This window comes from Pedobacter hiemivivus (assembly GCF_004331685.1).
Lineage (GTDB): Bacteria > Bacteroidota > Bacteroidia > Sphingobacteriales > Sphingobacteriaceae > Pedobacter > Pedobacter hiemivivus.
Genome location: NZ_SJSM01000010.1, coordinates 57,672 through 173,014, shown reverse-complemented (window position 1 = coordinate 173,014; position 115,343 = coordinate 57,672). Strand labels below are relative to the sequence as shown.

General features: G+C 38.6%; 115 protein-coding genes and 1 pseudogene (2 of these 116 cut by a window edge). 66 read left to right on the top strand and 50 right to left on the bottom strand.

What is annotated here, in order from left to right; translation table 11 throughout:
* The 4 genes from porX to EZ444_RS16510 form a co-directional block, all read left to right on the top strand.
* Positions 1–804 carry the 3' portion of a T9SS response regulator signal transducer PorX gene (gene porX, locus EZ444_RS16525; protein ID WP_131610274.1) on the top strand. The gene continues 750 nt to the left of window position 1, outside the view, so 804 of the gene's 1,554 nt are visible here — the last part of the coding sequence; the start codon falls outside the window, past its left edge; its stop codon occupies positions 802–804.
* A 421-nt stretch (positions 805–1,225) separates the two neighbouring features.
* The gene (gene tsaE / locus EZ444_RS16520; protein ID WP_131610251.1) at positions 1,226–1,651 is read left to right on the top strand and encodes a tRNA (adenosine(37)-N6)-threonylcarbamoyltransferase complex ATPase subunit type 1 TsaE; all 426 of its coding nucleotides are present in this window, start codon (positions 1,226–1,228) and stop codon (positions 1,649–1,651) included.
* 61 nt (positions 1,652–1,712) lie between these two features.
* Positions 1,713–2,939, top strand: a complete 1,227-nt coding sequence (locus EZ444_RS16515) for an alanine dehydrogenase (protein ID WP_131610250.1) — start codon at positions 1,713–1,715, stop codon at positions 2,937–2,939.
* Between the two features lie 11 nt (positions 2,940–2,950).
* A complete protein-coding gene (locus tag EZ444_RS16510; RefSeq protein ID WP_131610249.1) occupies positions 2,951–3,631 on the top strand; it encodes a M15 family metallopeptidase in 681 nt (226 codons plus the stop codon).
* Between the two features lie 10 nt (positions 3,632–3,641).
* Here the strand turns inward: EZ444_RS16510 and EZ444_RS16505 are convergent, their stop codons facing one another.
* Positions 3,642–4,994, bottom strand: coding sequence for a D-alanyl-D-alanine carboxypeptidase/D-alanyl-D-alanine-endopeptidase (locus EZ444_RS16505; RefSeq protein ID WP_131610248.1), 1,353 nt, complete (start codon positions 4,992–4,994; stop codon positions 3,642–3,644).
* A gap of 40 nt (positions 4,995–5,034) precedes the next feature.
* On the opposite strand from EZ444_RS16505, the gene EZ444_RS16500 reads away from it, so the two are divergent.
* The 3 genes from EZ444_RS16500 (at position 5,035) to EZ444_RS16490 (ending at position 7,553) form a co-directional block, all read left to right on the top strand.
* A complete protein-coding gene (locus EZ444_RS16500; protein ID WP_225874750.1) occupies positions 5,035–6,276 on the top strand; it encodes an aspartyl protease family protein in 1,242 nt (413 codons plus the stop codon).
* A 48-nt stretch (positions 6,277–6,324) separates the two neighbouring features.
* Positions 6,325–7,263, top strand: a complete 939-nt coding sequence (locus EZ444_RS16495) for a hypothetical protein (RefSeq protein ID WP_131610246.1) — start codon at positions 6,325–6,327, stop codon at positions 7,261–7,263.
* A 98-nt stretch (positions 7,264–7,361) separates the two neighbouring features.
* Complete coding sequence (locus EZ444_RS16490) at positions 7,362–7,553, top strand: cold-shock protein (RefSeq protein WP_008241764.1); 192 nt, start codon at positions 7,362–7,364, stop codon at positions 7,551–7,553.
* 88 nt (positions 7,554–7,641) lie between these two features.
* On the opposite strand, the gene EZ444_RS16485 is transcribed toward EZ444_RS16490, so the two are convergent.
* Positions 7,642–8,439: a glycerophosphodiester phosphodiesterase gene (locus tag EZ444_RS16485; protein ID WP_131610245.1), complete on the bottom strand. Its 798-nt coding sequence runs from the start codon at positions 8,437–8,439 to the stop codon at positions 7,642–7,644.
* A gap of 157 nt (positions 8,440–8,596) precedes the next feature.
* Here EZ444_RS16485 and EZ444_RS16480 point away from each other — a divergent pair, with 157 nt between their 5' ends.
* The 5 genes from EZ444_RS16480 to EZ444_RS16460 all read left to right on the top strand — a co-directional run bounded on the left by EZ444_RS16480 (position 8,597) and on the right by EZ444_RS16460 (position 18,675).
* Positions 8,597–11,911 (top strand): DUF4175 family protein, encoded by a 3,315-nt coding sequence (locus tag EZ444_RS16480; protein ID WP_131610244.1) that lies wholly within the window; start codon positions 8,597–8,599, stop codon positions 11,909–11,911.
* An 11-nt stretch (positions 11,912–11,922) separates the two neighbouring features.
* Positions 11,923–12,357, top strand: coding sequence for an rRNA maturation RNase YbeY (ybeY, locus tag EZ444_RS16475; RefSeq protein WP_131610243.1), 435 nt, complete (start codon positions 11,923–11,925; stop codon positions 12,355–12,357).
* Between the two features lie 557 nt (positions 12,358–12,914).
* A complete protein-coding gene (locus tag EZ444_RS16470; protein ID WP_131610242.1) occupies positions 12,915–14,777 on the top strand; it encodes an ABC-F family ATP-binding cassette domain-containing protein in 1,863 nt (620 codons plus the stop codon).
* Between the two features lie 263 nt (positions 14,778–15,040).
* Positions 15,041–16,903, top strand: coding sequence for a tRNA uridine-5-carboxymethylaminomethyl(34) synthesis enzyme MnmG (gene mnmG, locus EZ444_RS16465; protein ID WP_131610241.1), 1,863 nt, complete (start codon positions 15,041–15,043; stop codon positions 16,901–16,903).
* A 143-nt stretch (positions 16,904–17,046) separates the two neighbouring features.
* A complete protein-coding gene (locus EZ444_RS16460) occupies positions 17,047–18,675 on the top strand; it encodes an Ig-like domain-containing protein (protein ID WP_131610240.1) in 1,629 nt (542 codons plus the stop codon).
* Here the strand turns inward: EZ444_RS16460 and EZ444_RS16455 are convergent, their stop codons facing one another.
* Positions 18,676–19,185: a gamma carbonic anhydrase family protein gene (locus EZ444_RS16455; protein ID WP_131610239.1), complete on the bottom strand. Its 510-nt coding sequence runs from the start codon at positions 19,183–19,185 to the stop codon at positions 18,676–18,678.
* A gap of 3 nt (positions 19,186–19,188) precedes the next feature.
* The gene (nadB, locus tag EZ444_RS16450) at positions 19,189–20,775 is read right to left on the bottom strand and encodes an L-aspartate oxidase (protein ID WP_131610238.1); all 1,587 of its coding nucleotides are present in this window, start codon (positions 20,773–20,775) and stop codon (positions 19,189–19,191) included.
* Between the two features lie 602 nt (positions 20,776–21,377).
* Between nadB and nadA the strand changes: the two genes are divergently transcribed.
* On the top strand, positions 21,378–22,370 hold the full coding sequence (gene nadA, locus EZ444_RS16445) for a quinolinate synthase NadA (protein WP_131610237.1): 993 nt from the start codon (positions 21,378–21,380) through the stop codon (positions 22,368–22,370).
* A 127-nt stretch (positions 22,371–22,497) separates the two neighbouring features.
* Positions 22,498–23,538 (top strand): thiamine-phosphate kinase, encoded by a 1,041-nt coding sequence (gene thiL / locus EZ444_RS16440; protein ID WP_131610236.1) that lies wholly within the window; start codon positions 22,498–22,500, stop codon positions 23,536–23,538.
* Here thiL and EZ444_RS16435 read toward each other — a convergent pair.
* Positions 23,533–24,855: a DNA recombination protein RmuC gene (locus EZ444_RS16435; RefSeq protein WP_131610235.1), complete on the bottom strand. Its 1,323-nt coding sequence runs from the start codon at positions 24,853–24,855 to the stop codon at positions 23,533–23,535. The genes thiL and EZ444_RS16435 overlap by 6 nt on opposite strands.
* Positions 24,856–25,094: 239 nt before the next feature.
* Between EZ444_RS16435 and EZ444_RS16430 the strand changes: the two genes are divergently transcribed.
* The gene (locus EZ444_RS16430; RefSeq protein WP_131610234.1) at positions 25,095–25,787 is read left to right on the top strand and encodes a zinc metallopeptidase; all 693 of its coding nucleotides are present in this window, start codon (positions 25,095–25,097) and stop codon (positions 25,785–25,787) included.
* 1 nt (position 25,788) lies between these two features.
* Here the strand turns inward: EZ444_RS16430 and apaG are convergent, their stop codons facing one another.
* Both apaG and dusB read right to left on the bottom strand, forming a co-directional pair.
* Entirely contained in the window at positions 25,789–26,175 is a 387-nt protein-coding gene (apaG, locus tag EZ444_RS16425; RefSeq protein ID WP_131610233.1) for a Co2+/Mg2+ efflux protein ApaG, read from the bottom strand.
* A 34-nt stretch (positions 26,176–26,209) separates the two neighbouring features.
* Positions 26,210–27,217, bottom strand: coding sequence for a tRNA dihydrouridine synthase DusB (gene dusB, locus EZ444_RS16420; protein ID WP_131610232.1), 1,008 nt, complete (start codon positions 27,215–27,217; stop codon positions 26,210–26,212).
* Between the two features lie 53 nt (positions 27,218–27,270).
* On the opposite strand from dusB, the gene EZ444_RS16415 reads away from it, so the two are divergent.
* Positions 27,271–28,179 (top strand): CPBP family intramembrane glutamic endopeptidase, encoded by a 909-nt coding sequence (locus EZ444_RS16415; RefSeq protein ID WP_131610231.1) that lies wholly within the window; start codon positions 27,271–27,273, stop codon positions 28,177–28,179.
* Positions 28,176–28,985 carry a phosphatidate cytidylyltransferase gene (locus tag EZ444_RS16410; RefSeq protein WP_131610230.1) on the top strand — a complete coding sequence of 270 codons (810 nt, stop codon included), beginning with the start codon at positions 28,176–28,178 and terminating at the stop codon, positions 28,983–28,985. The genes EZ444_RS16415 and EZ444_RS16410 overlap by 4 nt, the downstream gene beginning before the upstream one ends.
* On the opposite strand, the gene EZ444_RS16405 is transcribed toward EZ444_RS16410, so the two are convergent.
* A complete protein-coding gene (locus tag EZ444_RS16405; RefSeq protein ID WP_131610229.1) occupies positions 28,982–29,200 on the bottom strand; it encodes a DUF3820 family protein in 219 nt (72 codons plus the stop codon). The two genes, EZ444_RS16410 and EZ444_RS16405, sit on opposite strands and share 4 nt — an antisense overlap.
* A gap of 10 nt (positions 29,201–29,210) precedes the next feature.
* Entirely contained in the window at positions 29,211–32,552 is a 3,342-nt protein-coding gene (gene mfd / locus EZ444_RS16400; RefSeq protein WP_131610228.1) for a transcription-repair coupling factor, read from the bottom strand.
* Positions 32,553–32,752: 200 nt separating this feature from the next.
* On the opposite strand from mfd, the gene EZ444_RS16395 reads away from it, so the two are divergent.
* Genes EZ444_RS16395 through EZ444_RS16380 form a run of 4 tightly spaced genes read left to right on the top strand, consistent with a single transcriptional unit; the run spans position 32,753 to position 35,306 of the window.
* The gene (locus EZ444_RS16395) at positions 32,753–33,085 is read left to right on the top strand and encodes a DUF2752 domain-containing protein (protein WP_131610227.1); all 333 of its coding nucleotides are present in this window, start codon (positions 32,753–32,755) and stop codon (positions 33,083–33,085) included.
* Positions 33,078–33,437 (top strand): TM2 domain-containing protein, encoded by a 360-nt coding sequence (locus EZ444_RS16390; RefSeq protein ID WP_131610226.1) that lies wholly within the window; start codon positions 33,078–33,080, stop codon positions 33,435–33,437. The genes EZ444_RS16395 and EZ444_RS16390 overlap by 8 nt, the downstream gene beginning before the upstream one ends.
* A gap of 28 nt (positions 33,438–33,465) precedes the next feature.
* A complete protein-coding gene (locus EZ444_RS16385; RefSeq protein ID WP_131610273.1) occupies positions 33,466–34,563 on the top strand; it encodes a Nif3-like dinuclear metal center hexameric protein in 1,098 nt (365 codons plus the stop codon).
* A complete protein-coding gene (locus EZ444_RS16380) occupies positions 34,563–35,306 on the top strand; it encodes a zinc ribbon domain-containing protein (RefSeq protein ID WP_131610225.1) in 744 nt (247 codons plus the stop codon). Before EZ444_RS16385 ends, EZ444_RS16380 begins: the two co-directional genes overlap by 1 nt.
* 164 nt (positions 35,307–35,470) lie before the next feature.
* Here the strand turns inward: EZ444_RS16380 and EZ444_RS16375 are convergent, their stop codons facing one another.
* Genes EZ444_RS16375 through rsfS form a run of 4 tightly spaced genes read right to left on the bottom strand, consistent with a single transcriptional unit; the run spans position 35,471 to position 39,802 of the window.
* Entirely contained in the window at positions 35,471–36,553 is a 1,083-nt protein-coding gene (locus tag EZ444_RS16375; RefSeq protein ID WP_131610224.1) for a 3-oxoacyl-ACP synthase III family protein, read from the bottom strand.
* 55 nt (positions 36,554–36,608) lie between these two features.
* Positions 36,609–37,262 carry a LutC/YkgG family protein gene (locus EZ444_RS16370; protein WP_131610223.1) on the bottom strand — a complete coding sequence of 218 codons (654 nt, stop codon included), beginning with the start codon at positions 37,260–37,262 and terminating at the stop codon, positions 36,609–36,611.
* Positions 37,263–37,319: 57 nt separating this feature from the next.
* Positions 37,320–39,401, bottom strand: coding sequence for an ATP-dependent zinc metalloprotease FtsH (gene ftsH / locus EZ444_RS16365; protein WP_131610222.1), 2,082 nt, complete (start codon positions 39,399–39,401; stop codon positions 37,320–37,322).
* A gap of 26 nt (positions 39,402–39,427) precedes the next feature.
* Complete coding sequence (gene rsfS, locus EZ444_RS16360; protein ID WP_131610221.1) at positions 39,428–39,802, bottom strand: ribosome silencing factor; 375 nt, start codon at positions 39,800–39,802, stop codon at positions 39,428–39,430.
* A 42-nt stretch (positions 39,803–39,844) separates the two neighbouring features.
* Between rsfS and EZ444_RS16355 the strand changes: the two genes are divergently transcribed.
* A complete protein-coding gene (locus EZ444_RS16355; protein WP_131610220.1) occupies positions 39,845–40,621 on the top strand; it encodes a biotin--[acetyl-CoA-carboxylase] ligase in 777 nt (258 codons plus the stop codon).
* 58 nt (positions 40,622–40,679) lie between these two features.
* Positions 40,680–41,663, top strand: a complete 984-nt coding sequence (pfkA, locus tag EZ444_RS16350) for a 6-phosphofructokinase (protein ID WP_131610219.1) — start codon at positions 40,680–40,682, stop codon at positions 41,661–41,663.
* 33 nt (positions 41,664–41,696) lie between these two features.
* Here the strand turns inward: pfkA and EZ444_RS16345 are convergent, their stop codons facing one another.
* On the bottom strand, positions 41,697–42,215 hold the full coding sequence (locus EZ444_RS16345; RefSeq protein WP_225874749.1) for a 5' nucleotidase, NT5C type: 519 nt from the start codon (positions 42,213–42,215) through the stop codon (positions 41,697–41,699).
* A 161-nt stretch (positions 42,216–42,376) separates the two neighbouring features.
* Here EZ444_RS16345 and EZ444_RS16340 point away from each other — a divergent pair, with 161 nt between their 5' ends.
* The 8 genes from EZ444_RS16340 (at position 42,377) to EZ444_RS16305 (ending at position 48,148) form a co-directional block, all read left to right on the top strand.
* Entirely contained in the window at positions 42,377–42,979 is a 603-nt protein-coding gene (locus EZ444_RS16340) for a 30S ribosomal protein S16 (protein ID WP_131610218.1), read from the top strand.
* 75 nt (positions 42,980–43,054) lie between these two features.
* The gene (gene rimM / locus EZ444_RS16335) at positions 43,055–43,582 is read left to right on the top strand and encodes a ribosome maturation factor RimM (RefSeq protein WP_131610217.1); all 528 of its coding nucleotides are present in this window, start codon (positions 43,055–43,057) and stop codon (positions 43,580–43,582) included.
* A 14-nt stretch (positions 43,583–43,596) separates the two neighbouring features.
* Entirely contained in the window at positions 43,597–44,274 is a 678-nt protein-coding gene (gene trmD, locus EZ444_RS16330) for a tRNA (guanosine(37)-N1)-methyltransferase TrmD (RefSeq protein WP_131610216.1), read from the top strand.
* Between the two features lie 225 nt (positions 44,275–44,499).
* Positions 44,500–44,781: a hypothetical protein gene (locus EZ444_RS16325; protein ID WP_131610215.1), complete on the top strand. Its 282-nt coding sequence runs from the start codon at positions 44,500–44,502 to the stop codon at positions 44,779–44,781.
* Positions 44,782–44,815: 34 nt separating this feature from the next.
* Positions 44,816–45,085, top strand: a complete 270-nt coding sequence (locus EZ444_RS16320) for a hypothetical protein (protein WP_131610214.1) — start codon at positions 44,816–44,818, stop codon at positions 45,083–45,085.
* A 282-nt stretch (positions 45,086–45,367) separates the two neighbouring features.
* A complete protein-coding gene (gene rplS / locus EZ444_RS16315; RefSeq protein WP_008241658.1) occupies positions 45,368–45,715 on the top strand; it encodes a 50S ribosomal protein L19 in 348 nt (115 codons plus the stop codon).
* Positions 45,716–45,806: 91 nt separating this feature from the next.
* Entirely contained in the window at positions 45,807–47,033 is a 1,227-nt protein-coding gene (locus EZ444_RS16310) for a Glu/Leu/Phe/Val dehydrogenase dimerization domain-containing protein (protein ID WP_131610213.1), read from the top strand.
* 2 nt (positions 47,034–47,035) lie between these two features.
* Entirely contained in the window at positions 47,036–48,148 is a 1,113-nt protein-coding gene (locus EZ444_RS16305; protein WP_225874748.1) for a mechanosensitive ion channel family protein, read from the top strand.
* Between the two features lie 75 nt (positions 48,149–48,223).
* On the opposite strand, the gene EZ444_RS16300 is transcribed toward EZ444_RS16305, so the two are convergent.
* The 3 genes from EZ444_RS16300 to EZ444_RS16290 are packed head-to-tail and all read right to left on the bottom strand — an operon-like array spanning position 48,224 to position 51,652.
* Positions 48,224–48,883, bottom strand: a complete 660-nt coding sequence (locus tag EZ444_RS16300) for a phosphatidylserine decarboxylase family protein (protein ID WP_131610211.1) — start codon at positions 48,881–48,883, stop codon at positions 48,224–48,226.
* A 58-nt stretch (positions 48,884–48,941) separates the two neighbouring features.
* Positions 48,942–49,499, bottom strand: coding sequence for a hypoxanthine phosphoribosyltransferase (gene hpt / locus EZ444_RS16295; protein WP_131610210.1), 558 nt, complete (start codon positions 49,497–49,499; stop codon positions 48,942–48,944).
* A gap of 5 nt (positions 49,500–49,504) precedes the next feature.
* Complete coding sequence (locus EZ444_RS16290) at positions 49,505–51,652, bottom strand: transglycosylase domain-containing protein (protein WP_131610209.1); 2,148 nt, start codon at positions 51,650–51,652, stop codon at positions 49,505–49,507.
* A gap of 119 nt (positions 51,653–51,771) precedes the next feature.
* Here EZ444_RS16290 and EZ444_RS16285 point away from each other — a divergent pair, with 119 nt between their 5' ends.
* The 3 genes from EZ444_RS16285 to EZ444_RS16275 are packed head-to-tail and all read left to right on the top strand — an operon-like array spanning position 51,772 to position 53,856.
* Positions 51,772–52,863 carry an Mrp/NBP35 family ATP-binding protein gene (locus EZ444_RS16285; protein ID WP_131610271.1) on the top strand — a complete coding sequence of 364 codons (1,092 nt, stop codon included), beginning with the start codon at positions 51,772–51,774 and terminating at the stop codon, positions 52,861–52,863.
* Positions 52,864–52,914: 51 nt separating this feature from the next.
* On the top strand, positions 52,915–53,160 hold the full coding sequence (locus EZ444_RS16280; protein ID WP_131610208.1) for a NifU family protein: 246 nt from the start codon (positions 52,915–52,917) through the stop codon (positions 53,158–53,160).
* A 54-nt stretch (positions 53,161–53,214) separates the two neighbouring features.
* Positions 53,215–53,856, top strand: coding sequence for a peptidase associated/transthyretin-like domain-containing protein (locus EZ444_RS16275; RefSeq protein ID WP_131610207.1), 642 nt, complete (start codon positions 53,215–53,217; stop codon positions 53,854–53,856).
* Here EZ444_RS16275 and def read toward each other — a convergent pair.
* The 5 genes from def to EZ444_RS16250 are packed head-to-tail and all read right to left on the bottom strand — an operon-like array spanning position 53,853 to position 58,334.
* Positions 53,853–54,413, bottom strand: a complete 561-nt coding sequence (gene def / locus EZ444_RS16270) for a peptide deformylase (RefSeq protein ID WP_131610206.1) — start codon at positions 54,411–54,413, stop codon at positions 53,853–53,855. The genes EZ444_RS16275 and def overlap by 4 nt on opposite strands.
* An 18-nt stretch (positions 54,414–54,431) precedes the next feature.
* Positions 54,432–55,661: a M16 family metallopeptidase gene (locus tag EZ444_RS16265; protein ID WP_131610205.1), complete on the bottom strand. Its 1,230-nt coding sequence runs from the start codon at positions 55,659–55,661 to the stop codon at positions 54,432–54,434.
* Between the two features lie 42 nt (positions 55,662–55,703).
* Positions 55,704–56,891, bottom strand: coding sequence for a hypothetical protein (locus EZ444_RS16260; RefSeq protein WP_131610204.1), 1,188 nt, complete (start codon positions 56,889–56,891; stop codon positions 55,704–55,706).
* Entirely contained in the window at positions 56,888–57,871 is a 984-nt protein-coding gene (locus tag EZ444_RS16255) for a DUF2157 domain-containing protein (protein WP_131610203.1), read from the bottom strand. The genes EZ444_RS16260 and EZ444_RS16255 overlap by 4 nt, the downstream gene beginning before the upstream one ends.
* A gap of 4 nt (positions 57,872–57,875) precedes the next feature.
* A complete protein-coding gene (locus EZ444_RS16250; RefSeq protein ID WP_131610202.1) occupies positions 57,876–58,334 on the bottom strand; it encodes a hypothetical protein in 459 nt (152 codons plus the stop codon).
* Between the two features lie 157 nt (positions 58,335–58,491).
* On the opposite strand from EZ444_RS16250, the gene htpG reads away from it, so the two are divergent.
* A complete protein-coding gene (gene htpG, locus EZ444_RS16245; protein ID WP_205945286.1) occupies positions 58,492–60,381 on the top strand; it encodes a molecular chaperone HtpG in 1,890 nt (629 codons plus the stop codon).
* 147 nt (positions 60,382–60,528) lie between these two features.
* Here htpG and EZ444_RS16240 read toward each other — a convergent pair whose 3' ends face one another.
* Both EZ444_RS16240 and EZ444_RS16235 read right to left on the bottom strand, forming a co-directional pair.
* Positions 60,529–61,128, bottom strand: coding sequence for a helix-turn-helix domain-containing protein (locus EZ444_RS16240; RefSeq protein ID WP_131610201.1), 600 nt, complete (start codon positions 61,126–61,128; stop codon positions 60,529–60,531).
* A gap of 216 nt (positions 61,129–61,344) precedes the next feature.
* Complete coding sequence (locus EZ444_RS16235) at positions 61,345–61,809, bottom strand: pyrophosphohydrolase domain-containing protein (RefSeq protein ID WP_131610200.1); 465 nt, start codon at positions 61,807–61,809, stop codon at positions 61,345–61,347.
* 282 nt (positions 61,810–62,091) lie between these two features.
* Here EZ444_RS16235 and EZ444_RS16230 point away from each other — a divergent pair, with 282 nt between their 5' ends.
* The 3 genes from EZ444_RS16230 to EZ444_RS16220 all read left to right on the top strand — a co-directional run bounded on the left by EZ444_RS16230 (position 62,092) and on the right by EZ444_RS16220 (position 64,841).
* Positions 62,092–62,793: a DUF4397 domain-containing protein gene (locus EZ444_RS16230; RefSeq protein WP_131610199.1), complete on the top strand. Its 702-nt coding sequence runs from the start codon at positions 62,092–62,094 to the stop codon at positions 62,791–62,793.
* Between the two features lie 147 nt (positions 62,794–62,940).
* A complete protein-coding gene (locus EZ444_RS16225; RefSeq protein WP_131610198.1) occupies positions 62,941–63,531 on the top strand; it encodes an RNA polymerase sigma factor in 591 nt (196 codons plus the stop codon).
* Positions 63,528–64,841, top strand: a complete 1,314-nt coding sequence (locus EZ444_RS16220; protein ID WP_131610197.1) for a hypothetical protein — start codon at positions 63,528–63,530, stop codon at positions 64,839–64,841. Before EZ444_RS16225 ends, EZ444_RS16220 begins: the two co-directional genes overlap by 4 nt.
* A 2-nt stretch (positions 64,842–64,843) precedes the next feature.
* Here EZ444_RS16220 and EZ444_RS16215 read toward each other — a convergent pair whose 3' ends face one another.
* Genes EZ444_RS16215 through EZ444_RS16205 form a run of 3 tightly spaced genes read right to left on the bottom strand, consistent with a single transcriptional unit; the run spans position 64,844 to position 66,827 of the window.
* A complete protein-coding gene (locus tag EZ444_RS16215) occupies positions 64,844–65,464 on the bottom strand; it encodes a hypothetical protein (protein WP_131610196.1) in 621 nt (206 codons plus the stop codon).
* Positions 65,454–65,957: an RNA polymerase sigma factor gene (locus EZ444_RS16210; RefSeq protein ID WP_131610195.1), complete on the bottom strand. Its 504-nt coding sequence runs from the start codon at positions 65,955–65,957 to the stop codon at positions 65,454–65,456. The genes EZ444_RS16215 and EZ444_RS16210 overlap by 11 nt, the downstream gene beginning before the upstream one ends.
* A 3-nt stretch (positions 65,958–65,960) precedes the next feature.
* On the bottom strand, positions 65,961–66,827 hold the full coding sequence (locus EZ444_RS16205) for a TraB/GumN family protein (RefSeq protein ID WP_131610194.1): 867 nt from the start codon (positions 66,825–66,827) through the stop codon (positions 65,961–65,963).
* Between the two features lie 169 nt (positions 66,828–66,996).
* On the opposite strand from EZ444_RS16205, the gene EZ444_RS16200 reads away from it, so the two are divergent.
* The 5 genes from EZ444_RS16200 to EZ444_RS16180 all read left to right on the top strand — a co-directional run bounded on the left by EZ444_RS16200 (position 66,997) and on the right by EZ444_RS16180 (position 70,513).
* Positions 66,997–67,596 carry a TlpA family protein disulfide reductase gene (locus tag EZ444_RS16200; RefSeq protein ID WP_225874747.1) on the top strand — a complete coding sequence of 200 codons (600 nt, stop codon included), beginning with the start codon at positions 66,997–66,999 and terminating at the stop codon, positions 67,594–67,596.
* Between the two features lie 137 nt (positions 67,597–67,733).
* On the top strand, positions 67,734–68,132 hold the full coding sequence (locus tag EZ444_RS16195; protein WP_131610193.1) for a hypothetical protein: 399 nt from the start codon (positions 67,734–67,736) through the stop codon (positions 68,130–68,132).
* Between the two features lie 32 nt (positions 68,133–68,164).
* Positions 68,165–68,758: a penicillin-binding protein activator LpoB gene (locus EZ444_RS16190; protein WP_131610192.1), complete on the top strand. Its 594-nt coding sequence runs from the start codon at positions 68,165–68,167 to the stop codon at positions 68,756–68,758.
* A 26-nt stretch (positions 68,759–68,784) separates the two neighbouring features.
* Positions 68,785–70,218: a COG3014 family protein gene (locus EZ444_RS16185; protein WP_131610191.1), complete on the top strand. Its 1,434-nt coding sequence runs from the start codon at positions 68,785–68,787 to the stop codon at positions 70,216–70,218.
* 31 nt (positions 70,219–70,249) lie between these two features.
* On the top strand, positions 70,250–70,513 hold the full coding sequence (locus EZ444_RS16180; RefSeq protein WP_131610190.1) for a hypothetical protein: 264 nt from the start codon (positions 70,250–70,252) through the stop codon (positions 70,511–70,513).
* Here the strand turns inward: EZ444_RS16180 and EZ444_RS16175 are convergent.
* Positions 70,510–71,007, bottom strand: a pseudogene (locus tag EZ444_RS16175) (magnesium chelatase subunit ChlI family protein); the annotation flags it as partial. The gene EZ444_RS16180 and the pseudogene EZ444_RS16175 overlap by 4 nt on opposite strands.
* 95 nt (positions 71,008–71,102) lie before the next feature.
* On the opposite strand from EZ444_RS16175, the gene EZ444_RS16170 reads away from it, so the two are divergent.
* Positions 71,103–71,471, top strand: a complete 369-nt coding sequence (locus EZ444_RS16170) for a helix-turn-helix domain-containing protein (protein ID WP_131610189.1) — start codon at positions 71,103–71,105, stop codon at positions 71,469–71,471.
* A gap of 17 nt (positions 71,472–71,488) precedes the next feature.
* The gene (locus EZ444_RS16165) at positions 71,489–73,240 is read left to right on the top strand and encodes a DNA integrity scanning protein DisA nucleotide-binding domain protein (RefSeq protein WP_205945285.1); all 1,752 of its coding nucleotides are present in this window, start codon (positions 71,489–71,491) and stop codon (positions 73,238–73,240) included.
* Positions 73,241–73,396: 156 nt separating this feature from the next.
* On the opposite strand, the gene EZ444_RS16160 is transcribed toward EZ444_RS16165, so the two are convergent.
* From EZ444_RS16160 to EZ444_RS16150, 3 genes are read right to left on the bottom strand one after another with little or no spacing between them, the layout of a single operon-like run.
* The gene (locus EZ444_RS16160; RefSeq protein WP_131610188.1) at positions 73,397–74,185 is read right to left on the bottom strand and encodes a hypothetical protein; all 789 of its coding nucleotides are present in this window, start codon (positions 74,183–74,185) and stop codon (positions 73,397–73,399) included.
* Between the two features lie 38 nt (positions 74,186–74,223).
* Positions 74,224–75,021 carry a hypothetical protein gene (locus EZ444_RS16155; RefSeq protein WP_131610187.1) on the bottom strand — a complete coding sequence of 266 codons (798 nt, stop codon included), beginning with the start codon at positions 75,019–75,021 and terminating at the stop codon, positions 74,224–74,226.
* Positions 75,018–75,683: a hypothetical protein gene (locus tag EZ444_RS16150; RefSeq protein ID WP_131610186.1), complete on the bottom strand. Its 666-nt coding sequence runs from the start codon at positions 75,681–75,683 to the stop codon at positions 75,018–75,020. Before EZ444_RS16150 ends, EZ444_RS16155 begins: the two co-directional genes overlap by 4 nt.
* Before the next feature lie 216 nt (positions 75,684–75,899).
* On the opposite strand from EZ444_RS16150, the gene EZ444_RS16145 reads away from it, so the two are divergent.
* From EZ444_RS16145 to EZ444_RS16135, 3 genes are read left to right on the top strand one after another with little or no spacing between them, the layout of a single operon-like run.
* Positions 75,900–76,574: a vWA domain-containing protein gene (locus EZ444_RS16145; protein WP_131610185.1), complete on the top strand. Its 675-nt coding sequence runs from the start codon at positions 75,900–75,902 to the stop codon at positions 76,572–76,574.
* Complete coding sequence (locus EZ444_RS16140) at positions 76,571–77,335, top strand: PP2C family serine/threonine-protein phosphatase (protein WP_131610184.1); 765 nt, start codon at positions 76,571–76,573, stop codon at positions 77,333–77,335. Before EZ444_RS16145 ends, EZ444_RS16140 begins: the two co-directional genes overlap by 4 nt.
* Complete coding sequence (locus EZ444_RS16135; RefSeq protein WP_131610183.1) at positions 77,332–79,284, top strand: protein kinase domain-containing protein; 1,953 nt, start codon at positions 77,332–77,334, stop codon at positions 79,282–79,284. Before EZ444_RS16140 ends, EZ444_RS16135 begins: the two co-directional genes overlap by 4 nt.
* Positions 79,285–79,305: 21 nt before the next feature.
* Here the strand turns inward: EZ444_RS16135 and EZ444_RS16130 are convergent, their stop codons facing one another.
* Together EZ444_RS16130 and EZ444_RS16125 are read right to left on the bottom strand one after the other, a co-directional pair.
* Positions 79,306–80,160 carry a restriction endonuclease gene (locus EZ444_RS16130; protein ID WP_131610182.1) on the bottom strand — a complete coding sequence of 285 codons (855 nt, stop codon included), beginning with the start codon at positions 80,158–80,160 and terminating at the stop codon, positions 79,306–79,308.
* An 80-nt stretch (positions 80,161–80,240) separates the two neighbouring features.
* Positions 80,241–81,704 carry a serine/threonine protein kinase gene (locus EZ444_RS16125; RefSeq protein ID WP_131610181.1) on the bottom strand — a complete coding sequence of 488 codons (1,464 nt, stop codon included), beginning with the start codon at positions 81,702–81,704 and terminating at the stop codon, positions 80,241–80,243.
* Between the two features lie 402 nt (positions 81,705–82,106).
* Here EZ444_RS16125 and EZ444_RS16120 point away from each other — a divergent pair, with 402 nt between their 5' ends.
* The 4 genes from EZ444_RS16120 to EZ444_RS16110 all read left to right on the top strand — a co-directional run bounded on the left by EZ444_RS16120 (position 82,107) and on the right by EZ444_RS16110 (position 85,407).
* The gene (locus tag EZ444_RS16120; protein ID WP_131610180.1) at positions 82,107–83,312 is read left to right on the top strand and encodes a hypothetical protein; all 1,206 of its coding nucleotides are present in this window, start codon (positions 82,107–82,109) and stop codon (positions 83,310–83,312) included.
* A 106-nt stretch (positions 83,313–83,418) separates the two neighbouring features.
* Positions 83,419–84,396: a helix-turn-helix domain-containing protein gene (locus EZ444_RS16115; RefSeq protein WP_131610179.1), complete on the top strand. Its 978-nt coding sequence runs from the start codon at positions 83,419–83,421 to the stop codon at positions 84,394–84,396.
* Between the two features lie 236 nt (positions 84,397–84,632).
* Entirely contained in the window at positions 84,633–85,094 is a 462-nt protein-coding gene (locus tag EZ444_RS27880) for a MauE/DoxX family redox-associated membrane protein (protein WP_394365959.1), read from the top strand.
* Positions 85,095–85,104: 10 nt separating this feature from the next.
* Positions 85,105–85,407, top strand: coding sequence for a hypothetical protein (locus EZ444_RS16110; RefSeq protein WP_131610178.1), 303 nt, complete (start codon positions 85,105–85,107; stop codon positions 85,405–85,407).
* 40 nt (positions 85,408–85,447) lie between these two features.
* On the opposite strand, the gene EZ444_RS16105 is transcribed toward EZ444_RS16110, so the two are convergent.
* The 4 genes from EZ444_RS16105 to EZ444_RS16090 form a co-directional block, all read right to left on the bottom strand.
* Positions 85,448–86,824, bottom strand: a complete 1,377-nt coding sequence (locus EZ444_RS16105; RefSeq protein WP_131610177.1) for a RagB/SusD family nutrient uptake outer membrane protein — start codon at positions 86,822–86,824, stop codon at positions 85,448–85,450.
* Between the two features lie 16 nt (positions 86,825–86,840).
* Positions 86,841–90,008 carry a SusC/RagA family TonB-linked outer membrane protein gene (locus tag EZ444_RS16100; RefSeq protein WP_165503634.1) on the bottom strand — a complete coding sequence of 1,056 codons (3,168 nt, stop codon included), beginning with the start codon at positions 90,006–90,008 and terminating at the stop codon, positions 86,841–86,843.
* Between the two features lie 74 nt (positions 90,009–90,082).
* Positions 90,083–91,324 (bottom strand): TlpA disulfide reductase family protein, encoded by a 1,242-nt coding sequence (locus tag EZ444_RS16095; RefSeq protein WP_131610175.1) that lies wholly within the window; start codon positions 91,322–91,324, stop codon positions 90,083–90,085.
* A 472-nt stretch (positions 91,325–91,796) separates the two neighbouring features.
* On the bottom strand, positions 91,797–92,012 hold the full coding sequence (locus EZ444_RS16090) for a hypothetical protein (protein ID WP_131610174.1): 216 nt from the start codon (positions 92,010–92,012) through the stop codon (positions 91,797–91,799).
* Positions 92,013–92,257: 245 nt separating this feature from the next.
* On the opposite strand from EZ444_RS16090, the gene EZ444_RS27430 reads away from it, so the two are divergent.
* The gene (locus tag EZ444_RS27430) at positions 92,258–92,638 is read left to right on the top strand and encodes a helix-turn-helix transcriptional regulator (RefSeq protein ID WP_205945284.1); all 381 of its coding nucleotides are present in this window, start codon (positions 92,258–92,260) and stop codon (positions 92,636–92,638) included.
* A 69-nt stretch (positions 92,639–92,707) separates the two neighbouring features.
* Here the strand turns inward: EZ444_RS27430 and EZ444_RS16080 are convergent, their stop codons facing one another.
* Genes EZ444_RS16080 through EZ444_RS16060 form a run of 5 tightly spaced genes read right to left on the bottom strand, consistent with a single transcriptional unit; the run spans position 92,708 to position 95,592 of the window.
* Complete coding sequence (locus EZ444_RS16080) at positions 92,708–93,388, bottom strand: hypothetical protein (protein ID WP_131610173.1); 681 nt, start codon at positions 93,386–93,388, stop codon at positions 92,708–92,710.
* Positions 93,389–93,409: 21 nt separating this feature from the next.
* Positions 93,410–94,321 (bottom strand): HEPN domain-containing protein, encoded by a 912-nt coding sequence (locus tag EZ444_RS16075; RefSeq protein WP_131610172.1) that lies wholly within the window; start codon positions 94,319–94,321, stop codon positions 93,410–93,412.
* A complete protein-coding gene (locus tag EZ444_RS16070) occupies positions 94,318–94,815 on the bottom strand; it encodes a hypothetical protein (protein WP_131610171.1) in 498 nt (165 codons plus the stop codon). Before EZ444_RS16070 ends, EZ444_RS16075 begins: the two co-directional genes overlap by 4 nt.
* Positions 94,805–95,209 (bottom strand): hypothetical protein, encoded by a 405-nt coding sequence (locus EZ444_RS16065; RefSeq protein ID WP_131610170.1) that lies wholly within the window; start codon positions 95,207–95,209, stop codon positions 94,805–94,807. Before EZ444_RS16065 ends, EZ444_RS16070 begins: the two co-directional genes overlap by 11 nt.
* 2 nt (positions 95,210–95,211) lie before the next feature.
* Entirely contained in the window at positions 95,212–95,592 is a 381-nt protein-coding gene (locus EZ444_RS16060) for a hypothetical protein (RefSeq protein ID WP_131610169.1), read from the bottom strand.
* Between the two features lie 154 nt (positions 95,593–95,746).
* Between EZ444_RS16060 and EZ444_RS16055 the strand changes: the two genes are divergently transcribed.
* The 3 genes from EZ444_RS16055 (at position 95,747) to EZ444_RS16045 (ending at position 97,942) form a co-directional block, all read left to right on the top strand.
* Complete coding sequence (locus EZ444_RS16055; protein ID WP_131610168.1) at positions 95,747–96,133, top strand: helix-turn-helix domain-containing protein; 387 nt, start codon at positions 95,747–95,749, stop codon at positions 96,131–96,133.
* A 125-nt stretch (positions 96,134–96,258) separates the two neighbouring features.
* Entirely contained in the window at positions 96,259–97,347 is a 1,089-nt protein-coding gene (locus tag EZ444_RS16050; RefSeq protein ID WP_131610167.1) for an HNH endonuclease, read from the top strand.
* 31 nt (positions 97,348–97,378) lie between these two features.
* Positions 97,379–97,942: a hypothetical protein gene (locus EZ444_RS16045; RefSeq protein ID WP_131610166.1), complete on the top strand. Its 564-nt coding sequence runs from the start codon at positions 97,379–97,381 to the stop codon at positions 97,940–97,942.
* Positions 97,943–98,054: 112 nt separating this feature from the next.
* Here EZ444_RS16045 and EZ444_RS16040 read toward each other — a convergent pair whose 3' ends face one another.
* The 5 genes from EZ444_RS16040 to EZ444_RS16020 all read right to left on the bottom strand — a co-directional run bounded on the left by EZ444_RS16040 (position 98,055) and on the right by EZ444_RS16020 (position 105,237).
* Positions 98,055–98,777, bottom strand: coding sequence for a hypothetical protein (locus EZ444_RS16040; RefSeq protein ID WP_131610165.1), 723 nt, complete (start codon positions 98,775–98,777; stop codon positions 98,055–98,057).
* 3 nt (positions 98,778–98,780) lie between these two features.
* Positions 98,781–99,617 carry a hypothetical protein gene (locus EZ444_RS16035; protein WP_131610164.1) on the bottom strand — a complete coding sequence of 279 codons (837 nt, stop codon included), beginning with the start codon at positions 99,615–99,617 and terminating at the stop codon, positions 98,781–98,783.
* 126 nt (positions 99,618–99,743) lie between these two features.
* On the bottom strand, positions 99,744–102,974 hold the full coding sequence (locus EZ444_RS16030) for an error-prone DNA polymerase (RefSeq protein ID WP_131610163.1): 3,231 nt from the start codon (positions 102,972–102,974) through the stop codon (positions 99,744–99,746).
* Between the two features lie 11 nt (positions 102,975–102,985).
* Complete coding sequence (locus tag EZ444_RS16025) at positions 102,986–104,494, bottom strand: Y-family DNA polymerase (RefSeq protein WP_131610162.1); 1,509 nt, start codon at positions 104,492–104,494, stop codon at positions 102,986–102,988.
* Positions 104,495–104,499: 5 nt separating this feature from the next.
* On the bottom strand, positions 104,500–105,237 hold the full coding sequence (locus EZ444_RS16020) for an ImuA family protein (protein WP_205945283.1): 738 nt from the start codon (positions 105,235–105,237) through the stop codon (positions 104,500–104,502).
* Between the two features lie 224 nt (positions 105,238–105,461).
* On the opposite strand from EZ444_RS16020, the gene EZ444_RS16015 reads away from it, so the two are divergent.
* On the top strand, positions 105,462–106,562 hold the full coding sequence (locus EZ444_RS16015; protein WP_131610161.1) for a DUF3800 domain-containing protein: 1,101 nt from the start codon (positions 105,462–105,464) through the stop codon (positions 106,560–106,562).
* A gap of 165 nt (positions 106,563–106,727) precedes the next feature.
* On the top strand, positions 106,728–106,982 hold the full coding sequence (locus EZ444_RS16010; RefSeq protein ID WP_131610160.1) for a hypothetical protein: 255 nt from the start codon (positions 106,728–106,730) through the stop codon (positions 106,980–106,982).
* Here the strand turns inward: EZ444_RS16010 and EZ444_RS16005 are convergent.
* Both EZ444_RS16005 and EZ444_RS16000 read right to left on the bottom strand, forming a co-directional pair.
* A complete protein-coding gene (locus EZ444_RS16005; protein ID WP_131610159.1) occupies positions 106,979–107,803 on the bottom strand; it encodes an SOS response-associated peptidase in 825 nt (274 codons plus the stop codon). The two genes, EZ444_RS16010 and EZ444_RS16005, sit on opposite strands and share 4 nt — an antisense overlap.
* A 2-nt stretch (positions 107,804–107,805) precedes the next feature.
* A complete protein-coding gene (locus EZ444_RS16000; RefSeq protein WP_131610158.1) occupies positions 107,806–108,054 on the bottom strand; it encodes a hypothetical protein in 249 nt (82 codons plus the stop codon).
* Between the two features lie 205 nt (positions 108,055–108,259).
* Here EZ444_RS16000 and EZ444_RS15995 point away from each other — a divergent pair, with 205 nt between their 5' ends.
* Positions 108,260–109,156 (top strand): DNA-processing protein DprA, encoded by an 897-nt coding sequence (locus EZ444_RS15995; RefSeq protein ID WP_131610157.1) that lies wholly within the window; start codon positions 108,260–108,262, stop codon positions 109,154–109,156.
* Between the two features lie 2 nt (positions 109,157–109,158).
* On the top strand, positions 109,159–109,851 hold the full coding sequence (locus tag EZ444_RS15990; RefSeq protein ID WP_131610156.1) for a hypothetical protein: 693 nt from the start codon (positions 109,159–109,161) through the stop codon (positions 109,849–109,851).
* Positions 109,852–109,916: 65 nt separating this feature from the next.
* Here the strand turns inward: EZ444_RS15990 and EZ444_RS15985 are convergent, their stop codons facing one another.
* Positions 109,917–110,180 (bottom strand): helix-turn-helix domain-containing protein, encoded by a 264-nt coding sequence (locus EZ444_RS15985; protein ID WP_131610155.1) that lies wholly within the window; start codon positions 110,178–110,180, stop codon positions 109,917–109,919.
* 372 nt (positions 110,181–110,552) lie between these two features.
* Between EZ444_RS15985 and EZ444_RS15980 the strand changes: the two genes are divergently transcribed.
* The 6 genes from EZ444_RS15980 to EZ444_RS15955 form a co-directional block, all read left to right on the top strand.
* Positions 110,553–110,930: a hypothetical protein gene (locus tag EZ444_RS15980; RefSeq protein ID WP_131610154.1), complete on the top strand. Its 378-nt coding sequence runs from the start codon at positions 110,553–110,555 to the stop codon at positions 110,928–110,930.
* A 546-nt stretch (positions 110,931–111,476) separates the two neighbouring features.
* Positions 111,477–112,358: an RteC domain-containing protein gene (locus EZ444_RS15975; protein ID WP_131610153.1), complete on the top strand. Its 882-nt coding sequence runs from the start codon at positions 111,477–111,479 to the stop codon at positions 112,356–112,358.
* Between the two features lie 378 nt (positions 112,359–112,736).
* A complete protein-coding gene (locus tag EZ444_RS15970) occupies positions 112,737–113,738 on the top strand; it encodes a toprim domain-containing protein (RefSeq protein WP_131610152.1) in 1,002 nt (333 codons plus the stop codon).
* 131 nt (positions 113,739–113,869) lie between these two features.
* Entirely contained in the window at positions 113,870–114,157 is a 288-nt protein-coding gene (locus tag EZ444_RS15965; RefSeq protein WP_131610151.1) for a hypothetical protein, read from the top strand.
* Between the two features lie 551 nt (positions 114,158–114,708).
* Positions 114,709–115,119 carry a plasmid mobilization protein gene (locus tag EZ444_RS15960; protein ID WP_131610150.1) on the top strand — a complete coding sequence of 137 codons (411 nt, stop codon included), beginning with the start codon at positions 114,709–114,711 and terminating at the stop codon, positions 115,117–115,119.
* A 10-nt stretch (positions 115,120–115,129) separates the two neighbouring features.
* On the top strand, positions 115,130–115,343 hold the 5' end (the start) of the coding sequence (locus tag EZ444_RS15955) for a relaxase/mobilization nuclease domain-containing protein (RefSeq protein WP_131610149.1). It continues 1,025 nt past the right edge of the window; the window shows 214 of its 1,239 coding nt (coding positions 1–214); it begins with the start codon at positions 115,130–115,132; its stop codon lies beyond the right edge, outside the window.

Below are 115,343 nucleotides of genomic sequence, written 5' to 3'. Positions count from 1 at the left end.
ACCGAATACTTTAGAATGGATGATGAGGATATTTATAGCAGCATTCTGCCTACAGCGACGCAATATGCCAGAAATGCCATATTCTCAGGTTTAATGCCTTTGGAGATGGAAAAACGCTTCCCTGGTTTGTGGCAGAATGATGATGATGAAGGAGGAAAGAATATGCACGAAGCTGCTTTTCTTGCTGATCAGATCAAACGTAGCCTACGGAAGGAATGCAAATTCAGCTACAATAAAATCCTGACTTATGACGATGGTCGGGCCCTGAATGAGCAAGTCAACAACTTATTGCAAAACGACTTCAATGCTATTGTTTACAACTTTGTAGATATGCTTTCGCATGCCCGTACCGATATGCAGATGATTCGCGAACTAGCTAACGACGATGCTGCCTATCGCTCATTGACCCTTTCTTGGTTTGAGCACTCTCCATTGATGGACTTGCTTAAAAAGATTTCACAGAAACGGGTTAAACTGGTGATTACGACCGACCATGGTACCATCCGGGTTAAGCACCCAAGTAAGGTAATTGGCGACAGAAATACCAATACCAATCTGCGTTATAAACAAGGAAGAAACCTTAATTACAATGCTAAAGAGGTCTTTTTGATTAAAAACCCACATGAAGCGCAGTTGCCTAAAATAAACATCAGCTCTAACTACATTTTCGCGAAGGAAGACCGCTATTTTGTTTATCAGAACAACTATAATCAGTTTGTAAACTATTACAATGAGACTTTCCAGCATGGAGGTATTTCCCTGGAAGAGATGATTATCCCTATTGCAACCTACAGCTCGAGATAGTCTATAACCGCTTTTATCAATTTTACCGGAGGCCGCATCATGTTTTGATGCGGCCTTTCTGTTGTTAATTCCTGCCATGAGTTTATAAAACACATGCTGAATCAGGACAAGACACAGTGTTGTCACGTATTACTATGAGTTGGGGATAAGTAGGGAATGAATAGCGGATAAGTAGGGGGTTGCTTTACCCCTGCGTTACCCTTCCTTTACCTTTGCTATACCCTTGCTTTACCCCTAGGGTATAGCAACCCCAACCCAACGGTAAAGGAAAGGTAAAGGAATCCGCTACTCATTCCCTACTTACCCCCTTGTCATTCCCTATTCATTAAGCACGCTGCCAAAACGCTGATACAGATCTGTTCAGCCCAATCTGTATCAGTACACTTAGAAATTATTCGAATTATTATAAATTTGCTTAAGTATGGAAACTATAAAAATTGAAGTTAATGGCCTTGGTGGCCTTGAAAATGCGGCAAAAAGAATCATAGAAGCCACTCAGGACGACCAGATTTTTATTTTTGAGGGAGAAATGGGCGCTGGAAAAACCACCTTGATCAAAGCTTTAGCTAAAGAACTGGGGGTAACGAAAGTGGTTACCAGTCCAACATTTTCTATTGTGAACGAATACGATGCCAATGGCAAAGTCATTTATCACTTTGATTTCTACAGAATTAAAAACCTGCAGGAAGCCTATGATATTGGCTACGAAGAATATTTTTATTCGGGAAATATCTGTTTTATAGAGTGGCCGGAGAAAATTGCCCCCCTTTTACCCCTACATTTTGTAAAAATAGAAATTTCGGCACAGAATGAGAATGACCGTATATTGTCAATTTCAAAAATTTAAACGCCAAACACTCTTTATTTCAGCTAATTTGCTTAATTTCAATCCAAATCTATAAATGAAAATGGCTACAGGATTACGCGAAGGTATGGCCTCCATTGCTCAGCAAGGTTTAATACAACCAAAGGAGGCAATGGCAGAGATAAGTAAGAAGAACAACAGCTTGTACATTGGCATTCCAAAAGAGATCTCCTTTCAGGAAAACAGGATTGCATTGACCCCTTTATCTGTTGCATTACTTGTAAACAATGGACACAAAGTAATTATTGAGAGTGGAGCCGGTGTAGCCGCAAATTTCTCTGATAATGAGTATAGTGAACAGGGTGCAACAATTAGCTTCCATAAAAAGGAGGTTTTTGATGCCGATATCATTGTAAAGATCGCGCCACCAACTGTAGGGGAAATTGCCATGATGCACAAAGGACAAACCCTAATTTCAGCCCTGCAAATGGGCGCACTTAAAGAATCCTACCTTAAAGCACTCCTAAATAAAAAGATCAATGCGATTTGTTTTGAGCACATTAGAGATGAAGGAAATATTTTAAGCGTCGTCCGTTCAATGAGTGAAATTGTTGGAGCAACCTCGATTTTAATTGCGGCTGAATACCTAAGTAATGTGACCGGAGGAAAGGGATTAATGCTGGGTGGCTTTACCGGTGTTCCACCAACTGAGATTGTTATTCTAGGTGCAGGAACTGTCGGCGAATATGCTGCCCGTGCAGCCATTTCGCTTGGCGCAGAGGTGAAAGTGTTCGATAGCTCTCTTTATCGCCTTAGACGCCTTCAAAATAACTTAGGAACCCGCGTATTCACCTCTGTGATGCAACCTATCGTGCTGAGCAAAGCCATTACAACCTGTGATGTGGTGATTGGCGCCATTCGAGCTACGCATGGCAGAAGCCCTTGTGTGGTGATGGAAGAAACTGTGGCCAGGATGAAACCAAATTCGGTGGTGATTGATGTAAGTATTGATCAGGGTGGATGTTTTGAAACTTCGGAAGTAACCAACCATAAGAATCCAGTATTTAGAAAGCATGATGTGATTCATTATTGTGTGCCTAATATAGCTTCTAGAGTACCAAGGACAGCTTCATATGCACTTACCAATATCTTTACCCCAATTTTAGTAGACATAGGTGATATGGGAGGATTAATGAATCTTGTTTGGAGCAAACCGGGTATAAGAGAGGCGCTGTACATTTACCAAGGCCATCTTACTAGTAAAGATCTAGCCAGCATGTTTAATTTGCCTTATAAAGACCTGGATCTAATCGTAGCTGCCAATCAGTAACGCCCTCATCAATGAAAAAAATTCTCCTGCTCTTATTGGTAGGCTATTGTTTTTCTGTTCATGCACAAAAGAATAACCTCAACCCTTATGGGCTGGCTATAAACGCCTATCCTGAATATTTAGATTCTTGCAAAAAGAACAGCAACTATCGGCTTCTGGAAATTAAAAAGTATGTTCCCGGGCTCGTTCTAGATATCAAATACGCGACTAAAGACAACTTTATGAAGCGCGTAATGTACCCTCAAGCCCGAGCATTCGCCCGAAAACCGGTGGTTCTTCAACTTAAAAAAGTGCAGGCAAACCTTAAAAAAAAGGGCTATGGCCTAAAAGTGTTTGATGCCTATCGTCCTTATAGCATAACAGTTGCTTTTTATAAGGAAGCCTCGGACAAAATGTTTGTAGCCAACCCAAACAGAGGCTCCAGACACAATCGGGGCTGCGCCGTTGACCTGACTTTAATCAACTTGAAAACCGGTAAGGAGCTTAAAATGCCGACGGCATACGACAGTTTTGCCCCCGAAGCGGCGGTGAGCTATACCAAGTTGCCTCCCGAAATCATAAAAAACAGGCAGTTGCTCATCAATACCATGCAGCAATATGGCTTCAGGGTACTAGAAAATGAATGGTGGCATTTTGATTTTATCGGCTGGCGGGCCTATAATTTGATGGATATCCCATTTAAAAAGCTATAAATACTTTGCCTTAAAACTTTTCATGGATATAGGTCATAATCCGGCCCATTTCTCTTCTTACATCACCTGTAGGTAGGACAAAGTTGTTGTTCATAAAAGAGAAAATATAGGTTTTACCCTTCTTCGTAAGCACATAACCACTTTGGTTGTGCACCCCAGAAAGCGTACCTGTTTTACCGAATACAAAGGGCTGGCTTGTTTTAGGATAAGCATTTCTGAGCGTTCCACTTTTACCGCCAGCCGGCAGCATACTGAATAAGCGCTGAGGGTCATTTACTTCTTTATAAATCAACTCCAACAACTTAACCATATCTCTGGGTGTAAACAAATTATACCTCGAAAGACCCGATCCATCCGCCCAAACCGGCTTATCCGGCAAAGTAGAGAGGTAATTCTTTTCAATATAAGCAATGGCTTTAGCTGTATTCAACTCTTCTCCTAATTGGTTCGCGTAGACTAAAAGCAGCTGCTCCGCGATGAAATTGTCACTTGGCAACATCATTTCCTTAAGTACCGAATCGGTTTTTAAATTATAAATGGTCTTCGCATTAGGAGGCATTTTTAGCGCTATCAACTCGATATCCTTATGGAGCGTGTCGGAAAGAAGCGTTAATGTAAGCGGAAGCCCCACTTTATACGGAACCTGCTGGTGATAATTTGCTGGCACAGGCCTATTTGGGTACCTAAAATGGTTGCCCCCAAAATCTCTGTTAACACTAAATGTCTTTTGTGTTGAAAGTGAATCCATTGCAAAGCAATCCTCCAATATCGCTGGCGACAGTACTAGTGCTCCATTTTTATTCCTAATGTCGACCAAATTATCCATGATGGGCAACTCATTGATCTCGGCCTGATAGTAATCATTATAATCATCCCATTGCCAACCACCACCATAAAAATTACCTGAATACCTACCAGGGGCATAAAACAGTTTTTTAGTGGTATTCCTTAAGAAATCGGCTGCTTTTGTTCCCTTTAGCTTGCTTTGCAAAAAAGAGGGATCACCTGTTCCCCAAAAAATTAGAGAATCTCCTCGTTCTATGTACCTAAGAGACGGAATCGAATCGGGAAGCATTTTTAAGCCCGCATAAAAGGTATACAACTTGGTATTCGATGCGGGGGTAAAATACTGATCAGCATGCTGTTCAAACAACATCCGATCGCCAGCCATGTCATACAACGCAAAGCCAGCATAATACTGCTTAAGTACCGTAGAGCTTGAAAAAACCTTGTTTAAATTCCTTGAAATTCGCCTTTCGGTCGAGCAACTGGTAAAAAGACCCAGGCTAACCAGGCCGACATACAGGTAGGATTTTAAATTATTCTTTTTTAGTTGAATACTTTTATGCGCAGATCTAACCATACTGCTACTAATTTAGTAGTTTAGTTTAATGAAATTGTTAATGAGCATAATTAATTTCCGCAAACTTAGAATTTATCAGCTTGTCTTGATTATTCAGGTTTGTGTCGTTATTACAGCTCAAGGACAGCAATTTTATTTTAAAGGGGACCGAAATAAGGATGCAATGCCTTTTTTGCAAGTTAAAAACCTCATCATCATCCCGCTTTATTTGAACAACAAAGGTCCCTATAATTTCATTTTAGACACCGGCGTTGGCCCTTTGATTATTACCGATCCAAGCTTAATTGATAGCATTGGAATTAAAGTGTCTCGTACAATTAAAATCTCGGGCCTGGGGAGCGGGAATGAAATAGAGGCTTATATCTCTAATGATGTTTCGGCACAGCTAGGTAAATCATACATAGATAACATTCCTACAGCCATATTGAAGAGAGACATTTTCGGTTTATCAAACTATTTAGGCACAAAAGTATATGGCTTATTGGGCTATTATTTCTTTAAAAGCTTTGTGGTTGAGTTGCGGTATTCGACCAAGAGATTATTGTTTAAACACCCCAATAGTGGGGGTAAAATAAAGGGTGAAAGGATTCCTATTGAGATCAGTTCCTATAAACCCTATACAAATATCACCATTGAAAATCCTGAATATGGCAAAGCTGAGATCAAAATGCTGATTGATAACGGCGCCAGTCATGCCATTTCATTAGAACGATTGAACGAAAAGCCTTTCCCTGTTCCGGCGGCTTCTATAAAGGCAAATCTGGGGGTAGGCATGAGCGGTCCTATAGACGGGAATATTGGCAGGGTTTCCGCTTTAAAAATAGGCAGTTTTGCGATGAAAAACGTACTGGCATCTTACCCCAAATATGATGATGTTGCAGCTAAAGTTCTACTAAAAGACCGCAATGGAAACTTAGGAGCGGACATATTGAGCCGGTTTAATGTGATATTCGACTACGCGGACAATTCGATGTACTTACGAAAAAATAGCCAGTTTAAACGCCCTTTTGAGCATGATATGTCGGGGATTGAGTTATATCTGGAAGACGGACAAATAAGGCGCTACTTCATCAGCAGGATTGAACCAGGATCTCCAGCCGAAAACGCAGGCGTATTGGTCGACGATGAAATTATAACGATCCACTTTACTCCGGCAGCCTCCTTTAAACTAGATGATATCAATAACCTCTTTAAATCTGTAGAAGGCAAAACAATTATCCTGTCCATTAGGCGAAATGATGAATTGGTTCTGAAGGTTTTTAAGCTTAAACAAAGAATATAAAGGATTCTTATAACTTTGCCTTTCCATATAGAAGCCTTTAATCCTTGCATGACGAAATCTTGTATTCTAACCACCCTGACATGCCTTGCGTTACTTATCAGCAGCTGTAACAGTACAACTAAAGAAAGTTCAAAACCTGCTGGCCGATTGTCCTTTGATTCGATTATTGGTATAAAATATCATGAGGTAAAACGCCGATTCAGTAACGGACTTTCCTTTAATGAACTGGGCTTTCAGCAGGAACCAACCTGGATTATCCAGTTCAAATCTCCCGATACCATAAGCGCTTATAGTCCGCAAAAGAAAAGGATGCAAAGTTTTTTCTTGCATTACGATCATGGTGAGGTATATAATTTTGCGAAGGAGTGGTTTAAGATCAAAAAGATTAGCAAAGACAGCCTGGTATTTCAGCGACTTCATTTAACGGGCAGGGAAATATCAAAAGACATCCGATCGGATGTAAATATTACTTACTACGCTCAAGACTATATCAATAAAACGCTTAAAACGACGGCAGAGGCGCTACAACGTCCTACAAAGGCGGACACGCTTTATATTCAACAGCTTGCAGCAAAATCGAATAGGAATCCTGATAGCCGAGATAGTGCCTTTGCCGGGCGCCAGCCGGTAACCTTTATTCCCTTAAGTAAAATGGTTCAGGTAAAGAAAATCAGTACCGTTGATAAGCTGGTGGGTAGGACAGAATCCTATGATTATCTTTTCCCACGCTACCGGATAGACCTCGCAAATGCATATGATAATTTTGGCTATGAGTTTTCGGCAGTAGTAGATGAAAAAGGCAAAATTCACCTCGGCAATTTTCGTGTAGATTTCCCCGAAAATTACGAGCCAAGGAAGAAAACATTGGAGGCAATAATCAATGTTTATCTGAAAAACCTCTTCCAGGTTATTCCAGGAAAAACGCTCGGAATTCCGCATTCCAGCGAGATAAATTTAATCGTCTCAGGCCGTAAGAAAGGTGTTTAAAGGACGTTTTATTTTAAATTTATCAAAATATGAAGCGTTTGCACATTATAAAAAAATAATATGTATCTTGCACACTTAATTTATTAATAAATAATACAATGCAAGAAGGAACAGTAAAATTTTTTAATGTAACAAAAGGTTTCGGATTTATTATCCCTGCAAACGGAGATAGCGAAATCTTTGTACATTCAACAGGCCTTATCGACGAAATTCGTGAGAACGACAAAGTTGAATACGACGTTGAAAGCGGCAAAAAAGGGTTGAATGCGATTAATGTTAAAGTAATCTAGATTATTAAAAACATAAATTGTACAGCATCGCGGATAACCCGCGATGCTTTTTTGTTTTATGGCACTCCTCATGCTGAATTTTTAAAGCCTATTTCCGCTCTTTGATCAGTTCAAATAGCTTTTCAGGCTCATTGGTAGTGATAAATTCTATTTTACTATCCAACAACCATTTCATTTCAGGCTCTGCATTTACCGTCCAGGCATTGATGGTTAAACCCAATTCTTTTGCCTTGGCAAACCACTCTCCTTTTTGATACACGCCATATTGGTAATCAGCACCATAAAACCCGTCTTGTTTAAGCTTTTCCAATGGAGCATTCCCAGCAAGATAGGCTACATTTGCATCTGGTTGAAGTTCTTTAACCTTTTTCAAGATCTCGTAACTAAAACTGATATAATCCACCCATGGCTGAGCTTTTAATTTAGCAACCATCGCCACGACTTTAGTCGCCAAAACTTTGTCGTTCTCCGCTCCTGCTTTCGATGGTTTGATCTCCAGTATCAGTTTGGTCGTCTTTTGCTTCATACCGGCCTTTAAATAAGCCTCAAGGGTAGGAATAGACTCGCCATTGGAAAGCTTTTTACTCAACAGCTCCTGATAAGTTGATTTTTCTATATGCAGACCCAAAAAATCCGCATCGTGGTTCACCACCAGTACGCTATCGGCAGTCATGTGGACATCAAATTCAGCCCCATGACAGCCAATTCTCACGGCTTCATTTAACGATGCAATAGAGTTTTCGGGTAGACCGTTCTTTTTCCAAGCCCCGCGGTGGGCAATCACCACGTTTTTGTTCCAGGTTTTAATCGGCTTTGCCTTCTTCTGCGCAAAAGCGCCATTTAAAGTCACTACCATAAGGATAATGATTAAAGATGAATGTTTCATTTGTTTGTGTTTTTTCTACTAAAATATCATTAATAAAACAATATAAATGTTTTCTTAAAGTTAATAATTGACGAGACTTAAATAAAACAAAGATTAATATCTCTATTTTTATCAAAAAACTGTCCTCACGTTTACCTTTAAGCTATTAGCCCCACAAATGAACAGTAACTACGAACTTTTAATTGCTAAAATTAATGAGTTTACGCAGAAGTTTTACCTCAATAAACTTTTGCGGGGCAGCATTTATGCAATGGCCCTGTTACTGGCTTTATATCTCTTACTATTTGTATTTACCTATTATACTCAGCCCGGCACAACGACTAAAACAGTACTTTTTTTCGGGTACCTGGGCTTGGCTATCGCCACCATTTCAGTCCTGATTATTAAGCCTGCGCTGGCTTATTTTAAACTGGGGAAAAACTTAAGCATTGAACAAGCCTCAACTATTATTGGCCATCATTTTTTCAATGTAAAAGACAAACTGCTGAATACACTGCAACTGAAGGCTATGGCCGATGCTTCACCGGACAACAGCCAGCTGATCATGGCTGGAATAGATCAGAAGATTGCCGAACTAAATCCAATCCCCTTTTCGAGCGCCATAAAGCTGGGCGACAACAGAAAATACATCAAATATTTTCTTGCTCCGGCATCCGTTATTTTACTGATTGCCATAATCGCTCCCCGCATCTTAAAAGAAGGAACCAGTAGTTTTGTGCAGTATAATAAGGAAATATTACCCAAAGCTCCATTTGATTTTCAGCTCTTAACCGCCAATCTAATGGTTGCCCAAGGCGATGATGTGCCTTTAAAACTTAAATTAAATGGCAACGAGATTCCTCAAGAAGTGTACCTCAGGGATGGTACAAATACTTATAAATTAGAAAAAGAAAACAATACCCACTTTAATTACACCTTCAAAAACCTCCAAAAAACACAAAAAATAACGTTTTCTGCGGGAGGATTCAACTCCGCCTCTTTTCTGATTGAAGTAAAGCCACGCCCCGCTGTCGTTATGGTAACAGCCCTATTGCGTTACCCAGGTTACTTAAATAAAAAAAACGAACAGATTAAAAACGCAGGAGACCTGATGCTTCCTGAAGGTACCCATGTAACCTGGGAACTGGAAACCAGAAACAGCGATCGCCTGACTTTTGTACTGGGCAATAAGCCACAGGTATTAACGGCTTTAAATAATGTGTTTTCCTATGCCAGTACCATTCGTGATAACTCAAAGTACAGCATTATCCCTAAAAACAGTTTTGTTAGCAGTAATGACTCCCTTACGCATCAGTTGAATGTGATCAAAGACGAGTTTCCGGGGATTTCGATTACTGAAGTGCCAGACTCGCTAAGTAGCAAAGCTTTATACTTTTCTGGAAATATAACGGACGACCATGGATTTAGTTCGCTCAAATTCAAATACAACATCAAGGAAAAGGATAAAATTATCAATACCGTAAGTAAGGCCATTTCCATTAAAAAAGCGCAACAGGAAGATTCATTCTTTTTCTTTTGGGACTTAAACGAGCCGCTGATAAAACCTGGACAGATTTTAGAGTACTTCTTTGAAGTAACAGACAATGATGGCGTAAACGGGCCTAAAACAACTAAATCGGAGCTTAAAGTATATGCTGTACCTTCTTCCCAACAGGTTGCCGAAAAAATAAATGAAAACAGTCAGGCGCTTAAACAGAAAATGGAAAAGGCCATAAAGCTTGCCGGACAGGTTGAAAGGGAAAGTAAGAAATTGGGCGAAACCTTGCTGGATAAAAAACAAATATCATTTGATGATAAAAAGCAGATTGAACAGCTACTAGAGAAGCAAAAACAATTGGAAGAAGCGGTTAAAGAGATCAACACGCTGAATAAAAAGAATACCATCGAAAAAGAAGAGAATAACCTACTAAAACAGGAGCTGGCGGATAAGCAAAAGCAGATTGATGACCTGTTTAACAATGTGCTGGACGAGAAAACCAAAGCCTTGCTGGAAAAGCTGCAAAGCTTGATGGATCAAAACAACAAAGATCAGACGCAAAATGAACTGTCCAAAATGCAAATGGACAATAAATCTTTAAAGAATGAGCTGGACAGAATTTTAGAACTCTACAAGCAACTAGAATTTGAACAAAGCCTACAAAACAAGATAGATCGGCTAAATGACCTGGCCAAAGACCAAAAGGAGCTTTCAAAGCAGAGTTTAAGCAAAGACGCTCCACTTGAGGACTTGAAAAACAAACAAAAGGAGCTTTCCAAATCCTTTGAGGAGCTTAAAAAAGAGATTAAAAATCTGGATGAGAAAAATAAGGAATTAGAGCGCCCCAATGCTTTTCAGGCTCCCGAAAAGGAAATGAAAGACATTGAGCAGCAACAAAAAAATAGTGAGGAGCAGCTAAGTAAAAATGAGAAGAAAAAGGCGGCTGACAATCAACAGAAGGCGGCGGAGCAGATGGAGCAACAAGCAAAAAAAATGGCTGAAATGCAACAGGAATCTGCCGAGATGGAAAATAATGTGAATGCTCAAGAGTTACGGCAGCTGCTCGAAAACCTACTTAAAACATCATTTGATCAGGAAAAGGTGATGCTGAATCTTAGACGCTTAAATAATAACGATCCGCAGTATACGGCCAACGTGCAAAAACAACGCGAGATCAAAGACAATATGAAAACCATTGCCGACAGTCTTTTTTCATTAAGTAAACGCGTTCCCCAGATTGAAACCGCCGTAAATGAGGAAATGCAGAAGATTAATTTTAATATAGATAAGGGCTTGGAAAACCTGGGCGAAAGAAATACGGCTGCAGCCAATAAGAACCAGCAATACACCATGACTTCGGTAAATAATCTTTCCTTAATGCTGAATGAGGCACTTGACCAACTTCAGGACATGATGAAAAATAGCAAAGGTGGCGGAAAAGGAAAGAAAAAACAAAGCATGAAGCAGTTGCAGCAGATGCAACAACAGCTGAACAACAACATGCAAAAAGCACGTGATCAAATGCAAAAGGGAGGAAATAAAGGGGCGGTGCCTAAGGGTACGATGAGTGAAGAGTTTGGCAAAATGGCCCAGCAGCAACAGATGATCCGCGAAGCACTACAAAAAATAAATAGAGAAGAAAACAAAGATGGAAAAGGTGGCCTTGGCAACCTCAACCAAATGATCCAAGACATGAAGGCTACGGAATCGGAATTGGTAAACAAGCGTCTGGAGCAGGAAACGATGAGGCGCCAAAAAGACTTACTGACCAAACTTTTAGAGGCGGAGAATGCGCAACGCGAGCAAGATGAGGATGCAAAAAGGGAAAGTAAAGCGGGCAAAGATCTACCTCCGTCTTACAAACAAATGCAGGAAAAATTTAAAACGCTGGAGAAAAATGAAACGGAATGGCTACAAAAATTGCCGCCTAATCTGAATCATTATTATAAAAATAAAATTGCAGAATATTTTAAATTGCTAAATTCGGGGCATTAATTTATGATTTGATGGGCAAACCGAGCATTAATTTTTTTACCGAAAACACCAATTATAACCTTAAAAAAAAGACCATCCTAAAAGATTGGTTGAAATCTGCTATTGCTGCTGAGGGGTATTCGTTACAGGAATTAAACTTTATCCTTTGCTCTGACGAGTATTTACTGCATATGAACCAGGATTACTTAAATCATGACACTTATACCGACGTGATCACTTTTGACAACTCTGAGGAGCTTAAAACGATCCTTGGCGATATATTCATCAGCATAGAGCGAATCAAAGAAAATGCAGCAACATTTAAACACACCGTTGAACATGAATTGTCCAGAGTTATGATTCACGGGACACTTCACCTTTTAGGTTATAAGGATAAGAGTAAAGCAGAAAAGTTGAAGATGACCGAAAAGGAGGATCACTACCTATCCCTTCTATTCAACGCGTAAAAATCCGATCGTCAAATCCCTGGATGCATCAACGCGGCGAAATATAATAGTCCTAAAGAAAATAACCAACAAAATCGAGGGATTTTTCAAGATTTCTATCAGAAAAAAAACAGCCTTTTCATCAAAAATCATCCGAGTCAATTAAAGCTATTTTTAGCCCCTTAAACAAACTTTGATGCTTTTATGATAAATGTATTGGGCCTGTATCTATTTCTCGTTCTGCAGCCTCCTAATGAGGTCATTTTTCAGTCCAAATTACCCCAAAAAACGATGACAAAAAACAGAGAATGTCAACGTGTCACTTTTCTGTTACGTTCGGTATACGACTAAACTTACACTTCCATAATCGCTGCTTCTAAAAAATCGCGTTCTGATTCATTTTGTCAGATTTGTTTAAAAATCCATTGGAGAAACATTCCAGATTGCCAGATTTTTTTCAATGTCGATATTATTTTACCTTCTTCATACTGTACATTCAATAGCGCCAGCTACATACCAAATAATTATTGCTTACTTTTGCAGTAATTTCTTATCTATAATATCGTTAAACACAGACTTTGAGCACACTTATTGCAGCCGAAAACTTAGGCCATGCTTACCACGACGAATGGCTATTTAAAAATTTGACCCTGGGCATCCAGACAGGGCAACGCGTAGCGTTGGTGGGTATTAACGGTGCTGGAAAAAGCACCCTACTAAAACTTCTTGCCGAAAGGTTTTCTCCTTTGGAAGGAAAAATAGTAAAAAACAAATCCGTTAAAATAGGTTTCTTAGACCAAGAACCCTCATTTACAGACGGTTACTCCATTAGCGACTTTATATTTTCTCTTGAAAATAAACAGCAACAGCTGATTAAGGAGTACGAGGAACTGATTGAGGATCCCAATCCGGATGAAAAGAAATTAAACCGTTTATATGAAGAACTGAGCGAACATAACGCCTGGGAATATGAGCACGAAATAAAAACCATCCTGAGCAGAATGGGCATTACCCATTTGCAACAAAAGATCTCTACCCTATCTGGTGGACAGAAGAAGCGTCTGGCTCTGGCCAAACTCTTAATCGAAGATCCGGAGATCTATGTATTGGATGAGCCGACCAACCACTTGGATATTGATACGATCGAATGGTTAGAGAAACTGCTGACCACAGGAAATAAAACGTTACTGTTGGTTACGCACGATCGTTACTTCTTAGATAATGTATGTAATACAATTGTAGAACTCGACAGAGGCAAGATCTATAACTACAATGGTAACTATGGTTACTTCCTGGAAAAGAAATTTGAAAGAGAAGCTGCCGATGAAAGTACTTTTCAGAAGAATAAAAACCTCCTGAAGAAAGAACTGGAATGGATGAGAAGAATGCCTGCGGCACGTACCACAAAATCTCAATCCAGAATAGATGCTTTTTATGATTTAGATGCCAAAACCAAACAAAGGTCAGACAATCAAAAAGTGACCTTAAATGTGAAAATGTCTAGACAAGGAAGTAAAATTCTTGAACTGGATCATATCGGTCAATCCTTTGATGGCAAAAATATCATCAATGATTTTAGCTACACATTTAAGCGCGCCGACCGTATTGGTTTGGCCGGAAAAAATGGAACAGGTAAATCTACCCTACTGAATATTATCACCGGATTTTTACAACCTGAAAAAGGAATAGTTGGCACTGGGGAAACTACAGTTTATGGATATTACAAACAAGGCGGTTTAGCCTTCAATGAAAAAGAACGTGTAATTGATATTGTAAAGTCGGACGCCGAATATATAAAGATGGCCGATGGACAAACCATTTCTGCATCTCAACTTTTAACCTTGTTTTTGTTCCCTCCTAAAAAACAACACGGGATGGTAGAAAAGTTAAGTGGTGGTGAAAAGAAACGTTTGCACTTGATGAAGGTGTTGATGCAAAATCCTAATTTCTTAATTCTGGATGAGCCTACCAATGATTTGGATATTGATACATTAAATGTACTGGAAGAGTTCCTTGAAAACTTCCCTGGTGTTTTAATTTTAGTTTCTCACGATAGATACTTGCTTGATAAAATGAGTGAGCAATTATTCATCATGGAAGGCAATGGAGAAGTAGCAATTTACAATGGTAACTATTCTGAATACAGATTAAGCTTAGATGCACCAAAGGAAAAAGTAGAGCCTAAGCAAAAACAAACTGTTGCTGCTCCAGCACCTACTCCTGCTGCAAAAAAATTGAGTTATAAAGAACAACGCGAACTGGAAGAATTAGAATCAAGGATTGCGGAAGTTGAAAATGAAATCGCAGATTTGACTTCATCTCTTTCTAAGATTGATAGTACAAACTATCAAGAACTACAAAATACAACACAATTAATAGAAAAATTAAACAGTGAACTGGAAGTTATAACAGAACGTTGGTTAACGCTTTCTGAGCAATAAACACTATTTAAGTTTAGCTATCGTTTATAAAAAGGAAGATTTAGAAACAGAAAAACAAATATAACTGCCCCCCTATTTAAAGCTAAAAGGAATAATATATTTAAAATTCAAACTCAATTTTCAAAGCATAAAACAAAGTAAAGCACCTTAAATAAAAATAAAAAAAGCAAATAAAAAACATACGTTTCACGTGGAACCCTTCCGGAAAATCGAATATAAGCTCCATACGTTCCACGTGAAACACTAACTAATAACTAGACGAAATGTTTAAAGAATATGATGTAATCGTTGTAGGCGCAGGCCATGCAGGTTGTGAAGCAGCAGCCGCTGCAGCGAACCTTGGGTCTTCCGTTCTACTGATCACAATGAACATGGAGACCATTGCACAAATGAGTTGCAACCCTGCAATGGGCGGTGTTGCGAAAGGTCAGATTGTTCGTGAAATTGACGCGATGGGTGGATACTCAGGAATAATTAGCGATAAGACAACACTTCAATTTCGCATGCTTAACCTTTCAAAAGGTCCAGCTATGTGGAGCCCTAGAGCACAGAACGACAGAAAAAGATTTGCTGAGGAATGGAGACTAGCATTAGAGCGCACGCCTAATGTAGATTTCTGGCAAGACATGGTGAGTAGCCTTATCATAAAAAACAATACTGTTGTTGGAGTTAAAACTTCAATAGGCGTAGAGATAAAAGGTAAATCTGTTGTGCTTACAAACGGCACCTTCTTAAATGGTTTAATCCATATTGGTGAGAAGAAATTTGGCGGAGGTAGAACTGGTGAAAAAGCTGCGACTGGTTTGACAGAGCAATTGACCGAATTTGGTTTTGAAGCTGGCAGGATGAAAACTGGTACCCCACCCCGAGTGGATGGCCGTTCATTAAATTACAGCCTTATGGAAGAACAATGGGGAGACGAAAATCCAGGTCGTTTTTCGTTCACCAATGTAGAACTTCCTAAAGAACAAAGATGCTGCTGGATTACTTATACCAATGCCAATGTTCATGAAACTTTAAAAGAAGGTTTTGAAAAGTCGCCGATGTTTACTGGTCGTATCAAAGGCCTAGGCCCTAGATATTGTCCTTCTATTGAAGACAAAATAAACCGATTTGCGGAGCGTGAAAGACACCAGATATTTGTTGAACCAGAGGGCTGGAATACATGCGAAATCTATGTGAATGGATTCTCTACTTCCCTTCCTGAAGACGTACAATATCGTGCCTTAACTCAGATCCCAGGCTTCGAAAATGCTAAGATGTTTAGACCGGGATATGCCATAGAATATGACTATTTTCCACCTACTCAACTTTCTTTAACCCTCGAAACCAAGTTAGTTAGTAATCTGTACTTTGCAGGGCAAATTAATGGTACAACAGGATACGAAGAGGCTGCTAGTCAAGGTTTTATAGCCGGAATAAACGCGCATCAGAAGGTATTTAACAAGGAAGAACTGATCATGAAACGTTCGGAGTCTTATATAGGTGTTTTAATCGATGACCTGGTTACAAAAGGTACAGAAGAGCCTTACCGCATGTTTACTTCAAGAGCTGAACACCGCTTATTATTACGTCAGGATAATGCAGATATCAGGCTCTCCCCTATTGGTCACAAGCTTGGACTCATCAGTGATGAACGTCTTGACCTAGTAAATAAGAAGGTAGAAAATTCGGATGCCATTGTTGCCTTTTCTAAAAAACAAGGTATAGAAATGAGCAGTGCCAATGCCATGCTTGAAGAACTTGGAACAAGTCCTTTAAATCAAAATGTAAAAATAGTTAGCTTATTGGGCAGACCTCAGGTTGGTATAGAAGATGTAAGAAAAGTTAGTACTACCTTTAATGAAATGCTAAACCAATTTGACAAGGAAACTATTGAGCAGGCTGAGATCAAGATCAAGTATGAAAGCTATTTTGAAAAAGAACAAGAGATTGTAAATAAAATGCAAAAGATGGAGGACAAAGATATCAACCCTAACTTTGATTATTCGCAATTGGTTTCTCTATCTAAAGAGGCTCGGGAGAAATTATTGAAGATAAAACCTAGAACTTTAGGTCAGGCTTCGAGGATTTCGGGTGTTTCACCGTCCGATATCTCTGTTTTAATGGTTCATATTAGTAAATAGAGTCCAACTTGTTGATTCATAACAAATTAACAAACAACCATAGATCTTTAAAAACGACCTTATTAAATGTATTTTAAGACACTTTTAGAAATCTTTAATGTTATTCATTAAAAACACATATAAATTAAACACAGCGCTTATAAATGGTTAAAAATCGAATCATAGAAAACTTGCCGAAAATTTTTGCTTTTATTTTCATCAGCATCCTATTTTACGCTTGTGCCAGCATTCAACAGCCCCAAGGAGGGCCAAAAGATACTGAGCCACCGAAGATTTTAAAAATGACACCTAAAAATCTGAGTGTTAATTTTAATGCGCCAAAGATTGTCATTGAATTTAATGAGTATTTTAAAGTACAGAATGAATCCAAGGAATTTTCTGTGTCGCCAGAAATGGAGAAACCTCCTGAGCTAAAAGTAAAAGCTAAAAAATTAGAAATCAGTATAAAGGATACATTAGAAAAGAATACAACTTATACGCTTAATTTTGGTAAGGCTATTGCCGACGTAAATGAGAGCAATGTGGTTAAGAACTTTACGTATGTATTCTCTACCGGTCCACAGTTGGATTCCTTAAGTATAAAGGGAAATGTAACCAATTCTGTAACTGGTTTACCTGAACTTGATGCCGTTGTTTTCATTTTTCCCTTGCAGAGAGATACCCTTTTTGGAAAGAAAAGACCTTCTATCTTTACAACTACAGATAGCAGTGGTAATTATTCATTAAATAACTTAAGAAAAGATACATATAAAATCTATGCGCTTAAAGAAAAAAATGGTGACAAAGTATACCAGCAGGCAACCGATGAAATTGGTTTTCTCAAAGATTCTATCGTATTAAACAAGCCTTTGGATAACGTTAATCTAAGCCTATTTAAAGAAGACGCTACTGAATTTAGAATTATAGATAAAAAGCTAAATACAGATGGTAGTATCACACTTTCATTCAATCAGAAACTAAAAAACCCTGAGGTTGTGGTTACAGATCCACCCACTTTGGATGCAAAAAAGCTAATTAAATTCAGTAAAAATAATGATTCATTAAAGCTCTGGCTTAAAGAATTGACCTTCGATTCGACTAAACTAGCCATCAAAGAAAATGGAAAAGTACTTCAAACAGCCAATTTAACCAGGGGAAAAAAGGAAACTTATACAAGGGTACTTAGTGCAACAGATAACTTAGATAACGCTTTGTTAAACCCTAATAAACCATTAAAATTAACTTTTAATTTTCCAATTGAAGGCACCGATCTGACTAAAATAAGTCTGCTGGAAGACTCTGTTGAACGCAAAGGATTTACTTTAGTTAAAGACAGTACTGACCTCCTCTCCTACTATTTTAGATATACATGGAAGCCTAAAAAGACTTATGAAGTCAAGTTTGAAGCGGGTGCTTTCACAGCTATTTTTAATGCAAAAAACAAGGAGTTTATCAAAACATTCCAACTAGCTAGCAAAGATGATTATGGGTCATTGATCGTTAAAATCGTACCGCCTGAGTTTAAGAAAAGTTACATTCTGGAAGTCCTAAATGACAATAAAGGGGTAGTAAATACACTGGTTATTACCAGGGATACTACTGTTAAGTTTTTAAATTACAGAGCCGGGAAGTATTGGTTAAGAATAAGCTATGACACCAATAAGAACGGAAAATGGGATACTGGTAATGTAAAATTAGGCTTACAACCCGAAAAAATATGGAACGAACCCAAAGAACTCTCTATAAGAGCCAATTGGGAACGTAATGAAACGGTAACTATTCCTAAAGAATAATTACCTAAACCAGTCGGAATACATCATATAGTTATCCGGCAACTTATCTAATAAAGCCCGTTGCTCGTCAGTAATGGGCTTTATTTTTTTAGCTGGTGTTCCCGCATAAATAAATCCACTTTCGCAACGTGTATTTTCTAGTACTACAGAACCTGCAGCTATAATACAATAAGGTTCTACAAGGGCATTATCCATAACAATAGCGCCCATTCCTACCAATATATTATCTCTAAGGATGCAACCATGAACAATAGCATTATGACCTATTGATACCCTATTTCCTATAATTGTAGCGGCTTTAAGATAGGTAGCGTGTATCACAGCTCCATCTTGTATATTAGTCTCATTACCAATGGTAATGCTGTTTACATCGCCTCTAATCACGGCATTGAACCAAACAGAGCAATTATTCCCCATCAGCACATCACCAACTATAGTTGCATTTGGTGCTATAAAACAATTATCTCCCCATTTTGGGTCTTTATCTTTCACTGGTAATATTACTGGCATAGCTTAAAATATAGTATCTGTTAATTCTACTGAATGGTTTGGATAATCTGTTGTATAATGTAGTCCCCTGCTTTCTTTTCTCATTTTAGCCGATTTAATGACTAAAAAAGCAACCTGGATAACGTTTCTTAACTCACATAGTTTTACAGAAACTTTATTAGCTTTATAGAATTCTTCCGTTTCTTCGTGGAGTAAAAATAACCTTCTCATCGCTCTTTCTAATCTAAAATTAGAGCGTACAATACCTACATAATCACTCATTAATTTTTGAGTTTCACGTAGATTATGTGTGACTAAAATGTCTTCATCTGATTGCGTTACACCTTGTGCATCCCACTCTGGAATATCCGCAGGAACTACACTATTCTTGTATGCTTTTATCGCATCTTCATAAATTCTATGTGCAAATACTGGCGCTTCTAACAGTGAATTAGAAGCCAATCTGTTGGCACCATGTAAACCTGTTGAAGAACATTCGCCGCAAGCATATAGGTTTTTAATAGAAGATCTACCATATTCATCTACCAAAATACCTCCACACATATAATGTGCAGCAGGTGTTACTGGTATTAAATCCTTAGTCATATCAATACCTATAGATAGACATTTAGCATATATATTAGGAAAATGAGCTAAAATATCTTGCTTTTTTCTATTTCTAATATCCAGATAAACGAAGTCCTCACCTGACTTTTTCATCTCTGCATCAATGGCTCGAGCTACAATATCACGCGGTGCCAATGAACCACGTTGATCATATTCATACATAAATTCGTCCCCATTTTTGCGTCTCAGCACACCACCAAAACCTCTTACAGCTTCAGAAATTAGAAATGCAGGATACTCCCCAGGGTTATATAAAGCCGTTGGATGGAACTGAATGAACTCCATATTCCTCACTTTTCCCTTAGCACGATAAACCATTGCCATTCCATCACCCGTGGCAATTACAGGGTTTGTAGTACTCGAATAGACATGTCCGGCACCACCGGATGCCATGATAGTCACATTAGCTAAGATCTTCTCCACATCGTTAAGCTCTGTATTAAAGGCATATATACCATAACAGTGGATATCTTCAGTGCTCTTATCCACATGTTCCCCTAAATGATGCTGAGTAATTAACTCTAAACAGAAGTAATGTGTTAATATCTCTATGTTCTTATTCTGGTGAATTTGCCTTAAAAGGACACTTTCTATTTCGTAGCCTGTTACATCTTTATAATGCAAAACACGATGTTCTGAGTGCCCACCTTCCTTAGCTAAATCGTATACACCAGTCCTATCTTTATCAAAATTGATCCCATAATCAATAATTTCCTGTATTCTTTGTGGTCCTTCTTTGACAACAATCTCTACTATCTTCTTGTCGCACAGTCCATCGCCTGCAATCAGTGTATCTTCTATATGTTTTTCAAAAGAATCATCTTTATCTACAACTACAGCTACTCCACCCTGGGCATATTTTGTATTTGACTCGTCTTCGTTTGATTTTGTAACAATTAATACTTTACCGTGCTGAGCAGCCTTTAATGCAAAGCTTAAACCAGCAATTCCTGATCCTATAACTAAAAAATCTACTTCTCTCATTTGTATGCTATTGTTTTCCAATTTATTATAAAGCAACTATAAAGCTCTACTACTTGATCTGAATGTCCATTTATTTACAATAATTGTACAGCTAAACACAGGTTGTTAACAACGTTGGTATTAATGTTAATTACTTGTCTATAGAAACAGAGCAAATATTTTCGAATGTTTAAAGCTAAGCTAAAAAGGGAATTTGCCACAATATTTTGAGTTATTTTTAACCAGAGCTGGCTAGTTTATCCACTTTTTACACACCTACTAACAATACACATATTTATATTGATAAAATTTAAGCATAAAAAATATATCACTGTAAATCAGCTGATATTTTAAATAAAAAAGCAATATAAATGTTGATAAATTATTAATAACTCAAATACTCGCAGAAAAAAAAGTTTTTTATAAACGTTATCAACACACTAATAAACAATAGAAATCTATTTATATTAAAATAATTATAATTTATTGAAGTGTTGAAACTACGTACCTTTACAAAATCAAGAGAAACAGTTTTCAATTTTTAAAATGGAAACTATAAAAGTTGATAAGTGTATTCAATCTGTGGATACTCATTTAAAAATTGAATAAAATAAGCAGACAAAATGGACACCTTAACCGAATTAAACAGAAAAGGATATATTGAGGAAAGTATTGATCCAACACTGGACCTCTTTGAAGAAATTGAGAAATTAAAAAAGGAGAAAAATGCAATTGTATTAGCTCACTATTATCAGGAGCCTGATATACAGGATATTGCTGATTATATTGGAGATAGTTTAGGTCTTTCGCAGGAAGCGGCCAAAACGGAAGCTGATGTAATTGTATTTGCAGGAGTCCATTTTATGGCCGAAACTGCTAAGATTTTATCTCCTGAAAAAACGGTATTGTTGCCGGATTTAAAAGCTGGTTGTTCGCTGGCAGATAGCTGCCCACCGCACTTATTTAAGAAATTTAAAGAAAAATATCCAGATCACCTGGTGATTACATACGTGAACTGTACAGCTGAATTAAAAGCATTGAGTGATATTGTTTGTACATCAACGAATGCGGTTCAAATTGTAGAGAGTTTGCCGAAAGATCAGAAAATTATTTTTGGTCCAGACAAAAATTTAGGGGCTTGGGTAGCCAAAAAGACTGGTAGAGAGCTTGTTCTGTGGAATGGAGCATGTATGGTGCATGAAATTTTCTCTAGAGAAAAAATTACTAAGCTGAAAGAACGTCATCCTAAGGCAAAATTTATTGCGCATCCTGAATGTGAAGAATCTGTGTTGCAAATGGCTGATTACATTGGTTCTACGACTGGATTATTGAAATATTCTATCAATTCCGACGCCTTAGAATTCATTGTAGCTACAGAAAGTGGAATCATCCATCAAATGGAGAAAGCTAGTCCAGGCAAAACCTTCATTCCGGCACCTCCAAATAACAATTGTGCGTGTAATGATTGCCCATATATGAAAAGAAATACACTTGAAAAGCTGTATTTGTGCTTAAAAAATGGTTTACCAGAGGTAACTGTACCTGCAGATATCATTGATAGGGCTCGTAAACCAATTGAAAGAATGCTGGAAATTTCAGCAAAATTAGGGTTATAGTTCGTCCTGAATCGAAAAGAAGCCCTGCTGCTGCGAGGTTCTGAAATAAATTCAGGATGACGATAGGTTTAATTTTGTAAAAACGAATGTTAGTAACTATGTTAATTAACTGTAAAAGAATAAGATAATGTTTGAAAATAAAGAGCGTACGGAACTTGCTGAATTGGGTGAATTCGGACTGATTAAGCACCTGACAGATAATTTTAAGGTACAGCATCAAAGCAGTATCAAAGGTATTGGTGATGATGCGGCAGTTTTAAACTTTGAAAATAAGGAAGTTTTAATTTCTACAGATTTGTTGCTGGAAGGCATCCATTTTGATTTGGCTTATGTACCCTTGATGCATTTAGGCTACAAGGCTGTGCAAGTTAATCTAAGCGACATTTATGCTATGAATGGTATAGCCACTCAGATTACTGTTTCCATTGGCTTGTCGAGCAAATTTCCGCTAGAGGCTGTTGAAGAAATTTATAAGGGTATTCATCTGGCTTGCGACAAATTTAATATTGATTTGATTGGCGGCGATACTTCGTCGAGCAAACAAGGTTTAGTGATCAGTGTAACCAGTATTGGACATGCCGAAAAAGGAACTGTTTGTTATAGAAATGGTGCGCAAGAAGGTGATCTTTTGTGTGTTTCTGGCGATTTGGGTGGTGCTTATGTAGGCTTACAAATACTAGAAAGAGAAAAGCAGATATTTTTAGAAAACCCTAATATTCAGCCTGATCTGGAGGGTAAAGACTATATTATTGAGCGTCAGTTAAAGCCTGAAGGTCGTAGAGATATTGTTGATTTGCTAGCGCAGATGAATATTGTTCCTACTTCAATGATTGATGTTTCGGATGGTTTGGCTTCAGAGGTTTTACACATCTGTCAGCAATCTGATAAGGGTGTTACTTTGTACGAGGAAAAGTTCCCTATTGACCCTATGACTTATCAAACTGCGAGAGAATTAGGACTTGATCCAACGGTTTGTGCTTTAAATGGTGGTGAAGATTATGAATTGCTATTTACCATTAAACAAGCTGATTACGAAAAATTAAAGCATGATGTAGACATCAGTATCATTGGTCACATCACAGAGAAAAACGCTGGATGTAAGATGATTTCGAAATCTAATGTAGTGCACGAATTGAAAGCACAGGGCTGGAATGCCTTTAAATTATAATTCTTCGTCTGAAGACAAAATAGGATCTAAAAATTTGGTGTCAATCTGCTTTGTGGCTTTGGCACCTAATTTTTTGATCTTTTCTGAGGTGTTTGAAAGGTTTCCTGAGCCTGTGGATAACTTGTTAAGTGCTTTATCATAAGCGTCCTGGCTGAGCTTTATGTTGCGACCAATACCTTCCATATCTGCTAAGAAACCAACAAACTTATCATACATACTGCCGCTTAAACGAGCAATTTCCAATACATTTCTGTTTTGTCTTTCTTGTTTCCAAATACTGGCAATGGTACGTAAAGTGGCTAGTAAGGTTGAAGGGCTTACAATGACTACTTTTCTATCCCAAGCATAATTAAACAATTCGGCATCTTTTTGAACGGCAATTCCGAAAGAAGATTCGATAGGAATGAAGAGCAATACAAAATCGGGTGAGTTGATTTGATACAGCTCGTGGTAATTTTTTGAAGATAAGCCCTGGATGTGTGCTTTGATAGAATTTAAATGCTGTTTAAGCTCTGTTTCTCTATCTTCATCCGTATCTGCAGTAACCAATCGTTCATAAGCGATTAAAGAGACCTTAGAATCGATTACTATATGTTTATCGTCCGGAAGGTCAATTATAACATCCGGTTGCATCCTGGAGCCTTCAGATGAGCTTAAACTGGTTTGTATCCGGTACTCTCTATCCTTTACTAAACCTGAGCGTTCTAAAACCCGTTCAAGTATAACTTCTCCCCAGTTCCCTTGTTTCTTGTTATCGCCTTTAAGTGCCCGGGTTAAATTATTGGCATCTTCCTGAATTTGTTTACTCTGATCCATTAGTTGCGAGATCACTCCTTTTAGAATATTTCGCTCATCGGATTCAGCTTTATAAACTTTGTCAACTTTGTCTTCAAATGCTTTAATATTTTCTTTTAATGGATTTAGAATAATATCGAGGTTGGCTTTATTTTGTAGTGTAAATTTTTCTGTTTTTTCTTCCAGTACTTTATTGGCTATATTTTCAAATTCCAATTTAAAGCGCAATTGCAATTCAGCTATATATTTTTCCTGCTCAGATTGTTTCTGTTGCTGCGCCAATAAATTTTCTTCGGCTTTAATGACTTTGCTCCGTTCAGTCATAAAAATAGAACGCAGGTCATTCAGTTCATCTTCCAGTTTTTGCTTTTCTTCTTTTAGCCAGTTTATGGCTTTTAAATTTTCCTGCTCTTTTAATTCGAGCAAGGCTGCAGAATTTTCCTGAGTCGCTGGTTTTTTAAAAAACAGAATGATAAGCAGTACTAAAATTATGATCAATAAGGGGATTAGAAAGGCTTCCATACTAATATTTTTATCAAAAATGATTAAAATCTATGGCATTAACAAATGATGTTTATTTACTACTAATTTTTTGGATAGTTACATATAGGACGTTTAAAGCCATTTTATTCGTAAAAAAAATATAGCCCCTGATTGTTAAAACAATGCTAATTGTCTGCGTAAAAATGATTTAAATCTTCATTTAAATAAAATGGGAACACTTTTTGTTTAATAGCTAAGGGAAACATTCATTATATAAAATGGGAAGTTATATTATTTTGATAATTCCGATACTGATAGTTAGCATGTTTGTGCAGTGGCGATTTAGAAACAGGTTTTCAAAATATGCCGAAATGCAGTTAAATTCAGAGTTTTCGGGAAAGGAAGTGGCAGAGAAAATGTTGCACGATAATGGAATATTTGATGTAAAGGTGATGAGTACGGATAAAGCTTTATCCGATCATTACAATCCTGAAGATAAGACCGTAAATTTAAGTACAGATGTTTATTATGGACGGAGTGTTGCTGCTGCTGCCGTAGCTGCGCACGAATGTGGCCATGCTGTACAACACGCCAGATCTTATCATTGGTTAAAACTGAGGTCTGATATGGTACCGGTGGTTAGCATTACCTCAAACTTGATGCAATGGGTACTTATTATAGGTGTTTTGTTAATTGCTTTTACTTTTAACCCTATTGTATTGGGTATAGGCGTTGCGGGCTTGTCCTTAATTACTGTATTTAGCATTGTTACCCTCCCTGTGGAATTTGATGCCAGTAAAAGGGCGCTATTGTGGTTAAAAAACAATAAAGAAGTATTGTACACGACTGAAGAACATAGCCAAGTTAAAGATGCTCTTTGGTGGGCAGCTATGACTTATGTAGTAGCGGCTTTAGGTTCGTTGGCAAATCTGTTTTACTACGCCTCTGTCCTATTCGGTAGAAATAAATAGTTTAGTTTAAGCGATAAGGAACAATCAGTTCAAATTTTGGAATATCTACAATAAAATCGGAGTTATCGGCTTCCCTGTGCATCAGGTAATTGCCACTCATACTACCCATATCGGTATTTAAGTTACAAGCAGATACATAGGAATGTCTTTGACCAGGCTCAATTACTGGCTGCTCTCCTACCACACCTTCGCCTTCAACGTCTCTTTGTGAGCCATTAGAGTCGAAAATAAACCATTGTCTTCTTTTTAGCTGAACGGCGTAATCTGTTAAATTCTCTATAGTGATTCTATATGCGAACATAAAATGTCCACTTGCAGGATTTGAATGTTCTTCCTGGTAAGTTGTTTCTACCGAAATCTTAACGCCTAATGTAATAGCAGTAACCATTTTAACTTATCATTTAATAAATAGTTTTCAAAAATCAGGCCATTTCACCATTAGTGAAAACATGTTGATATTTATCTGCTATTTCGTCTAAAATACTATGAATAGTATCTATATTTTCTTCTTTTACCAATTGCATTCTATAGGCTTTAAAGTCGGGTATTCCTTTAAAATAGTTTGCATAATGTCTTCTCATTTCAAAAATACCAACCCTTGGTCCTTTCCAGGCAATTGATTTTTCAAAATGCGTTCTACATACCGCAACACGTTCTTCAATTGTTGGTCCGGCTAAAATTTCGCCGGTATTAAAGAAGTGCCTTATTTCCCTGAATATCCAAGGATAACCAATGGCAGCTCTACCGATCATAATGCCATCAACCTCATATTCAAGGCGCCAGTCTACTGCTTTTTTAATGCTATCTACATCTCCATTGCCAAAAATAGGAATCTTAATTCTTGGATTACGTTTAATCTCCCTGATTAATGTCCAATCTGCCTGTCCTTTGTACAATTGTGCTCTGGTACGACCATGAATGGTTAATGCTTGAATGCCAATATCCTGTAAACGCTCGGCAACTTCTTCCACATTTTTAGTAGTATCATCCCAACCTAACCTGGTTTTAACAGTTACAGGTAAATGGGTGGCTTTAACGACAGCTTCTGTCATTTTTACCATTTTGTCAATATCTTGTAATAATGCAGAACCGGCCCCTTTACAGGCTACTTGTTTAACCGGACAGCCGTAATTGATGTCCATTAAATCAGGTCCGGCAAGCGTAGCAATCTCAGTTGCCTCACGCATATGATCAATCTCGCTACCAAATATTTGAATACCAATTGGTCTTTCATATTCGAAAATATCGAGCTTGGCCCTGCTTTTTGCTGCATCCCTAATTAGCCCTTCTGAGGATATAAATTCGGTGTACATCATATCCACGCCGCTTTGTTTACATACAAAACGGAAAGGCGGATCGCTTACATCTTCCATCGGAGCAAGCAATAAAGGGAATTCTCCCAGATCAATATTTCCTATCTTTACCGACATTTCTCTATCTTCAAGCCAAAATTAACGCAGCAAAGGTACAAATATTACAAATAATGAACTCCATACAAAAAATAAGGGAAGAGAATAACCCTTTTATACAGATACTAATGCTTGTTTTTTATGCCATTGTTGGCTTGGCAGGAGTATCATTTGTAGCACTTGCACTAATCTATTTTCAGTATGGTGGTGGTATTTTAAGAGATATGAGTTGGATGACTGGCAATAACCCCTATTATCTACCTGCTCAAAGAATGTTATTAACAGCTCAACAAATTGGTCTTTTTGTAGTTCCAGCACTTTTATTAGCTAAGACAGAGGGAAAAAAGCTGGATGTATTTTATGGTTTTAAAAGACCAAAGGGCGAATTGCTTTTTATCGTTTTGCTGATCATGATTTGTGCGATGCCCGTTTTGGAATGGGTAACTCAAATTAACCAGAAAATGGTATTACCAGAAGCTTTTAAAGGGATAGAAAAATGGATGAAGGAAGCGGAGGATCAAGGGATGGAAACAACCAAAGCACTCTTAAAAATGGATAATATTGGTGTGTTTTTCCTTAACATCGGTATGATTGCATTGTTGCCTGCTATTGCAGAGGAACTTTTATTTAGAGGAGGACTACAGCGTTCGTTAAGTCGTCTGTATAACAATCCGCATGTTGCCATTTGGTTTGCTGCCTTTATATTCAGTGCGATCCATATGCAGTTTTACGGGTTTTTGCCGCGATTGCTCCTAGGCGCGGCCTTTGGATATCTTTATTTTTGGAGTGGTAGTTTGTGGTATGCGATAATTGGTCATTTTATAAATAATGCATATGCGGTGTGTGCTGCATGGTATATGCAAAAAAACAATATACCTTTGTCCGAAGCTGATAAAACAATGGATATAGCCTGGTATGGCTATGTGATTAGTGCAATATTAACTTTTTTACTATTCCGATACTTTAAAAATAAAACAGAATGAAAACGAGGGCAATAACTGCTTTTTTCTTTACTATAGTGATGCTGGGCTCCATCTTTTTAGGGGGCTATACTTTTACTTTTTTCTATCTGATTTTGAGTCTGGCTGCCTTGCTGGAATTCTTTAATATGATTAAAACTGCAGGTATCAGACCGCATAGAAACATTGCATTGTTTGCTGCAGCATTGATATTTCTAATGACTGCGGGCTATCACCTGTTACAGTTCGAAACTAAGTTTATGTTGCTGATTGTGCCGTTGATTTTCTCTGTGTTTATCAGCGAATTGTATAAAAAGGAAAAGATACCTTTTTCTAATATTTCGTACACATTTGTAGGCTTTGTTTACGTTACAGTGCCTTTTTGCTTTTTTTATTCCTTAGGATTTATACAAAATCAGGCTGAATACAATTTTCACTTACCCCTATCCTTTTTATTGATGCTTTGGGCCAGTGATACTGGTCAGTATCTTTTTGGTGTTAAGTTTGGTAAAACAAGGTTATTTGAACGTCATTCACCTAAAAAATCATGGGAAGGCTTTTTAGGAGGTGTGTTTACCAGTGTGGTGGTTTCTTATGTGATATCTTTATTCTTTACGGAAATCAATCCATTGGTATTTGGTGGAATGGCCGTTTTGATCGTTGGCTTTGGGACATTAGGAGATCTGGTAGAATCCATGCTTAAACGAAGCCTTAATGTAAAAGACTCAGGAAACATATTACCAGGTCATGGAGGCTTTTTAGATCGTTTTGACGGACTTTTGATTGCTGCTCCCGTAGTTTATACCTATCTGTATTTGATCCTTAATTAGTACTTCTTTTTCTTTAAAGGCTCTAATAAGTATTCCAGTCCATTTAATTTGATTTCGTAAAGTGTGGCAATCATTTCGCCAAGTTTACCTGGTGGAAATCCTTCCTGATGAAACCAGACCAGGTAGGATTCGGGTAAATCACATATAATTCGACCTTTATATTTGCCGAAAGGCATTTGCATCGTAACCAGGTCTTGTAATAACTGTGGGTTCATTTTAATGGATTTAGTTGACTACCATTTGAAGCATTTCAACGGCTTCATCAACGGTTTTCAGATTGTCAAAGGCAATGCGCAACGAATCTTTAACCTCTTTAAGGTTGCATAAACGCGGGTGGATTTGTGCAAAATGCAATATTTTATTGAACATTATGGAATCAAAAAATGCCGATTGTTTGTCGATAATGAAATAACCGCGTAAAACTCCCTTTTTAAAGCTTAGCTTTTCAAAAGCGAGTTTTTTGGCTACCCATTGTAACCTTAATACACTTAACATGGTATTTACAGGCTCAGGAACGGGGCCAAAACGATCTTTTAAGGAAAGTTCAAAGGCTTTTAACTGAGTTTCGTTTTCGATCTTAGAAAGCTCTGTATACAGGTTATATCTCTCGGTGATATTGGTTACATAATCATCAGGAATATAAAGCTCCAGGTCGGTGTCCACCTGGGTATAATTCACAAATGGGCGTAAAGGTTCATCTTTAAAGAGATCTTTAAACTCATCGGATTTTAGCTCCTGAATGGCTTCATCCAAAATTTTGTGGTACATTTCGAAACCTATTTCGGCAATAAAGCCACTTTGCTCTGCCCCTAAGAGGTTTCCACTCCCTCGGATATCTAAATCCCTCATTGCAATATTAAAACCGCTCCCAAGGTCTGAAAACTCTTCAATGGCGCTAAGGCGTTTGCGCGCTTCGGAAGTAAGGGTTGACAATGGTGGACTTAACAAATAGCAGAAGGCTTTTTTGTTAGATCGGCCGACCCTGCCCCGCATTTGATGCAAATCGCTTAGACCAAACATATGGGCGTGGTTGATGATGATGGTATTGGCATTTGGAATGTCCAAACCGGCCTCAATAATGGTTGTGGCTACTAATACATCCTTTTCTCCATTGATGAAATCAAGCATTACATCTTCTAGCTGATCACCGTCTAACTGACCGTGCGCAATACCGATACGTGCTTTTGGCACCAGGGTTTTAATTAATCCGCCTAATTGTGGCAGATCGTTAACACGGTTATGGATAAAGAATACCTGCCCGCCCCTGTCTAATTCAAATTGTATAGATTCCTGGATCAGTTTATCATTAAAAACATGCAGTTCAGTATTTACAGCCTGCCTGTTCGGTGGTGGTGTGCTCATGATGGACAAATCGCGTGCACCCATCAAAGAGAAATGTAAAGTACGTGGTATTGGCGTTGCAGTAAGGGTTAGTGTGTCTACATTTACCCTTAGAGCCCTTAACTTTTCTTTGGAGGTTACACCAAATTTCTGCTCCTCATCAATAATCATGATGCCCAGATCTTTGAACTTTACATCTTTGCTCAGTAAGCGGTGTGTGCCGATTACGATATCAACCTTCCCTTCGGCAAGTTTGGCCAGGGTTTCTTTAATTTGTTTGTTGGTTTTAAAACGGTTGATATAATCGACTGTACAAGGGAAATCTTTTAAACGTGCTGAAAAGGTTTTAAAGTGTTGTAGGGCCAAAATAGTAGTTGGCACTAACACTGCTGCCTGTTTGCCGTTTGCAACGGCTTTAAAGGCAGCTCTGATAGCAATTTCTGTTTTGCCAAAGCCTACATCACCACACACTAGCCTATCCATAGGATGTGGAGCTTCCATATCCTTTTTTACATCGCTGGTTGCTTTTTCCTGATCTGGGGTATCTTCATAAATAAATGAAGCTTCCAGCTCGGTTTCGAGGTATCCATCCGGACTAAAGGCGGTTCCTACCTGCGATTTTCTTAGTGCATATAGCTTAATCAGATCGCGGGCAATGTCTTTAACTTTTTTTTTAGTGTTCTTTTTAAGCTTATCCCAGGCTTCTGTGCCTAGTTTATTCATTTTTGGCGCTGTGCCATCCTTGCCGCTGTATTTTGCAATGCGGTTTAAGGAGTTGATATTTACATACAACAGGTCATTATCAGCATAAACAAGCCGGATCATTTCCTGAGTTTTACCGTTTACTTCTACCTTTTCCAGACCGGCATATTTGCCTATACCGTGGTCTATATGGGTTACAAAATCGCCAGGCTTAAGGTCTCTCAGCTCTTTTAGGGTAATAGCCTGACTACGCTGATAGCCTCTTTTAAGCTTGTATTTGTAAAAACGATCGAATATTTGGTGGTCTGTATAAAAAGCAAGCTTTTGCTGGCCATCAATAAAGCCTTCTCTAAGCGGTATGTTTATCGGAGTAAACTTGGCTGTTTTATCAATATCGTCCAATATGGCGTATAGCCGCTCTGTTTGTTTGGTCGATGAGCTAAATATAAAGTTATGCAGGCCTTGCTTTTCGTTCTCTTTAAGGTTATGAATCAGTAAATTGAAATCTTTGTTAAAGGAAGGTTGTGGTTTGGTTTCGAATTGAAAAACATGCTCGGTTTTATAGAAAAACTGCTTACCAAATTCAATCAAGGCGAAATCCTGGAACATATCTGCCATCATTTTCTCATCTGTAAAAGAGAATTTGGGATCTATCCAGTCCGCATTTTCCTGCTTTTCTTTTGCAGGAAGCGCTTTCCAAAGTTCAACGGCTTTTTTATGCCCGCTTTTAACGACATCTAAAGTGAACTCGACATCCTTAAACCATAACTGGGTATCTTTTTCTATATAATCCAGTATGCTGATGTTGTTTTCTGTGAGGTATTTAGACTGCACATTAGGGATGATCGTGAGCGTTTTTACGTCCTCAACAGAAAGCTGACTTTCTATTTCAAATGTACGGATGCTTTCTACAATATCACCAAAGAACTCTATACGGTAAGGGAGATCATGGGAAAAGGAGAAGATATCTACAATACCACCTCGGATAGAAAACTGTCCCGGTTCGTATACAAAATCCGTTCTATTAAAATCATAATCGAATAGAAACTCGTTGATGAAATCAATACCTAATTTGGCATTTAAGCTAATTTCGAGCGTATTTTTTTCGAGTACTGCGCGGTCAATTACCTTTTCGGCGATGGCTTCGGGATAAGAAACGACAATCTTTCCGTATTCTGAGTGATGATTTAACTCATTTAAAACCTCTGCGCGGGCCAATACATTGGCCGTATCAACCTGGGTAAAATCGAATGCTTTGCGGAAAGAAGAGGGGAAAAGTAATACCTCTATATCGAGTATGCTTTCCAAATCCGCAAGGAAATACGAGGCTTCTTCCCGGTCTGGAAGTATAAATAATTGGGGCTTATGTAATAAAAAATAAGTAGCCACTGCAATTGTTGCATCGGCAGAACCCACCAAGCCTTTAAGCTGAAGTTTGGTGCCTTTGCCCGCGTTAAGGGCCTTTGCCAATGCTACAATACGCTCATCTGTTTTGTATCTGTTGATCAGGTCGCGAATGTTCACATCACAAATGTAATGTTTATGGCGGGCTTTAAATGTAACAAAATTTCAACCGATTGATCTAAAGCTAGAAAGGTCGAAAAGAAGGAGAGAAATGGCGGTGTCGGGAATCTGGAGGCTGGGATAATTTATACACATCCGATGGTTTTAAGGCTTGTTTTAAGGGGAAGTGTATATCTTTAACAAATTGATGTTTTTGTAAGATGAAAATAGTAAAACGTTTACCTTTTGAATTGATCTTTTGGATAACAGCTTTGCTATTGTTGGCTACTGCTGATATACATGACCACGGTACGGGGCCTCATTTTACATTGTGTCCCTTGGCGAATATGGGCTTCACCTGGTGTCCTGGATGTGGGATAGGAAGGTCTATAGCGCATTTGTTGCAGGGCAATTTTGAGGAAAGCTTTAAGCAACATTGGTTTGGATTGCCTGCATTGCTGATTTTGTGCAGCAGGATCGTGACTTTGATTAGATTGAATTTGAAAAACAAGAAAGTATTGAACTTAAAATATAAGGAAGAAAGATATGTTTGATTCACCATTTATGTCGCTGCCGGGCATTACGCCGCAGGAATATTCGTATTTGCAAAGTGCAACTACCGGATTTAGCGAACAACAGTTAAGAGGGTTTTTAATGATTTACGGTAGTAAAAGAAGAAATCCTGATGATATGATTTTGTATTGTATCCTTGGATTTTTTGTACCAGGATTACCTCGTTTTTTGGTAAACCAAATCGGTATGGGGGTATTGTACTTTTTTACGATCGGTTTGTGCTTTATTGGTACGATCATTGACCTGGTTAACCATAAGAATCTTGCCTACGAGTATAACCAACGGATGGTTTTCGAAAGCCTGCAAATGGTAAAAATGGGGAATATTCAATAATTAAAATCTATCGTAATATTTAATGAATATGAGATTGTCGGTTTTAATAAAGCATCTGGAGGCATTTGCGCCTTTAAATTACCAGGAGGATTATGACAATTCGGGCTTGATAGTTGGGGATCCGAATGAGGAGATCCGGGGCGCTCTGGTTGCTTTAGATTGTATTGAAAGTGTGGTAGATGAGGCAATTTTGCACAATTGCAACCTGATTATTACCCACCATCCGATTGTTTTTAAGGGTATGAAAAAGATTACGGGTAAAACTTATGTGGAACGTGTAGTGCTGAAAGCCATTAGGAACAACATTGCTTTGTATGCTATACATACCAATCTGGATCACGTACAGCATGGGGTAAATGGAGTAATTTGCAATAGACTAGGTTTAAAAAACACTAAAATACTCAGTCCTAAAGGATCCCTTTTAAAGAAATTGGTTACTTTTTGTCCGGTTACACACGCGGACGAGGTTAGAGAAGCACTATTTGCTGCAGGCGCAGGCGAGATTTCTAATTATAGCGAATGCAGCTTTAATACGGAAGGGTACGGGACTTTTAAAGGAGATGAGGATACGAATCCTTTTGTGGGTGAACCTGGAGTATTACATCAGGAGCGAGAGATTAGGCTGGAGACTATTTTTAAGGTTCAGGATGAACGAAAAGTATTGCTGGCACTATTAGAAAATCATCCTTATGAAGAGGTAGCTTACGATATTTATTCGCTGGATAATAAACTGGGAACAGTTGGTGCCGGGATGATCGGTTGGCTGGAAGAGGCGCTGGAAGGGGCTGAATTTTTGAGACTGGTAAAACACAATATGGACGCAACGGTGATTAGACATACCCGTTTGTTACCTAAAAAGATCAGGAAAGTGGCTGTTTGTGGTGGTTCTGGAAGCTTTTTGCTGAAAGAAGCCATTGCCGCAGGAGCGGATGCTTTTGTGACGGCAGATTTTAAATACCACGAGTTTTTTGATGCAGATGAAAAAATAGTAATCGCTGATATCGGACACTTTGAAAGTGAACAATTTACATCTGATTTGTTGATAGATATTATTCAAGAAAAATTTCCTAACTTTGCAATCCGTTTAACGGAGCATAACACAAACCCCATAAATTATTTCATTTAATGGAACAAACTGTAGAGCAAAAGCTAAAAGCTTTATACGAATTACAAACCCTGCATACTCAAATTGATAAAATACGTCAGATCCGTGGTGAATTACCAATGGAAGTTGCCGATTTAGAAGATGACGTTGCAGGTCTGGAAACACGTATACAAAAATTCAAAGGCGAATTGGATGATACTGAAGATGCCATTGTAACGCGTAAAAATATGATCAAGGATGCTCAAAACCTGATCAAAAAATATGAAACTCAATTAAAGGATGTTAAAAACAACCGTGAGTATGATGCCTTGACAAAAGAGGTTGAAATACAAACGCTTGAGATTCAGGTTTGTGAGAAGAAGATCAGAGAATTCGGATTCGATATAAATCAAAAAACTGAGATTTATGATAAAGCGCTTGCTGATTTAGAATCAAGAAAAAAGGATCTTGAGATTAAAAAAGGAGAGTTGGAAACGATTACTGCTGAAACGGAAAAAGATGAGCAAGGATTGGTAAAGAAAGCAGAAAAAGCTGAAACTTTAATCGATGAGCGTCTTTTGATTGCTTATAACAGATTAAGAGGAAATGCTAATAATGGCTTAGCGGTAGTAACAATTGACCGTGATTCATGTTCAGGATGTTTCAACCAGATTCCACCTCAACGTCAGTTGGATATTCGTCAACGTAAGAAAATTATCGTTTGCGAGCATTGCGGAAGAATTTTAGTAGACGAAGCACTTACTCAAGAAGTAGCGCCAGTTTAAAAAGCGATAACGTACAAAAAAGAGCCTGGATCATAAATTATGATTCAGGCTTTTTTATGCGCGTCGTCATCCTGAATTTATTTCAGGACCACTCTTGAGCATGTTTTTGAATAACAGGTGCGGGATCCTGAAATAAATTCAGGATGACGACCGTATTAACCCTCTTAGAATCGGTAAACGAAAGCGTTAATATGCATGCCTGCACCTACAGAAGTGAATAGGGCGTACTCGCCTTTATTAACTTTATATCCCTCAACCAGGCCTTTTCGTACCAGGTCAAGTAAGGTTGGTATGGTGGCTACAGAGCTGTTTCCAAGCCATGAAATAGTCATTGGAACCAGGTTTTCTGGAACTGTATCTACATCATACAACTTAAAGACGCGTTTCATAATGGCGGTATCCATTTTCCCGTTGGCCTGGTGAATAAAAACGGTCTTGATGTCCTGAATGCTTATTCCTGCTTTATCTATAGCCATTTTTACGACCTGAGGCACGTTTATAACCGCAAACTCGTATAGCTTACGGCCGTTCATTTTTAGGTAAGCATTGTCGCTTTTTTCATCTGGATTGTTGCTTTTTCCCATAACCAGCAACGAGCCATGCGTAAGGGCATGGGTTTGTGTTTTATGGGCAATAATGCCAAGTGGCTCGTCGCTCTCCTGAGCTTCGAAAATGACTGCAGCGGCACCATCAGCAAAAATCATGCTGTCGCGATCATGTGCATCAATGATTCTGGACAGCGTTTCCGCACCAATTACCATTACGCGTTTGGCATCACCACTTTGGATGAGGTAATTGGCTTGTATCGCTCCTTGTACCCAACCTGGACAACCAAAAATAAGGTCGTAGGCTACACAGTCAGGATTTTCTATCTCTAATGCTTGTTTGATTTTAGCCGCAAGAGATGGAAGAATATCCATGCGGTTACTGCCAATTTTTACATCGCCAAAATTGTGGCAAAATATGATGTGGTCAAGGCTTTCTTTATCTATTTTGGCGTCGTCAATTGCCCTTTGAGCTGCAATTGTTGCAATGTTGCTGCTCACTTGATTGTCATCAATGTAACGGCGCTCATTAATTTCTGTAATTTCTGAAAATTTGCTGATTATTTCACTGTTTTCTTTCTCAAGTTTAACGCCATTGTCGTAGAAAGTAGCGTTTAAAAAGGCATTTCCTGAGATAACATTTTGTGGAATATAGCTTCCGGTACCCGTAATAACTGAGTGTAAGTTTATTTTAATGCCCATTTTGAACCGTATACTGTTTTGGTGTACAGTATAAAATTAGAGTAAATAATTTAGATTAAGAAAAATCGTCGACTAAAAATACGAATAATTCTTTTGGTCCATGAGCGCCGAGCACTAAAGTTTTCTCAATATCGGCTGTTCTGCTAGGTCCGGTGATGGTGCTAATCATTGATGGAATTTGACTTCCGTATTTATCCTTGATTATTTTAAATGCATCTTTTAAATCCATAACCATTTGCCCGCTGCGCGCAATTACAATATGGTGGTGAGGAAATATGCTCAGTCTACGACCGGCAGCGTTTTGATTAGAGACCATTACAGAGCCGTTACGGGCAATTAAGGCTTCGCATAGGGTTATGCCTACCTCAGCCATTTCAAAGTCTTTATCGGTCTGATAAAAGGGGAATTCATAGGTAGCCAGCAGGTCTTGTAATTCCGGCTCCCAGCAGTATATTTTTCTCCAGTTAAATTTCTGTGCCAGCTGAAGGATATTTTCAATAAATTCTATTCCATTTTCACAGTAAATGAAATTGCCGGAAACAGCGGTAAGTTGCTCTGCAAATAAAATTTCAGGATATTCTCTGTGGTCTTCCTGCTCTGTATAAAGAGGGGTGTCCTCTAAATTTGGATAAGGGTTGTCTCTTCTTTCCAGAAGGGCCTTTCTTATCTTTTTTAGCATGAGCTCTTTTGAAGAAATGTTTTCTTGCATAAAAAATGGATTTGCTGCCGTCCCATTAAAGAAACGGCAGCCCCATAAATATTGTGATTAAGACTCTGTATTAGTTGGCGCGATCGGTGTTGCATTATCGCCAACACCATCATGCAATAAACCTTTAGCAGCAGGTTTCTGATCACCTGTACCGTTTACAAATTCATCGTAAGTGGTACGGTTGTCAAAAGGACGTTTGCCTAAGATTTCTTCTAAATCAGCTTGGAAAAGGATCTCTTTTTCAATTAATTTTTGAGCTAGTTTTTCTAAACCATCTCTTTTATCCGTAAGTAATGCCTTAGTTCTGGTATATACATCAGCAATCAATAAACGAACCTCATGATCAATCATTTCTGAAGTTTTTTCAGAATATGGCTTGTTAAAGTTGTACTCGTTTTGAGGATCGTGGAAGGAGATGTTACCAATGGTACTGTTCATTCCGTAGATTGTTACCATGGCGTAAGACAGTTTGGTAATACGCTCTAAATCGTTTTGTGCACCAGTTGAGATCTTACCAAAAACGATATCTTCTGCAACACGTCCGCCCATAGTCATACACATTCCGTCAGTTAGTTGCTCCGTAGTGTACAAGAACTGTTCTTTAGGAAGGTATTGTGCATAACCTAATGCAGCAACGCCACGTGGAACGATAGATACTTTTACCAATGGATCAGCGTGTTCAAGGAACCAGCCTGCGATAGCGTGTCCAGCCTCATGATAAGCAACAATTCGTTTCTCTTCAGGAGAGATGATTTTGTTTTTCTTCTCTAAACCACCAATCACACGGTCAATAGCATCCTGGAAATCTTGCATGTCAACAAAGTCTTTGTTACGACGTGCAGCGATTAATGCGGCCTCATTACAAACGTTGGCGATTTCTGCACCTGCAAATCCCGGAGTTTGTGCAGAAAGCTTTTTCGCGTCTACAACTTCAGCGGTTTTAATAGGCTTAAGGTGAACTTTAAAGATCTGCTCACGGCCAACTAAATCAGGTTTATCAATAGATATTTGTCTGTCAAAACGTCCTGGTCTCAATAAAGCCGAGTCTAATACGTCAGGACGGTTGGTTGCAGCAAGAATAATAATTCCAGAGTCTGTACCAAAACCATCCATTTCAACCAATAATTGGTTTAATGTATTCTCACGCTCATCATTACCACCCATCATGCTGTTTTTGCCACGCGCACGTCCGATTGCATCTACCTCGTCAATAAAGATGATACAAGGTGCTTTATCTTTAGCTTGCTTAAACAAATCACGAACACGTGAGGCGCCAACTCCAACAAACATCTCTACGAAGTCTGAGCCCGAAAGGGAGAAGAATGGCACTTGCGCTTCGCCTGCAACAGCTTTGGCTAACAATGTTTTACCTGTACCAGGAGAACCTACTAATAGGGCTCCTTTAGGGATTTTACCACCTAAATTGGTGTATTTTTTAGGGTTTTTAAGGAAATCGACGATCTCCATTACCTCTTGCTTGGCTTCTTCAAGGCCCGCTACGTCGTTAAACGTAACGTTTACCTGACTTTCTTTATCAAACAGTGTGGCTTTTGATTTTCCGATATTGAAGATCTGTCCACCACCACCACCAGCACCACCGCCCATACGGCGCATGATAAATATCCAGAAGCCGATAAATAACAAAACAGGTAAGATGATAGTTAAGAACCAAGAGTTAAAAGAACTCTGTCTGGTTTGTATATCGGGCTGTATCTGTTGCTCAGGAGCGACATCTTTCTGAGATTCTTTCAGATCTTTACTTAGCTGGTCAAAAGAACCGGCATTGAAGTAAACAAGAGGGCCCTCTGCATTGCCAAAACTATTTTTACCTATGTACGGCTTGTATTTAGCTTCTTTTAACTTGTCCTTTTTAATGAATACTTCAACTTTAACTAGATCTTCATGCTTATAGGCAATCAATTTATCTACATCACCAGGTGCAAGCATTTGAGCTTCGAATGTGCGGTAAGGGATGGTTTTTGCAGTATCACCACTAAATAGGAACTGTAATAAAATCAGACCTAAAATAATAGCAGCGTATACCCAAAAGATGTTAAATTTTGAACCTTTTTGAGGTTTTTTTGGAATATTCGGGACTCTCTTTATCAACTTGGGTTTCGTATTCGGATTCTCTTTCATCGTTAAATCAAAAGTGGGGTGAATGATTATGCGCTTTGATAGGACGTAGACTGGGCATCTCCCCAAAGGTCTTCAATTCCATAAAATTCGCGCTTTTCAGTTTTAAAAATGTGAACTACAACGTCAAAATAATCAAGAATGATCCAGTCGGCATGATCCATGCCTTCTTTTCTCCATGGATTCGTTTGCGTGTTTTTGTAGATTTCTTCTTCTACGCTATCGGCAATTGCTTTTACCTGGGTAGCAGAATCTGCGTTGCAGATGATAAAGTAATCAGAAACAGAGCTGTTCAATTCTCTTAAGTCTAACCTTACTATGTCGTGTCCTTTTTTTTCCTGGATGCCGTGTACAGCTATCTCTGAGAGGTATGTAGAAAGGTTTCCAATTTTCTTTTTTATCATTAAAATATTTTAATTTTGATATAACAAATATACAATCAACACTTGCAAAATAACACTTTTCCAACATTATTTGTTGGTCAAAATTTGATTAGATTACCCGAAGTCGATTCTACTAATAACTTTTTAAAGGCTATGGTCTCAAATTCCGAGCCATTACCCGAAGGAACTGTTATTATGGCAGATAAGCAGTTTGCGGGGCGGGGGCAACAGAACAACACCTGGTATGCGGAACCCGGATTGAACCTTACTTTTAGTCTTTATTTAAGTCCTTCTTTTTTGCCGATAAGCAAGCAGTTTCTGCTGAATATGGCTGTAAGCGTAGGTATTAGAGATGGGCTCTCGGCTTATCTGGGGGATTTTCTTAAAATAAAATGGCCAAATGATTTGTATTATAGTGATCAGAAATTAGGCGGTATTTTGATAGAAAATATCCTGTCTGGAACAAAATATAAGGCAAGTATTATTGGAGTTGGAATCAATGTAAATCAGTTGGATTTTGATTCAGCGCTGTTAAACAGGGCAACTTCGATGGGCAAAATTTTACAACGGGATGTTAATTTAATTGAGCTCCTGGGGCAAATATCTAGCCATATAGAGCGGCAATACCTGAAATTAAAATCTGGAAATCTTAATAATTTGCAGGAAAACTACCTTAATGGTTTGTACAAATTTAACCAAAAGTCGCTATTTCGACAAGACGGGGCGACCTTTGAGGGAATGATCACAACAGTAACCGATACTGGTTTGCTGGTGATTCTGTCGGAGGGTGTAGAAAAGCAGTATAATTTTAAAGAAGTAGAATTTTTAAACAACATTTAAAGATTATAGCTATTTTCACAGCCTTGTAGTACCATTGTTTAATCGGCATAGAAACTAAATGAATAAAATAAAAAATATTGGAGTATTAACTTCAGGTGGCGATGCCCCTGGAATGAATGCTGCCATTAGGGCAGTTGTTAGAGCGGCAATTTATTATGATTTACAGGTTACAGGAATTTTAAGGGGATACGAAGGGTTGGTTCATGGAGATTTTATCGAGATGAACAGAAAATCTGTAGCGAATATTATTCAACGAGGAGGGACAATTTTAAAAACAGCACGCAGTGATGCTTTTCGTACCATGGAAGGGCGAGAGCAAGCCCATGCGCAGCTGCTAAAGCATAATGTAGATGCATTAATTGTAATCGGTGGAGACGGTACATTTACAGGGGCAAACTTATTTACAAGTGAGTTTGATTTTCCTGTTGTTGGCTTACCTGGAACAATAGATAACGATTTACAAGGAACGGATTTTACCATCGGTTACGATACGGCGATCAATACCGTTGTAAATGCTGTAGATAAAATCAGGGATACCGCTGAATCGCACGATAGACTTTTCATTGTTGAGGTGATGGGAAGAGATTCGGGCTTGATCGCGCTAAGAAGTGGAATTGGCGTAGGTGCTGAGGCTATTCTTATCCCAGAAGCAAATATGGGTGTGGAAGGATTGATTACACGTTTGGAAAGTGGCCGTAAGGATAAAGCTTCTAAAATTGTAGTGGTAGCCGAAGGGGATGAAGTGGGTGGAGCATTTAATGTGGGAGAGGTTCTGAAGAAGAAGTTCCCGAACTACGACATCAGAATTTCTGTCTTAGGACATATTCAACGTGGTGGAAAGCCAAGCTGTATGGATCGTGTTTTGGCGAGCCGCTTTGGTGTTGCTGCAGTCGAAGGTGTTTTGGCTGGCCAATCTGGAGTGATGGTTGGACAAGTAAACAGAGAACTGGTATTTACGCGTTTTGATCACGCGATAAAGCATATAGATGCACAAGAAGTGAGTCCAGCCTGGTTAAAGCTGGTAGAGATATTGTCATTGTAACTTAAAGGGGTCGGTTAACCGACCCCTTTTTTATTATAATAGTTTATCTAGGACCTGTTGCCAGGTATCAACACGTTCGTAACCGGTAAGCAATAGGTTATGTGGGGAGGAGAACAACAGCTTTCTGCCATTAAAACCCTGGAAGTTTTTAATGCGATCGTCTATCATTACATCGACATTAACAATTTTGTCGCCACAGAAAATGATATTTTTCCAGCTGATGAAAGGGAAATGCTCAGCCAGCCAATCCAGCTTGTCTTCCAATGAATTTCTAAATTCCATAGCTGCAGAAACAATGTAAACATCATGGTTTTCTTGTAGTTTCCTGACCGCCTCAACACTCCCTTCAATTACAGGGAGATCTCTAAAAAAGCCCTTTTCATTGATGTAGTCGAACCATTTGTTGTTGGCATGTTCGGGAACGTGGTGATAAATTTCGTTGCCGGGTTCAAGAACGAGGTCTAATGGTACATCATAGTCTCGGTTATACAGTTCGATGAATTTACTTAAAGGATCAGCTAACACTTCATCCATGTCAATGGCTATTCTCATTTGATTTTGTTTTGCCCAAATATCTTTAAATCACGGAATAGTTCTGTTAATTGAATTTAAAATTATTGCATCTTGTTAATCATTAGTATTTTACTTACTTTTGCATCCCCGCAAGCACGAAGCTCCGGGAACTATGTTGAATACATAAACAAAAAGAAGAAATGGCAACTAAAATCAGATTGCAAAGATTCGGTAAAAAAGGGAAACCTTTTTTCCACGTAGTGGTAGCGGATTCCCGTTCACCAAGAGATGGTAAATTTATTGAGCGTTTAGGTTCTTACAACCCAAACACCAATCCTGCTACTATCGACCTTAATTTCGATAAAACTTTAGACTGGGTAAACAAAGGTGCTGAACCTACGGATACTTGTCGTGCTATCCTTTCTTACAAAGGTGTTTTGTACAAAAAACACTTAGAAGGTGGTGTTAAAAAAGGAGCATTAACTGCTGAACAAGCTGAAGTTAAATTCGCTGAGTGGTTAGCTGCAAAAGACGGACGTATTGAAGGCAAAAAAGACGGCTTAACTAAATCTAAGGATGAAGTTAGAAAAGCTGCTTTAGCTGCTGAAAGCAAGAAAAATGCTGATCGTGCTGCTGCTCTTGCAATTAAAAATGCACCAGTTGTAGAAGAAGTTGTTGCTGAAGAAGAAGTAGCTGTTGAAGAAACTGCTGCTGCTGATGAGGCTCCTGTTGCTACTGAAGAAGCTCCAGCTACTGAAGAGGCAACTCCTGCTGCTGAAGAAAGCAAAGAAGAAGAAGCATAATCATTTTTTTATGCTAATGGATAGCGAAGAAATTTCATGAAAATGAATTCTTCGCTATTTTTATTTTAAGTAGATATGACACAAGAAGAAGCGTTTTACATAGGGTATATTACCAAGACTAAGGGATTAAAGGGTGAAGTTCAATTGTTTTTTGAATATGATGAGCCGGGATTGTTAGACCTGGATGTGGTTTTTGCAGAGATAAATGGTAAAATGGTTCCGTTTTTTGTGTCATCCTGTAAATTGCAAACAAATAATACGGGCAATTTCTATTTCGACGATGTCGATCATATAGATAAGGCTCAAGCTTTGGTGAGGAAGAAAATCTATTTGCCATTGACTAAAATGCCAGATCGCTCTGACGAGGAATTTCATTATTTTGACCTTAAAGGCTTTACCGTTTCGGATGAGACGCAGGGAGAGCTTGGAGAAATTCTTGAAGTAAATGAATATCCACAACAGTTTGTAGCAACAGTTTTATATAAAGGAACTGAGATTATGTTCCCTTTAAATGAGGATATGATTGTTGAAATTGATGAAGAGGAAGAAACCTTATTGGTGGATTTACCAGAGGGTTTATTGGATATTTATCTGTCAAATTAATTTAACTTTACAAGATGCGTTTCGACATTATATCCGTTTTACCTGATTTATTGGTCAGTCCTTTTGCTCATTCTATTCTTCAGCGCGCACAAAAAAAAGGCATTGCTGAGATTATGGTTCATAATTTAAGAGATTATGCAACTAATAAACAAAAGAGTGTAGACGATTATCCTTACGGTGGTGGTAGTGGCATGGTGATGTCTATTGAGCCCTTTGCTCGCTGCATTGAGGGGCTTAAGGCCGAACGTGATTACGATGAGGTTATCTTTATGAGTCCTGATGGGGTAACGTTTAACCAGACGATTGCGAACGAGCTTTCTGGAAAGGGAAATATCATGATTTTATGCGGGCATTATAAGGGCATAGATCAGCGTATCAGAGACCTGTTTGTGACGCGCGAGATATCGATTGGGGATTATGTGCTTTCTGGAGGAGAACTGCCGGCAGCGGTGCTGGTTGATGCTATTGTACGGTTGATTCCAGGGGTTTTGAATGATGAGACTTCAGCATTGTCTGATAGTTTTCAGGGCGAGTTGCTTGATGCGCCTGTTTATACGAGACCTGCGGACTGGAGAGGCCATAAGGTTCCTGATGTTCTGCTGAGTGGGCACGAGGCAAAGATCAATGAATGGCGACATGACCAGGCGCTGATCCGTACGCAAACGCGTAGGCCCGATCTTTTGGAAGATTAATGTGATTTCTTAGATTTTCTTTTGCTGTGTTTTTATGCGGCGGGGCTTTGTTGTGCTCTTTTTTATGCTTGAGCGTAATAAATTCTGTATTGTGCAAAAAATAAAATGTTTTATTGTGGGGTGTTGGTGATTTTTTGAGTAAGTTCGCGCTAAAAAACTATGTATTTGCCGTTGTTTTTAACGTGCAAACACAAATCAACTTAATACTAACTAAATATACGCCCCATGAATAGAGCAAGAAAATACAAGATCAATGATTTTTTGTTACGGTTACCAGTACCTCAATATAGGGAAGCCATAAAGATTCTTCCCAGGGTTTTAGGGATATCTTTGAACACATTTCACAATTACCGGAATATTTTATCGAATGACAGGCAGGATATTCCATATGAGAAGGTTGTAATGATCGAGAAGCTATTTGAAATGAGGATGGGTGAGCTGATCAATAAAGAGACGCGTTGTAAGCCATTAAAGGAGCTTATGCTACGCGAGAGCTTAGGCAAGTAATTTTTATCTATCCGCTAACTTATTTTTATTAAACATGTACAAGTATAAGATTAATGAATATTTATATGGGTTAAACGTTATTGAATATTCAGCAGCCAGAAAGATTATTCCTCAAGAATTGGAGATTTCATTAAATACCTTTCATAATTACCGCAATATTAAAGTGGATGCAGTGACCGATATCCCTTATACAATGGTGAGGAAGATGGAGATTCTTTTTAAAATGAAGCGAGGAGGTTTGGAAAATTCGGTGATCAAAGGACCAGACTTAAAATCCTTGATCTATAAAAAGAAGAAAAATTAGTTATTTTATTTTTTTGTTAAGAATTGATTTGCTGAAGTTGTGCTATAAGGAACGTTCATTGAGTTTTTGTAATTTATAGCCGCGTACGATATGATAAAGCAGGATTGATAAAAAAATAACGCCATTTTATAGTGATGATCAGCAGGTTGTGTGGCGCGCTATTTTTGTGGAAATGTTAAAGAATGTGGAAAAAAACAAAAAAGGCTTTTATTTTTAAAATAAAATTCCTAATATTGCAGTCCGATTTTAAACAACAAAAAGTCGGCTTAATAGCTTAAAATCATGGATTTAGTAAAATTTGTTGAAGAGCAGGTAATCGCAAAAAATGAGTTTCCTGCATTCAAATCAGGAGATACAGTGAGTGTTCACTATAAAATTCGCGAAGGTAATAAAGAACGTATTCAAATTTACCAAGGCGTAGTGTTACAACGTAATAGCGTTGGCGCAAACGAAACGTTTACCGTTCGTAAAATGTCTAATGGCGTAGGTGTGGAACGTATATTCCCGATCAACTCTCCTAATATCGCTAAAATTGAAGTGAATAGCCACGGTAAAGTTCGTAGAGCGAAATTATTCTATCTGCGCGAATTGACTGGTAAAGCAGCTCGTATCAAATCTAAAAGAGTCTAACTCTTTTAAAAAAAAATATATTAACCTCACCGATCATATCGGTGAGGTTTTTTTGTTTGTATATCTTTGCGCCAACTAACTTAATATAATAATGAAAGAACTGTTAAAAAAATTCGAAGAGAAGCGACCGGAGATTGTTTTTGAATGGAAGGATAAAGAATCTGAAGCTGAGGGCTGGGTGGTCATTAATTCACTTCGTGGTGGTGCCGCCGGTGGTGGTACAAGGATGCGTAAGGGATTAGACAAAAGAGAAGTTGAATCCTTAGCCAAAACAATGGAGGTAAAGTTTACCGTATCAGGCCCGCCTATAGGTGGCGCTAAATCAGGGATAAACTTTGATCCTGCTGATCCAAGAAAGAAAGAAGTATTAGAACGCTGGTATAAAGCCGTAATGCCTTTGCTGAAGAGCTATTATGGTACTGGTGGAGACTTAAATATTGATGAGATCCACGAAGTAATTCCAATTACGGAGAATTATGGCTTATGGCACCCACAAGAGGGTGTAATCAATGGACATTACCAGGCCAGAGAAAATGAGCGTATTCATCAGATTGGTCAATTGCGCTATGGTGTATCCAAAGTGCTGGAAGATTTAAACTACACGCCAGATATCAAAAGGAAATATAAAGTTGCAGACATGATTACTGGCTACGGTGTAGCAGAATCGATTGCGCATTTTTATAGCATTTGGGGCGGAGAATTAGCAGGTAAAAGTGCGGTAATTCAAGGCTGGGGTAATGTTGCGGCAGCGGCAGGATATTATCTGGCACAAAATGGTGTAAAAATTGTCGGTATTATTGACCGTGTTGGCGGATTAATCAATAAGGACGGTTTTACAAAAGAGGAGATCATAGCTTTGTTTAATAACAGAGTTGGAAATACATTGGTTTCTCCTGATCTGATCTCTTTTGAAGAGGCCAGTAAGCAAATCTGGAATGTGGGTGCAGAGATCTTTGTTCCTGCGGCAGCATCAAGACTCGTGAAACAAGATGAGGTGGATCAGTTGATCGCTGGTGGCTTAGAAGTAATTGCATGTGGTGCAAACGTTCCTTTTGCAGATAAAGAGATTTTCTTTGGAAGCATCATGGAGCATGTTGATGACAACTGCGCTGTAATTCCTGATTTTATTTCAAACTGTGGTATGGCCAGAGTTTTTGCTTATTTGATGCAAAGAAACGTAGAGATGAGCGATGATGCGATCTTTACTGACGCATCACAAGTGATTTATAAAGCAATGAAAGCGATCCATGAGGAGTCGCCGGAGCGCACACAGTTATCTAAAACAGCATTTGAAATTGCATTAAAACAATTGGTATAATTATGATGGACAATCAATTTTTTGAACAGATTTTCTGGGGAAATACAGTTAAGCAATACTGTTTTTTTGTGGGGATTATTTTACTTGGACTACTGTTTAAAAGATTGGTTTCCAAGTTAATTAGCCATGGTCTTTTTAAAATATTTGAAAAGTTTGCAGCAGAGGTTAATGGAGATACTTTTGCCGCGCTTCTGCTAAAACCGATAGAGTCATTTATTTCTTTTTGTACGATTTATCTTGCTGTCAATCATTTAACCCATCCGCTCGATACGGTATTGTGGCACAGATCTAAAACAAAAATAGAAGTTACGATTGGTGATTGCCTGGATAAGGTATTTCTATTCCTGATCATCCTGTCTATTTTCTGGATCATCTTAAGGATTATTGATTTTATCGCGTTTGTATTGAAGCATAGAGCGGCAATAACCAATAATAGGACGGACGATCAATTGGTGCCATTCTTAAAAGAGCTGACCAAGACCTTGATTTGTTTTTTAGGTTTCTTTGTCCTGCTTGGTTTTGTTTTCGAGATCAATGTTCTTACCCTGATTACCGGTTTGGGAATTGGCGGTATTGCGATCGCATTAGCTGCAAAAGAAAGTCTGGAGAACCTAATTGGATCCTTCACTATATTTCTGGATAAACCTTTCACGGTTGGTGATGTGGTTAAAGTAGATGGTATCGAAGGAACGATAGATAAGGTCGGCTTTAGAAGTACCTGGTTGATTAGTCCTGATAAAACAACAATTGTTATCCCTAACAGGGCGATGATTGACGGTGTGCTTGAAAATGTAACCTTGAGAAACTACCGTAGAGTAAATTTCTTTATCGGGATAACTTATGAAACAGATGCAGCCGATATTAAATTGATCATAAAGGCCATTGGAGACTTTCTAACGGCACATCCCGACACGAAGGATGGTTATGCTACATTTGATAATTTTGGCGATTTCGCGTTACATATACAAGTGGTTTATCTTGTAAATAATATGGATCACAGCAAATACTTGAAAGTTAAGGAAGAGGTCAACTTTAAGCTGATGGAGATCGTTAAGCAGTACCGCTCTGACTTCGCCTATCCTACGCAAAGATCAATAGGAGATACCCCTAAATAAAATATAACTAGATACAAACAAAAAGGCCCGGAGCATTTCCAGGCCTTTTGTGTTATTGATAATTTTTATGGTTGCTTATGCAAGCTCGGCTAGTACAGTAATTCCGCCTTTTACAACCTGATTTAACTCCAGATTTACTTTGGTGCCAATAGGTAGGAATATGTCAACCCTCGAGCCGAATTTTATAAACCCAAACTCTTTAGACTGCTCAACTTTATCACCTTCTTTTACATACCAAACGATTCTTCTCGCAAGTGCTCCTGCAATTTGTCTGAACAATACAGGTGTACCATTTTTATGCTCTACAACTACTGTAGTCCTCTCGTTTTCTGTAGACGATTTAGGGTTCCATGCTGCTAAATACTTGCCTGGGTGGTATTTGAAAAATTTAACAACACCAGAGATAGGATTTCTGTTGATGTGTACGTTTACAGGCGACATAAATATAGATACCTGTAATCTTTTGTCTTTAAAATATTCGCCTTCTTCAGTTTCTTCTATTACAACAACTTTTCCATCTGCAGGGCAGATCACCAGGTTTTCTCCGCTAGTAAATGTGCGGGATGGGTTTCTAAAAAACTGTAAAACAATAACGAAAAGAGAAAACGAGAAAATGTAGATTAGCCACCTCAACCAGGTTACGTCATCAAATTTATAAGAAACGACAGCATTCAAAATAAATATGAAAAGGACAGATAATGCAATGGTGGTGTAACCTTCTTTGTGTATGGTCATTGATATAGATTGATATTAAGATGTATGTTTTCACAAAATTGTGAAAAAAAAATTACATTTAAGGTAAGGGAGAGAGAACAGTTTTCTCTCTGTAGATATCTTTTAGGTTTCGGCCAAGCCCGACATAGTCTAAACCATAACCCACCACAAACTCATTTGCGATTTCAAAACCTACGTATTCAAGCTCTTTTATTGGCACTTTTAAGGCTGCAGGTTTGAATAAAAGGCTGCACACTTTAACTGATGCAGGGACTTGCTTCTGGATCTCGTTAATGACGTAATTGAGTGTAAGGCCGCTATCTACAATATCTTCCACAATGATGATGTCTCGATTGTGCAGGTTGTCTGGTAGCCCAAATGCTTCTTTTATGCTTCCACTGCTTTCGGCACCTTCATAGGAGGAAACTCTAATGAAGCCAATTTCACAAGGAATCTCGACCTCCTTCAGCAGATCGGCCATAAATAAAAAGCTACCATTTAATACACCAATAAATACGGGACATCTTTTTTCGTAGTCAACATTGATTTGTATACCGATTAAACGGGTCCGTTTGCTGATGGTGTGGTTCTCTAAAAGAATTTCAAAGGTTCTATCCTCTATTTCAATATTGTTCATATTACTTACAGCTGTTTTGCCTTCTCCTGTTCTTTTTCTTTTTTCCGTTGTTCGCGACGTTCCTGCCTCAATTCTTTTCTTGTTTTGGTCGTGTCTGTTTTTACTGCAGTAGTGTCTTTTTTCTGTTTGCCAAATATCCGGTCAAATAAGCTTTTTGGTGCATCATGAGTTTCGATAGTCGGTAGCGGATCATCATTGTCAAATGCATTCGTATCTATTTTTGTAGAATCAGGAAGCAAGTACTTTCTCAATCCTTCGCGCAGGCGGACATTGTAAAAGCCGTATCCGCTGCTGTCTGTTGCTGTTAGGCCTCTTCCTGCCATAATCTTTCCAATAAACTTAAAGTAAGGATAAAGGTAGTCTTTAAGCCCGCCATCATCTTTGAATTTATATAAGGCTATTTTAGGCCTGGGTACGATGTTGGCCAGAAAAATTCCTTCTCCAATGTTCAGATCAGAAGGTTTTTTGCCAAAATAATACCTGGTTGCTTCTCCAATCCCATATATATTCTGGCCCATTTCTATGATGTTAAAATAAACCTCTAGCATCCGATTTTTGCTCACCAGGCGGTTGTTTTCAATCAACCAAACAATAAGAATTTCTTCTGCTTTTCGGGACAGTGTTTTTTGTCTGCTCAAGAAGACGTTTTTCACCAATTGCATGGAAATGGTGCTTCCACCCCTAACAAATTTCTTTGCCTTAAAATTGACCGCAATAGATTTACGGATAGATTCCTGTACAAAGCCCTTATGGGTAAAGAAAGAAGGGTCTTCAGAGGTCAGAATAGCATTTTTAAAGTTGCTGGATACCTCTGATAATGGTGTGTAATTCGGGTTAGCGGGGCCGATTAAAATATCACGCATAGGTTTCCCACGCTCGTATGGCGTGTAAACAAAGTCTCCATTGATCTTTTGAAGATCCGTTTTTCCCCATTTAAGGATCTTAAAATTAGTAGGTGTCAGCGAGGAATTGAATTTTACACTGTCCGGAAGCGAACTGTCAAGGTAAAAATCAAGGTCATAACGGATCTTCCCAGTTACCTGCATTCCATCAAGAGACTCAAACAACCCTTGCGGAAAAGCCGTTAAAATTTCTTGTGCATCCTGTTCCGGTGCACGAAGTTTTACCTCATAAATTTTGTTGGGCGATAAAGTGTATTTTAAATAGGGGTGAAGAGTTGCTTTTTGAAGAAAAACGGTTGAAGAGCTGTCTAATGCAACAAAATTCTTTCCAATAAGCATATCAGCATCAATCTTCGCATTTGAAACGACGATGTCGTTTGCTGCGATTTTAGGATGGTTGATCAGTAAGTTTTTTATCGACCAGGAGCCTGATATTTTGAAATCATCACCACTAAATTCGGCATTTTTCATTTCCGTTCTTACCGTATCAAAGCTCAATTTAGCACGTAACTTACGATCCAGATAAGGCAATTCTACCTTTTTATTGTCTGCAAACAACATGATGTCCAATTGTTTCTTTCCGGGTTTTACCGTTCCGTTAATGTGCCAGGTAGACTCAGTGCCATTTACTAAAATCGTTGAGTTTAAGTCACCATCGTCAATCGTGGCTTTCGTCGTCAAAAAACTAAGCTTTGCAGTATCGTTATCGTTTACATTCAATAGAAAATCTGTGATTTTCATATTGTCAGGGATCTTATATAAAACCTGATTTAGCAGGTTATGAGCAAGATCGGCGAGACCTGTTTTCGTTTTATTTTCTGTGCTGTCTTTCTTCTTTCTTTTCAGGATGAAGTCCAGATTGCTTAAAGAGTCTCTGAAAACTACATTTAGCTTGCCTACGTTTAAATTAATTTCGGATAGTTTAACGTCACCAAAAATCAATGGAAAAAGCTTAACGCCAATGGTCATGTCGTTTATGGTGGTCAGGGTGTCTCGGTCTTTGGGGACTACCGAGATGTTTTTCATATGAACCGTACTCAGTCCATTAAATCCATATTCAGCAATTTTAACATCAAGTCCATAATCATTTTCGGCCTTTGTAATGGCCTTTGCCATCATTTTTGTTAAAAGGGCCTCTCTTTTGGTATAGGCAATAACACCCCCAATGATGAGCAAAAGAAGAAAAATCCCCAATACCCACGCTCCGGTCTTTATGTACTTTTTAGGGATGTTAATTTTTGGAAGATGCATGCTATGAAATAGATTTTATTGCTAAACGTTAAACTCAAATGTTTATTTCGTGTTAAAATTACAATAAAAAGGGGCATTTAAAATTAATTGTGGCCGTCTTTTGTTAATTTTGAATAATGATGATTAGCCCAGAACAAGTTCTAGCCGCTTTGAGAAATGTTGAGGATCCAGATCTTAAGAAAGATTTGGTTACGCTGAACATGATCAAAGACCTAAAAATAGTAGATAAACAGGTAAGTTTCACCTTAGAGTTGACCACCCCTGCTTGTCCCATGAAGGATATGCTTAAAAATGCATGTTTAAATGCCGTTAAGCACTTCGTGAGTCAGGAAGCAGAGGTAGAGATTAATATTACTTCTAGAGTAACCAAGCCGATGGATACCACACAGCTAAAAGCAATCCGAAATATTATTTTGGTTTCTTCGGGTAAAGGTGGAGTTGGTAAATCTACAGTGGCCAGTAACCTGGCGATTACCCTTGCTGCTGATGGTGCGAAGGTGGGTCTTATAGATGCCGATATTTATGGACCATCTGTGCCGATTATGTTTGACCTTGTAGGTGCAAAACCATCTGCAAGAGAAACTGAAGATGGCAAAACTTTAATCATGCCGATAGAGAAGTATGGTATAAAACTCCTTTCTCTAGGCTTCTTTGCAGATCCAGATCAGCCAGTACCATGGCGTGGACCAATGGCATCTAATGCAGTAAAGCAACTATTTAACGATGCCGACTGGGGCGAGCTGGATTACCTGATTGTGGATCTACCCCCGGGAACAGGCGATATTCACATTACCATTACGCAAAGCTTTCCTATTGCAGGAGCTGTGATTGTGACGACCCCTCAGCAGGTGGCTTTGGCTGATACACGTAAAGGATTGGCGATGTTTAAAATGCCGAGCATTAACATTCCTGTATTGGGAGTGATAGAAAACATGGCTTATTTTACGCCAGAAGAGCTGCCAGACAATAAATATTATATTTTTGGAAAAGACGGTGGTAAGGAATTGGCAAAATCGTTTGCGGTACCATTTCTGGGAGAGATTCCGATTGTACAAAGCATTACTGCTGGCGGTGATAGTGGTAGGCCAGTGGCTTTAGACAAAGACAACAAAATAGCAGTGTCTTTTGCTGAAATTGCGGGTCGGGTTGCACAACAAATTGCTATTAATAATGCGCAAACCGTAGCAGCCTCTCCTCTGGTTGCTGAATAATGATGCTAAATGAGGAAAAAAATTACTATTTTTATATTTTAATATACCAAAATGAATTTAACAGAAAAAGTAGAGGAAGCATTAGAAACTATCCGCCCATATTTAATTGCTGATGGTGGAGATGTTGCTATCGAGGAGATTACGGCGAAAAATGTAGTTAGATTGAAATTATTGGGTAACTGCGGATCGTGCAAAATGAGTGTGATGACTATGAAAGCAGGGATTGAGCAAGCAATTATGAAAGCTGTTCCTCAAATTACCGCAGTTGAAGCAATAAACCTGACAGAGTCGGTTTAAATGATTTAACACAATTTAACTAGCCGTTTTATTTATAACAGCTATTTTTGTAATATGAAGTATTTGCTAACCATCATGTTGTCTCTTTTTGTTTCTTCTGTATTTGCACAGCAAATTACTAAGGAGAAACAATTGATTCAATTCGCCGGAATTATTACCGATGTGGATAGCAATACTGTTGTTCCTTATGTAACGGTTACCAATTTAACCAATAAGGAACAACGCTATGCCGCAAATTATAAAGGCTATTTCTCTTTTATAGCACATCCAGGAGACACGATATTATACAGCGCAGTTGGTTATAAAGACTTACTGTTGGCTATTCCTTCGCAAATTAATGACAGTAAATACACTGCCATGGTTAAAATGAAGGCAGAAATTGTAAATCTACCAACCGTAAGAGTTTACCCATGGGCAACTGTAGAAGACTTTACAAGGGATTTTATGTCCATGAAGATCGCGGATGATGATTATGCCATTGCGGCTCGAAATCTTTCTTCTGAGAGCCTTGGGGGATTAATGATGACCCTTCCAAGAGACGGGGGTGAAATTCAAAGTATCAACAACCGGTTAAACCATGATCGTGCTTTAAACAAGAACATGGTTCAAACCAATCCGTTATTAAACCCATTTGCATGGGGTAAGTTGATGCAATCTATCTTTAAAGGAGATAAGGTTAGAAGCGAAAGCAACTAGCGCTTTTTGCTCTGATTTGGAAAACGCATCTTATAGTCAGCCTTTATATTTCCTTTAGAAATCGCATCCAATTTACTTTTCAGCATTCTTTTACGCAATAAACTTAAAGTGTCTGTAAATAGCTTTCCTTCAATGTGATCGTATTCGTGTTGGATCACACGTGCAGGCATTCCAGTAACTTCTTCCTCGTGTTGTACCCAGTTCTCATCGAAGTATTTGATACGGACGTTAGGCTTACGCATTACATCTTCTCTAACGTCAGGGATACTTAAGCAACCTTCATTAAAAGCCCATGGCTCACCGCTTTCTTCGATGATTTCGGCATTGATGAAAACCTTTTTAAACTTGTTTTTATCATTCTCATCAGCCCCGGTATCTACGATGAATAAGCGTATCGGCAAACCCACCTGTGGAGCGGCCAGCCCAACGCCATGCGCGTGGTACATGGTTTCGAACATGTTGCTGATTAATTGTTTTAGATCCGGATAATTCTCATCAATTGGTGCGCACACTTTTTTAAGAACCGGATCTCCGTAAGCTATAATGGGAAATTTCATGGTACAAAAGTACAAATATTACCCTAAAGGATAAAAGGTTAGCGATGTAAGATTACTTTCATCTAATATTTCGTTGGCAATATTGGCCATATCACTGGTGCTAACCGCCTGAATCTTCTTAAATACAGTCTCAAGATCATCGATTTTGTCATAATCAATCAAGCTTTTTGCCATTGCTACAATCAGGCCGATCCTGTTTTCTTCGCCCAGCGCTATTTGACCAATAAACTTATTTTTCGCCTTTTGGAGCTGAACTTCGGTCAGAGGATGATCCTTGATCTTTTTAAATTCCTTAAGAATTAGCGACCATGCCCTGCTTACCTTCTCTTTATCTGTACCAAAATACAAGGTAAAAATACCGGTGTCACTAAGCGGGCTGTATCCAGTTTCAATGGTATAGGCAATGCCGTATTTTTCGCGTATTTGTAAGTTCAAAATAGAGCTCATTCCTGTTCCACCAATCAGGTTGTTTAACAATAAAAGACCTGTTTTATAAGGATGGTGTAAGGAATAGGCTTGGGTACCCATCATGGCATGTGCCTGTTGAATAGGTTTTTGAAAGGATTGAGACGTTACAAGATTCTTTGCGGGAGGAATTCTAGATAAAACATGTAGGTTGGCTGGGATATCTGAATAGTGCTTTGATCCAACCTTTACAACTTTGTTTAAGGTGTAGTTTCCCAGTACAGCAACCACTATTTTATCTGTGTGATAGTTGTCTTTAATGAACTGTAGAATATCTTTTTTATCCAGCTTAGTTACGCTTTCGGTAGTCCCCAGTATATTTCTTCCCAGTGGATGTCCCGCCCAAAGCTGATCTTCAAAATCATCACATATCGCTTCCTCGGGCTGATCGAGGTAAGATGAAATCTCGTCAAGGATGACACTCTTTTCTTTTTCCATCTCATCATCCGGGAAGGTAGAATGAAAAACAATATCATTAAATAGCTCCAGAGTCCTATCTAGATAAGGATTAAGAAAGGAAGCATGAATGCAGGTATATTCTTTGGTCGTATACGCATTTAAGTCGGCACCCACACTTTCCAGCCTGTTCAGGATCTGATTCGTGTTACGCTTTTCTGTGCGCTTAAATACCAGGTGCTCAATAAAATGGGCAAGGCCAGATTTTTCTTCCGCCTCATCCCTAGAACCACTGTTTATGATGATGCAAGCATGAGATATTGCCGATGCAGAAGGTACATGAAGTAAGCGGATGCCATTTGGCAAAGTATGAACGTTGTATTCCATAAAGGGGCAAAGGTACGTAAGATTAACGAAAAGCGATAGGCGTTAGAAACTACCGCTGGAGCCTCCGCCGCCAAAATTTCCACCGCCCATACGGTGAGCATCTGCACCAACCGGCTGACTGGAAAGGGTTTCCCCAACAATAAGCGATTCGACTTGAATCTTATCTAAGATATGCCCATCCGCTATTTCTGCAGCTGTAAAGCCGTTTCTAGGGCTTTTTAGATACTTCATTGTAAACCAGGCAATCCCAATTAAAGCGATACCTGCCAGTACAAGTACCAGTTCAGTTGGCAGAATATGATAATAATTTCTAAAGGTAAAAGCGGCAATGGCTACCAATATAAATCCTCCGCGGAGTAAAACCGTATCTTTTTTCTTCAGTCCGAAGCCAATATATAACAATGGGATGATAAAAGTCCATGACCAAAAGAACCAGGCAAAAGGAATAGATTGGCCTTCTTTTAATGCATCATCGCTCAGATTGCTCCCAAGTTCGCGAACAACAAAGTAGTTTCCGGATAAATACAAGAGTAGCAGACTAATCATTTTAACGGCACTGATGCAGTTCTTGTAGAAAGGGTATTGTTGACGTTGTTGCAGCAGATTGGCTACATAATATATTGCCCCGGAGAGTATCATCATTAGAAATGGCAATGTTTGAAGGGCATAAAATCCGATCTCCAGCCATCCATAAAAAACGAATGCGGCCAATGAAAGTATGCAGGTGATGGCGATTAGAGTATCTGCAAATCGGGCCATAAAATAGGCAGAAAGCAAAAAGATAAAACCAGAGATAAAAAGTTCCGCTTGTCCGGAATTTTTTGAAAGAAAAATATTATCCATCATAAAGATGAAGGAGAAGAGGAGTAGTCCGCCTGACACCCACATCAATGCATCATCTGCGCCCGACTGGTAATGACGTTTTTCAATTACCATAAACTCTAAAGCAACATAAGTTACCACACCAAGGAAAAGAAGATAATAGAAAGAATCGATGATCTTAAAATCGGATAGCACTAAACTTAAAAGCCCGATGCTAAAACTAAGGATAATCAGTGTTAGCAAAAATATCCCTGCTCTCATAAAGATATTGGGACTGTAAAAGCCAACTGGATACTTTTCCTTTATATTATTATGTTCCTCGGTATCAATATTTCCCTGTGCAAATGCAATCGCGGCTTCATCCTGAATGCTAAGGCTATTAAGCCACTCTTTATTGTAGATGATCATAACGATTTTACTTTTTTATTTAGGTGAATTAACACTTTTATAAATCCGATGGCTGAAACAATGAAATAAAAGAAGCCAAGGTAAATTGCACCGAGATCGTTCCCTTTTACCAGGAAGTGAATGACCAATGCGGAGATGGCGATGTACGAATAAATCGTGCATAAAAGCAAAAAATAGAAAGATTTATGTCGGATAGCATTGTTATAAATGTACCAGGTAAAGGCAAGGAGTAAAATGATCCATAGGATAGAAATTTCCTGCTCGAAATCATAGAAATAGCCGAATAAAAGGGCAATGAAGGTCACGTGTGTGCCAAAATGAAGATAAGTAAAATGAAAATGCTTTTTGATATGGAAACGTTCCGAAAGAAAAGCAACAAGGACCAAAAATAGGCCAAGAAATAGCCCGGTTAAAATAAATGGTCTACCATTACTTTCCGCAATGTCAGATACCAGCGTCATAGGATTTACAGAGATGCCCAGCCAAACGCCTAAATTGGTGATGGCCATAGACAGGATCCCCAGGTGGTCAAAGTCGTATGCTACATAAAATAGCACCAACATGGGTATAAAAGTGGCGAGACCATAATTGGTCCCAAATACGCTGTATTGAAACTGCAGATAGCCAACAAAAATAAGGAAACTGAGACACGCTAATAGCAATAGGTAGTCGAAAAGGGAATCAGGAGAATTTACCTTTTCTTTGTTAAAGGGCTTTTTTCGACGGTAACAATAGTAGAAACAACCGATGCATATCGCAGCAATGAAGGCCAGAATAATCTGATGACCGATGGTATCTATATTTTTATAGATCAAAATACCTAGACCGGTACTCAATAACATTACGCCTAGATAGAGTAAAGATTTCAATTCCCAATGTAAAGAGAATAGCTGATTCCGTTTTTTCTCGCGGATATTATTTAAGGTTTCCTGTCGGATACAGCCTTCCTCAAATAGTTTTTCATATAGACCGGTGTTCATGATATTATAATTTTTCTGTGTCTGGATAACTCAAGTTTAAAGTATCTATTACACCTTGTCTGCTTGGCCGGGTAAGGATTAATAAGACAATAGCAATTGCCGGGACTACTAGAAATATGGCATTTGCCGAAATTAGGAAGCCTACGATGTTCATGAGCGAGGCCCCTTCTAGAAAAGCAGAACGGACAATAAAAGCTGCTTGATAGCCTGCAATTTTTTCATCAGCATTAGCCCCTTCGGGTAATTTGCCCAGCAGTTTATTAAACATGGACCTTCCAAAGACAATAAGTCCCAGTCCAATTAATGGAAATAGTGGATACAGACCCGAACGATCCGAAGCTATCGACAGGTTAAAGTGCATGGTTTCTTTATTTAATAAGAGGGTTACCATTGCAAAACTGATTATAGCGAAGCAAAATGCACCAAGTATAATTTGCATAGCTTTTAATTTAGAAGAATTCATTAGTCGTTAATTTTGATTTGTACTAATATATATATGTTTTTATAAATAGTTCATATTGATGGTTTTTTATAAAGCGAGTTTACTGTCAATTTGACAACATAGTTAGTTTGGAATAACCATTGATAGGTGTGTTATGTACTTAAAAATGAGTTTACATATGAGCATAGAAGAAAAAGGAAGCATATCCATTCACACGGAGAACATTTTCCCAATTATCAAGAAATTCCTGTATTCAGATAACGAGATCTTTTTAAGAGAGCTTGTATCAAATGCCGTTGATGCGGTACAAAAAATTAAACGTTTAGCGGCTCTTGGACAATACAGTGGAGAACTAGGTAACCCATTAGTAGAGGTTGCAGTAGATGAAGAGAAAAAGACCATTACCATTACAGATAATGGTTTAGGTATGACTGCCGAAGAGATAAAAAAATACATCAATCAAGTTGCATTCTCGGGTGCCAGCGAGTTTGTTGAGAAGTTTAAAGATGCCAAAGATGCTAACGAAATCATCGGTAAATTCGGGTTAGGGTTCTATTCTGCATTTATGGTTGCTGATTTGGTAGAGATCCAAACACTTTCTTATCAGGATGGCGCAGAGCCTGCACGTTGGGTATGTGATGGTAGTACCGAGTATGAAATTACCGCTGGTAATAAAACTACTAGAGGTACAGAGATCATATTACATGTAAATGCAGAATCAGAAGAATTTTTAAGCAAAAATAAGCTGGAAGAAATTCTGGATAAATATGGTAAGTTCTTACCTGTTCCAATTAAGTTTGGTACTAAAACAGAGCAAGAACCGGATGGTGAAGATGAAGAAGGAAAGCCTAAAACTAAGAGTGTTGAGGTAGATAACATCATCAATACAACTAATCCAATCTGGACAAAAGCACCTGCAGATTTGTCAGACGAGGATTACCTTGCATTTTATAAGCAATTGTATCCTTTCTCAGAAGATCCATTATTCTGGATCCATTTAAATGTAGATTATCCTTTCAACTTAACGGGTGTATTATACTTCCCTAAAGTGAAGAATGATTTTGATATGCAACGCAACAAAATCAAATTATTCTCGCGTCAGGTATTCATTACTGATGAGGTAAAAGACATCGTTCCTGAGTTCTTGATGTTGCTACATGGTGTAATTGATTCACCGGACATTCCATTGAATGTTTCTAGAAGTTTCTTACAAGCTGATAGTAACGTTAAAAAGATCAACAGCTACATCACTAAAAAAGTAGCGGATAAATTGCAGGAACTGTACAATAAAGATCGTAAAGGTTACGAAGATAAGTGGAGTGACATTGGCCTGTTTGTAAAATATGGCATGGTGAGCGAAGAGAAATTCTACGACAAAGCAAAAGACTTCGCTTTGTTAACCAATACTAAAGAAGAACATTACACATTAGAAGAATACCACAATAAGGTAAAAGACCTACAGACCGACAAAAACGGACAAGTAGTTTACATTTACGCTAATGATCCGGCGAAACAGGATAGCTTTATCCAATCGGCCAATAAAAAGGATTACGACGTATTATTGATGAATTCTCCGATAGATAATCACTTCATCAGTCAGTTAGAGCAGAAGCTAGAGAAAACGTCGTTAAAACGCGTAGATTCAAGTGTAGCAAGCAAGCTGATTGATAAAGATGAGAACGTAGAGTCGGTATTGTCAGAAGATCAGTCTAACAAGGTTAAAGAAATCTTTGAAAAAGCGATAACTAAACCAGGATATAATGTAGAGATTGTGGGCTTAAACCCTGAAGAGTTGCCGGTAACTGTGACTATGGATGAGTTTATGCGTCGTATGAAAGATATGGCAGCAATGGGCGGCGGAATGGGCTTTTATGGCAATATGCCAGACAGCTATAAAGTAGCCATCAATGGTAACCACAAGTTAATTGGAAAGATCATTGCAACTGATAATGAAGCAGAACAAGGTTTATTGGCTAAACAGGCAATAGATTTAGCTTTACTTGCACAAGGAATGTTAACCGGAGCGGAATTGACTGCTTTTGTAAGCAGAAGTGTCGAATTAATTTAAAAAATAACCGTTCTCTTCTAAGGCTGGCATCTTTTGCGAAGGGCAAAAGCGCCTGAGGCCTTTTCAGAGAAGGTAATTTTTTCTTCACAAAAAAAGCGTGCTGCAAAAAAGGTAGCACGCTTTTTTTGTTTACTTTTTATGGGTTGGTTATCTTAGAAATGGAATAGCAGGCTGGTAGATTACTGTCTTGTTCTTGTAGCTTCTGATTGCATTAAAAACGATGATAATGATGTTTAATCCATACAATATCGGGATCAAGAGAATGAATGATTCAGTCCCCCCAAGACCCGGAATGAAAGAGGAGCTAATTTTTAACTTAAACATGAATGCCATGAAGTATAAGACATTCATAGTGAAAAAGGTGATACACCATGTAATTTGAAAGTTCAGCAGCTTTTTTCCGGTTTCATTGAGTTTCTTTATTTTATCCTTTTTAGACACCCATAAAACAAAAGGAATAATTACACCTAATAATGGAAAAACAATAAAACTTAATGCGGATATGTTTAAGAACATGAGCACAGTTGTGTCTTCCTCTTCTGTCCAGTCAATCAATTGGTCAGGAGTAACGTTTAGTACTGCTGCTAAGCGTTTTAAAGTATCACCTCTGGGTTCTGTTTCTCCACTCTCAATTCTTTGGATGGTTCTTAAATTCAGCTGGGCAGCTATTGACAGCTCGTCCTGACTGAGGCCTTTTCGGGTTCGTAATTCTTTTATTTTTTTCGCCAACTCGGTATTTTTCATCATATAGTTATTTGGTTCGGAGCCGAAACTAAGGCAAGTTGTGCTTTTTTCTTTACGACTTGTTTACGGCATCTTTACGACATCTCTGCCTGAGAGGGTTTAAAGGCTGTTTATGCATGATTGTTGGTAAGGTTTAGCGAGCGAATAGATAGATTCGCCGTAAGAAGTCGAGCGAGTATTGAAATAAAATTTTAGCAGAGGCTGCCCTCTGCTAAATAATTAAAGAATGCTTTGCAGATCTGCAGGAGAGTAGTTGATAGATTTTAAGGTTTTATTGTCATTAGATCTGTATACCAAAAACAAAGAATCCTCTTCTTTATGATAAGCATCACATTGCTGAGTTGTTCTGTAATGTTGTATCGTTTGATTGGCTTCTTCTTCTGATTTGCAGGCTTTGCTCATATTAGAGCGGTGTACTTCTTCAAAAAGACTTTTGAATTTATCACCTAGTCCAAATTCTAAGATGGCACCTGCCAGTACATATTGTAGGTCGCATAAGGCATCAGCCACTTCTACAAAGTCGTTGGTTTCAATGGCGTGTTTCAATTCGTTAAGTTCTTCGGCCAGTAAGGAAACCCTTAAGTTAGCCCTTTCTCTAGATGGAATGCCCGGAGTTTCTTTTATTGGATGCTTAAATGTTTTATGAAACTCTGCTACCTGGTTTAATGAATTTGCTTCCCGCATGTTTTTAATGGATTTTTGTAATTTAAATCTACACTTATTTATTCCAGGCCAAAATTAATGGAATAAAATTAAAATTGTTTGATCCGGTCAAATATTCGAGTCGGATTGCATTGAGGCATTTCCCCGAAATCATAAAAAAATATTACTTGCTGTAGCGTTTTTGAAACAAAGCTCGTTTTAGTAGGAAAAACAGTTAATGGCCATTAACCTATTATTTTACAAAAAATAAAAATGAAGACTTCAGATAAGAGGACTTCGAAACCCTTTAAAAAGTAAATGATTATGAAAAAAGTAAATAGTTTCAAAACGATATTTAAAGCCTTTATTGCCTTACTTACTGTATCTGTAGTTTTTGTCGCTTGCTCAAAAGACAGATATGAGACTGTTCAAGTGGCAGGTCTTTCTATGATTAATGCCTTTGCTGCACCAGATCCTTTAGATTTTTATGTCGATCAAACAAGAGTGAATGATACGGCATTCAAATTCAATAGTAAAATTGATTATAAAAACTTATTTCCAGGAAACAGAGCGCTAAGCATAGCTAAAAGAGGATCAAATAAAGCTTTAGCTTCTGAGCGTTTTAACTTGGTTTCGGGTCAGGGATACTCTATTTTTGTATTGGATACCCTGAATACAAATACTAAAAAATACCTTTTAACTCAGGATGATTTAAGCGCGCCTGCTGCTGATAAAGCAAAAGTTCGTTTCATCAATTTAAGTAAAGATGCACCTGCATTAAGTCTTAGAATTAATGGGAAAGATGCTGATTTGTTTACAAACAAAGCGTTTTATGAGTATACAACCTTTACTTCAATAGATCCAGGTGAAAGCGTAACCTTTAACATAACAGGTACAGCTGCTCAAACAACGCTGCCAAATGTTAAAATAGAGAAAGGTAAAATCTATACCATTTATGCAAAAGGGACTTCAACTGCAACGATAGACAGTTTGAAATTAGGAGCTGCAATTTACACACACAAATAATAGCTGCTTATATTAGGGGTTGTTCAACAGAACAGCCTCTAATAAAAGAATGAAACAATGTTGAAGATGACAAGTTGATCTTGTCCTGAAAAAAAGGCGTATATTAATGGAAAACGTATAAACTAACCCCTAACAGCTTAAGAAAGGATGCTCAAGTTTGAGGACGCTATAACAGGGTGTTTAAGGAATGACAATAAGAGTAAAGAGATGGTGTATAAATCATTCTACGGCTATTTAATGGGCGTAACTTTACGTTATGTGGAGGATCGAAATGACGCGGAAGAGTTGGTTAATGATAGTTTTATAAAGGTTTTTAAGAATATAGGTCAGTTTAGTGCCCCAAAATATAATGATCAGGTGCAAAAAGCCTTTAAAGGCTGGATAGCTAGAATTTCATCCCGAACGGCTATCGATTTTTTACGGAGTAAAAGGACTTTTTTATACGTAGATGATATTACTGAAGAGCAGCAACCACTTACTGAACTAAATGCAGTATCGCAGTTAAATGTGCAGGATATTATGAAGCTATTGAATAAGCTGCCGGAAACACATAAATTGATTTTTAATATGTACGAAATTGAAGGCTTTTCGCATGAAGAGATTTCAAAAATGCTAAACATCCCCGAAAGCTCATGCAGGGTTTATTTAACAAGAGCAAAGAACAAGTTGAGAGAACTGTATAAAAACTCCCTGATGGATTCATATGAACCGACAACACAAAATATCCGAAAAATATGAAACGGGCAGATGACGAGCTGTTTGCTCACATAAAGGAAAGTTTGACGGAGCACGAGGAGGTTTATGTTCCCGGTGCATGGGAGCGCTTTGAGAAAAAAGAAGGCAAAAGAGCTGGCTGGCTATGGCTGACAAGCTTAAGTGCTGCCGCGGCCGTATTTTTAATTGGCTTCGCTGTATTTTATTCCAATAATAAAATATTAGTGACCCAACCTGTACAAGATCAGGCAAAAGTTGAAACAGCTAAACAAAGTACAGCTGTATTACCGAATGAAGCATTAGAAGCGATCCCACAGCGCACTATAACAGAAAATTTAAATACTAAGGTTGCAGAGAATATTGGCGTAGTTGCACAAAGAAAGAATAATCTGGTGGCAAATAGCCCTTTAATTGTCGCTGTTCAACCTGATAAGCCAGTTCAGCAAGCTGCTGTTTCAAACGAACAGCCTTTTGTTGTGCAAGCACAAAATAATGCAGTAAATACCAATCCAACAAACCTTGTTAAGAAAAATGATGTGATCTCAGCAGCGGTGGATTCTGGGAGCATCGCTAAAGTTCTGGTAAAAGAAAATACGCCGGTTACAGAGGGTAAAACGCGCAGCTTTCAGGACTTTCTTGATGCTGAGGTAAAAGCGAGTAGCAATGCGCTCGCATCGACAAAGCCAAGTGCTACAAAGGCAAATAAATGGGAAATGGGACTAGTTGTTGCCCCTTCTATTGGTAACAGTAAAAAGTTAAATATGGGCTATGGGCTAAGCTTAGGCTACGCATTATCCGATAAAGTTTCCATTAGCTCTGGCGTATCTTATAATGAAATGGGGGCTTCAAAAAGCATGACCGGTGGAGGAAATACTTATGATTCGCCAACTACTAGCGCTATGGTTAGCAATACCCAAAGCTTGCAATCTGTCGATGCCAATGTGATAGGGATCGATATTCCTCTTGGAATCAAGTATAACCTCAGTAAAAAGTTTTATACTAATGTTGGTGTATCTGCGTTTGCTGTTTTAAGCCAGAAGCAAAACAATAATTACCTGAAAGGATCTCTTGAATATGCGGTTCAGGATGCATCAAATGCCTTAGCCCTAAAAACTGTTTTTACGACAAAATCGGTTTCTGAGCCGGTACCATCTGCCGAGTTGCCAAACGATAAATATTTAGGTTTTTACAATATTTCCTTCGGCTTTAAACAGAAATTATCTGGTAGTAAATCATTTGCTGTTGAACCCTTTATGAAGCTGCCGATGAAAGAGTTTACAAAAGATAACCTGAACCTTATTGGTACAGGGCTTCGGTTGAAGTTTGATTTCTAGGGCTATACTTCTTTCAATTCTTTTAAGATGTTTTCAATCTCTTTCGCATACTTCAGATAATAGGTTTTTAACCAATATACCGCTGAGAAATGAAGGAAAGTATAGATCGTCACAACGCTCAGACCAAAATAAAGGTAAAAGGAGGTCTGTGTAACACCAGACTGCAGTAAGCGTACTACATGATTGTATTCTACGTTTATGAGCAGTAAGCTTAACATCATCAAAAGAAATGGGAACAGCATGTAGCTAAACATTTTGTAAAGTTCCATATTTAACTTGATGTCATAATTTACTTCATATAACGCATCTTTTGTCGTCAATGAGGCTGCGCCAACGCGTTTGTAAAAGGCATAAAAGCGTGCGAAAAAATAAACGCAGGTAACCACAAACAGTATATATATCACATTAAAAGGTAAAAGGAGCACAGGTTTAAAATGATAGACTTTGGGTACAAATGCAATTAGTAGAACCGCTAATGCCTGTACAACAAATTCGTGTCGCATGTTCCTTTTAATCTTATCAAGAGGCAATTCTGCACGCTTAAGTTCCTCTATTCTATTGGGTATTTCTATGTTGCTGTCGGGATCCTTGCCCCAGGCAGATTTTATATCATCAAAATTCATATCCTTGTTTCTTTATAAGTTCTTTTAATTTGTTCTTCGCTCTGTTTAGTTTAACTCTTGCATTTCCTTCACTAATCCCAAGGTTCTCTCCTATTTCTTTGTGCGAATAATCTTCAAGGAAATAGAACATCAAAGCTTTCTCAATTTTATCTAGCTGTTGCAATGCTTTGTAAAAGTGTGCCAGCTGTATTTCTTTAGTTTCGGCGTCGTCTGTTGGGATCTCTATTTCATGGGCAATTGTGGCATAAGCATCTTCTTTTCGTTTTTGCTTTTTGAAATATACAATTGCTGTGTTGAGCGCCACACGATACATCCAGGAGGAGAACTTGCTTTGATGGTTAAAGGAGTCGTACGATTTCCATAGTTGGCAGATGATTTCCTGAAACAGATCTTTCTGGTCGTCATCATCATCCATATACATCCTGGAGATTTTATGAATGATTCCTTTGTGGGTTTCTATTTGTTCAAGAAATTCTTTTTCTCTTGCTTTCAAACCTTATTTCAATATGGGTTTAACCTTATAACCTTGATTTTTCAGTAATTGTAATATACCGTCTTTTCCTGGTAAGTGTCCGCAACCTACAGCAAAGAAGCAGCTTTGGTTTTTCATCATTGCCGGCATATGATTAGCCCAATTGGCATTTCTAACCTGTAGCATCCATTTGTTGCTTTCTTCTGTATTGCCCCATCTTTTGTCTTTTAACATTTCACTTACTTTATCCAGATCCTCCATTTTGTAAGTGCTAATCATCTCGGAAAATACGGTTTTGTAATCATCGAAACTAGTAATCTGACGAACCAGTTCATCGTCACTAAATGCTTTTGCAAAGAATTCTGTTTGTTGTTTCACGGTTTCGAGTGCGCCAATGGTTTTGTTTTGTGCTTTGGCAAAATTAATAAATTCAACCTCATAAGATTTGATTTCCGAACATGGAAGTGTTTTAGCAATGGCAAAGCTGGTGATCGCAGCTAAAGTAAGCTGATCCAGTTTTTTTAATGATGTTCCTGTTTTTAGGGTCAATACGGAGTCCAAGCGGTTAAATTGCGAGGGACTTAATTTTTTACTTAACGGAATCGCTGACATTATCGATTTTTGAAGCTCGGTTATTTCTGATGGATCCGTAAAGTTTAGTTCTAATACTAGATTGTCGGCACTCGTCATGGCGCTTTTGGTTTTGTCGCTGATCAGGAAATCCGGTTCACAGATCATGTGGATCGTGCCGTAAATATAAGATGGTTTGGTTAAGCCATTTCCACTCACTTCCCATAACAGGGATTTTGCAGATTGTTTTTGTTGCGCCTTAATATTAACTGTGAAAATTAAGGTGGCGATAAGTAGAAGGGTGCAGAATAAATTTTTCATATAGATAGTTTTTTTTGGGTTTTCATAGAGTAAGTATTGGGGAGATAAGATTCGTTACAGATTATTTTTAAATAATTTTTAAGATTAACAATGAAATGTCAAAAGCTGTCCTAATTGGGCTTGTTGAAGATTGAATCTCGTAGCTTTACAAAAAGCGCTCTACTGATAGATGATGAAGAAGATTTTTAATAAAAAGAATATTGTAAACGGACTGTTCCTTGGCTTTTTTCTGGTACTTATTTTTGTGCCTGCAGCAAAAGCTTTAATGATTCGTGGATTGATGTCAGTTGGGCTTTTTAGTCCATCTGTGGAGAGCCCTAAGGAAAATGCGGCTCCAGAAGCTGTAGCTGACCTAGGAGGTATTAGTTTTAAAGATCAATCAGGTCGTATCGTTGATTTGGGAAGTCTAAAAGGGAAAGTTCTTTTTCTGAACTTCTGGGCGACCTGGTGTCCACCATGCCTGGCCGAAATGCCTTCTGTAAATAAGTTGTATGAGCAGTTTAAGGATGATAGAGACGTTGTCTTTATCATGGTAGATGCGGACAGTGATTTTGCAAAATCGCAAAAGTATATGGATGGAAAGGAGTATAAAATGCCAGTATATCATGTCGCCAGTAACATTCCAGAGCAGATTTTTAAAGGCTCATTGCCTACGACTGTAGTTTTTGATAAGCAAGGGCGCATTTCTTACAATGAGGCGGGTGCAGCAAATTATGCCAGCCAAAAATTTATTGACTTCATAAAAAAGTTAAAGGAAAGTAACAATTAGCCCAAATTAAGGTCTTAAGGTTAAAATAAGTTAAATGATTACAGGACGTTAAAAATTCTGTAAATTTATAGAGCATTCAACAAAGAACCGGTTAATCTGGGAGGATCTATGCCGGGGCTTATTAAAAATATATACGGATGAAAAGCAATTTGATTTTTGTATGGAGTTGTATCGTAGGAGTAGCCTACGCAACGGGCGGTTATGCGCAAAAAGTCGATCCGATAAAGGATCAGAATCCCAGGCATCAGGAAAGCAGAGCTAAATATATTGAGCTGGCAGATTCTTTGAATCGTGATCAGGGATCAACAGCTCAAAAGACCTATAAAGCTTACGATTGGTATGAAGCACGTGAAGAGAAAAGGAAGCTAAGAAGAGAACGTAATTTTCAGTTAAACCTTAACGGCGGGTATTATTACGGTAGTCCATACTTTTATCCTTCAATCAGCTATGGCAATTATGGCTTTGGCGGCCGATTTGGTTATGGCGCTCATGTCGGTTTTGGTTTTGGCAACAGCAGACCGTGGTACGGATGGTAAACAGCATATTTAAAAACTTTATATTCAAAAAAATGCAGGTAAAAAAGATAATGACTATTGCGGCTATTGCCGTTTCGGGAATGATAATCACTTCTTGTTCACGACAAGTAACACGCGTAAGCACGGATCAGGCGATTGATGTAAGTGGTAATTGGAACAATACCGATTCCAGACTTGTTGCGGAAGAGATGACACAGACAATTTTGGGGGGTAAGTGGCTATCCACTCACCTGGAAGAGAAACAAGGCAAAAGACCTGTGGTTATTGTTGGTGTTATGCAAAACAAAAGTCACGAACATATTGATGCCGAAACCTTTGTCAAAGATGTAGAGCAGTCTTTTATTAAAAGTGAGCGTGTACGTTTAGTACAGGGCGGTAAAAAAAGAGAAGAGTTACGTGGAGAGAAAGCAGATCAGCAAGACAATGCAACGATCTCTACGATGAAGAAATTCGGATTAGAAAATGGAGCGGATTATATCCTTCAGGGATCGATCAATTCTATAGTAGATTCGCATAAACGTAAAAAAGTAGTGTATTATCAGGTGAATTTAGAGCTTACTGATATTCAGACCAACGAAGTAGTTTGGATTGGAGATAAGAAAATAGCTAAATACGTTAAAAATTAGTCGGCATTACACCGACTAAATACAATATGGCACATATCCGCAGGAATATCTTTAAAGCATCATTCTTTTTAGGAGTGATGCTTTTTCTTTTCGGCTGTTCCAGCTACAACGACATGATTGCGTCTTATTATAAGCAAATCTCTGCAGGTAATTATGCCGAAGCAGTGAAAGAGTTGGATAAGAACAAGCTGTTGCAAAAGCCACGGAACAAGCTCCTTTTTTTAATGGAGAAGGGGAAAGCTAGTCACCTTGCTGGCGATTATGAAAGTAGCAACCAATATTTTAATGAAGCCGATCAGCTCCTGGAGAATGGAATTGGCGGGGCTATGGATGCAGTAGTGGGAACATTGGTAAACCCAATGACACAAAGCTATAAGGGCGAGGATTTTGAGAAGTTTATGATTCATTATTATAAAGCCTTAAACTATGTGTACCTGAATAAAACGGAAGACGCCATAGTGGAGGCCAGACGGATCAGCCTGCAATCACAGCAGCAAGGCGATAAGTTTAACGATAAAGATAGCCGCTATTCAAAAGATGCCTTCTCTCTAATGCTTCAGGGATTGATTTATGAAAGCGATAGGGATGTAAACAATGCTTTTATTGCTTATAGAAATGCCGTAGAGGTGTACTTGAAAAGTGAAAATCAGACCTACTATGGTACAAAAATGCCGGATGAACTTAAGCGGGATGTATTGAGAACGGCCTATTTGAATGGCTTTACTTCCGAACTGGGACGCTTTGAAGGTCTATTTGGTATGAAATACGAATCTAAGGCTGCACCTGAAGGTGGAGAGCTCGTTTTCTTTTGGGAGAATGGCCTTGCACCAGTAAAACAACAGGAAGAATTCTTCTTTTCTTTAGTTAAGGGCAGCTCTGGCGATTTGTTTTTTACCAACCTTGGAGGGTCGATCATTATACCCTTTAATTATGGCTATAGCGATGGTAATTTTAACCTGAATGGTGTAGAGAGCTTAAGAGCCACCTATCCAAAATATGTTGCCCGAGCGCCATATTATAATTCGGCCACTTTAAGCAATGGTGCGCAAACCGTTTCATTTGAAAAGGCTGAAGACATAAATGAGCTCGCTTTTAAAACCTTGAGTCAGCGTTTTATGAAAGAGATGGGGAAGGTCTTGACTAGGTTGGCAGTTAAAAAGAGTGCGGAATATGTGCTTAGGCAAAGTTCAAAAGGATCAGGTAAAGATGGGAAGGACAACTCTTTGTTAGAAGGACTGGGCTTTGGGATGCAGTTGTATAGTTTGCTTTCAGAAAAAGCGGATACGCGAAATTGGCAATCTTTACCTGCTAATATTAGTTATACACGCATACCTTTGCAGAAAGGAAACAATACCATCACCCTGAGTTTAAAAAGCGCATCGGGGACTGAAGAATCGAAAACAATAGAAATTACAGGAACTGGAAGGCTACAGTTTTATAACTACTCAACTTTACGCTAACCGTTTCATACAATTAACAATAGAATACAATATGCAACCATTTGACATTACAATAGGGACAATAGATTATGCTGTATTTCCTGAAGGGGAAGATACTTACGTTATTTTTAAAGACGGAAAGGAATACGTGCACATTCAAAAAGATACGGAAGAGCAATGGTTAAAGCTCGATGAGGTGACGGCTTTGCCTTTATTTGAAACCAACGAGGAGATCAACGCCATTGGCCGTGCGATTGTGGCACATGTACCGGAAGAAGAGGATGAGGACGAAACTGAGGAAGATCTTTTAGATTAACCCGACCAACTATCCCTGTCAAGACTGCGGTAATGTATTGCCTCTGCCAGATGCTCTAGTTTAATGTCCTTACTTTCCGCAAGGTCGGCAATGGTTCTGGATACTTTTAAAATACGATCATAAGCGCGGGCCGAAAGGCCGAGCTTTTCCATCGCTTTTTTAATTAAACCTTGCCCAGCATCATTTATTTTGCAAACGGTTCGAACCATATTGGGGCTCATTTGTGCGTTGTAGTATAAGTTTTGACTGGTACTGAAGCGGGTATCCTGAATAGCCCGAGCCTTAATCACCCTTTCTCTGATGGTGGCACTCTTTTCTGTTTCGAAAGCAGAAGTCAGCTCGTTGAAATTTACAGGCGTTACTTCTACATGCAAATCGATGCGGTCTAATAAAGGGCCAGATATTTTGCTGAGGTATTTTTGAACGACACCAGAACCGCAAATGCATTCCTTTTCAGGATGGTTAAAAAAGCCACATGGACATAGATGCATTGCCTTGTTTGCGATACCGACAACAAGTGGATAAACCGTTGCCACTATCGATTCCAGTAGACCCAGTGACTCTCGGCGAGCATATAAGAAAGCGAAGGATGGAACTTAGAATATTTCAGACAGATGTCGCGAAGATGTTTAGTGTTAGCGAAGACTGCATTACCTATTGGGAGAATAACAGGAGCAAACCTCAAATTAACCACTACCCACGCATTATTCAGTTTCTGGGATATTTTCCATTTGAACTGGACACGTCTACCATTAAAGGTCAGATTAAAGCCTATAGATATGTAAACGGGCTTAGTCAAAAGCGTTTTGCTATGCTGATGAATGCTGACCCTGTAACCGTTCGGTTATGGGAAAACGGAGAACGCTCCTTGTCTATGTTAAAGAATCTGAAGTTAAAGGAATTGTTGGAAACTACTGATTTTGCTAGAAGTCAAAATCTCAATGGTAAAGATAAATAAACCGCTATCTTAGTTATATGAAAGGTGATACAATCGATTTATTCATGTGGGGATATCAACGGCATATGCACAGGTCTTTACAGTTTTCTGCTGAAGAAGTTTTTAGAAGATTATCTCCTGGTTTAAATCCCAGTGTGTTTTTCCTCGGAATCCTAGTTGATAAGAGAGAGGGTCGTAAAGACATTTGCATAGAACCGGAAGATTGCGGGGTCAGTGTTAATCAGTTTTCAAGCCTGAAAAATTTGGCTAGTGAATTGAGTTCTACCGATCAAGCGGGAAATATTCGATACTCGCAACCTTTGATTCAGAATAGCTATGAGCAGCAAATCACTGACAGGGCTTACGTTGATGCCATTAAGAGAATTCTAAAGAAAACCGATTTCGATGATGAGAGCGACTATCATGTCGCCTCTCCCATTTACATTGAAGGTTTTCTAGTATTCACTGTACTTACGTTGTCGAATGCGTTTACAAAATCACAATATTCCCTTGTAAAGGATAAGTATGATCAATTTCCGATTTTAAGATCACTTACCGAAGCAATCATTACATGTTTTCTAAATGAATGCTCAAATGCATTAAAAGATCCTAACAGAGGATTTTCAGTGATTGATAGGGATGCCGATGAATTGTTTCGTGTTGCCGGCCGACAATTTATGTATACAATTTCGGCTGCTGGTGGAAATTTTGATGGTATCCACGGATTATATGAAGCCTGTAATCAAATAGCCTCTTTAAGATACGAAGGAGCTATAGGGCTAGGCAGTATTATAGTTGCTGAAAAAGGACATAAAAACGTAAAACTGACGCTTGAACTTGCCCAACCAATTAAGGTCAAGGATTTTCGGATGGTACGTAAATTTCTGGAAGTTTCCGATAGTAGTTCTGCCATAGTGTGTGATTCAACATTGATTTATGGGCTGGGTGAAATTAGAAATAAATACAATCCGAAGGATGAAAGCTTATTCATAATTAATTTTACTAGTCATTTTACCTGGGTTGTGTCTCATGACAATAATCCCCTTATGGAAGTTGAATATCGACAACCAAAACTCCCATCTGAGAAAATCAACCAAGAGAAATTTTACTCCGACTTCTTCAGAATATTTAAGGACATTTCCAAAAGCCAACTAGATGATCTTTGGGAGGTAGCTATGGCGGCATGTGATCAAAAGCATGGGACGATGATCGTAATTTCGGATCTTGCAAAGTTGGAAGCAGAAAGACTGGGGCGGCAAAGCTTTCCAATTAAGCCCATAAAGCTTACAGATAGTATGATAAAGAAGGTTACATCAATTGATGGTGCACTGCTACTTGATAGAGATGCGAACTGTCATGCAATCGGCGTTATTTTGGATGGTCTAGCGTCAGATAAGGGGGATTCCGCGCGTGGTGCGAGGTACAACTCTGCCATCAGATATTACGAAAAGTTTGATAATTCGAAGTCTTTGGCTATTATTATAGTCTCTGAGGACGGGATGATTAATCTTCTACCTGATCTGATCCCTCAGATTAAGCACAGTACGGTAGAATATGCAATTAAGGATTTTAAAAAAATACTCGACGAAAGCAAATTTGACTCAGTTAGCTTTAAACGGAAGATGCATTATTTCAAATCAATACAGTTTTATTTACAACAGGATGAATGCGTGACCATCAATGAGGTTAGGAAGCAAATAGAAAAAAAGTTTGAAGCCGACCCCAAAATGACAAGTACCTATAGTGATCTTACATCGAATCCTCAAATGGACGATAGTTTTTATATTTAAGGAAATCTGCACCGAGGAGACCTTATATATACTCTAATTGACGTTGCATAAATGGGAACTTGTTTATCGAAGCAAATGGAACTAGCACTATTTCAGACGGTTTCTATGAATGTTTAGCGCTGGAACGGTGAAAAATAAAGCATATGTAAGTTTACTTTATTCTAGGAGCATACTTGTTTTGTCTTTAATAAGATTGGCGATATCAGGTCTGAATGTTTTAATTAGGTCGTTAAAAATATTCTGAATAAATGTGGCCACCCAATATTGGGAATCTTTTGGCGGCGTTTCTCCTACATCCAGATAGTCTCTGTAATCGGATGACATCATATAATGCTCATTTATGTAAAACAGATAAGAGAGGTGACAAATCATCAATTGGCTTATGTCCTCAGATAGGTGCCTCATTGCTTTTTCCCTTCCTGGGTTTACAATCTTATCGTCATTTAAAAGCACGTTTTTATAAAAGTTGTAGTGTGCATTGTCATTACACCTCTCCCTAATGATTGAATACCGCTTGTCGCGATAGAGCAGGTTATTGAGGTCCTCTACTTTTTTATGTTTCCTAATATAGTCTGATATAGTTCTTGTAGCGGGAAGCTGTTCAGTCCCCTCTAGCCAGCTTTGAATTTGTTTTACAATAAAATTCTCACTATTGTGATTGTCATCTAGATACAGGTTGGTATAAACATTTATATAAATGGAATCATAGAATTTCCTTAGCAGGCTATACGAATCATTAATTTTTCCCATCATTAAAACAGCTTTGATTGATTCAAGTGTGCCTTGCATCGACGAATAAACGTATGTATCAATGTTGATAATGGATTTCGTCCCCATACTCATAAAAAACATAATGTTCATAGATAGGGAGTCATAAAATTTGATATACTTATCAAGATTCGAGAAGACTTCGTGTTCCTGAAATTCTTTAGATTTTACTCGCATAAATAGATAATTTAAATGAAATAGAACATTAACAACGATTAGGTATTTTCAGAGTTGTTTTTTTTAATGATACTCTCTGCTAATGCTAAGAACAATCGTTCTTTGTTGTTGGGTTCTATTAAGGTAATTAGTTCGATAATATTTGAAAACGAGTTCCATTTTTTTAAAAGCGGCACAATTACAGCAATAGTGATTGGCTCAATTGGAATCATTGATCCAAACATGTTTTGCCAGTGATAGCTATCTGATTGATTCAAATTTAATAGTTCAACACTTCTGCGCAATAACTCTGAAAAACGAACGAGATTATTTTTATTAATCTCCCCATTCCAATTTTTAGCATCATCTATTAGCTCGATAATGAAATTTAGTGGTATTCCTAGATTTGGTACCTTGCCAACGAATTCGTTGTGAAAAGATCGAAGTCTTTCTTCGTAGTGGACTTCTCTATTTTTTCTAGAACTCACACTGAGGTAAAAGTCGGCTAATATCGTGAAAAACTGTTCCGCTTGATTATCCTCATATTCAAGAACACCATTGGATTGTTCCTTTAAAATTCCTTCGTAATTATCACTGCATATGCCATATAGTTTCCATATGGGCTGGCCCAATTCTTTATAGATTTTTGCCGCCTCATAAAATTTTGCTTTCGCCTTGCTAGGGTCTACTGGCAAAATAAAACAGGCACTTATTACATAACTTGAGGCCTTATATTCAGGATCAACTTTAACCCCGTCTTTCTCAAAAAGTCCCTCAGCATATCCTTCGTAGACCAAGGCAACTTTCGCCAATTTTTCAGGCGAAAGATTTAACGCATCTAAATTTGATTTGCTCATAATATTTCCCTGATATTTGAAAATTTATTGGGGTCCTTGTAGTATAAGTTTTTAATTGAAAAAGTTGGTTTAATCTTCTCTTTTCTTTCAATTTTCTCCAGTAATCCATCCGAATCATAGAACTCAACTTTTTCGATTTGTACAGAAGGTATAATGATTTTTGCCATAATTTCTCCTTCATGATGATGTGGCAGGTAATTGGTATAAATGTGCATCTCCCTTACCTCTTCAGCAAATTGCTGCATTTCAACCGCTTTTTTTCCTAAAGTAATGAGATACCCATAAAATAAAACCCCATCACTTGTAAATGTTTTGGTCGCAAATCCAAGCGCAGTAACTAAAGGAGAAAACAACTTATTAAATCCAAAATCATATTGATCATTATAGGCTCTTTGATACGCACCAGCAGTAGTAGAAATAAATGGAGAAATATCTCCGTACGTCCTGTTAGGCGCAAATTCAGGATGTGACGAGGGAAGCTGCTTGTCGTATTTGTTCAGGTGAAGTTCGACATTTGGCTCAATCAACTTTGATTTGACTTCTATTGGAGAGATTCTGTTTTGGTTACGCCACCAGTTACACGGAATTCCATTTTCAAGCATATGTTCTGCCTGAAATTTTTTGATGCCATTTATTCCCTTAATGAATTTTTGAAAGTACATCTTCGAATATAAATCTAATTTTCTGCTCACGAAACGAAATCGGGAACACATCCGACTTTTTACAATGATCTATGAAGAATCGGTGTGTTTTTTTAATATAAATCCAAAAGTGACCGAAATTACACTTAACCCTTTAGGTGTGTTTTTTTCGCTTGAGAGGAATGCTAAGGATGAGGATTTTCATATATATTAGCACCTAATTCAAAAACGTGTCTTATGGATGAATATATTTCTTTTGAACAGATCCCATTCGGTTCTGATGACTTTGCTAACAATCCTGAATCTAGGTGTCCGTGTATGTTGTTGCTTGATACTTCAACTTCTATGGGTGGACGACCAATCCAGGAACTCAATGATGGCATCCAAACATTGAAAGATGAATTGCTGCAGGATTCACTTGCTTCAAAACGAGTTGAGGTCGCTGTGGTTACCTTTGGCCCTGTTTCCTTGGAGTCAGACTTTCAGACTGTCGACAATTTTTATCCTAAGAAATTAACTGCAAATGGAGATACACCGATTGGTTCTGCTATTACAATGGGAATCGAACTTATAAATAAAAGAAAACAGCTTTATCGAGAGAATGGCGTAGGCTATTACAAGCCCTGGATTATATTAATAACCGATGGAGGGCCTACAGACAATTGGTCAAATGCAGCAAAAATGATTCAAGAGGGTGAACAGGAAAACAAGTTCGCCTTTTTTGCAATTGGAGTAGAGAGTGCAAATATGGATGTACTTAGTAAATTAACCGTTCGTTCGCCTATAAAATTAAAAGGATTGATGTTCAGGGAATTCTTTTTATGGTTATCCTCATCTATGAAAATGGTTTCAAGTAAAAACCCTGGTGAGCAGACAAAACTATTACCACCAACTGGATGGGCTGATCTATGATTTGGAAGGTTATTGGCCAGAGTGTGATAGGCTCATCACATGTGCATTCGGGTAAGACATGCGAGGATGCTGTACATTACAAAATCTTTACTATAGACAAAGAAAACGAAGGATTGATTTGTTTCGTGAGCGATGGAGCCGGAAGTGCTAAATATGCCGCAAAGGCCGCCGAGGAATCAGTCATGAAAGGCGTTGAGCTTGCAGAAAAGATGATAACGGAAAGGACTGATCTTAATGAGCCAAATTTATTGGCGCTTGCAGAGCAGATTTATGACCATATATACAGTTTGGCTGAAATTGAAGAAGTACCAAAAAATGAATTCTCCTGCACTCTTTTAGGTTTTGTGATACTTCCCGATCGAGCTGGGTTTATTCAAATAGGAGATGGCGCTATTGTGCGTAGTGACGAAAGTGGTCACTTGAGTACTGTTTGGTGGCCTCATAATGGTGAGTACCAAAATACAACCACTTTTTTGATAGATGATTTTAATCTACCGCACTTAAAAACCAAGGTGATAGAAGAGTCAATCGTTGAGATCGGAATATTTACCGATGGGCTTCAAATGTTGGCATTAAATAACGAAACAGAAAGTGTTCATCAGCCATTTTTTAATAGCTTGTTTCCCTTATTGAGAAGAGCAAATCAATCGGAACATATTTCAATCCTTAATAATAGGCTTATTGAATATTTGTCAAGTGATATTATCAATGGGAGAACCGATGACGATAAGACTTTACTGTTAGCCACTAGGAGGAAATGACAGGACAAGTGTATCAGGGATATACGGGGAAACGATACAGTGCCGGTCAAAAAATTGGTCAAGGAGGCGAGGGCGCCGTTTTTACCGTTCAAGAAGAGGCTGCCTTAGTTATCAAAATTTATTCAGAGACATTGGATCATGATAAGTCCGAGAAATTGGTTTTTATGTCCTCAATTATCAATGATGAATTATCTAACTTCGCCGCTTGGCCATTAGATGTAGCAAGAGACAGATCTGGAAGAGTCTGTGGCTTTGTCATGCGGAAGCTGGAAAGTTACGTTCCTTTGCATAATCTTTTCAGTCCGATGGATAGGAAGAAGTTGTTCCCTGATAAAGGTTATAATTTTTTGGTACACGTTTCAAGAAATCTGGCCGCCGCCTTTCATAAGATTCACCAACTAGGTATTGTCATAGGCGATGTAAATGAAGCCAATATCGTCGTAAACGCAGGAGGTATGGTCGCTTTGATTGATTGCGATTCTTTTCAGATAAAAAATGGGAACAAATATCACTTTTGTGAGGTAGGTATTCCAAGATACACCCCTCCTGAGTTGCTAATCAAAGGTTCTTTTGATCGTGTGATACGAACAATAAATACAGATAATTTCTCTTTAGCGACCCTAATATTTCAATTGCTATTTTTAGGCCGCTCTCCGTTCACCGGGATTAATCCAGGCCAGCAAGAACTCGATGAGGAAACAGCTATCAAGACTCATGAATTTGCCTACTCCTTAAAACGCCAGCATAAAAAACTATTTCCAGCAAAGAATAGCCTAGAACTAAGTACGATGCCCTCTGGGGTGGCTGCACTTTTTCACGCTTCATTTGAAAACATCTTGGAGCGTCCTTCTGCAGCGATGTGGGTCAACGAACTCTCTGGTCTGAATAAAGCCATTGTGCAGTGTATAAAAACGAAAATCCATTATTATCCCGATGTCATTGGCTATTGCCCCTGGTGTCAGTTCCGTGATAAGCATAATATACTTTACTTCCTTGATGACTCCTATCTTAAAGCAGTTCCTGAATTCAAAGACATAGATCAATTTGTTAATGGCTTCAGGGTGGATAAAATTGATCTTAAAATCCTTACAGAGACTTATACAAAACCGAATATTACGGCGTTACCAATTAGTCGTAAATTTCATACATGGAAAATAGCTAATATGGCATTCATGGTTGTGATTGTCGTAATTACAATTGGGCTATGTTTCATTTTTAATTGGGTTTGCATTTTTGGAGGTTGGATTGCTATTATGATTTTCAATGCGATATCGCCCGCTAAAAAGCAAATTGATACTGAACTAATCATTAGGCAAAATGCTTTAGGTTCATTGAAAGTGTCGCTACAGAATTTAATCAAGCAACATAATGTTCCCGCAGAATTAGGTAGATACAATCAATCGGCCCACAAATTAAAAACACTCATAGAATCTTTTAAGGGGCTTTCTGCTGAATTTGAAACGGACAAAAAGAAAATCCAAGAAAACCATTATAACAAGAAGTTCAATCATTACCTGGAACAGTTTGATGTGAGAAAATACCCAATACCTTCTTTCGGAGTTTCAAAGAAGACGCTTATTTATGCAAATGGAATCCGGACGGCAGCGGATGTTTTAAAGCTTCGTCGTATTAAGATTGCCGGAATTGGTCCCGCAAATATTCAAGTTTTGATCGATTGGCAAAGACACATTGGTACGGGATTCACCTACATTCCAGATATAAATATTATCAATCAGGAAATAAGCGTAGCTGCAAATACTATCGCCAACAAGAGGCAGCGATTGGAAAGGGATATTAAAAGCGAATACAAAGTGTGTTCACTTCTCAAAGCTAACATACTAGCCTTAACGAGCAATACTGAACAGCAATACAATGAACTTGTGATCAAAGTACATCAAGCCCAATTAGATTTAGATGCTTTTAGAAAATTCAAGGGAAAAAACCTCTAGACCTACTAATATCAACAAAATTCAGGCTTCTAAGGACCGGTTCCATATCAATCCACTCTTTGACAAACTCAGGTTCCTTTTATCAAACAGTTCATTCATGATCATCCAGACCTGATCGGTCAATAGGAACGACCGATTGGTGCTTTCATCGGTCTTAGTAAAAAATCCAGTGATCGATATCTTTTCTGTTTCGATTTCCCTGCCCTGGAACTTCAAAAACAGCTTTACTTTGAGGGGATAGTCTACCGTAGTGGACGTCAATAGCTCATTTCGACTTTCCAGTTCGTCGGAAAAATGACGTATGAATTTCATAAAGGCAAGTTCACTTCCCTGAGAGTCGTGCAGCCTGGCTTGATACATCGCCATAATCTCCCTTTCATCGGTAATTACCTTGCTTCCAAAATCAATACGTGTGATATTCGCCCGCGTAACCATGACATTCATACGGATATCCAGTATTCCGATCTCAAAGGTCCTATTGAAGTCCCTATCGTTCTCATCGGCTTCCCTCAGCTCGACCAGCTTTATGCCTTTATGTTCCGCATAGGTTAGGGTATCCCTTGTAAATCCGGTTTTACAGACGATTATCCCACTTGATATATCTGAATCCTGCATGGTTTCAGAAAGCTTCATTACGATATCCTTGTTTACTTTTTTCTTCCAGTATTTGCATTCGATTGCCGTGAGTAACTTTCGCGTCCCATCAATCTGTTCGGTCAGGACATCGATTTGATGGGATACACCAGATTTCCCTTTGACTTTAAATTTTCGCCCGAAGCCAATGACTTTTATGCCATATTGTTCTCCGAGTGCCCCATAGATGTACTTGGTGATCGCTTCGTATTCTTCCCAGTCGAGCTCGTTTTTTTTAGACATAATTTTCGGATTTAGGACGTACTACCAAAATAGGCTCAGTGTTATGATGTTATCCTCAAACTGAGGAAGGATGGGTCTTTTTAAAAATTTCCAAGTCGCATTTGAGAATTGTTGACCTGCTGCTGAATGTATTCACGAAATTCGGAGGCGGTCATGATATTGTGCCGGGCATCAGTCGTAGAATAGTCAAGATTATAGTTAGAACGTTTTCCGAACATCACAATTGCCCCACCAAAAAAGCGATTTACTGTCCTGATATTTTCGGGCTTTTCCTCTTCTTCCGAATATTCATAATGGTCGTACAGGGAGTAATCATGGAATTCCCCGGGGGCTGTCTGCGTCAATGGTTCATAAAATCTTTTCTTATGCAGCTCATGGGTGTCACCAGTGTAAATACCAGTGGGCTCAGTTGGTTCAATCTCTAAACGGAAATAAGTCCATATCGGATCTTCAGCGAAACTTTCAAAGCTAAGACTTTCCGGCTTCATCAAGTAAGTGTGACCTGTGCCGAATTCCAATTCAATAAAATCTTCGTCGTCAGATACCACAGCAAACTTTAATTCCAACCCGCCTGATCCCGGCAAGAACATATAACTCATATTGCTTTCAGAGGTTATAAGGTTAAGGATCTTCACTATTTCTACCGGATCTTTCCAAACAACAATGGTAGGGATAGAAGCCGGGAAGAGTTTGGATTGAAACTTTATCCACTGCTCAACTTTTTGCTCATGAAAATCTTCATTCAATCGTTTCCATAGTAATAGAGCTGCTTTAAATTCAGAGATATTAGGCCTTTTATTTTGCTCATGCTGGGTGGCAGCAATTAACAAATCATCTATCGGCGCAGTATAGGTTCCCGGATAGAAGTTCTTCAGTTCTACTACTGAACCAATGGAATACTGGCCGTCAAATCCCTTCCAGTTCTCAGTTAGAAATTGCCATGTTGTCTTTGCCAAAGAATATACGTCAGCAGCCTTAACATCTGCTGCGTCTGGATTCCGAAGCATTTCCGGATCCATACTCCATTTGGGGCCAACAACTTCGCCTTTCATAGTCACATCTTTTTTATCAGGATAGTCTACCAGTCCAAAATCAGAAAGTATGTATGTGCCATTAAGGTGAAGCATATTTCCTGGTTTGATATCCCTGTGTGCGATTCCGCGGTCATGGAGTAACTCCAAGGTCTCCGCAATACTGATCATGGCGTTTATCTTTTTTTCAATACTGGCTCCAGTAAGTTTTGAATTCGCAGTTTCTGCCACCGGCATTACATAAAATGGGTAGTCGGTTTCCGTAAGGTGCTCTGGCAGGTGTTTTTCAATGAGAGGTACGATCCCAGGGATATCCATATTCGATTCAATAACCATAGTTTCGTCTCGGAAACGGTTATAGGCTGTTTCTTTCACCTTACCTAATATTTTGATTGCACCCATGCGACCATCATCGTGGCTTCCTTCCCAAACTTCGCCATTACCACCTTTGCCCAGGAATTTGGTCAGTGTCCAGGCTCCAAACTTTTGTTTGGCTTTGAAAAATTTCTTCATAAAACGTTAAATTGAAACCTAGCGGTTAGCTGACAAGATACTAAAGTATCTTTAAAAGCTCACAGGCTGTGTGTATTCCCGACCTTGGGAATTAACTACCCCCTATCAAATGATGGGGGGAGAATTGCACATAATATTATTTGCAATTGGGCGATGTTGAATCAGATCGGTTCGCTTTTGTCTGTAACATTTTTGCTGAAATCGTATTAATTAATTCTATTTAATCTTAAATGACAAATGTAATGTAGCATTTCAAGTATTTTAAGCGTCTAATGTAATTCTGCTCAGAGGAATTATGATCTCAAAACGCGATAATGAAATTAACCAATTGCCTATGACGAAATTGTAAAATAATAACCACCTGCCTATGATCAAATGATTACTTATAAACTATTAGAGCCTATGAATTATGAGTTAGGTCTTTTCAGTAATCTGATCAGATTAACGCTACGCCCCTCTGTCACTTCAGATCTAAATATGACTGTAGAAACAAAAAACCAAATGGAAGCTATGATTGAATTGGAAATAAATCGTATTCAGTATTCGATGAATAGAGTTGTTTATACTGATTTTTCGGAGAACAAGATTCGACGGTATATCCGACAAAGCCAGTTAGAGATCACATGGCTATCAAATGACCTTAGAGAAATGAAGTTAGAATTTTTAGCGATGAAGACCGTTAAAAAAGTGGAGATAAGAAAGAATCAGCTTGCGCTGTATGATTTTTTTAAAGACAAACTCACAGGCTTATTATTGTTTATTCAACGCTATTTTGCGAACTATTTTGATCCGGAAATGTGTATGCCACTTTCCAGCATTCATTCGATAATGCGAAAGAAAGTCAAGAAACTACGTCCTCTATTCAATCGGCTCAAGGAACTTGATATTTCTCCTGAACTTACCCGTCCTATTAAAATGCATCTGTTTTCAATGTTGAGAAGTCGTGAGCTAAATTATAAACAGTTACACTATTTGCAACAATTTATTGCGCGGTTGCCACGTGCACTATATGCGAACCGGGGAGTAGATTGGGATATCAAGTTTATAATTAAAATGGTCTATCTGAATTTCAATAACTTGGAATTCTATATGGGGGTGAGGGTATGGATCAGAACGCAGCTCGCAAAAGAAAAAGATCTTGCCGGGCAAATATCAAAGCTAAAGGTTTACCAGAGCTATTTCGACCAGTTTCATGATCATCCTGACCTGCATCAATCGCCAGGAAGGAAAACCTTAAAGGAAATGCTTTTAAATTTTATCAAATCTGAAATTAGTTATCTGGATAGTTCCAAAGAAGACAAGCTGATTTCGTCTTCGTCGAAACGAGGATTCGAAACATTGCTAGTGACCTTGTCAGTTCCACAATTAGGTTACTTGATTCGCCTGTTGGTAAAAAACAAATTGTTCCGAGTGAATGCACGGATGTCAGGCAAAATGCTTGATTTTATTGCGAAATGGATTACTACCACCGGTACTGGTGAAAAAATGTCGGTTGGTCATTTAAAAAATGAATACCACGATCCCAAACGTTCAGCAGCTGTAGCTCTTCGAGCCATACTCTTAAAGATTATTGCGATGATAGATTCAGATCTCGAAAAGAAGCTTTAGCAGTAAAAGTAAACATCTACTGACCCTAGTTTTATATGCAAAAATTCATCTTGAAATAGGCTTCAAATAAATCAAGGTCTATTTCCAATTAAATTAACCTCACAATATGGAAAGACCTGCCACGATGATTTTTAATAGCCCAATTCTGTCTCGCTTGGACACAACTAGTAAACTGCCCGCTGACAGCAAATACAAGATAATTTATGCGCAATCCGAGAAACTGGATATCAATGAGGGGTCACTCATTTGTCAGTACTTTAGTCATTATCTTTTTTTTATTGAGGTAATTGAATTTAGGCTGAATAAACCTCTCAATGCACGGTATAGACTCAATAGATCAAGTTTATTCTTGTTTTTCGTATTAGACGGTAAAATCGATTTTTCGACAATAGATGATGAGGCAATAACAGGTGCTGAAAAGGGCATCTGCTATGTAACCTATACTAAAGAGGGAGAATATCAATATAGTCTTCCTAAGGGCGTACATCGGATTTGTTATTTATGCCCCAGGGCAAGTTGGATAACGAAAAATCTTAATTACTATCCTCGCTTAAAGCCTTTCATGGAAAGCATGCTAGAGGGGAATAAACTCTATGGTCTTATGGCGGCTTGCCAGATGAATGGTTCCATTTATGATAATTTGAATGAGCTTTTCGGTTTAATAGATACAGAAAGTACCGATCTGGAAACCCAGCAAACACGGAGTGTGAAAAAATTGATTTCCGAGTATCAGAGGTTAGTTGACGCTAAATTTGCCCAGAAAGTATACATTGTACGGGATTATTTGGAAGCAAATTATATGGATCCTGAAATCAGCAATCGGCAATTGGCTTCATCTTTTTTCATCACCGAAAAAACACTTATCGAGAACTTCAAGGAAGAATTTAATACCACTCCCTATACTTACTTGATTCATATTAGAATGCAGCATGCAAAAAGTATGCTTTCGAATAGAGAGCATGTTAACGAAGTATATGGAAAAGTTGGATACAAGGATGTTCACAGTTTCAGTACACAATTCAAAAAGTTCTTTGGATATCCACCCTCAAAAGGCAGATTCTTTCCTAGTTTATTTTACTTTTAAGTAGTTACCGTCAATAAACACACGAAAATTGCAAGGATTACAACGTTAAAAGGTGTGTTTATTGCTTTTCATACGGCTAATAGTTGTCGAAATTTATTTACTTAAAACATCGATATCTTGATTGCTTAAAGAGAAAGGAGTGCTGTGACAAAGAGTACATTAAAAAAAATAACAGATCAAGTATCTGTTGGGAAAGATCCCCTCTAATATAATTCAACGTTTAAATTTCTAAAACTATGGACAGTTCCTTAACCAAGTACAAGTCATTTAGACTTTCAAACTCAGCCAGAGAAATAACGGTATTTGTAATCTGTTGTACCTGTATGTTTTTGTTTTTATTCTCGGCCTTTGAAAAGATTGTAGAGCATCAACGGTTCTACAATGGATTATCGAATGTATCGATAATCGGGTCTAAGGCAGAAGTAATTTCATACTTCGTTCCAATGTCCGAGGTATTAATCTCCATACTATTAATCATCCCGAAGACACACAAAGTGGGGTTATATGGATTTACTCTTCTTATGGGAATATTTACAGCCTATATTGTTGGAATGTGGTTATGGGCAAGTAGGCTACCTTGTTTATGTAATTTGATCGTTGAGAATTTGAGTTGGGGGCAACATATATGGTTCAACATAGTCTTTATTGTTTTAGCCATAACTGCCCTTGTGCTTAGCAAAACAAATATAGAATCTTAAACAAGTAAAAATGAAAAATTTTCAAAAACTTGCTGTAAGCTTAGCGGTAGCTGGCTTGGCAATCGGTTTCAGTGCATTCACTTCAGTTAGAGTTGAACAATGGACATTCAAAGGTTCAACCACAGGACAAATTAGAACAGCTGCTCTTTATGAGCAAGGTCTCGCCGCTCCATCAGGATGTGGAAGCGGTGCAAATCTTCCATGTGTTGTGAATTTTCCGGATGGAATAGATAATGAAGCAGATTTGCAAACTTATCTAACGGCACATACAAATACTGACGTGCTAAATATTTCTCCTCAAAAAAGAAACTAGCAAAAACAAAAGTGGGGATGCTAACACATCCCCACTTTTGTTACCTCTTATTTTGTGGCATACCCGATAAGCGAATTACGTCCTCGGGAATTGGCAGAGCATATCTTGGATCGTTTGGCTGAAGTACATAAGTCTGGTCGCCTAAAATGCGTGTTAGTTTTATGTTTGCACCTTCTTTGTTTAGCCTTTTTATATCCATCCATCTCAAGTCGCGCATCAGCAGTTCTTTTCTACGTTCAGCTAGTATTATAGAGAGTGCAACATCTGAGGAAATTGCAGTTTTTGGGATAAATTTTCCTTCTTTAAACCGAGTTTTCAGTAAAGTATTGAGACTTTGCATACCGAAGTCGCCGATTTTTAACCGAGCGTCGCATTCCGCTTTTATTAGATAAATTTCATCGGTCGCAATACCACCAAATGGCGAAGCTAATTGTTCATAATAACCTTTGAATGCTTTGGATCCATCTGCGTTTTTGAAAAAATAGATTGTTTTTCTTAGATCGTTATCTTCGTAGGAATCGTATAGCTCTTGGTCGATCTTGGCAACAGAGTTGCTAATCGTGCCAGGTGCGAGTATTCTATTCCATAATATTACCTCTTCATTAAATTGTTGAATAGGGAAATTTGCATCTTGATTAAGAGAATTAAAGTCCATCAGTCTGCTATATAGATTTAAACATGAATCAGCAAATTTGCTTGCAGATGAATATCTTCGCATTGCTAAGTTCGTCCTAGCGAGAAGGCCATAAGACGCGAGCTTTGACGGATGTGCTGGATGGTTGGATTTTATTGGGAGCAAATTAGCTGACTCTTCGAGATCGTCTAAAATACGCCTATAACTCTCAGAAACACTTGATCTGACAGATGGGATGTTGAAGTCTTCAGTATACCGTAGTGGTATACCTAAATCGGAGCTGGCCGTCGTTTCATCGAATGCTACCGCCCAAAGCAAAACTGTTCTCAAAAGGTACTGGGCGCGAAAAAATAGGGCTTGACCTTTGATATTGTCCCATTTAGAAGCATTTCCTTGATTGCGATTTATCTTCTCAAGCGCTCCTAGTACAGTGTTGGAATAGTAGATTGCGGTATAATTGCATTGCCATTCGTTTTGCCGCCCGTCCTGTGGAAAAAGGAAATCTTTTTCCCAAGTGTAAATCCTTTTTTCGTTTTCATAACTCAGAGACTCCCAGTCTTCTTTTGTTAAGTAATAGTTGTCAGAACTTGCTTCTCCGGTACCCGCAATTGTTTGATTCATGACTGAGAAATTGTCCAATAAACCCTGCAATTCTTCCAGACTAGTTGGTACAGCCAGCTTTTGGTCAGATTTAGCCTCCAGAAATTTTTTGCAAGAGTAATTAGTTCCGATTCCTAGAAGGAAAAGTGATGCTATGATAATTTTTAAATAAGTTGTTTTCATCTTTTCAGTTGTTTAGTTAAAGTCCAATTTTAATTCCGACAGCAATTGACGGTGTTGGGGGAAGGGAGTTATTGTAAGCATAATCGGGATCAATTCCGTCTTTGTTAGCCCTCCAAATGATTCCAAGATTTGAAGTGGTGATGTAGAGATCTATTGAGTTATACGGACGTTTAGAATTTCCTTTGTTGGTCAGTCTATAGTTCACATTCACGTATTGAAGTCGGACGTGGTCTGCCTTGGAAACAAAAGGCTCAGCATTTTGATAAAACATAGCCATGTTTGGTGGAATTGGATAAACTAGGGCTGGAACATTTGTGTGACTTTCGTCGCCGGGTTTTTGCCATCTTTTTGAGAAATCACTGTGACCAATCCAGTTTGAGTTCAAACTTGTGTAGTCAATTGTATTTCTGCGGAAGAAGTAACCGAGTTTAAATAATACACGAACGTTTAACGTGAAATTTTTATATGAAATTGAATTCCCAACAGAACCATAATAAACTGGCATTGCCGAACCGAAATACTTGAGGTCGTAAACCGATGTTGACGCTCCTGTAATGCTCAAATAGTCGGTGCTAACATTCCCCGCAACATACCCTTGCGGCATTCCGTTAGTTGGATTTAACCCTCCCCACTTATATGCGTACACACCGTATATAGCATCGCCAACAATTCCGGAAATTCTTGGGTTTCCTTGGTTTACGAAGTTACTCGCTTGGAGATCTGAATTATAGTAGGCGTCAATCTTGTCTCCATGGTAACTGAAATTAATGTCTGACGACCAATTGAGAGTGCCAATAGTGTTTTTTGTATTAAATACAAGATCCAATCCTTTTCCTCGAATTTGGGCAATGTTTTTTTGAACGGTAAACCCAACTCCGGCGGTATAGTCGATCGGTTCTACCCCAATAAGATCACTCCCTTTTTTTAAGTAAAAATCTGCTGACCCACTAATTCTATTGTTAAATATTGCAAAATCCAATCCAGCGTTTATTTGTGAAACTGTTTCCCACTTTAGTTGAGGATTAGCATATTGATCAAAGCTATAATACGGGGATAGAGAATATACCGATGTTCCTTGATTATACAAGGTGGTAACAGCAGAACGTTTTGGATCAACGTTTCCGCTAGAACCATAAGTTAATCGAAGTTTTAGTTCGTTTAGGATTTTGTTTGTCAGGAACGGCTCAGCCGCCGCGTTCCACGCAAGACCAGCTGACCAAAGCGGAGTCCATTTATTGTTTGTGCTAACGCCGAATAGATTTGATGCGTCTCTCCTGACGCTAGCTGACATTATGTATTTATTTTTAAATGTATACGCACCATTGCCATAGAAAGAAGCATATCTCAGTCTGGTTTGTGCAAAGCTGTTATTGTCTGGGATAAAATTAGTACTTCCATTTACCAGTGTTGGATATGGCGTTGCGAGATCCACGTATCCATAGGAAAGGTTTTCCGAATTATAGCCGTAAGTTCGGTTTGCCACACCCTTGGTCAAAGTTTCCCTCACTTCAGTTCCTGCAAGTAAACTCAAAGAATGATCCTCTAATGTTTTGTTATAGGTCACTTGACCCCTTATTTGGTTTGAAGTTAGAACTGAATTATTTAGATCAAGAATATCTCCTTTCGGTATACGTTTTATCAAGTTTCCCGTTGCGTCTACCTGGGAATACAAATTTATAAGATTACGGGTATAGTATGAGTTTTGATCTTGGAGAGAGCGTTTGTCGTTATTTTGCCTCTCATACTGGTACTGTACGGTTGTTTTAAGACCATCTGTTATTTTGTAATCAAGGCCGAAATTAAGCATTACGTCCTGAAGATTGGTTGTGGCCAGTGTGTGCAGATAGTCGGTCAGAGGGTAATAATTCCAGTCTTGCAGCCCTTGAATAGAGAGAGAGTTTAGATAGCTTTGGCGATAGTTTTTTGCCAGGGGGATTGGGTTGCCATTTGCATCAGCAAACTGTGCATAAGGGAAGATTGTTCCTTTTGAGATGATTTGACCATATGAAGGTTTTCCGCTCAAAGAGTTGGACTTTGTATAGAATAGGTTAGTCTCAAAGTTCAGTTTTTTAGTTAACCTAATATTGTTGTTAAATCTCAAGTTGAATCGGTCATACTTTGCATCGAGATTATTTACATTGCGATCATAGCCAGCAGAAACAAGCCATGCGTTAGTTTCCGAACCGCCGTTAAGCATAATAGAATGTTGCTGATTTACCGCTTTTTGATAAAAATAGCGACTATACTGATCTCGGACGTCGAGGGTTCTATAACTGTTAATTTGTTGATCGATTGCATTTTGTTTAAGTGGGGAAGCAGAGCTTCGCTTAATTAACAGCTCTACTACTGGCGAAAGAACAGGTTTGTTGGCTGAATTAATCTGTGATCGGTAGTAATTTTTGCTATATAACATTGATTCTACATCAATGAAATCAGACGAATTGATTTGTTTGATATAAGACAGATCCGGCTCCCCTGAAACAGTCAAATTTGAATTTATTTGAATTGATAGCGTGTGATTAAAAATTCCTTTTTTGGTTGTTATAACGATCACTCCATTTCCAGCCCTTGCTCCCCAGATCGACGCTGCTGCGGCATCTTTGAGTATTGTAATATTTTCAACATCATTCGGATTGATGTTATTTAAATCACCTTCATATGGATAATTGTCGAGGACGATTAATGGTGATACTGGCCCGTTTAGTGTGCTTAAACCTCGAACCATCAGCTTTCCAGTGTACCCGCTTGCTCGGTCGACTGAGATGCCGGAGGTTACCGCTTCCAGCCTGTCAATAATCGATGTGGTTACTTGTTGATTTAATAGAGATTTCGCAATTGAAGTAAATGATCCCGTTGCCCGTTCCTTTGGGATTTGCTGGTAACCCGTGGAAATTACAACTTCCTCCAGGGCTTTTTCGGAGGGTTCCATTTCGACTAAGAGGCTAGAATTATATTTGTCGATCGTGATGGGTATTTTTTTTGTTTTCAATCCTGTATGAGTTAATACAAGTGTATCGGGTAAGACTTTGAGGTTAAATTGAAACTCGCCGTTTAACTCAGTTTTTGTCATAGCTGCTGCTTTCAGGAATCGAATATTTGCACCAGACACGGGTTGTCCATCTAGTGAGGAAATGACTTTTCCTTTAACATAATACTGTGCAAATGCCCGTGTGCAGGTTAACAATGTTAGCACGATAAAGGAGAAAAGTTTAAGGTCTATTTTGTTGAATATTTTGGTTTTCATAATTTCATGTTCGATTAGTGAGTTTTTTCGATAACAAGGACTTCTATCCTGCGAATTGCGTAGTCGAGGCTTAGTCCTTGTTTAAAAAGGGTAGCTTGTATTGTTTTAAGATTGGCTGGATCGAGTGGAACAGAAACGTCAATTGGCAACTTCAATCCTGTTTCATTAATGACCAGAAACGGCAAGGCATCATTTAATCTACTTGTCAAATCGTTCGCGGAAGCACCTCGCAGATCGAGTTTACCATTTTGATCCATTGTATTCCGCATTTCAGCGGTTTTTGAGACTGCGTTAAACTTTTTGTGTTGCTTTAAAATCAGACATTTAAATGGCTCCCTTGAGAAGTAAGCTCTATACCCAGTTATTAAGTTTAATTGGTTGAGCATTATTTTATAGAGGTCTTTAGACTTGGCCAATGGGACTCTCAATTCGTAGGAATAGAGGAAACGATTGAGCCATTCCTGATCGTTGTTATATACGTGGAGATTTAGGTCATTTGTATCGCGGACAATCAGCTTCTTGTCTACTTTTGCAGCGAGTTGATAAATGTTTCGAAGGCTTGAATTGGTAATACTGATTCCGTATGTTGTTGTGTCAACTGTTCTGTAACTGACGCCGGTTGGCAATCCGGGGTAGTTTTCATTCAATAGAAGGGAATAGTACTTTAAATTCTTTTCATTTAGCGAAGGACTTGAAAATAGAGGACGCGAAAGGTCAAGGTCTTTCTTCGTGTTATTGACAAATTTATCTTCTCTTATAGCTGATACTATGTTTTCAATTGTTGTTTCTGCGCCAGATGTAATCGCCTTAACAATTCCGTCTTTAATCCAGATCTGATGCGGGACAAAGCGGTGGGGGAAGTACTTTTTTAATATTTCATTATTTACCCCGTATGTAGAAAATAGTCCTATTTTCTTTTTGCTGAGTGTATTTTTTGCTTTATCTGAGTCTTCATAAGTGGACGGTATAATAAATAGACTTTCTCCAAATTGGTTTTGTAAGCCTTCAAGCTTCACAAGGGATTCAAGACAAGGCCCGCACCAAGAAGCCCAGAAATCGATGATGACAAGCTTGTGTTTTAAATCACGAAAATTGAGCCTATTACTGTTTCCACTTTGATTTACTGTGCTAAACGTTGCTTCAAGTAGCTGATTTGGTACTTTATCGCCAACAGTCAACGAAATTTTTTCTTGGGCAACAGCTTTAAAATTTAGGCAAAGCGCGGCCAGGGCGATAGAAATCGCTATTTTTTTCATATTAGAAAGTTTTAGTTGATATTAGAAAAAAGATGGGTGATTTTAGCTGGCGGCTAAACGGGAGGCTTGACAATATTCTTGTACAAGATCTTGAGGAACTTGAATTTCTTTTTGTAGAGATAGTTTCTATTAGGCTGTAGTAAACAGCTTGCAGAATGGTCATCGAAATATTCCGATAAGAGAAAGTAAATGTGTTTTATATAACTTCGGTTTAAATGAATATATGTTTTCATGTTTTCTTCCGTACATAGATTGAAAATTCGACTATGTAACGGGTTAGTAAACCTTAAAAAGGGGCAGGGCTTACGCCCGTTACCCGCCCCTGCCTGGATTAAAATAACGAGTGAAGCACCTTACCCTTTTTGGGTGTGGCCTACGCCATTTCCTTTATTCTCGCATTTGGGCAGGGGCGGTCAAGGAAATGCTTAAAGCAAGTTTTCGGAGTTGTAATTAAGGTGAATGAATATTCACGTTAATGTGCGGTAGGTCGTTGTTGTAGTTGTTTTTTTCCATAGCTCATATCATTTATGAGCCTTTGTAGCGTGGAATTAAGCACAAATGGCGTAACACCCAACTTACCGCTTGTGAGGCCGTGAGAAGCCCTTGGAAACGAATAAGCGGGCGCTACGCCATTGGCGTAACGCACTCCACTTATCGTCTTGATCCAATCGAAATTCTCACGTTTCACAAGCAAGACTCAAAGTGCTGATGCTTTATATATCAGCAAAAGTAGTATATTATTACTTTAAAGCCCTATTGACTTTAATTTTAGTTACTTATTTCAAATATAATAATATTAAAGCATTGTCAGTATATATTAAAGATATATTTTAATATATACTGGTATATCTTTAATATAGACCTGATTGTCAGCGAATTACACCTGTCCTTTATAATTCTAGGTTAACTATATTTGGTTATTAAATATAAATAATGGACGCTTCGCCCAAATTAAATAAGATAAAAGCTGTGCTGGCTGAAAGGAATGTAACCGGATGGATGCTTGCAATTTTCTTAAATGTGAGCGAACAGACTGTGTCTAGTTGGTGTCAAAATTCTTCTCAGCCTAATAGGGTATATTTTAATAAAATTGCTGATTTTCTCAATGTCGATCAGAGAGACCTAATTGTTTCCACTCCACCAGGGAAAAACAAATTGGCCGAGGTCTTACGTGAAGAACATAAGAAGTTTCTTGCTGAAGGAAAAGGAACGTATGTAAATGAAGAATCAATAGGCGGAAAAAAAAGCAAAAAGATTCTTAATCCTGAACTCGTAAAACGACTGCGGGACTTAGTGGAGAAATCCGAAAAGTAAACAATAAAAAAAGGCCGGAATTAATTCCAGCCCTTTTCTGACAACATTTATTATACGATTCATGTATGGTCACATTTTCACAGGTGGTATCTTTGAATTATTTTGGTAGGATAAATGACCGTTCAAATACTTATGTGTTAGTTTACCCTCTCTGATAAAATGATATACAATGTCTTTTATAAAGATAGCACTCCAAGCATCAGAGCAATACCTAAAAGTAGACCATATCCTTTCATAAATTTCTAATGGAGTTTTTTTTTCTGTAAAAAATCCTGCGTCAATTAATCTCGCTATTTCATTTTTTATTAGCTTTTTTGACTCTCTTTCAACATCAGTGAAATCGTACTTTGGTTCTTCGGCCTTTAAAGATTTTGATGTCCCGCCACTAGTCCAGGGATGAATAAATTCGTATACCAATTTTTGAGTGTATTCCTTCTGAATTACCCTAATCATCCTCTTTTCATAGGATATATCTATTTTCCCGAACGTCCTATCCAGTACCAAAGTTTCATAGGAGCCTCTTTTTAGAATTCTGCAAAGGATATCTAATTCTGACAGTCCTAGCTTGGTGCTACCAGACAATTCTTCGTAGTCAATTATAAAATATGGTGTTTTCCCTAATAGAAAGGCTAGTTCATCCCTAGTGAAGGAGTTATTGATTCTATTTCTAATGAAAAGATAGCGTGCTATGAAGTCATGTTGATCTAAGTAGCCCGAATAGGTTTTGGTGTTTATGCAAGTTTTGTCCATAAGGAAATTTGTATATCTAGCTTATGCTAGGTATGGTGTCTTCCCACTTTTCAAGTTTTCGAGTCGTTGGATACAGATGCTATTAGCGAAGTCAATGATCCTGCTTATTTTAATCATCATAGCGATAAGATCGTCTGTGCTTGCCAAAAATGTTTCGTCATATCGGGCATCACTAAAGCCCTTTAACAATAGTGATGACAATCGCGATTCTTCCGGAGTTCCTTTGTAAGGTTGAACAAAAGATGAATCAGGTAGAGCAATATCGATTAATTTTATAAGCCTTCTTAAGCTGTTACTATTTGTTCTATAGCCAGTGAGTACTCTTAACATTCCTGAATAACAATGTTGCAAAGCTTGGTGCAACATAAATACGGCAACGCTGTTCTCATTGTTATCAATGAAGAATTTACCTCCTTTCAAAAAACTCATCGATAGTTTATGCCAATGCGTCCAAAAAGCCTCTTTTTTGGTAATTCGGAAATTTAAGGATTTTCCTCCTTCAGGCTTAGAAAATATTTCTTCATTATTATCATGTAAAACAAAACCTTTCTTAAATACCGAAGTAAAAAATGAACTGCCATTATTTAAAGCGGTGTTGAACTCTGACATTCGATGAACTATAATAGTTAGCGATGCCGATGATTTGAATTCCTCTTCCAGTCGTTGTTGTATTTGAATGTCGGGGCAAGGTTCGTTTTTAGATGGAATCAACATCAGGTAATAGTTATTCAATTCAGACGGCAAAATTGTCGTGCCATTTTCTGCAAGAAAACAGCTTATTTTTTCACCTTGTGTATGAATTTTACTTCCAATGCAGATTATCTTATCAAATAAGTATTTCTCCAAAATTTTAGCTGTGATTAGGCGGAGTTCATTATTTCGGTCATCGTCACTTGCGGCGGTAAATGTTTTTTTGAAATTTTGTTTTTTCATAATTGTCTATTTAGTTCTTGAGGTTCTTTTTTGGATTTTAACTTTATTATTGCATCATGCTCACTAATATTTGATAGGACTGCTTGATGCCATTGTGTAAAAAATATAATAAGCCGATAGTATCGAGCCTCGAAATTTGGTTCGCCAGTCAACTGATCTAGTAGTGCATTAAACATTAAAAAATATTCCTGTTGAGTTTTTTTTGCAGGTAGTATCCTGTTGTTATGTGTGGCATTAAACTTTAGAATAAAAGTCGTCGCTAGTTGCGTTAGGGTTTCCGGTCTGATACCTTTGCTTTTTCTCTTTGGACTCGGAATATTAATTGAATCGGTCTTTTTTAATTCGCTATTTTTCTCCGCCAAGTAATGATCTGAACTACAGAAATTGGCAAGGGACACATTTTCGACAAACGAACGAATTACTTCTTCTGGTCGTATATAGAGTAGATCGCATGCAATCTCAAATTCTTTCTCTATGTCTATATTAATTATCATGGCCAACTATTTTGAAGTCTGTAGTTTTTGTGCGTAGCGTTTTTCTAAATTCGGCAGCCCTTACACACCATTTATCTATAACGACCCTTGTTTTGGCTTCTAGTTCTGGTTGTTCGATTTCAAGTTTTGCTATTTCCTTTAGTTCATTATCATACCCAGCTTTCTTTAAAAACTTTATCATCTTATTTTGGACAGCTGTGGGATCCTGACTTTTTGTATATTCTAGAAATAGGTTTATATTTTCTCCTAGTGGATCATCCGGATGAGCCGTCAATGTTTTTGGTATTGAAATACCATTTATATAATCTTGTAGAACTTTTGCTGGATCACAAGATAGTACCAGGCAGATTATCTCGAAATCTTGTGGTAGCGTGATTTTAAACTTTTGCTTCATTTTTAGTCTTTTGGAATGCTCTTGTGCCACTTCTTAATTATAGTTCTATATTGTACGCTTGACGAACCTTTGCTTTGCAAACCTATATTCAGTATTTCTTTGATTGGGGTTTTATGGAGCGTTGAATGTTTAGCAACCTTGATATTATCCGCCGTGAATTGGTCTTTATTATTCCTCTTAAAGAGTTTTGTCGCTTGGGCATTTGGTTCTTCACCTTCCTGAAAGAAAAAATTGTAGAAAGTGATATGGTTTAGGTAGGTCTCTATTGCTTGCTGGTAGCATATGTTACAAAACCTACACGCAGTTATAAAATCTTCCGGTAGTTCAAGGTCAACTGTAATTGTATTTCCGACAGGTATTCTTTTCTCCTTTTGTCTTTGCATAATTTGATCTTTAAATTTTAAGTAAATCAACAAATCATGTTTTAGAATATTGTATCTCATATAGGCATACCGTATGCAGATTTCGGGATATTTTATCTGTACGTTATCCTAAATTCCTGTATATTCGTTATTCGATAAACGCTAAATTTGCATAATGGGAACAAACGTAGTATCGCCAAACGGTCACATTGGTCATAATTTGAAGAGTATTAGAAATTTTAAAGGGATGAAACAAGAAGTCCTTGCGATGGAATTAGGCGAAGAATGGAACCAAAAGAAAGTTTCACATTTAGAAGATCAAACCGCCATCGATAGTGATCTGTTGGCTCAGGTTGCTAAAATTTTAGATGTGACCCCGGAAATGATCCAGAATTTTGATGAAAAAAGAATGAATACTTTTTTCAATACTTTCAACGATTCTAGCGTTGGAAATATTAGCAGTAACTTATATACTTGCAATTTCAGTCCAATTGATAAAATTGTTGAACTATATGAAAGACTGTTAGTTGCTACTAATGAGCAAAAACAAAAAGGGCTATAAATAAAGAGGATTTCCGTAATTAGTCAATTAACTTGATATTCCAGCGAATTTGGTCGCCGGTTATCCATTTAACCTGACACCGGATTCCTCTCCAAACTGGCTCCCACATTTAGGCATTTAGTACTATGAAGCTATTTAAAACTTACATTGGGGAAAAGGAAAATATGCGGTTATTTCTTTCAAAATATGAAGAACAACTGACATATGAAGCCCCAACTTCTAAACCTAAAGGAAGGGTGCCAAAAAATGAACGTTTTTGTAGATTCTGCCAAAAGAAAAGTCCAGACGTTACTTTCAAGAATGAACCGCATATCATACCAGAGCTACTAGGTAAAAATTTTGGTGTGTCTGATTTTGAATGCGATTTATGTAATGAATATTACGGTAAATTTGAAACCGATTTCGCTTATTATCTGGGGCTTTTGCGATCTTTTTACTTTGTGAAGGGTAAAGGTAATGTACCAACATTCAAGTCACCTAATGAGTCTCTGATTGCCCGAATGGAAACACTGCAAAGTGGAACGAAAGGTATGGGAATAACCGATTTTACTAGTGAAGGATTCGATATAAATATAGAAACTGGCCGAACTACTATAACTTACATCAAACATTCATATACGCCTATTAAAGTTTTCAAGTGTCTTTTAAAGATAGCATTATCCATATTGCCATTTTCGGACTTTAGATTTTACGGAGAAATCTTGCATTTCATGTCTAATGATGAAAACCACGAATATTACGTCCAATTCGCTAAAGTATGGAGTTATGAAACGAATGTCCGAAGAATAAAACCCGCGTGTTATATCTTCAGAAGAAGAAACAATGTCGATGATGTTCCTAAACATGTGTTTATGCTTTATTTTGAAAACATGATTTATGAATTTTTTATTCCTAGATATGCACTGGATGAGGCACTTTATATAACTAGAGAATTTTCCAGTTATTATTGCCCACCAATTCTATTAGATGAGCCAGGGGAAATAAATACTTACGGTTCAAGTATCATTGACTTCACAACAACGGAGCTGTTACAAAAGGAAAAAGGAAGCATCGCATATCAACTTGATCCGGGGCATTTTTCCACGGCACAAATGATTGACCCATTGACTAAAGAGAAAAGTCCATTTATTCCATCAGCCATAAGGAAAATAACTTTATTTCAAATAGATGAAAATTTCGATAAGGAAGCTTTTGAAAATGGAGAAGGATTTTAATAGAAGTGTAGAAATGCAAAAAGAAAATTAAGTGAGTAGAACAAAAGAAGAAATACAAGAATTAGTTTATAAATACCAACCAGATATAGACAGGTTGAAAAAAATGTTGTTAAACATTCATGCCGTAGCTTCCATTCGTTTTTGGTATTGGCGTTTGGGTAATTTTGTGAAATCGCCTCATATACATGAAGATCTTATGATGATGGATGCACTTACAACAAGCATTGTTATGTCTTACGGCAGATTGTTTGGCTCAGGAAATGGAAGCACCAAATTAAGCAATAAAATAATCCCTCCTTCATTCAAACTCGTGCACCAACACATTATTGATCTTAGGAATACTAAATATGCACATCATGACGGGCATGAATCTATTGAATCAAATATGGAAATTGATATCCAAGGGGAATGCATAAATGTCATCCCAAATTTGGAAATCTTAATTTGTTTTGGGGCACCCAAGGAGTGGGGGCCATTGTTCGAGTGGCTTGATACTTATATGCATGAAACCATAAAAATACAATTATCTCTTTTAACAGAGAAAACTGGAATTGAATGGAATATGCCTAACGGTGATGCCCCAAGATGGATTTGATGTAGCCCGAATAATAAAGCTTTACAGTGCGCTGGAATAAATCTGACATTGATTATAGTTTATGTGTAATAGGTTAATCAAGTTTTGCGTATAGTTTTTAAATTGGTTCCCGTTACTCAAGAAAATAGCTCAATATCTTATACTCTCCGTTTACTCTCCCAAAGTCAAAGTGGACATGATTGTATTTAGTTTTTTGAACGGGTAGTTCGATACTAACAGAATAGATACTGCTTCCTTTATCAGTATAAGTCTGTAATAAAGCCTCATAATCATTATCAGGCTTTACATCGCCAGGGAGCCTTCCAATGATATCTTTTTGTCTAGTTTCAGGAATGTTTTCTAATATCTCATCTGTGAAAATTTTACTATACTGCTCATCGAATTGTTTTTCGTTCATCATTTGACCTTTCCAATTTTCTGAGCCTACAACCGCGTATTCATTGTTTTTCTGATTGTATTTCAATTTTTCTCTGGTGGTTTGGAATGGAAAATGGATCATCGCTGAGATTTTTGCTTTATCCTTAGTTTTAGCTGCAGCCATGAACTTTAAATAAAACAATGCGTAATGATAACCATCGCCAGCTGTAGTGTCATATATGTAATTTTCTACCGGAAACATACCTTTTTCAAGTTTAAGGTCATCGACGATTTTATAGAACGATTCTACGTTCCTGTTAATTTTATCTTTTACTTTTTTTACTTCCTGAAGACTATCCTGAACATGGGTTTGTGGTGTATTCGTTGTGCGATTTTCAGCTGGGATAGTTTGTTTCTGGTGATCATTGCATGCTATAATGAACAGAGGCAATATTAAAAATAGGGGTTGGTATTTCATATTTTAACTTTTTGCTATAGTCACTTTACCCAGTTGCTCCATTCGTTTAAGTATCACGGCTGTGCCTACTTGATCGGATATTTTATCACCGTACCACTTAGTCTTATAATTATTTTCTTTCAATTCTAAATATGCGCCTTTGCTGTAAAAATCTGATCCACCCCAAAGGTATGGAGAATTTACCCCGTGATACATTTCATAACCAAAACCGTTATATTTTTCTAATCTTATCAGCATGTTTTTAAGATCCCAATGATCGTTCCATCCGTCTTTTTTTCCTTGGAATATAAGCGCATCAACTGCACTTTCTTCAAAACTAAATGGGGGAGCGTGTAGAACATAAGGTCTATGTGCTGGTACTTTTCTGGTAAAATTCTTTAAACTATCACCATTATGCAAATGTCTTGAGAAGTCATTCCCTGATTCTCTATAATGTACAAGTGCTATAAAATACCATGGAATTGTAGCACCGAGTGTATCAAAGCTCATCATCGGTTTGCCACTAATTCGTCTTTTCAATCCAAGACCTAAAGGATTATATTTTCCGTCTTTACTATCCGGTGGGGTTTCTGGCAGTCCATGCAACGTTCTGTTGATTTTAATTCTTTCCTCCACAGGTATACCAGGTTTCGCGGAGGGGAATAATGGCCATCGGTACATAGTTGGTCGGTTTAACTCTTCTCTTACGAGCAAAGAAATCTCCTGGTATCTACGTTGGTTTGGTAAGATTGAGTTCTGGATAATTCCGTCTGTCTGCCCCTGAATTGCAAGTTTAACTTTTAATTGATTGTACATCTCTAAAAAATGTATAGAGTTGATACTAAAGCGTTTTTTTGACATAATAGGGAGATTAGATACTGTAATTTAGACATAACCTACTATAAAGCAAAGACTTATTCCATCTTAATTTTGTACATCAGAGATTTACTATTAATGGTAAACAATCCGTAGTGGATATAAGAGAGATTATCTAAAATTTCTGCCAGCATGAAAGATTTCTTTCGGAGTCTCTTCATGTACTTGTGCCTTTTTATTATCGGATGGATTGGGCGCATTCTTTTCATCTGCATTGGATAGGGTAAGTAACGGTAGGTTATCATTTTCCCTTTGAAGTAATTTGCCCAATAACTTGGATAGATCCACACATTTACTAACGATTACATGAACTACCTGTCCTTCTCTTTGCAAGCGCCCTTCAACCATCAGTAATCTTGAATGCAGAATTTCTTTCCTGTACTTTTCAAAAAGCTTCTCAAATATAACGAGGTTCGTAAAACCTGACTCGTCTTCAATAGTAATGAAGCATACCCCACCAGCAGTTCCGGGTCTTTGTCGTACAAGCACTAATCCTGCAACTTTCACCAGTTGTCCATTGGTTGCATTGTTGTTTATCGCGTGAGTACTAAGAATACGCAACATTTCCAGTTGTGGGCGTATAAGGCTCACCGGGTGCGCTTTAAGTGATAGTCCCACAGTAGCATAATCTTGAACCACATGTTCCCCCTTTGTCATCAAAGGTAATTCTACCTGAGTTTCCAGAGTACTTTCAGAAGGTTGCCCCTTGAATATTTCTGTCGGCATATCCTGCAAGGCTGACACTTCCCAAAGTGCCTTTCTACGATCAAGGCCAATGGAATGAAATGCATCTGCATCCGCCAGGCGTTCCAATGTTGAAATTGCGATCCCTGCATCCCGGAGGGAAGTAATAGTTTTATAACCGTCACCACGGCGATTTACCAAAATATCTATCTCATCCGCTCGGATACCTTTGATCTGTCGAAATCCTAACCGTATAGGATAGTATTTCCCGGTTTTTTTCTCTAATAAATTATCCCATTTAGAATGGTTAATATCTGGTGGACGAACTTCAACATTGTGCTTTTGGGCATCAATAACTATTTGCGCGGGCTGATAGAAACCCATCGGCATGCTATTGAGTAAAGCGGTCGCAAACACGTCCGGGTAATAATGTTTTAGCCAGCAGGACACATATACTAGTAAAGCAAAGCTAGCGGCATGGCTTTCCGGGAAACCGTAACTTCCAAAGCCTTCAAGCTGTTTAAAAATTCTTTTCGCGAATTCGAGCGTGTATCCCTTGGCCAGCATCCCGTCAATCAGTTTCTGCTCATATTGGTTGACAAGTCCTTTAAACTTAAATGTTGCCATACTCCTTCTCAGACCATCAGCTTCGGCAGGAGTAAAACCTGCTGCAACAATCGCGATCTTCATCGCCTGCTCCTGGAACAGTGGTACGCCAAGTGTTCTACCCAGGATCTCCTTGAGTTCTGGCGAAGGATAAACAACAGGCTCTTCTCCATTCCGTCTTCTCAAATACGGATGCACCATATCTCCCTGGATTGGTCCCGGCCGAACAATGGCAACTTCGATCACCAAATCATAAAACTCCCTGGGTTTTAACCTTGGTAACATAGACATTTGTGCCCGGCTTTCAATTTGAAATACACCAAGCGTATCGGCCAGGCAAATCATATCATATACATCAGGATCATCCTGTGGAATATTGGCCAAAGTAAATTGCTTGCCATAATAATCCCTACACAAATCAAACCCCTTACGGATACAGGTCAGCATACCCAAAGCCAGTACATCTACCTTTAAAAATCCCAATGCATCAATATCATCCTTGTTCCATTCAATGTTGGTACGGTCTTCCATTCGGGCATTCAGTATTGGACATAGGTCAGTCAGTTTTCCCTGGGTCACCACAAATCCTCCCGTATGTTGCCCAAGCTGCCGGGGGAAACCCATCATCTGCGCAGTTAGTTCCAATGTCTTTTTTAAATGCGGATCATTGGGATTTAAGCCGGATTCTGTTACTCGATTGCCCTCAAACCATTCATCAGTATATTCCCACAACGAGCTGGAAAGTCGGTTAATGGTATCCACAGACAACCCCATCGCTTTTCCAACATCCCGGATCGCACCTTTTTGATGCTGCTGGGTTACCGTTGCTACGATTGCCGCCCGATCACGCCCATATTTGTTGTAGATGTATTGAATGATTTCCTCTCGCCGCTCGTGCTCAAAGTCCACATCAATATCAGGCGGTTCATTTCTGGCTGGAGAAATAAACCTTTCAAAAAGCAAATCGAATTTCACCGGATTGACCGAAGTGATGCCTAAAACAAAGCAGATTGCAGAGTTTGCAGCAGATCCCCTGCCTTGGCAAAGAATTCCACGAGACCTAGCCTCTCGTACTATATCCTCTACAAACAAAAAATAATTGGCGTACTCCATTTGCTTAACAAAAGCCATTTCATGATTGATCATGTTTACTACTTTTTCAGGGATGATCTCCCCATAGAATTCATGCGCCCCTTTCCAGGTTAGATACGCCAATTCCTCCAAGGGAGTTCGGCCGCTTTGATTGATTTCCTGGGGATAGATGTATTTCAGTTCATCTAACGAGAAATTACAGGCTTCGGAAATCATAATCGTGTTTTCAATTGCCTCTGGATATTTCCTGAAAAGCCGCTTCATCTCGGCTACCTCTTTCATATAACGTTCTGCATTTTGATGCAGACGGAAACCAGCTTCCTGGATGGTGCATTTTTCACGGACACAAGTTAGTACGTCCTGTAACTCCCTGCGAGACGGGTTATGATAATGCACATCATTCGTAGCTACCACAGGAATCCCGTAAAAATCTGAAAGTTGTGAAGTCCGAAAAATTAGCTTATCGTCATTACCTAAATAGGTTCTGGTGGCCGCCAGATACAGCTGATCTCCCAGTGCCTCCCGGTACTGAGCTACCGCCGAAATAAAGCTGGCTTCATACTCGAATCTGCGGTTCAGTACCCCAGGCATCACTAAAGTAAAAATAATTCCTTTGCTATGCGCATAAACATCGGCGCGGGAAATATGACAAGAACCTTTTTCTGTACGCATATTGCCTAAAGTCAATAGAGCGGATAACCTGCCGTAAGATTCCTTATCAGTAGGATAAGCCAGTAAACTCGGCCCATCCAGTAGATCCAGTCTGCAAGCTGGGATCAATTTCACATTTTTTTCCCGGCAAGCGACATGTGCCCGAACAATTCCAGCTAATGTATTCCGATCTGTTATAGCTATTTTTTTATAGCCAAAAGCCTCCGCCTGATCTACTAGCTCACCAGCATGAGAAGCCCCACGTAAGAAACTAAAATTAGATGTCACCTGTAATTCACTAAATCCCATAACACTTATCTTTAAGCAAAAAATCCATGAATAAACCACTGGAATTTCTGATCCCCGCCATAGTGACCTGATCGAAATAGCCAGTATCGCCGACCTTGATCATCCTCTACCTGGTAGTAATCACGGTGTTCCCCAGTATCCAGCCACCATTCCCGTTCTATCCGCTCCGGCCCGTCTGCTTTGATGACCTGATGCCTATGCCCTTTATAGATAAAAAACTTAGGCGGATGATCCGGGATCAGCGCCATCACTTCGATAGGGGCAGGTCGTTTCAGCAATTCAGTTGGGCGCGGTTTCTCTACCCTCCAATCAGATGCAGGCTTTTCTGTAATTGATCCCGCACGCAAAACTGCACGTTCAGGCCAGTAGCGGGTTGCAGGTAAATATCGGTGGATCATCTCGGCACCAACTTTTCCTGCAACCCTATCCAGGAACCTGATGACACTCTGATCATCCAGCCCCGGTTTAGCAGTCCACATTTCTTCTTGTGGAACCTCCACATCATCGACCTTTGGCGCGTCAATGACAAACAACTCTATGCCAAGGGCAGGCTTGATTTGATCGATCTTTAACTGGAAAAGCTTAAACAAATGACTGACGTTGTGCGTGGCACCGCTGGTTCCTATAGCAACCTGAACCACTTTGCCATCAATCCGGTAACCCGTCAGCACACCGGTACGCAACCCCTTACCTTCAGTCTGCATGCGTTTGCATAAGCTTTCCAGCATTTTGGTAATGGCGATTTCAATCCCCGTCCGGGTTTTGATCGGCTCTAGGCAAGATAGCCGCTCCTGAAAAGGAACCGGAACCTGCAAAGGCACCAATATTTCCTCTTCCGTCCCCAGTGCCTGCGCAAGCCGCAATAAGAATTCTTCCCCAAAACGCCTGCGTAGTACAGAACGAGGCATCCCAATAAAGCTTTTAATCTGATAAAAGCCGAGTTTGCGCAGTTTAGCCAATATCACAGCGTCTAACCGCAAAGCCTCTGGTGCCAAAGAAAGTAGGGCTTCTCTATGTCCGCCCGCAGGGATCAACGGCGTTATTTTACCAAAATGGGAAACTGCCCAGGCAGCACCAGGTGTGTCAGCAATCGCTACCCGAACGGTATATCCCTTGCTTTTTAACCGGGAAACAATCTCTTTTAAATACTCCCTTTCTCCACCCCAAAGATGTGCGCACCCACTGATATCCAGCAGTAGGCCATCCATGTCAAATTCATCAATAGCAACAATTGGGGAATAACGGACACACCACTCTCCCAAACCGCGGAGCAGATTGCGGGGGCGACTGGGCTTATCATCTAAGACTTCCAAGCCGGGACAAATAGCCTTAGCATCAGCTGCCCGCATACCTGGCTCAACGCCAAATTCCGCAGCAAGTGGACTGACCGCGGTGATCATCATGCGCCCATGATCAGGTGCTGCAAAAACAAAAGGCACCTCACAGAGTTCCGGGCGGCGGATAAGCTGCCAGTCAGCGAGTAGCTGGCGGAACCATATGGAAACAAAACGCCTTTGCATAACTTCTATCCAATTTGCCTGTCCTCCCTTTCAGACCAACCCAATCTTTCAGCTACCTTCTTAACTTCTTCAAAACTTTCTCCAGCCCATTCCATCACCCAGCTTCCCGGATTTCCGTTTCGTACTTTTAACAAATCAACCTGCCATCTCGGAAATCCTAAACCCGGCATGCCACCCTCGTTTTCGCTCGGCAAAGGACTAATCCTCCACCTGGCAGTGGCCACAGTACTCGCGGCCTTACTCGCGTCCTTTCGCAGGATGAAACCAGTGACCCCACTTTCTTCAACCGCCAATTGCAACCGCCTGGACTCTATCAAACTCAAATTATTTACTTCAGCCACTACTGCAGCCAATCCCTCACACTTCAGTGCTTCCTCGGTAATCCAGAGCACATCCTTTTCAGTTTTAACGTCTATAAAAATGATGCGCTCAGGCTCGACATTGAACATACTTAAAGAAGCAGGAAATAGCCTGCGAGAAGTACTGACCCAGACACAAGCTGCACCATCCTGCATTAGGATGGCCAATAAACCGGCGATAAAACCATCACTGGCTGCTGAATCTTCCGGTAAAATGGCGATAAACTCATGAATAGCTCGCTTGGGAAATACGCCGCCAGGAAACGCTTGCTCAATCTCACCAAGCCCGACATACTCGGCTTTACCTGCAGCATGAGGCTTAAAGCCTTGCCAGAGAAGAATATCCTGTTTAAGTTTGTGAATTAGTTCCTTATTCGCGTTCATTTTTCCCTCCCTACTTTAGCACATTTTATTAGTTATTAAAATGATTTAACAAATATAATGCTAAAAATGTTAGTAATTTGGGGAATGTTGAAAAAGATTTGATTTTCGTTAATAAGGTTTTTTGAACGTATCTTCTATATGAGTAGTAAATTTGCCGATAATAAGACCTAATACTAACTATACTGTTTGGATTTATAAATTGCAGTAATTTAACTTGATACTATATGCCAATTTTTTGTGATGAAGCAGGTTACAACGGAAATGATTTGCTCCAGGAAGAACAACCCTATTTCGTCTATGCTGCATTAAATATTGATCGACATGATGCGGATCAAATGATAGAACACCTCAAAGTCAAATATCGTTTGCAGGGAAAAGAGCCAAAGGGTATCAATATAGTTAGAAACAAGAAAAGTCAAGGCGCAGTTCTTGAATTGTTTGAACGCTATGGTGAACAGGTACGAATTGTCTACTACCATAAGAAGTATGCACTTGCTTGTAAATTCTTCGAATATATCTTTGAGCCCGCAATTTCTTACAATAACGTTGTTTTCTATAGAGCAAACTTTCACCGGTTTATCGCGGGAATTGTTTTTGAGGGGTTGATGCTGAATCACAAGTCAGCAGAGCAAATTTTTAAAGCGTTTCAGGGTTTTCTTAAAGGCGAAAACTTCCAAGGATTGTTCCATGTTTTGAAGTCCGGGCAGCCAACCGATGGGCTGGTCGGCCAAATCTGTGAATTTGCAGAATTACATAAAAATACTATCATTGAGGATATTCAAGTTGGCGGGGAAGTGGAGCCTTGGATATTGGATCTGGCGCAGTCTGCACTCTACGATCTGCTTATCTCCTGGAATCAGGTGGTGGGCGAATTGGAAGTGATATGCGACTCTTCATATGCATTAAAGCATGTAACTCAGAACCATGCGGTATTCCAGCCAAATCAGAATGTTCGCTTTTGGGATCCTTTAGGAGATGGAGAAATCCCTGTGAACTTCAAGTTAGGTTCTCCTATTCGTGTAGAATCCTCCAAAGGTAATTCAGGTATTCAATTGGCAGATATTTTTGCGAGTTCAGTATATTATGCTCTGAAACATCCTGAAGACGAATTTTGCAAGAAGCTGTATCCAAAGATTCAGGAGATTATCAGACGAACTGGGTCAAGATGTGTAACTCCACAGCCGCATTTATATATTCAGCCCGGCACCCCGAATTTTGACTTTGGGATTATGGCACTGAGCAGGTTAATCGAATTCTCAAAGGTGGATGCGGAAAATGCAGCCAAACTTTTCTGTGAACACATGCTGAAGATGCTTAGGAAATAACTTATCTACTATAACGTTCTGTATATCGTTGAGAATCAGGTTGTCATTTGAGCACGTTAGGCAAACACCACCAGATCGAAGTAGTTTTACTTTTCTTTGAATGCTGCATTTATGGCTAACAATTTCTTTTCTTAACTGTTATACTAAAAACTAAAATATACAAGGATGCAGGACGAAGAGGAAATATTCGAGATAGCTGTAAAAATCAATCAAGGACTTGAGCCTTTAACATTTACGATCACTGCTTTTGATGATGGAAGTACACCAGAACATGTGACGAATTTCAAAGTAACACGGGACAAGGAAATAATAGGCACGCTTCGCCCGGATGCCGGAAATTGCTGGAAACTAGTAGAAGGCAATATGGATGAAGAGCAAGTAGATGCAATAGGTGCAGCAATTGATAGACACTACGCCTAAGCAACGCGCCAGTAATCAAAGTCGAGTTTTTCCTGATCTACATAAGTTAAGTCCAGAGCTGGATGTCCTGGATACTCCACAGGTGTTGCTTCTCCAGCAAAGCGGTAATCTTTATCTATCGTACAGGCTTCCATTAATTTCGACGGTATTTGGGTCAACGCGATCTCTGTCAGACGCTCCTCGGTCGGCTCCTCCATTAACCATTCCCAGGCAAGGTCATCAGTCAATATTGTGGGCATGCGCTTTTTAGAATTATGAATTTGCTGCATGATCAGATTCGCTGCTGTAGTCGCAAATGCAACAGTCCTTACCCATTGCCCTGCGTCTTTATCAAACCAGTCATTATAAACACCAGCAAACCAAAAATATTCTTTACCAGTTACGCCAACCTGATAGGGGATTTTCTCAGTAGCTTTAAGCAGTTGACCCTTCTTGCCATAAGTAGGCATGTGCATGGATTCTACCAGCCCGGTAGACAGAACCAGACAGCGGTGCTGACGACCGGCTTCGGCCCACATAGACTTTTTTCCATCTTCCTTTTTAAATAGGTTTTCGCCTTTAAAATTCAGCGTTGTGTATTTTAAACGGAATAATTTTGCTTCTGCCCGATCCTTTGCATATCCTGGAATATATCCCCATTCTGCCTGCTGGATTTCAAAATCCCGGCGGTCGTCTGTAGGCACGATAATAGCACATGGTGCATAGTTAAAACCATTGTGCACACCCGTATCTAAAAAATCGTAATCTTTTACAGCTTTTTCCAATTGCTTTAATTGAATAAATTCTGCCCTGGTTACTCTTTGTCCGTTGTAATAGCACATAATTATTTGTTTTTTCCGCGGATGTACTCCGCAATTAATTTACCTATTTGCTCAGCTTCGGCTTGCCTGCCCTGAGGAACTGAAGTCCAGAACTTAAGATCTTTAAGACCTATACCTACAGTAATTACAAGCGGCTTTTTCTCATTCTTGAAATCTACATGAAACACTCTTTTACCCTGCACTTCATGTTCAGCAATGCGAATCATATTGCCTTCCAAATGCAGATTAAACGGTGGTTCTAGTTCCCTCATACCTAAATTTACAAAAAAAAATAAATCATCAGAAGACTTTGATAACAATGATGGATACCCTACAGAAAAGGAATTATTGTTAATCCAAATTATTAACTAGCTTTGATATATATTTGATATTGCTAATATTTTTAGTAAATTGCGTTTGTTATTAATAAAACATTAGCTAATATTCATCGTTATATAGTAAACAACAACATCGTTTATGTTCAAAACAGCAATAGATAACGCATTCTCGTCCGCAATTATCCCTTTTAAGGAGATAGCTGCATATGAAGCGTTGTGGCTAGAGAGTAAAGCGAGCTTTAAGACTATTGCCAATCTCTTTAGGCAAAATCCAGGCAGACTCCCTTCGGAACTTATTCATGAAGAATTTTATAAGGGACTTTATCCGGAACTAAAAAAATTAATACAGGACAGCAAAGTCGATTACAAGGCAAATATTCTGATCAACGAGACTTTTGACTACCCTACGGGACTTAAGGATGCGCAGGAACAGGTTGAAATTTTATATTATGCAGGAAACCTTGAGTACCTGCAAACTCGGGGTGTGGCTATCGTTGGCTCTCGCAATCCTTCTGATAATGGTGTCAAACGCGCAGAAAAGATCACTAAGCTTTTAGTAAAAGATAATTTTACGATCGTTTCAGGACTTGCCAAAGGAATCGATGCGGTTGCCCACAAGACAGCCATTCTACAGAAAGGGCGGACGATCGCTGTATTGGGAACGCCGCTGAACACATACTATCCAAAGGAAAACTCCAAACTTCAAAACTTTATTGCTCATCATCACTTATTGATCAGCCAAGTTCCTTTCGTTAGATATAGCAAACAGTCACCTTTCGGTAATAAGCTGTTCTTTCCCGAAAGGAACAAGACTATGTCTGCACTCACTGAAGCTACGGTAATTATTGAAGCTAGCGATACCTCCGGAACGCTGATTCAGGCCAAAGCAGCGCTCCAGCAACACCGTAAACTGTTTATATTGGATAGTTGTTTTCAAAATCCAAACATCAGCTGGCCTGCAAAATTTGAACAACTTGGTGCTATCCGGGTGAAGGAATATGAGGACATAATTGGAAGGTTAAACGTTAAGGACTGACCGTGGTAAAGAAGTTGCTACAGGATAAATATCGTCTGATCAAAATCGACGAACTGACCATCGAAAAGCATTATCACCTGAATGCCGATGACAACTGTTACTACCTGATGGAGTATAAGAAGGAAGATGGCTTTGAAAACCAAGAAAAGCAGCTGATCATCAACTTCAAAAAGAAAATGTCCACAAGAACCACCTACCAGTGGAAGTATAAGGGTGAGGCGATACAGAAATTGACACAGTTGTTCATAAACTCTATAGTTCCGCAAGTTTCCGTAGGCACTGTCACTCTGGTTCCAATTCCTCCATCAAAATGTAGAGCAGACTCAGAATATGATGATCGCATGCTGCAACTACTCAGTAAAAGTTTTCAGGGGGGTGCAGATATTCGCGAACTTTTGTTGAATATTGAAAATATACGATCAGCACATGAGAATCCAAATGATCGGCCTTCGCCAGCAGAAATCCAGGCGAATATGACCATTGATGAGCAACTAGCTGAAGGAATAAGGGATTCGGTAATCCTTTTTGATGATGTACTCACTTCCGGTGGACATTACCTCGCTTGCAAGAATGCCATCAAGCAGAGATTCCCCGATGTTTCCGTCTATGGCATCTTTATTTCCCGCACCTTCTGGGCGCAGCCTGATCCGTTTGAATTCGATGATTTTATGGACGAAGACTGGCTAGACTTTTAGCCTGGCATCAACTGGTCGATGAAAATAATACACAAATCCGAAAAACAATCTCAGTTCTTAATGTTCTATAGTAATTTGATATTGTCGTAATCTTCATTAAAAAAATCGCTTAACCCGATTTCTAATTTTTCTAAGATCTTAACTAACGAGCTTAGCCTTAAGTCTTCAGAACCAGCCTCATACTTCCCATATTGCGATCGATTTAACTGATATTCGTAAGCAAACTCGTCCGAGTTGCTGAATCCTTTTTCTTTTCGCAGTTGTCTCAATCGCAATCCAATCTTTTTAATATCTAGAGGTATTTCCGCCTTTTTCTTAATCCCAGCCATTTTTTTTATCTATCCCTAAACTGGAAAAAATACAATTCATTTATTACTCTTAATTAGCCCACTCTTAATTAGGAGAATAATATATTATTTTATATCTTAGAGCATGAAATTTTATAAATAAATCAATGATTTGACAAAATAAAACAAAACAATTATTAAGAGTCTTGCGGCAAACTTTCTGAAGCCGTTAACGCAAGACAGCAGGTTAACCCAATCTATATGTAGATATACTATATTTGTATGTCACGATAGATTTGGGGTCTGCTGCGGCTGTGTTAACGTAAGGCTTCAGAAACTTTATTGCCACGGCGGGCAGATCCCAAATTTATCAATCTACTCTCCAGGACTCATTTTAGGTTTTTAACTAACTAAATGAGAAATATGAACCATGAACCTGCCGAATTGCATTTCTCTGGGAAGCCCGGTAACGAAATGCTTAAGTACAAAATCCAAGAATGTCTGGAAAGACTGACCGTTTATGAATATAGAATTGTGGTTAGGTCGATGCCAGATTATTTGGGAAAATCAATAAACACTTTCTGGAATTACGCAAAAATCCCAATCGATTCTAAAATGGACATTCCCTATTGTACCGTTAGAATGTTAGAAGTGTTTTTTGGTTTGAGAGTGGGGGACTTATTAAATGCGTCGTTTAATTGCAGTCATTACAGCGAGATCATAAATGAGTCCTATAGAAAGAGCAAAGATTATTGGGTGCAATCAAACGTCTTATCAGATGACGAGCAATAGGATAATCAAAGACTTTAGATCACAAAATTCATTAGAAGCGGAATACTATTCTGCTTCTAATGAAAACTTTCAATACGTATATTTTAAAAATCATTAGAATATGAATGATGCTCTATTAAACCCACAATTATTTCTAATGGAACAGGTGCCAGCCTCACACCCAGTTACAATGTTCGATTTCTGTTTAGTGGTTTTTCTTGGAATTTTATTGAACATTCTATTGGTAGTTGGACTATCTCATTGCGTGGAAGAAGACCTCAAAAGTTATAGGACTGAGGTTAAAAGCAAAATCCGTCATTAATTGCCTAGGAACCAAATTTTTGTTTTTTATTAATATAATCTGTGGATTTCTATCTCTTGAGTCCAAAAAATCATATTCTTTTAAGACTGTTTGAGGGTTGCAATAATCCATTGACACTGGCGGGATAATTTCTCTTCAATGTTATTTGTCTTTATTTGATTATGAAATATCCCCATTTTTCTGCTCTATATAATCTGATATTCAAAATTAAGGGGGAGCGCAGTTTTCATCTTAAACATTTCTAAATGTCAGTAAATCACATGGAATTATTGTATGCCGGTATGCAAACGCAGCTGGAACACATCAATGGATCACTTAAAGCATCCGTTCAAAACCTAACTTCCTCCCTTGTCTGCATTGCCTCCACCTTGGAGCTACTGAAAGCATTTATTCGGGAACACCCCTTTGAAACCCCAGATGCAGAAATCTACTTTTTTAAATATACTAAACCAAGATTTTACTGTTGGTACATTTATGTCGTTGAACTGCACAATATTCTTGCCACCGTTCCAGTTGGCACTGACCAAATGCTCCGAGATTATTATATGGATGAATTAGGCATCATTAATCGATGTTTTAAGGTCTATTCTTTCAGCTACCAGTACTACCTACAGGATGAAACGATAAAGGATAGTGAATTTTTCCTTCGAAAGAATAGGATTGAATTTCCTATTGGCCAAGAACATCTAACTGCTGATCCAGAATTTTCCACGAATCAGGATTATATGTTTTCAAAATTCCGAGCATATGAGATGCTTCGGGATTTTATTATCCGCCGTCTAAGGTTGCTTTATCAGAACCCTGACAATGTTTTTATTGCGGAACTACTCGCTTCAAAAAACCGTTGGTGGTCCGGTGATAAAGTGGAACTGATCGAAATCGCCTATGGCATTTATTATACTCAGCGGATCAATGGTGGCAAAGCTGAGATAAGCCACGTAATTGAATGGTTGGAAGACAGCCTGAACATTGATCTCAGCCAGGCCTACCGAATGTTTTTAGACATTCGCAGACGTAAAACTATTAGCTATACTAAATATCTGGACGAAATGCGGGAAGCTATCCACCAGCACATAGATGAAACCAACAGTTTTAAACCTAAGAAAAAACCACAGACAAATGGATAAGTACAACCTGGATAAAATAAATCAATACCAACATTTTCAACTTGGGAAAGCCCCGTCTCTGCCCTGGCCAATTTTGACCTCAATATCGAACAAGATCTTTGACATTGAGGGAAGAAGCGTTTACGGTGCTGAGCCGTAAATTATAGTGCAGTTGTCACCAACCTAAATCATACGTGTATGAAAAAGGTTGAGGATCAATGAGCCGTAGGCAGTCAGTTTTGGCAGAGCATGTAGTTGCTCACGTGAGTATTCCCGGTTATATATAGAGTTAGCTGCTCCGTATCAAAACGATACGGAGCAGCTAACTCTGCGAAGGGGGCATTTTGCCCCCTTTTGCGTTTCTGAAATCTCCGAAACTAACATCTAAAACTACAGCGTATGACAGCTTTTTTAAATGCGAACCAGATCAAAGAACAGGTTTCTCTGGTTGACATGCTGACCCGGCTGGGTCATGCTCCTACACATCGATCTGGCAAAGAACTCTTTTACAAGAGCATGCTCAGGGAAGAAAACACTGCATCTTTTTGCGTCAACGAACAACTAGGCGTATGGTACGATCACGGTGGAGAAAACCGTTCCGGTATTAAAGGTGGGAATGTTATTGACCTAGGACTAGCCTATTGGCACCCGGCATCCTTTAGAGAAGTATTGGAAAAAATTAGTACCCTTTGTAATGTTGATTCTCTCGCGCCTGCTTTAGACGAAACGTTAAGGAACAAGCGCCCACGTTTGGCTGTGGCGGATGCTATCCCTGTAGCTCCCAGTTATAAAATAAATACGACTAAAGAATTGGGAACACACCCAGCCATTAGCCGCTATCTCCAGAGTAGAGGTATCTGGGAGCTTGCACAAGGCAAGCTAAAAGAAGTTTACTATACAGTTGAAAGTAATGGTCGCTCGAAATCCTATTTTTCAGCCGGATGGCAGAACGAGGCTGGTAGCTGGGAACTTCGTAATAAGATAGGAGATAAAGAATTCAAGGCCTGCCTGGGAAAAAAAGCAATTAGCTTCATTCCTGGAGATCCACAACACTTGGTCATATTTGAAGGATATATGGACTATCTCAGCTGGATTAAAGATAATCCGGAAGCAACTGATAGTGTTTTGGTACTGAATTCAATTAATCTTTTAAATGCTGGAATTGCTAAAGCAAGAGATTTCTCTCATATAGGTGTTTATTTTGATCATGACCCAGCGGGGACAGCAGGTCTAGAAAAACTGAAACAGGAATTGCCCCATGCTGTAGATAAATCTGCTGTATATGAGGGCTACAACGATTATAACGCGAAACTAATGGCCGAGCCGGTTAAACGGATGCCTTGGGAGGAAGATCGTGTCTACGAAAATAATGTCAACCTATCGGCGATAACTGCTATATAAAGCTAAGTACTTATGTAGTTAACCGATTATATAGCTAATCAATAGGCTGGATAAGTTGCCTATTGATTATTCAGTAAAATGCATATTCCATTCTTAAATAACTCATCCATCATTCACTTAATATCCACATTATGCAAATTATCATTACCTGGCACATGATCATATTCATTTTTGCCTTTTATTTTATCACAAAGTACCTGTCGAACTCATTAAAAAAAATAATGACCGGTTGTCAGGATCCTTTTAATCCTCTGTATAGTTATCAGGATTATCCCACATGGCGAAAAGGCTATAACCGTGGGCGAAGGGACATTATAAAGACCCTAAGAAAAATGCTTGCAGATGCAAATAAAGAAATATTAGAAATGTATCCTGGTGCTGCGGACAAGTGCAGGACAGAAAACAAGAATCAACAGTAAGTTTAGTCAGCTAAGCAGCCTATCCGCCTATTGAATAAGCAATAGGCTGAATAAATAACAAAACACTAATTCGTTTAGTCGCTTATAAAGCTAAATGGTAACATGTTCAGATGTTTATTTACTTATGTACCTAAGTGTTTATGAAGCTAAGCAATAGGCTGGCTAAAAAAATAAACAAACACCATTTCAGGCTAAGCGACTAAACGCTTAGATGCATATTTACTTATGTGCCTAAGTTTTATGCAACTAAGCAATAGGCTGACTAAACAAAAAAACAACAGATCATTCCTTGCATAACCCTAAAAACCAAACTCTACAGCGGAACCTCCTGCCTTCCCGCCAAACAAAACTATCTTTTTGATTGCGATTTCGGTTATCCGCATTACAAAACCTCTCTTGTTTTGTAAGCGGCAAGTTGTGTTTTTGGGGGCCCAAAAACTCACTTGCCTTTATTTAGCCTTCCTCCCGACGGGGGAAGGCTAAATAAAGGGGGGAAAAACCCGCGCAACTCGGTTTTTCTGCAAAGCGCCCTAAAGCCCCTCCAAAGCCCTATGAAGAAAACAACAAAAAAAGTAGGCAGGCCAGAAATGACATCCGGAAAGAGAACAAAAGTCATTAAAGCCAGACTAACGGAGGAAGAATTCAAAGCTCTTTTAATTATCGAAAATGCCGTCGGCATAACCCGGATGGAACTGATCCGGCAAAGGGTGCTGTATCATACAGGTAGTATTCTGGTTAATGCCCAGGAACTGCTAAAGCTATTGGATTCCATCGGTGCAGAATTGGGAAGGTCAGGAAACAACATCAACCAGCTGGCTAGGCACGCCAATGTCCTGAACAAACAGGGGATGCTGAATGCAAATGTGGCAAGTCAGTTTAATGAACTTTTTTCTGGTTATATCCAAATCCAGCAGGAACTCGAAAAAGCCATCCGGCAAATTATCAGATTAATGAAAACCTAAACTGAACTTTATGATTGTAAAATTCCTTAAAAAATCGGAAACGTTTAAAGGGGTAAGTTACAACACAGATAAGGTTGAATTGGATAAAGGTGAGTTAATGGTTGTTAAAAATTTTGGTGCTTTGCAGGCGCTGGATCAGCTGCGACCAACGGATTATATAAATTACCTGAAAGCTGTCTCCGCCCGAAGTAGCCGCACCAAATACCCGCAGCTTCATGTGGTCA

What these genes read in the sequence shown, in the direction of transcription:
- tsaE (WP_131610251.1), top strand. Translation starts at nt 1,226, where the DNA reads ATGGAAACTATAAAAATTGAAGTTAATGGCCTTGGTGGCCTTGAAAAT.
- EZ444_RS16515 (WP_131610250.1), top strand. Translation starts at nt 1,713, where the DNA reads ATGGCTACAGGATTACGCGAAGGTATGGCCTCCATTGCTCAGCAAGGT.
- EZ444_RS16510 (WP_131610249.1), top strand. Translation starts at nt 2,951, where the DNA reads ATGAAAAAAATTCTCCTGCTCTTATTGGTAGGCTATTGTTTTTCTGTT.
- EZ444_RS16505 (WP_131610248.1), bottom strand. Translation starts at nt 4,994, where the DNA reads ATGGTTAGATCTGCGCATAAAAGTATTCAACTAAAAAAGAATAATTTA.
- EZ444_RS16500 (WP_225874750.1), top strand. Translation starts at nt 5,035, where the DNA reads ATGAGCATAATTAATTTCCGCAAACTTAGAATTTATCAGCTTGTCTTG.
- EZ444_RS16495 (WP_131610246.1), top strand. Translation starts at nt 6,325, where the DNA reads ATGACGAAATCTTGTATTCTAACCACCCTGACATGCCTTGCGTTACTT.
- EZ444_RS16490 (WP_008241764.1), top strand. Translation starts at nt 7,362, where the DNA reads ATGCAAGAAGGAACAGTAAAATTTTTTAATGTAACAAAAGGTTTCGGA.
- EZ444_RS16485 (WP_131610245.1), bottom strand. Translation starts at nt 8,439, where the DNA reads ATGAAACATTCATCTTTAATCATTATCCTTATGGTAGTGACTTTAAAT.
- EZ444_RS16480 (WP_131610244.1), top strand. Translation starts at nt 8,597, where the DNA reads ATGAACAGTAACTACGAACTTTTAATTGCTAAAATTAATGAGTTTACG.
- ybeY (WP_131610243.1), top strand. Translation starts at nt 11,923, where the DNA reads ATGGGCAAACCGAGCATTAATTTTTTTACCGAAAACACCAATTATAAC.
- mnmG (WP_131610241.1), top strand. Translation starts at nt 15,041, where the DNA reads ATGTTTAAAGAATATGATGTAATCGTTGTAGGCGCAGGCCATGCAGGT.
- EZ444_RS16460 (WP_131610240.1), top strand. Translation starts at nt 17,047, where the DNA reads ATGGTTAAAAATCGAATCATAGAAAACTTGCCGAAAATTTTTGCTTTT.
- EZ444_RS16455 (WP_131610239.1), bottom strand. Translation starts at nt 19,185, where the DNA reads ATGCCAGTAATATTACCAGTGAAAGATAAAGACCCAAAATGGGGAGAT.
- nadB (WP_131610238.1), bottom strand. Translation starts at nt 20,775, where the DNA reads ATGAGAGAAGTAGATTTTTTAGTTATAGGATCAGGAATTGCTGGTTTA.
- nadA (WP_131610237.1), top strand. Translation starts at nt 21,378, where the DNA reads ATGGACACCTTAACCGAATTAAACAGAAAAGGATATATTGAGGAAAGT.
- thiL (WP_131610236.1), top strand. Translation starts at nt 22,498, where the DNA reads ATGTTTGAAAATAAAGAGCGTACGGAACTTGCTGAATTGGGTGAATTC.
- EZ444_RS16435 (WP_131610235.1), bottom strand. Translation starts at nt 24,855, where the DNA reads ATGGAAGCCTTTCTAATCCCCTTATTGATCATAATTTTAGTACTGCTT.
- EZ444_RS16430 (WP_131610234.1), top strand. Translation starts at nt 25,095, where the DNA reads ATGGGAAGTTATATTATTTTGATAATTCCGATACTGATAGTTAGCATG.
- apaG (WP_131610233.1), bottom strand. Translation starts at nt 26,175, where the DNA reads ATGGTTACTGCTATTACATTAGGCGTTAAGATTTCGGTAGAAACAACT.
- dusB (WP_131610232.1), bottom strand. Translation starts at nt 27,217, where the DNA reads ATGTCGGTAAAGATAGGAAATATTGATCTGGGAGAATTCCCTTTATTG.
- EZ444_RS16415 (WP_131610231.1), top strand. Translation starts at nt 27,271, where the DNA reads ATGAACTCCATACAAAAAATAAGGGAAGAGAATAACCCTTTTATACAG.
- EZ444_RS16410 (WP_131610230.1), top strand. Translation starts at nt 28,176, where the DNA reads ATGAAAACGAGGGCAATAACTGCTTTTTTCTTTACTATAGTGATGCTG.
- EZ444_RS16405 (WP_131610229.1), bottom strand. Translation starts at nt 29,200, where the DNA reads ATGAACCCACAGTTATTACAAGACCTGGTTACGATGCAAATGCCTTTC.
- EZ444_RS16395 (WP_131610227.1), top strand. Translation starts at nt 32,753, where the DNA reads ATGAAAATAGTAAAACGTTTACCTTTTGAATTGATCTTTTGGATAACA.
- EZ444_RS16390 (WP_131610226.1), top strand. Translation starts at nt 33,078, where the DNA reads ATGTTTGATTCACCATTTATGTCGCTGCCGGGCATTACGCCGCAGGAA.
- EZ444_RS16385 (WP_131610273.1), top strand. Translation starts at nt 33,466, where the DNA reads ATGAGATTGTCGGTTTTAATAAAGCATCTGGAGGCATTTGCGCCTTTA.
- EZ444_RS16380 (WP_131610225.1), top strand. Translation starts at nt 34,563, where the DNA reads ATGGAACAAACTGTAGAGCAAAAGCTAAAAGCTTTATACGAATTACAA.
- EZ444_RS16375 (WP_131610224.1), bottom strand. Translation starts at nt 36,553, where the DNA reads ATGGGCATTAAAATAAACTTACACTCAGTTATTACGGGTACCGGAAGC.
- EZ444_RS16370 (WP_131610223.1), bottom strand. Translation starts at nt 37,262, where the DNA reads ATGCAAGAAAACATTTCTTCAAAAGAGCTCATGCTAAAAAAGATAAGA.
- ftsH (WP_131610222.1), bottom strand. Translation starts at nt 39,401, where the DNA reads ATGAAAGAGAATCCGAATACGAAACCCAAGTTGATAAAGAGAGTCCCG.
- rsfS (WP_131610221.1), bottom strand. Translation starts at nt 39,802, where the DNA reads ATGATAAAAAAGAAAATTGGAAACCTTTCTACATACCTCTCAGAGATA.
- pfkA (WP_131610219.1), top strand. Translation starts at nt 40,680, where the DNA reads ATGAATAAAATAAAAAATATTGGAGTATTAACTTCAGGTGGCGATGCC.
- EZ444_RS16345 (WP_225874749.1), bottom strand. Translation starts at nt 42,215, where the DNA reads ATGAGAATAGCCATTGACATGGATGAAGTGTTAGCTGATCCTTTAAGT.
- EZ444_RS16340 (WP_131610218.1), top strand. Translation starts at nt 42,377, where the DNA reads ATGGCAACTAAAATCAGATTGCAAAGATTCGGTAAAAAAGGGAAACCT.
- rimM (WP_131610217.1), top strand. Translation starts at nt 43,055, where the DNA reads ATGACACAAGAAGAAGCGTTTTACATAGGGTATATTACCAAGACTAAG.
- trmD (WP_131610216.1), top strand. Translation starts at nt 43,597, where the DNA reads ATGCGTTTCGACATTATATCCGTTTTACCTGATTTATTGGTCAGTCCT.
- EZ444_RS16325 (WP_131610215.1), top strand. Translation starts at nt 44,500, where the DNA reads ATGAATAGAGCAAGAAAATACAAGATCAATGATTTTTTGTTACGGTTA.
- EZ444_RS16320 (WP_131610214.1), top strand. Translation starts at nt 44,816, where the DNA reads ATGTACAAGTATAAGATTAATGAATATTTATATGGGTTAAACGTTATT.
- rplS (WP_008241658.1), top strand. Translation starts at nt 45,368, where the DNA reads ATGGATTTAGTAAAATTTGTTGAAGAGCAGGTAATCGCAAAAAATGAG.
- EZ444_RS16310 (WP_131610213.1), top strand. Translation starts at nt 45,807, where the DNA reads ATGAAAGAACTGTTAAAAAAATTCGAAGAGAAGCGACCGGAGATTGTT.
- EZ444_RS16305 (WP_225874748.1), top strand. Translation starts at nt 47,036, where the DNA reads ATGATGGACAATCAATTTTTTGAACAGATTTTCTGGGGAAATACAGTT.
- EZ444_RS16300 (WP_131610211.1), bottom strand. Translation starts at nt 48,883, where the DNA reads ATGACCATACACAAAGAAGGTTACACCACCATTGCATTATCTGTCCTT.
- hpt (WP_131610210.1), bottom strand. Translation starts at nt 49,499, where the DNA reads ATGAACAATATTGAAATAGAGGATAGAACCTTTGAAATTCTTTTAGAG.
- EZ444_RS16290 (WP_131610209.1), bottom strand. Translation starts at nt 51,652, where the DNA reads ATGCATCTTCCAAAAATTAACATCCCTAAAAAGTACATAAAGACCGGA.
- EZ444_RS16285 (WP_131610271.1), top strand. Translation starts at nt 51,772, where the DNA reads ATGATTAGCCCAGAACAAGTTCTAGCCGCTTTGAGAAATGTTGAGGAT.
- EZ444_RS16280 (WP_131610208.1), top strand. Translation starts at nt 52,915, where the DNA reads ATGAATTTAACAGAAAAAGTAGAGGAAGCATTAGAAACTATCCGCCCA.
- EZ444_RS16275 (WP_131610207.1), top strand. Translation starts at nt 53,215, where the DNA reads ATGAAGTATTTGCTAACCATCATGTTGTCTCTTTTTGTTTCTTCTGTA.
- def (WP_131610206.1), bottom strand. Translation starts at nt 54,413, where the DNA reads ATGAAATTTCCCATTATAGCTTACGGAGATCCGGTTCTTAAAAAAGTG.
- EZ444_RS16265 (WP_131610205.1), bottom strand. Translation starts at nt 55,661, where the DNA reads ATGGAATACAACGTTCATACTTTGCCAAATGGCATCCGCTTACTTCAT.
- EZ444_RS16260 (WP_131610204.1), bottom strand. Translation starts at nt 56,891, where the DNA reads ATGATCATCTACAATAAAGAGTGGCTTAATAGCCTTAGCATTCAGGAT.
- EZ444_RS16255 (WP_131610203.1), bottom strand. Translation starts at nt 57,871, where the DNA reads ATGAACACCGGTCTATATGAAAAACTATTTGAGGAAGGCTGTATCCGA.
- EZ444_RS16250 (WP_131610202.1), bottom strand. Translation starts at nt 58,334, where the DNA reads ATGAATTCTTCTAAATTAAAAGCTATGCAAATTATACTTGGTGCATTT.
- htpG (WP_205945286.1), top strand. Translation starts at nt 58,492, where the DNA reads ATGAGCATAGAAGAAAAAGGAAGCATATCCATTCACACGGAGAACATT.
- EZ444_RS16240 (WP_131610201.1), bottom strand. Translation starts at nt 61,128, where the DNA reads ATGATGAAAAATACCGAGTTGGCGAAAAAAATAAAAGAATTACGAACC.
- EZ444_RS16235 (WP_131610200.1), bottom strand. Translation starts at nt 61,809, where the DNA reads ATGCGGGAAGCAAATTCATTAAACCAGGTAGCAGAGTTTCATAAAACA.
- EZ444_RS16230 (WP_131610199.1), top strand. Translation starts at nt 62,092, where the DNA reads ATGAAAAAAGTAAATAGTTTCAAAACGATATTTAAAGCCTTTATTGCC.
- EZ444_RS16225 (WP_131610198.1), top strand. Translation starts at nt 62,941, where the DNA reads ATGCTCAAGTTTGAGGACGCTATAACAGGGTGTTTAAGGAATGACAAT.
- EZ444_RS16220 (WP_131610197.1), top strand. Translation starts at nt 63,528, where the DNA reads ATGAAACGGGCAGATGACGAGCTGTTTGCTCACATAAAGGAAAGTTTG.
- EZ444_RS16215 (WP_131610196.1), bottom strand. Translation starts at nt 65,464, where the DNA reads ATGAATTTTGATGATATAAAATCTGCCTGGGGCAAGGATCCCGACAGC.
- EZ444_RS16205 (WP_131610194.1), bottom strand. Translation starts at nt 66,827, where the DNA reads ATGAAAAATTTATTCTGCACCCTTCTACTTATCGCCACCTTAATTTTC.
- EZ444_RS16200 (WP_225874747.1), top strand. Translation starts at nt 66,997, where the DNA reads ATGATGAAGAAGATTTTTAATAAAAAGAATATTGTAAACGGACTGTTC.
- EZ444_RS16195 (WP_131610193.1), top strand. Translation starts at nt 67,734, where the DNA reads ATGAAAAGCAATTTGATTTTTGTATGGAGTTGTATCGTAGGAGTAGCC.
- EZ444_RS16190 (WP_131610192.1), top strand. Translation starts at nt 68,165, where the DNA reads ATGCAGGTAAAAAAGATAATGACTATTGCGGCTATTGCCGTTTCGGGA.
- EZ444_RS16185 (WP_131610191.1), top strand. Translation starts at nt 68,785, where the DNA reads ATGGCACATATCCGCAGGAATATCTTTAAAGCATCATTCTTTTTAGGA.
- EZ444_RS16180 (WP_131610190.1), top strand. Translation starts at nt 70,250, where the DNA reads ATGCAACCATTTGACATTACAATAGGGACAATAGATTATGCTGTATTT.
- EZ444_RS16170 (WP_131610189.1), top strand. Translation starts at nt 71,103, where the DNA reads ATGGAACTTAGAATATTTCAGACAGATGTCGCGAAGATGTTTAGTGTT.
- EZ444_RS16165 (WP_205945285.1), top strand. Translation starts at nt 71,489, where the DNA reads ATGAAAGGTGATACAATCGATTTATTCATGTGGGGATATCAACGGCAT.
- EZ444_RS16160 (WP_131610188.1), bottom strand. Translation starts at nt 74,185, where the DNA reads ATGCGAGTAAAATCTAAAGAATTTCAGGAACACGAAGTCTTCTCGAAT.
- EZ444_RS16155 (WP_131610187.1), bottom strand. Translation starts at nt 75,021, where the DNA reads ATGAGCAAATCAAATTTAGATGCGTTAAATCTTTCGCCTGAAAAATTG.
- EZ444_RS16150 (WP_131610186.1), bottom strand. Translation starts at nt 75,683, where the DNA reads ATGTACTTTCAAAAATTCATTAAGGGAATAAATGGCATCAAAAAATTT.
- EZ444_RS16145 (WP_131610185.1), top strand. Translation starts at nt 75,900, where the DNA reads ATGGATGAATATATTTCTTTTGAACAGATCCCATTCGGTTCTGATGAC.
- EZ444_RS16140 (WP_131610184.1), top strand. Translation starts at nt 76,571, where the DNA reads ATGATTTGGAAGGTTATTGGCCAGAGTGTGATAGGCTCATCACATGTG.
- EZ444_RS16135 (WP_131610183.1), top strand. Translation starts at nt 77,332, where the DNA reads ATGACAGGACAAGTGTATCAGGGATATACGGGGAAACGATACAGTGCC.
- EZ444_RS16130 (WP_131610182.1), bottom strand. Translation starts at nt 80,160, where the DNA reads ATGTCTAAAAAAAACGAGCTCGACTGGGAAGAATACGAAGCGATCACC.
- EZ444_RS16125 (WP_131610181.1), bottom strand. Translation starts at nt 81,704, where the DNA reads ATGAAGAAATTTTTCAAAGCCAAACAAAAGTTTGGAGCCTGGACACTG.
- EZ444_RS16120 (WP_131610180.1), top strand. Translation starts at nt 82,107, where the DNA reads ATGAATTATGAGTTAGGTCTTTTCAGTAATCTGATCAGATTAACGCTA.
- EZ444_RS16115 (WP_131610179.1), top strand. Translation starts at nt 83,419, where the DNA reads ATGGAAAGACCTGCCACGATGATTTTTAATAGCCCAATTCTGTCTCGC.
- EZ444_RS27880 (WP_394365959.1), top strand. Translation starts at nt 84,633, where the DNA reads ATGGACAGTTCCTTAACCAAGTACAAGTCATTTAGACTTTCAAACTCA.
- EZ444_RS16110 (WP_131610178.1), top strand. Translation starts at nt 85,105, where the DNA reads ATGAAAAATTTTCAAAAACTTGCTGTAAGCTTAGCGGTAGCTGGCTTG.
- EZ444_RS16105 (WP_131610177.1), bottom strand. Translation starts at nt 86,824, where the DNA reads ATGAAAACAACTTATTTAAAAATTATCATAGCATCACTTTTCCTTCTA.
- EZ444_RS16095 (WP_131610175.1), bottom strand. Translation starts at nt 91,324, where the DNA reads ATGAAAAAAATAGCGATTTCTATCGCCCTGGCCGCGCTTTGCCTAAAT.
- EZ444_RS27430 (WP_205945284.1), top strand. Translation starts at nt 92,258, where the DNA reads ATGGACGCTTCGCCCAAATTAAATAAGATAAAAGCTGTGCTGGCTGAA.
- EZ444_RS16080 (WP_131610173.1), bottom strand. Translation starts at nt 93,388, where the DNA reads ATGGACAAAACTTGCATAAACACCAAAACCTATTCGGGCTACTTAGAT.
- EZ444_RS16075 (WP_131610172.1), bottom strand. Translation starts at nt 94,321, where the DNA reads ATGAAAAAACAAAATTTCAAAAAAACATTTACCGCCGCAAGTGACGAT.
- EZ444_RS16070 (WP_131610171.1), bottom strand. Translation starts at nt 94,815, where the DNA reads ATGATAATTAATATAGACATAGAGAAAGAATTTGAGATTGCATGCGAT.
- EZ444_RS16065 (WP_131610170.1), bottom strand. Translation starts at nt 95,209, where the DNA reads ATGAAGCAAAAGTTTAAAATCACGCTACCACAAGATTTCGAGATAATC.
- EZ444_RS16060 (WP_131610169.1), bottom strand. Translation starts at nt 95,592, where the DNA reads ATGCAAAGACAAAAGGAGAAAAGAATACCTGTCGGAAATACAATTACA.
- EZ444_RS16055 (WP_131610168.1), top strand. Translation starts at nt 95,747, where the DNA reads ATGGGAACAAACGTAGTATCGCCAAACGGTCACATTGGTCATAATTTG.
- EZ444_RS16050 (WP_131610167.1), top strand. Translation starts at nt 96,259, where the DNA reads ATGAAGCTATTTAAAACTTACATTGGGGAAAAGGAAAATATGCGGTTA.
- EZ444_RS16040 (WP_131610165.1), bottom strand. Translation starts at nt 98,777, where the DNA reads ATGAAATACCAACCCCTATTTTTAATATTGCCTCTGTTCATTATAGCA.
- EZ444_RS16035 (WP_131610164.1), bottom strand. Translation starts at nt 99,617, where the DNA reads ATGTCAAAAAAACGCTTTAGTATCAACTCTATACATTTTTTAGAGATG.
- EZ444_RS16030 (WP_131610163.1), bottom strand. Translation starts at nt 102,974, where the DNA reads ATGGGATTTAGTGAATTACAGGTGACATCTAATTTTAGTTTCTTACGT.
- EZ444_RS16025 (WP_131610162.1), bottom strand. Translation starts at nt 104,494, where the DNA reads ATGCAAAGGCGTTTTGTTTCCATATGGTTCCGCCAGCTACTCGCTGAC.
- EZ444_RS16020 (WP_205945283.1), bottom strand. Translation starts at nt 105,237, where the DNA reads ATGAACGCGAATAAGGAACTAATTCACAAACTTAAACAGGATATTCTT.
- EZ444_RS16015 (WP_131610161.1), top strand. Translation starts at nt 105,462, where the DNA reads ATGCCAATTTTTTGTGATGAAGCAGGTTACAACGGAAATGATTTGCTC.
- EZ444_RS16010 (WP_131610160.1), top strand. Translation starts at nt 106,728, where the DNA reads ATGCAGGACGAAGAGGAAATATTCGAGATAGCTGTAAAAATCAATCAA.
- EZ444_RS16005 (WP_131610159.1), bottom strand. Translation starts at nt 107,803, where the DNA reads ATGTGCTATTACAACGGACAAAGAGTAACCAGGGCAGAATTTATTCAA.
- EZ444_RS16000 (WP_131610158.1), bottom strand. Translation starts at nt 108,054, where the DNA reads ATGAGGGAACTAGAACCACCGTTTAATCTGCATTTGGAAGGCAATATG.
- EZ444_RS15995 (WP_131610157.1), top strand. Translation starts at nt 108,260, where the DNA reads ATGTTCAAAACAGCAATAGATAACGCATTCTCGTCCGCAATTATCCCT.
- EZ444_RS15985 (WP_131610155.1), bottom strand. Translation starts at nt 110,180, where the DNA reads ATGGCTGGGATTAAGAAAAAGGCGGAAATACCTCTAGATATTAAAAAG.
- EZ444_RS15980 (WP_131610154.1), top strand. Translation starts at nt 110,553, where the DNA reads ATGAGAAATATGAACCATGAACCTGCCGAATTGCATTTCTCTGGGAAG.
- EZ444_RS15975 (WP_131610153.1), top strand. Translation starts at nt 111,477, where the DNA reads ATGTCAGTAAATCACATGGAATTATTGTATGCCGGTATGCAAACGCAG.
- EZ444_RS15970 (WP_131610152.1), top strand. Translation starts at nt 112,737, where the DNA reads ATGACAGCTTTTTTAAATGCGAACCAGATCAAAGAACAGGTTTCTCTG.
- EZ444_RS15965 (WP_131610151.1), top strand. Translation starts at nt 113,870, where the DNA reads ATGCAAATTATCATTACCTGGCACATGATCATATTCATTTTTGCCTTT.
- EZ444_RS15960 (WP_131610150.1), top strand. Translation starts at nt 114,709, where the DNA reads ATGAAGAAAACAACAAAAAAAGTAGGCAGGCCAGAAATGACATCCGGA.